At 42.2% G+C, this 83263-nt stretch carries 76 protein-coding genes and 2 tRNA genes; 21 read left to right on the forward strand and 57 right to left on the reverse strand.

The window, feature by feature from the left end; all coding sequences use genetic code 11:
* Window positions 1-304: 304 nt before the first annotated feature.
* Window positions 305-679 carry a response regulator gene (locus BLT18_RS11310; RefSeq protein WP_091274013.1) on the reverse strand — a complete coding sequence of 125 codons (375 nt, stop codon included), beginning with the start codon at window positions 677-679 and terminating at the stop codon, window positions 305-307.
* A 202-nt stretch (window positions 680-881) separates the two neighbouring features.
* Here BLT18_RS11310 and BLT18_RS11315 point away from each other — a divergent pair, with 202 nt between their 5' ends.
* Window positions 882-1403, forward strand: coding sequence for a DUF2529 family protein (locus BLT18_RS11315; RefSeq protein ID WP_091274015.1), 522 nt, complete (start codon window positions 882-884; stop codon window positions 1401-1403).
* 54 nt (window positions 1404-1457) lie between these two features.
* On the opposite strand, the gene BLT18_RS11320 is transcribed toward BLT18_RS11315, so the two are convergent.
* The 9 genes from BLT18_RS11320 to BLT18_RS11360 all read right to left on the reverse strand — a co-directional run bounded on the left by BLT18_RS11320 (window position 1458) and on the right by BLT18_RS11360 (window position 14805).
* The gene (locus tag BLT18_RS11320) at window positions 1458-3062 is read right to left on the reverse strand and encodes a CTP synthase (RefSeq protein WP_091274017.1); all 1605 of its coding nucleotides are present in this window, start codon (window positions 3060-3062) and stop codon (window positions 1458-1460) included.
* Window positions 3063-3462: 400 nt separating this feature from the next.
* Window positions 3463-3936, reverse strand: coding sequence for a DNA-directed RNA polymerase subunit delta (gene rpoE, locus BLT18_RS11325; RefSeq protein WP_245705252.1), 474 nt, complete (start codon window positions 3934-3936; stop codon window positions 3463-3465).
* A 247-nt stretch (window positions 3937-4183) separates the two neighbouring features.
* Entirely contained in the window at window positions 4184-7420 is a 3237-nt protein-coding gene (icmF, locus tag BLT18_RS11330) for a fused isobutyryl-CoA mutase/GTPase IcmF (RefSeq protein ID WP_245705253.1), read from the reverse strand.
* 16 nt (window positions 7421-7436) lie between these two features.
* Window positions 7437-8081 carry a TetR/AcrR family transcriptional regulator gene (locus tag BLT18_RS11335; RefSeq protein WP_091274018.1) on the reverse strand — a complete coding sequence of 215 codons (645 nt, stop codon included), beginning with the start codon at window positions 8079-8081 and terminating at the stop codon, window positions 7437-7439.
* A 19-nt stretch (window positions 8082-8100) separates the two neighbouring features.
* The gene (locus BLT18_RS11340) at window positions 8101-9243 is read right to left on the reverse strand and encodes an acyl-CoA dehydrogenase (RefSeq protein ID WP_091274020.1); all 1143 of its coding nucleotides are present in this window, start codon (window positions 9241-9243) and stop codon (window positions 8101-8103) included.
* 21 nt (window positions 9244-9264) lie between these two features.
* The gene (locus BLT18_RS11345; protein ID WP_091274021.1) at window positions 9265-10413 is read right to left on the reverse strand and encodes an acyl-CoA dehydrogenase; all 1149 of its coding nucleotides are present in this window, start codon (window positions 10411-10413) and stop codon (window positions 9265-9267) included.
* A 17-nt stretch (window positions 10414-10430) separates the two neighbouring features.
* Window positions 10431-11288: a 3-hydroxybutyryl-CoA dehydrogenase gene (locus tag BLT18_RS11350; protein ID WP_091274023.1), complete on the reverse strand. Its 858-nt coding sequence runs from the start codon at window positions 11286-11288 to the stop codon at window positions 10431-10433.
* A gap of 12 nt (window positions 11289-11300) precedes the next feature.
* Window positions 11301-12476: an acetyl-CoA C-acetyltransferase gene (locus BLT18_RS11355; protein ID WP_091274025.1), complete on the reverse strand. Its 1176-nt coding sequence runs from the start codon at window positions 12474-12476 to the stop codon at window positions 11301-11303.
* A 226-nt stretch (window positions 12477-12702) separates the two neighbouring features.
* On the reverse strand, window positions 12703-14805 hold the full coding sequence (locus tag BLT18_RS11360; protein WP_091274026.1) for a (Fe-S)-binding protein: 2103 nt from the start codon (window positions 14803-14805) through the stop codon (window positions 12703-12705).
* Between the two features lie 670 nt (window positions 14806-15475).
* Here BLT18_RS11360 and cls point away from each other — a divergent pair.
* Both cls and BLT18_RS11380 read left to right on the forward strand, forming a co-directional pair.
* A complete protein-coding gene (cls, locus tag BLT18_RS11375; protein ID WP_175487480.1) occupies window positions 15476-16669 on the forward strand; it encodes a cardiolipin synthase in 1194 nt (397 codons plus the stop codon).
* A 157-nt stretch (window positions 16670-16826) separates the two neighbouring features.
* On the forward strand, window positions 16827-18695 hold the full coding sequence (locus tag BLT18_RS11380; RefSeq protein ID WP_245705254.1) for a heavy metal translocating P-type ATPase: 1869 nt from the start codon (window positions 16827-16829) through the stop codon (window positions 18693-18695).
* Between the two features lie 3 nt (window positions 18696-18698).
* Here BLT18_RS11380 and BLT18_RS11385 read toward each other — a convergent pair whose 3' ends face one another.
* Both BLT18_RS11385 and BLT18_RS11390 read right to left on the reverse strand, forming a co-directional pair.
* Window positions 18699-19496: an alpha/beta fold hydrolase gene (locus BLT18_RS11385; RefSeq protein ID WP_091274035.1), complete on the reverse strand. Its 798-nt coding sequence runs from the start codon at window positions 19494-19496 to the stop codon at window positions 18699-18701.
* 21 nt (window positions 19497-19517) lie between these two features.
* Window positions 19518-19697, reverse strand: a complete 180-nt coding sequence (locus BLT18_RS11390; RefSeq protein WP_091274036.1) for a XapX domain-containing protein — start codon at window positions 19695-19697, stop codon at window positions 19518-19520.
* Window positions 19698-19764: 67 nt separating this feature from the next.
* Between BLT18_RS11390 and BLT18_RS11395 the strand changes: the two genes are divergently transcribed.
* A complete protein-coding gene (locus tag BLT18_RS11395) occupies window positions 19765-19974 on the forward strand; it encodes a hypothetical protein (RefSeq protein WP_091274038.1) in 210 nt (69 codons plus the stop codon).
* 46 nt (window positions 19975-20020) lie between these two features.
* On the opposite strand, the gene argS is transcribed toward BLT18_RS11395, so the two are convergent.
* From argS to BLT18_RS11425, 6 genes are all read right to left on the reverse strand, one after another.
* Window positions 20021-21691 (reverse strand): arginine--tRNA ligase, encoded by a 1671-nt coding sequence (gene argS / locus BLT18_RS11400; RefSeq protein ID WP_091274039.1) that lies wholly within the window; start codon window positions 21689-21691, stop codon window positions 20021-20023.
* Window positions 21688-22131 (reverse strand): DUF1934 domain-containing protein, encoded by a 444-nt coding sequence (locus BLT18_RS11405; protein WP_175487481.1) that lies wholly within the window; start codon window positions 22129-22131, stop codon window positions 21688-21690. The genes argS and BLT18_RS11405 overlap by 4 nt, the downstream gene beginning before the upstream one ends.
* 226 nt (window positions 22132-22357) lie before the next feature.
* Complete coding sequence (locus BLT18_RS11410) at window positions 22358-22897, reverse strand: phosphatase PAP2 family protein (protein WP_091274043.1); 540 nt, start codon at window positions 22895-22897, stop codon at window positions 22358-22360.
* A gap of 27 nt (window positions 22898-22924) precedes the next feature.
* A complete protein-coding gene (locus BLT18_RS11415) occupies window positions 22925-23476 on the reverse strand; it encodes a hypothetical protein (protein ID WP_091274044.1) in 552 nt (183 codons plus the stop codon).
* A gap of 38 nt (window positions 23477-23514) precedes the next feature.
* Window positions 23515-24816 (reverse strand): acetate and sugar kinases/Hsc70/actin family protein, encoded by a 1302-nt coding sequence (locus BLT18_RS11420; RefSeq protein ID WP_091274046.1) that lies wholly within the window; start codon window positions 24814-24816, stop codon window positions 23515-23517.
* Between the two features lie 531 nt (window positions 24817-25347).
* A complete protein-coding gene (locus BLT18_RS11425) occupies window positions 25348-26337 on the reverse strand; it encodes a cyclodeaminase (protein ID WP_407639930.1) in 990 nt (329 codons plus the stop codon).
* Between the two features lie 427 nt (window positions 26338-26764).
* Between BLT18_RS11425 and BLT18_RS11430 the strand changes: the two genes are divergently transcribed.
* Complete coding sequence (locus tag BLT18_RS11430; RefSeq protein ID WP_091274047.1) at window positions 26765-27823, forward strand: M20/M25/M40 family metallo-hydrolase; 1059 nt, start codon at window positions 26765-26767, stop codon at window positions 27821-27823.
* A 369-nt stretch (window positions 27824-28192) separates the two neighbouring features.
* On the opposite strand, the gene copZ is transcribed toward BLT18_RS11430, so the two are convergent.
* The 3 genes from copZ to ftsW form a co-directional block, all read right to left on the reverse strand.
* Window positions 28193-28402, reverse strand: coding sequence for a copper chaperone CopZ (gene copZ / locus BLT18_RS11435; protein ID WP_091274049.1), 210 nt, complete (start codon window positions 28400-28402; stop codon window positions 28193-28195).
* Between the two features lie 69 nt (window positions 28403-28471).
* Entirely contained in the window at window positions 28472-28768 is a 297-nt protein-coding gene (locus BLT18_RS11440; RefSeq protein ID WP_091274051.1) for a metal-sensitive transcriptional regulator, read from the reverse strand.
* Window positions 28769-28834: 66 nt separating this feature from the next.
* On the reverse strand, window positions 28835-29983 hold the full coding sequence (gene ftsW, locus BLT18_RS11445; protein WP_245705255.1) for a putative lipid II flippase FtsW: 1149 nt from the start codon (window positions 29981-29983) through the stop codon (window positions 28835-28837).
* 504 nt (window positions 29984-30487) lie between these two features.
* Here ftsW and BLT18_RS11450 point away from each other — a divergent pair.
* Together BLT18_RS11450 and BLT18_RS11455 are read left to right on the forward strand one after the other, a co-directional pair.
* Window positions 30488-31381, forward strand: a complete 894-nt coding sequence (locus BLT18_RS11450; protein WP_091274052.1) for a DMT family transporter — start codon at window positions 30488-30490, stop codon at window positions 31379-31381.
* Between the two features lie 196 nt (window positions 31382-31577).
* Complete coding sequence (locus tag BLT18_RS11455) at window positions 31578-32090, forward strand: hypothetical protein (RefSeq protein WP_091274054.1); 513 nt, start codon at window positions 31578-31580, stop codon at window positions 32088-32090.
* Window positions 32091-32343: 253 nt separating this feature from the next.
* Here the strand turns inward: BLT18_RS11455 and BLT18_RS11460 are convergent, their stop codons facing one another.
* From BLT18_RS11460 to BLT18_RS11485, 6 genes are all read right to left on the reverse strand, one after another.
* Entirely contained in the window at window positions 32344-33009 is a 666-nt protein-coding gene (locus tag BLT18_RS11460) for a DUF421 domain-containing protein (RefSeq protein WP_175487482.1), read from the reverse strand.
* A gap of 368 nt (window positions 33010-33377) precedes the next feature.
* Complete coding sequence (gene aroA, locus BLT18_RS11465; RefSeq protein ID WP_091274059.1) at window positions 33378-34724, reverse strand: 3-phosphoshikimate 1-carboxyvinyltransferase; 1347 nt, start codon at window positions 34722-34724, stop codon at window positions 33378-33380.
* A gap of 468 nt (window positions 34725-35192) precedes the next feature.
* Entirely contained in the window at window positions 35193-35906 is a 714-nt protein-coding gene (locus BLT18_RS11470; protein ID WP_091274062.1) for an ABC transporter ATP-binding protein, read from the reverse strand.
* Window positions 35906-37537, reverse strand: coding sequence for an ABC transporter permease (locus BLT18_RS11475; protein ID WP_091274065.1), 1632 nt, complete (start codon window positions 37535-37537; stop codon window positions 35906-35908). Before BLT18_RS11475 ends, BLT18_RS11470 begins: the two co-directional genes overlap by 1 nt.
* 262 nt (window positions 37538-37799) lie before the next feature.
* Complete coding sequence (locus BLT18_RS11480; RefSeq protein WP_175487486.1) at window positions 37800-38900, reverse strand: Fe(3+) ABC transporter substrate-binding protein; 1101 nt, start codon at window positions 38898-38900, stop codon at window positions 37800-37802.
* A 121-nt stretch (window positions 38901-39021) separates the two neighbouring features.
* Entirely contained in the window at window positions 39022-39594 is a 573-nt protein-coding gene (locus BLT18_RS11485) for a hypothetical protein (protein WP_091274070.1), read from the reverse strand.
* 212 nt (window positions 39595-39806) lie between these two features.
* Between BLT18_RS11485 and BLT18_RS11490 the strand changes: the two genes are divergently transcribed.
* Entirely contained in the window at window positions 39807-40151 is a 345-nt protein-coding gene (locus tag BLT18_RS11490) for a YolD-like family protein (protein ID WP_091274073.1), read from the forward strand.
* Window positions 40152-40216: 65 nt separating this feature from the next.
* Here the strand turns inward: BLT18_RS11490 and BLT18_RS11495 are convergent, their stop codons facing one another.
* Window positions 40217-40897 carry a TraR/DksA C4-type zinc finger protein gene (locus BLT18_RS11495; RefSeq protein WP_091274075.1) on the reverse strand — a complete coding sequence of 227 codons (681 nt, stop codon included), beginning with the start codon at window positions 40895-40897 and terminating at the stop codon, window positions 40217-40219.
* A 151-nt stretch (window positions 40898-41048) separates the two neighbouring features.
* Here BLT18_RS11495 and BLT18_RS11500 point away from each other — a divergent pair, with 151 nt between their 5' ends.
* Window positions 41049-42401: a hydroxysqualene dehydroxylase gene (locus tag BLT18_RS11500; RefSeq protein WP_091274084.1), complete on the forward strand. Its 1353-nt coding sequence runs from the start codon at window positions 41049-41051 to the stop codon at window positions 42399-42401.
* Here BLT18_RS11500 and BLT18_RS11505 read toward each other — a convergent pair.
* Entirely contained in the window at window positions 42398-43576 is a 1179-nt protein-coding gene (locus BLT18_RS11505) for a M24 family metallopeptidase (protein ID WP_322787570.1), read from the reverse strand. The two genes, BLT18_RS11500 and BLT18_RS11505, sit on opposite strands and share 4 nt — an antisense overlap.
* Window positions 43577-43755: 179 nt before the next feature.
* Here BLT18_RS11505 and eutB point away from each other — a divergent pair, with 179 nt between their 5' ends.
* Both eutB and BLT18_RS11515 read left to right on the forward strand, forming a co-directional pair.
* Window positions 43756-44727: a hydroxyectoine utilization dehydratase EutB gene (eutB, locus tag BLT18_RS11510; protein ID WP_322787571.1), complete on the forward strand. Its 972-nt coding sequence runs from the start codon at window positions 43756-43758 to the stop codon at window positions 44725-44727.
* 212 nt (window positions 44728-44939) lie between these two features.
* Window positions 44940-47021, forward strand: coding sequence for a transglycosylase domain-containing protein (locus BLT18_RS11515; RefSeq protein WP_091274089.1), 2082 nt, complete (start codon window positions 44940-44942; stop codon window positions 47019-47021).
* Between the two features lie 157 nt (window positions 47022-47178).
* Here the strand turns inward: BLT18_RS11515 and BLT18_RS11520 are convergent, their stop codons facing one another.
* The 5 genes from BLT18_RS11520 to BLT18_RS11540 all read right to left on the reverse strand — a co-directional run bounded on the left by BLT18_RS11520 (window position 47179) and on the right by BLT18_RS11540 (window position 51728).
* A complete protein-coding gene (locus tag BLT18_RS11520) occupies window positions 47179-47721 on the reverse strand; it encodes a YwhD family protein (protein ID WP_091274092.1) in 543 nt (180 codons plus the stop codon).
* Between the two features lie 81 nt (window positions 47722-47802).
* On the reverse strand, window positions 47803-48339 hold the full coding sequence (locus BLT18_RS11525; RefSeq protein WP_091274095.1) for a YwgA family protein: 537 nt from the start codon (window positions 48337-48339) through the stop codon (window positions 47803-47805).
* A 52-nt stretch (window positions 48340-48391) separates the two neighbouring features.
* Window positions 48392-49714 carry an HD domain-containing protein gene (locus BLT18_RS11530; RefSeq protein ID WP_091274098.1) on the reverse strand — a complete coding sequence of 441 codons (1323 nt, stop codon included), beginning with the start codon at window positions 49712-49714 and terminating at the stop codon, window positions 48392-48394.
* A gap of 262 nt (window positions 49715-49976) precedes the next feature.
* Window positions 49977-51215, reverse strand: coding sequence for a dicarboxylate/amino acid:cation symporter (locus tag BLT18_RS11535; protein WP_091274102.1), 1239 nt, complete (start codon window positions 51213-51215; stop codon window positions 49977-49979).
* A 282-nt stretch (window positions 51216-51497) separates the two neighbouring features.
* The gene (locus tag BLT18_RS11540) at window positions 51498-51728 is read right to left on the reverse strand and encodes a DUF1450 domain-containing protein (RefSeq protein WP_091274105.1); all 231 of its coding nucleotides are present in this window, start codon (window positions 51726-51728) and stop codon (window positions 51498-51500) included.
* Between the two features lie 179 nt (window positions 51729-51907).
* Here BLT18_RS11540 and BLT18_RS11545 point away from each other — a divergent pair, with 179 nt between their 5' ends.
* The gene (locus BLT18_RS11545) at window positions 51908-52753 is read left to right on the forward strand and encodes a lipoate--protein ligase family protein (RefSeq protein WP_091274108.1); all 846 of its coding nucleotides are present in this window, start codon (window positions 51908-51910) and stop codon (window positions 52751-52753) included.
* Window positions 52754-52965: 212 nt separating this feature from the next.
* Here the strand turns inward: BLT18_RS11545 and pta are convergent, their stop codons facing one another.
* Window positions 52966-53967 carry a phosphate acetyltransferase gene (gene pta, locus BLT18_RS11550; protein WP_091274111.1) on the reverse strand — a complete coding sequence of 334 codons (1002 nt, stop codon included), beginning with the start codon at window positions 53965-53967 and terminating at the stop codon, window positions 52966-52968.
* A gap of 396 nt (window positions 53968-54363) precedes the next feature.
* On the opposite strand from pta, the gene BLT18_RS11555 reads away from it, so the two are divergent.
* The 7 genes from BLT18_RS11555 to BLT18_RS11585 all read left to right on the forward strand — a co-directional run bounded on the left by BLT18_RS11555 (window position 54364) and on the right by BLT18_RS11585 (window position 61957).
* A complete protein-coding gene (locus BLT18_RS11555; RefSeq protein WP_091274114.1) occupies window positions 54364-55311 on the forward strand; it encodes an oxidoreductase in 948 nt (315 codons plus the stop codon).
* 231 nt (window positions 55312-55542) lie between these two features.
* Window positions 55543-56202, forward strand: coding sequence for an enoyl-CoA hydratase/isomerase family protein (locus tag BLT18_RS11560; protein WP_091274117.1), 660 nt, complete (start codon window positions 55543-55545; stop codon window positions 56200-56202).
* A 116-nt stretch (window positions 56203-56318) separates the two neighbouring features.
* Window positions 56319-57068: a hydrogen peroxide-dependent heme synthase gene (hemQ, locus tag BLT18_RS11565; protein WP_091274120.1), complete on the forward strand. Its 750-nt coding sequence runs from the start codon at window positions 56319-56321 to the stop codon at window positions 57066-57068.
* Window positions 57069-57266: 198 nt separating this feature from the next.
* A complete protein-coding gene (gerQ, locus tag BLT18_RS11570; protein ID WP_091274122.1) occupies window positions 57267-57749 on the forward strand; it encodes a spore coat protein GerQ in 483 nt (160 codons plus the stop codon).
* 376 nt (window positions 57750-58125) lie between these two features.
* Window positions 58126-60276, forward strand: coding sequence for an ATP-dependent Clp protease ATP-binding subunit (locus BLT18_RS11575; protein WP_091274125.1), 2151 nt, complete (start codon window positions 58126-58128; stop codon window positions 60274-60276).
* 410 nt (window positions 60277-60686) lie between these two features.
* Entirely contained in the window at window positions 60687-61010 is a 324-nt protein-coding gene (locus BLT18_RS11580; RefSeq protein ID WP_217635743.1) for a DUF3817 domain-containing protein, read from the forward strand.
* Between the two features lie 125 nt (window positions 61011-61135).
* Window positions 61136-61957, forward strand: a complete 822-nt coding sequence (locus tag BLT18_RS11585; protein ID WP_091274128.1) for a DUF368 domain-containing protein — start codon at window positions 61136-61138, stop codon at window positions 61955-61957.
* Window positions 61958-62157: 200 nt separating this feature from the next.
* Here BLT18_RS11585 and BLT18_RS11590 read toward each other — a convergent pair whose 3' ends face one another.
* The 10 genes from BLT18_RS11590 to BLT18_RS11635 form a co-directional block, all read right to left on the reverse strand.
* Entirely contained in the window at window positions 62158-62529 is a 372-nt protein-coding gene (locus tag BLT18_RS11590; protein ID WP_091274130.1) for a DUF423 domain-containing protein, read from the reverse strand.
* A gap of 24 nt (window positions 62530-62553) precedes the next feature.
* Window positions 62554-62874, reverse strand: a complete 321-nt coding sequence (locus BLT18_RS11595; RefSeq protein WP_091274132.1) for a DUF5327 family protein — start codon at window positions 62872-62874, stop codon at window positions 62554-62556.
* 112 nt (window positions 62875-62986) lie between these two features.
* On the reverse strand, window positions 62987-63172 hold the full coding sequence (locus tag BLT18_RS11600; RefSeq protein ID WP_091274135.1) for a hypothetical protein: 186 nt from the start codon (window positions 63170-63172) through the stop codon (window positions 62987-62989).
* Window positions 63173-63624: 452 nt separating this feature from the next.
* Complete coding sequence (locus BLT18_RS11605; protein WP_091274138.1) at window positions 63625-64359, reverse strand: exonuclease domain-containing protein; 735 nt, start codon at window positions 64357-64359, stop codon at window positions 63625-63627.
* Window positions 64359-65351 carry a DUF294 nucleotidyltransferase-like domain-containing protein gene (locus tag BLT18_RS11610; protein ID WP_091274139.1) on the reverse strand — a complete coding sequence of 331 codons (993 nt, stop codon included), beginning with the start codon at window positions 65349-65351 and terminating at the stop codon, window positions 64359-64361. Before BLT18_RS11610 ends, BLT18_RS11605 begins: the two co-directional genes overlap by 1 nt.
* 4 nt (window positions 65352-65355) lie before the next feature.
* Window positions 65356-66633 carry an ammonium transporter gene (locus tag BLT18_RS11615; protein ID WP_091274142.1) on the reverse strand — a complete coding sequence of 426 codons (1278 nt, stop codon included), beginning with the start codon at window positions 66631-66633 and terminating at the stop codon, window positions 65356-65358.
* Window positions 66634-67042: 409 nt separating this feature from the next.
* Window positions 67043-68713: a glycoside hydrolase family 13 protein gene (locus BLT18_RS11620; protein ID WP_091274144.1), complete on the reverse strand. Its 1671-nt coding sequence runs from the start codon at window positions 68711-68713 to the stop codon at window positions 67043-67045.
* 165 nt (window positions 68714-68878) lie between these two features.
* Entirely contained in the window at window positions 68879-69925 is a 1047-nt protein-coding gene (locus tag BLT18_RS11625; protein WP_091274146.1) for an AbrB family transcriptional regulator, read from the reverse strand.
* A gap of 155 nt (window positions 69926-70080) precedes the next feature.
* Window positions 70081-70914: an aldo/keto reductase gene (locus BLT18_RS11630; protein ID WP_091274149.1), complete on the reverse strand. Its 834-nt coding sequence runs from the start codon at window positions 70912-70914 to the stop codon at window positions 70081-70083.
* Between the two features lie 24 nt (window positions 70915-70938).
* Window positions 70939-71628 carry a uracil-DNA glycosylase gene (locus BLT18_RS11635; protein ID WP_091274151.1) on the reverse strand — a complete coding sequence of 230 codons (690 nt, stop codon included), beginning with the start codon at window positions 71626-71628 and terminating at the stop codon, window positions 70939-70941.
* Between the two features lie 91 nt (window positions 71629-71719).
* Here BLT18_RS11635 and BLT18_RS11640 point away from each other — a divergent pair, with 91 nt between their 5' ends.
* On the forward strand, window positions 71720-72031 hold the full coding sequence (locus BLT18_RS11640) for a DUF4190 domain-containing protein (RefSeq protein ID WP_091274153.1): 312 nt from the start codon (window positions 71720-71722) through the stop codon (window positions 72029-72031).
* A 469-nt stretch (window positions 72032-72500) separates the two neighbouring features.
* Here the strand turns inward: BLT18_RS11640 and BLT18_RS11645 are convergent, their stop codons facing one another.
* Window positions 72501-73271, reverse strand: coding sequence for an inositol monophosphatase family protein (locus BLT18_RS11645; protein ID WP_091274155.1), 771 nt, complete (start codon window positions 73269-73271; stop codon window positions 72501-72503).
* Window positions 73272-73417: 146 nt separating this feature from the next.
* Here BLT18_RS11645 and BLT18_RS11650 point away from each other — a divergent pair, with 146 nt between their 5' ends.
* Window positions 73418-74002, forward strand: coding sequence for a DedA family protein (locus tag BLT18_RS11650; protein WP_091274157.1), 585 nt, complete (start codon window positions 73418-73420; stop codon window positions 74000-74002).
* A gap of 432 nt (window positions 74003-74434) precedes the next feature.
* On the opposite strand, the gene rlmH is transcribed toward BLT18_RS11650, so the two are convergent.
* The 11 genes from rlmH to BLT18_RS11705 form a co-directional block, all read right to left on the reverse strand.
* On the reverse strand, window positions 74435-74914 hold the full coding sequence (gene rlmH / locus BLT18_RS11660; RefSeq protein WP_091274161.1) for a 23S rRNA (pseudouridine(1915)-N(3))-methyltransferase RlmH: 480 nt from the start codon (window positions 74912-74914) through the stop codon (window positions 74435-74437).
* A 62-nt stretch (window positions 74915-74976) separates the two neighbouring features.
* A complete protein-coding gene (locus BLT18_RS11665) occupies window positions 74977-75132 on the reverse strand; it encodes a CxxH/CxxC protein (protein WP_091274163.1) in 156 nt (51 codons plus the stop codon).
* Window positions 75133-75503: 371 nt separating this feature from the next.
* On the reverse strand, window positions 75504-76739 hold the full coding sequence (locus BLT18_RS11670; protein WP_091274164.1) for a S1C family serine protease: 1236 nt from the start codon (window positions 76737-76739) through the stop codon (window positions 75504-75506).
* A gap of 282 nt (window positions 76740-77021) precedes the next feature.
* Window positions 77022-77816, reverse strand: coding sequence for an MBL fold metallo-hydrolase (locus tag BLT18_RS11675; protein WP_091274166.1), 795 nt, complete (start codon window positions 77814-77816; stop codon window positions 77022-77024).
* Between the two features lie 31 nt (window positions 77817-77847).
* Window positions 77848-78684: a two-component system regulatory protein YycI gene (locus BLT18_RS11680; protein WP_175487484.1), complete on the reverse strand. Its 837-nt coding sequence runs from the start codon at window positions 78682-78684 to the stop codon at window positions 77848-77850.
* Complete coding sequence (locus BLT18_RS11685) at window positions 78671-80005, reverse strand: YycH family regulatory protein (protein WP_091274170.1); 1335 nt, start codon at window positions 80003-80005, stop codon at window positions 78671-78673. Before BLT18_RS11685 ends, BLT18_RS11680 begins: the two co-directional genes overlap by 14 nt.
* A complete protein-coding gene (gene walK, locus BLT18_RS11690) occupies window positions 80002-81828 on the reverse strand; it encodes a cell wall metabolism sensor histidine kinase WalK (RefSeq protein WP_091274172.1) in 1827 nt (608 codons plus the stop codon). The genes BLT18_RS11685 and walK overlap by 4 nt, the downstream gene beginning before the upstream one ends.
* Window positions 81829-81830: 2 nt before the next feature.
* Window positions 81831-82538, reverse strand: coding sequence for a response regulator YycF (yycF, locus tag BLT18_RS11695; protein ID WP_091274174.1), 708 nt, complete (start codon window positions 82536-82538; stop codon window positions 81831-81833).
* A complete protein-coding gene (locus BLT18_RS18235; protein WP_175487485.1) occupies window positions 82531-82683 on the reverse strand; it encodes a hypothetical protein in 153 nt (50 codons plus the stop codon). Before BLT18_RS18235 ends, yycF begins: the two co-directional genes overlap by 8 nt.
* A 250-nt stretch (window positions 82684-82933) precedes the next feature.
* A tRNA-Phe gene (locus BLT18_RS11700) sits at window positions 82934-83009 on the reverse strand.
* Window positions 83010-83108: 99 nt separating this feature from the next.
* Window positions 83109-83184, reverse strand: a tRNA-Asp gene (locus tag BLT18_RS11705).
* Window positions 83185-83263: the final 79 nt, after the last annotated feature.

Below are 83263 nucleotides of genomic sequence, written 5' to 3' on the forward strand. Positions count from 1 at the left end.
CGTACGCTCCTTCCCGCATTCCCTTGCTTCCTCGACCTTCTCTTCTTTTATATCTTTGAAGCCAAGAAAACAGCGAATCTTTAAAGCAACTGCGTTCGTTTTGTTTATCGTGATGCTGCGGCTGGAAGTTATAGGAATAACATCGAGAGAGATTGAGTTGCTTACCCTTTAGATACCCATTAATCGCAGCGGTGAGGAAAGCGCTACTATGTAACAGGGCACAAGAACGTTGCTCTCCATTAGTGTCTGCACTTATTATAGCATATCATACTTGTTTTTCATCCATTCCAGCTGAAAATGTTCACTACGTGGAAGAAGATGCTAACAACGTGTTTATTTTATCCCTTACTTTATTGATATCAAAAGGTTTGGTCAGACAAGCGGCAGCTCCTAATTCTTTTGCTTCTTGCATGACATTTAACTCCCCATAAGCCGTCATAATAATAATAATCATATGACGTGCCAGATGGCGCTTTTTTCTTTCTTTTAGTATATCAATGCCATCCATCCCCGGTATTTTCATGTCTAACAGGAGTAAATCTGGATCTTCTTCTTCCATTACTTTTAACGCCTCTACCCCATTTGAGGCTTGGTGAACATCATACCCCTCATTTATTAGTACTTCTTTCAATAATACTCTAATTCCGTATTGATCATCGACAATCAGTACTTTGTACATAGTTCCCCCTCCAATTCTCCATCCTCCGCTTGCAAACAACACCTTTCACAAATGTTTAGTGATATCCCATATTTTACATGATTTTTTCTTTTATTAGAATTACTTTATAATGATGCATTAAGGATGATAAGATAGTTCGACATCTACCGTCATCCCATGCCTTTATATCTGTACAAAAACCAGCAAAAAGGATGAAAGATACATGAAAATATTTTCCACACAATTACAAGGCATTTTTAAGAAAATCACGGAACGTGAAGAAGAACAGTTTGAAGATGGCGCCAGGCTGTTAGCACAAGCTGCGGCAGGACCCGGAAAGCTGCTTATCTATACAACTCCTTCCATGAAAGGCAATGCCATCAATGTCACAGAACATCCGGATGCGGCCGGTCACATAACACATCAAGAAACAACTGACACGAGCCTCGAAGCAATCGACCGTGCTCTTATTCTGGCTGGATATGAAGAAAAGAAAGAATTAGAAACTACCGTCAGCCATCTCCGAGAACACGACGTGCCGTTTGTTGTCATTGCTCCTTTTCCTGCGGAAGAGATGGAACACTTCTTGGAGCCGACCGATGTCTGGATTGATACGTACACACGCGGCGGGCTGGTTCCAGACGAAAGCGGCAGCCGCCTTGGCGCCCCTTTTACGCTCACCGCTCTTTTTGCCAGCCAGTTATTGCTTTTACAAATTAACGAGCTGCTTGGTGAACTGGACTAGAGACTGGCATATATATAAAAAGCTGTTCTGTTTCACAACAGAACAGCTTTTCTTTTACTGGCTGAATGTTTTTGCTGCTTGGATAAAGTCACGGAAGAGCGGCTGCGGACGCAGTGGACGTGATACAAACTCTGGATGGAACTGTGACGCGACGAAGTATGGATGATTGTCCAGCTCGATAATTTCAACCAAACGTCCATCCGGACTTGTTCCACTGAACGTCATTCCCGCTTTTTCCATCTGCTCTCGGTATGCATTATTGAATTCGTAACGATGACGGTGGCGTTCATATACCACTTCTTCCTCATATGCGTGTTTGACTTTCGTGTCCTTTTGCAGCTTACATGGATACAACCCTAGACGCAATGTACCGCCTAGATCTTCCACGTCTTTCTGTTCTGGTAAAAGGTCAATAACGGGATTTGCTGTTTCTGGATTTAGTTCAGCAGAATCAGCATCTTCTAAGCCCATCACATTGCGCGCAAACTCTACAGAAGCTAACTGCATGCCAAGACAAATGCCTAAAAACGGCACATTGTTTTCTCTTGCATATTTAATTGCAGCAATTTTTCCGTCAATGCCGCGGTCGCCAAACCCGCCGGGCACTAAAATGCCATCCACGTGCTGCAGTGTTTCGGCTGCATTTTCATCGGTGACTTCTTCAGAGTTTATCCATTTAATGTCAATATCTGAATCAAATGCATATCCCGCATGCTTTAATGATTCAGCTACCGACAGATACGCATCCGGCAGCGAAACATATTTACCGACAAGACCAATCGTTATTTTTCCTTGCAGGTTTTGCACTTTATTTACAAGCATTTTCCACTCTTCCATGTCTGCTTTGTGACCATTTAAATTCAAGTAGTCACACACAATTTGATCAAAGTTTTGAGCTTGTAAATCAAGTGGAACTTCATACAATGTGTCTTTATCTCTCGATTCAATAACCGCCTCTTTGTTGATGTCACAGAATAACGCAATTTTGTCTTTCATTTCTTGTGGAACAGGACTTTCTGTACGAACGACAATCGCGTTTGGCTGGATACCTAAGCTGCGGAGCTCTTTGACACTATGTTGCGTTGGCTTGGACTTCATTTCGCCCGCTGCAGAAAGGTAAGGAATAAGCGTACAATGCAAGTACATGACGTTCTCTACACCAACATCACTTTTAATTTGACGAATCGCTTCCAGGAACGGAAGACTTTCAATATCACCCACTGTTCCGCCGATTTCAGTGATAACGACATCCGCACCGGTTTCGCTTCCTGCACGATAGACTCTTTCTTTGATTTCATTTGTAACGTGAGGAATAACTTGCACCGTACCTCCTAGATAATCTCCGCGACGCTCTTTTCGAATAACAGATGAGTAAACTTTACCAGTAGTGACGTTGCTGTTTTTGCTAAGATTAATGTCAATAAACCGCTCATAGTGGCCAAGGTCAAGATCGGTCTCAGCTCCATCATCTGTCACAAACACTTCACCGTGCTGATAAGGACTCATCGTACCAGGGTCCACGTTAATATAAGGATCAAACTTTTGAATAGTAACACTTAATCCACGATTTTTTAACAAACGGCCCAAAGACGCTGCAATGATACCTTTTCCTAATGAGGACACCACGCCTCCTGTCACAAAAACATACTTGCTAGCCATGTATGCATCTACTCCTTTAATCTATGGTGAATAAGAAAATAGGCAGGACAGCCAGCGGATTTGAGAACCATCCGCGCTTCCGCTAAGAAAATATATTTATTAACCATTCATGCTGAGAAAGAACAAGACACTTCTTCTTTCTTATCCTTTCCTTTGTTATGAGAAAAACTCAGCTTCTCGCTAAGTCCTTATAACAGTTGCTGTTTCATGTGAAGCTTTAGCGAAAATAAAATGTTTCCTTTTTAAACAGTACAAAAAAAAACAAAAGTGACACCTCACCCATTGGAGGGGCGCACTTTTGCTTTGTGTATATTGTCTGTATAAAAGTCATCTGCGTACTCGTTAAAGCCCAAAATTGATTTTACCGAGCGCGCATATAAAAGTCAAGCACAAAAGTATGTTAATATTTGTCGTCACCGACTGTTTCTTCACCGGATCCAAAGCCTTCAAGTTCATCGCTTTTATCGTATTCATCAGCGTCTTCTTCTTGAGACAATTCATCGAGCTCATCTTCAATATCTTCTAAATCATTATCGAAGTCATCATCAAAATCATCAAATTCATCCGCTTTTGATTTCTTCGGTGCTTGGACGGTATGGCTTAAGTCTTCATCTGATTGATCAAGCGGATACCATTCTCTTAAACCCCAGTGATTTTCACCTAAGTGTACAAAACGTCCATCCAAATTCATGGCTGTATACAACCTCGTGCGCCGGTTTTTCTCTTCTTCTGGATTGAGATTTTTTAAATCAACAATTTTTTTAATCAATTCTTGGTAATTGTACGGGTTTTTCTCATCTCCTAGTAAAATAAATGCCAGTTCGATCGCGGACATTTCTTCAATTTGTTCTTCATTGTAATCAGCTATGCTCACCGACTCCACTTCCTTTCCGCAAAGTATTCCAGCTCAAGGTCTTGAAGTTATCGTAAAGCCCTTTCTTCCAAGAGCAAACTGTCAAAATCATACTTTTCATTATAAACATATTTAGGGTATTTATGCCAGCGTTTTTCAATCAATACAAAAAAGTGCTACAATCCCTTGGGAAAACGGAAGTTTAACAAACGGAAACAGTCAGCGCAGAGGAAGCTTTGGCTGTTTTATTTTAGTGAACAAAGGATACCTACATGTTACGCCGGTACTGTCCTCCCACCTCATATAAAGCATGAGTAATTTGGCCGAGACTTGCTGTTCGGACTGCTCCCATTAATTCTTCAAAAATATTTCCTCCAGAGACGGCTGTGTCTTGAAGCCTGACCAATGCTTTTTTCGCCTCTGTTTTGTTCTTTTCTTGGAAACACTTCAAGTTCTTGATTTGGCTTTCTTTTTCCTCTTTACTGGCACGAGCTAACTCCATATCAAATTCTTCATCCTCTTCCTCAGGGTTTACGTACGTGTTCACTCCAATAATTGGAAGTTCGCCGGAATGTTTTTTCATTTCATAGTACATCGATTCCTCTTGAATCTTCCCGCGTTGATACTGTGTTTCCATTGAACCAAGTACGCCGCCGCGATCATTAATTCGCTCCAACTCCTGCAGCACAGCGTCTTCCACTAAATCTGTCAATTCTTCAATAATAAAAGAACCTTGCAGTGAATTTTCGTTTTTGGCTAAACCAAGCTCTTTTGTAATAATCATTTGAATAGCCATCGCCCGTCGGACGGAATGTTCGGTTGGAGTGGTAACTGCCTCGTCATATGCATTTGTATGGAGCGAGTTACAGTTATCGTAAATCGCCAGCAATGCTTGCAAAGTCGTACGAATATCGTTAAAGTCAACTTCCTGTGCGTGGAGGGAACGCCCTGACGTTTGGATGTGATACTTCAGCTTCTGGCTGCGTTCATTTGCCCCGTATTTATTCTTCATCACTGTCGCCCAAATACGGCGCGCTACCCGGCCGATAACCGTATATTCTGGGTCGAGCCCGTTACTAAAGAAAAACGACAAATTAGGTGCGAATTCATCAATATGCATCCCTCGGCTCAAGTAATATTCCACATACGTGAATGCGTTGGCAAGCGTAAAGGACAACTGACTGATTGGATTAGCGCCAGCTTCGGCCATGTGGTAGCCGGAAATAGAAACGGAATAGTAGTTACGAATATGATGATCGATAAAATACTGCTGAATATCTCCCATCATCCGAAGCGCAAATTCCGTCGAAAAAATGCATGTGTTTTGGCCTTGGTCTTCTTTTAAAATGTCGGCCTGCACCGTTCCGCGCACAGTAGAAAGTGTTGCTGCTTTTATCTTTTCATATTCCTCTGCTGAAGGTTTTCGTGCATGCTGCTGTTCAAACTTTTCTACTTGCTGGTCAATGGCTGTGTTCATAAACATCGCCAGGATAATCGGCGCGGGACCGTTAATCGTCATGGAAACGGAAGTAGAGGGATGAGTTAAATCAAAACCGTCATACAACTTTTTCATATCATCCAGTGTACAAATGCTGACACCGCTCTCTCCGACTTTTCCGTAAATGTCGGGACGGTAATCAGGGTCTTCGCCGTATAACGTCACTGAATCAAACGCTGTGCTTAACCGTTTTGCATCATCATCCTTTGATAAATAGTGAAAGCGCCGATTCGTCCTTTCCGGTGTGCCTTCTCCAGCAAATTGCCGTTTTGGGTCTTCGCCTTTTCGTTTAAAAGGAAACACCCCAGCCGTATAGGGAAAACTTCCTGGCACGTTTTCTTTTAAAGACCAGCGCACAATTTCTCCCCAGTCTTTAAAAGAAGGAAGGGCTACTTTTGGTATTTTTAAGCCAGATAATGTTTCTGTTTGAAGCTCGGTCGTTATTTCTTTGCCGCGAATAACTGTTGTAAAGGTGTCTTGTTGATACAGCTGCTGCTTGTCTTCCCATGACTCCAATATGGCTGTTACGTCTTTATCTAACATATCAAAAAGGCTGTCATGTATCTCTTGTATCTCATTTGTATCTGTCTTGTTTTCTTTTAACAGCTCTATTGTTCCGTGCAGCTGAAACAGCTTGCGCGCCGTTTCCTCTTGCTCTTTGACATAATCTCTGTACCTGTGAACGGTTTGTACGATTTCTCGCAAGTACGCCATACGTTCTGGCGGAATGATTAAATCTTTCTTTTTAGCGTCGTGAACAGTTACGGTTTTTGTTTTCCAATCAACTCCTGTTTTTTCACTTATAACTTCCACTAACGCAGCAAATAACACGTTTGTGCCATGATCATTAAATTGGCTGGCAATCGTGCCATATACCGGCATATTGTTCACATCTTCATCAAACAGCATGTGACTGCGCTGGTATTGTTTTTTCACATCCCTTAGTGCATCCAATGACCCTTTACGCTCAAACTTGTTAATGGCAATAATATCAGCAAAGTCAATCATATCAATTTTTTCTAATTGAGACGGCGCACCAAATTCGCTCGTCATGACATACATAGATACATCAGCAAATTCCGTAATTTCGGCATCCCCTTGCCCGATGCCGCTCGTTTCGATAATAATCAAATCAAACCCAGCTGCTTTCACAACAGAAATAGCTTCTTGTAAATGCTGTGTTGTCTCGGTTTTTGCCCCTCTTGTCGCAAGACTTCTCATAAAAACGCGTGAATGGTGAATACTGTTCATCCGGATTCTGTCGCCAAGCAGGGCCCCGCCTGTTTTTCGTTTTGTTGGATCAATAGATAAAATGGCAATCGTTTTATCTGAAAACTCCATCAAGAAGCGCCGCACCAGTTCATCAGTCAACGAACTTTTTCCTGCCCCCCCTGTACCAGTAATGCCTAATACAGGAGCATTCATCTCCGTCGATTGTAATTGCTCTAAAGCATGCTGCCATTTTTCATCAAGATGTTTTTTGTCTTCTTCTGCGATAGAGATAAAGCGGGCGGCTGCCTGACTGGACTTGTTTTGAACGTCTTCTAGTGTATATTTACCTGTTTGATAAACAGGATAGTCGCACTCTTTTAACATCTGGCTGATCATGCCTTCAAGACCGACATCCCTGCCGTCTTCAGGTGAAAAAATACGAGCAATGCCATATGCGTGGAGTTCTTCAATTTCTGGAGGAGTAATCACGCCTCCGCCGCCGCCATAAATCTTGATATGGCCGGCTCCTTTTTGCTGCAGCAAATCATAGCAGTATTTGAAATACTCTATGTGTCCGCCTTGATACGAAGAAATCGCAATTCCTTGCACGTCTTCTTGAATAGCTGCACGTACCACTTCTTCGACAGAGCGGTTATGTCCTAAATGTATCACTTCTGCGCCGCCGGCCTGAAGCAGACGCCGCATAATGTTAATAGAAGCATCGTGTCCATCAAATAAGCTCGAAGCCGTCACAAAACGTACAGCATGCACAGGCTTATACAACCTTTTGCCCACGTATAAACCTCCCTGTTTATTTTTTCCCCATCATTACATGTCGTTTGCGAACTCCATCTAAAAGCCGGCGTGTCTGTAATTCTGTATACGTTGACAGGGTGAACTGTTTTTGGATACTCCAGCGGCGAAACGCCCACATATGCCCTTGTACCATAATATTATGACTAAGCAGCTTCGTTTCCTCCTCCGTAAGCTCCACCTCTCCCGCTTGGCAGCTGGATGCAACTGCTTTTTCGATAATAAGGGTTAAAGCTTCCTCTTTTTCCAGTACATACGCAAGTGCTTCTTTCGGGAGAGACTTAATTTCTTGATACATCACAAGTACTTCATCCTGCATATCATCTACTACTCTGAACAGAGACTCTATCACTTGTTTTAACCGTTCGGTACCGGTTGTATTGGTCTCCAACAGCTTCTCAAGCCGCATTCTCACTTCATCGTATATCGAATCACAGACGAGATAGAGAACATCTTCTTTCGAACCTATATATTCATACAGCGTACCAATACTAAAACCCGATTCTTGTGCAATTTCACGAGTCGTCGTTCGATGAAAACCTTTTTGTATAAAAAGTGTTACTGCTCCTTTTACCATTTGTGCTCTGCGCCGCTGTATAAGTTGTTCGTCTTTTACCATGGACGGCACATTCTTTTTTTGCACTACCCTCACCTCCCTGCCGCTAATCATTCAACAGCATGTTGCTAATAACTACACGCTGAATTTCATTGGTACCCTCGTAAATTTGTGTAATTTTTGCATCGCGCATAAAGCGTTCAACAGGATATTCTTTTGTGTAACCATATCCGCCAAACACTTGCACTGCTTCGGTGGTTACTTCCATCGCCGTATCTCCTGCGAATAATTTTGACATCGCTGACTCCTTGCCGTAAGAAAGGCTTTCGCTTTCTCTAAAAGCAGCTTGATACGTTAAAAGCCGAGCAGCTTCTATTTTTGTTGCCATATCCGCCAGCTTAAACGAAATGCCTTGCATGCTTGCGATTGAACGGCCGAATTGTTTGCGCTCTTTGGCATATTCTGTCGCTGCATCCAATGCCCCTTGTGCGATGCCTACCGCTTGTGCTGCTATACCATTTCTTCCGCCATCAAGCGTCTTCATGGCGATTTTAAATCCTTCTCCTTCTTCACCGAGTAAGTTTCCTTCAGGTACGCGGCAGTTTTCCATAATAATTTCCGTGGTGGGGGAAGAGCGGATGCCTAGCTTTTCTTCTTTTTTTCCAATTGAAAAACCGGGAAAGTCTTTTTCAACAATAAAGGCACTGACCCCTTTATGCTTTTTCTCCGGTGAGGTTAACGCAAATACTATATACACATCTGCCGCACCGCCATTGGTAATAAATATTTTGGAGCCATTTAACACGTAGGTACTGCCGTCTTTTTTTGCCGTCGTTTTCATTGCTGCTGCATCTGACCCTGACCCAGGCTCTGTTAAACCGTATGCTCCTATCTTTTCCCCTTCTGCCAATGCTTTTAAGTAGGTTTGCTTCTGCTGCTCGGTTCCAAACGTATAGATAGGCCAGCTGGCTAGTGACAGGTGCGCTGACAAGGTTACCCCTGTAGAAGCACACACACGGGACAACTCTTCTACTGCAATCACATAGCTTATATAGTCTGCACCAATGCCGCCGTACTTTTCCGGCCAAGGGATGCCGGTTAAGCCCAGTTCAGCCATTTGCTCGAATAATGAGCGGTCAAACCGCTCTTGTTCGTCGCGCTCTTTAGCAGTAGGAGCTACCTCATTATTTGCAAAATCACGTACCATTTTTCGAAGCATTTCTTGTTCATCGCTTAATAAAAAATTCACAGACGTTCCCCCTTCTTACTGTCACGTGTTTTCGCCCAGCACGTGTTTTCCGATCACTATTTTTTGGATTTCACTCGTTCCTTCGTATATCTCACATACTTTCGCATCCCGAAAAAATCTTTCTGCGGGATACTCTTTCGTATATCCATATCCGCCAAATATTTGTACCGCTTCTTTAGCCGTTTCCATTGCTGTTTTGGAGGCAAAGAGTTTGGCCATTGACGATGCCTTCTTGCACGGCTGGTTGCGATCATAAGCATCTGCCGCCTGATAAGTCAGGAGCTTGCTCGCTTCAATGTGTGTAGCCATATCGGCTAATTTAAAGGAAACAGCTTGCTGTGATGCAATAGACTTCCCAAACTGTTTACGCTGTTTGGCATAAGACAGCGCAGCGTGAAAAGCCCCTTCCGCAATGCCAAGTGACTGCGCAGCAATCCCAATACGTCCAGCTGTCAAATTGGCCATCGCCACACGAAAGCCTTCTCCTGGCTTTCCGAGCAAGTTTTCAGCTGGAACCTCACAGTCTTCAAACACCATTTCGGCTGTATTTGAACCGTGAAGACCCATTTTTTTCTCAAGTTTTCCAACCTTGCATCCAGGAAATGATTTCTCCACGATAAACGCACTAATTTCATTGTCTTTACCAGTTTCATTCGTCTTCGCAAATACAATGTACGTATCAGCTGCTCCTCCATTTGTAATGAACATTTTTGTGCCATTTAAAAGATAATGATGACCTTTTTTTACAGCCGTCGTTTTCAACGCAGATGCGTCACTGCCTGCGCCTGGTTCAGTTAAAGAAAATGCTCCCAGATACACTCCTGAAGCCAGCTTTGTTACGTATTTTTGTCTTTGCTGGTTGGTTCCAAAATGTACAATTGGATTCGTGCCTACCGATGTATGAACAGATAAAATCACACCAAGCGCTGGACTTACCTTTGAAATCTCGTGAATCACCATAACGTAGGACGTAAAATCAAGGCCGACTCCTCCCAATTCTTTTGGAATGGGTATGCCCATCAAACCAAGATTCGCCATTTCTTCGACAAGTTCTTTTGGAAAACGGTCCTCTTTTTCCATACGCGGCACTTCAGGCTGCACCCGATGTTGGGCAAAATCACGAACAATGTTTCTAATCATCAGCTGTTCATCTGTCCAGGTGAAGTTCATCGGCTTCCCCTCCGCTGTTATTCTTCGTGATACTGATAAAAACCACGCCCGGCCTTTTTCCCAATCCACCCAGCCTTTACATATTTTCGAAGTAATGGACAAGGACGATATTTGTCGTCACCAAGCCCATCGTGAAGAGTTTCCATAATGTAGAGGCATGTATCAAGTCCGATAAAATCAGCTAATGTGAGCGGCCCCATAGGGTGATTCATCCCTAATGTCATTACTTGATCAATGTCCTCTACAGAAGCAACCCCTTCATGTACAGCGTAAATAGCTTCGTTGATCATCGGAATTAATACACGATTGGACACAAATCCAGGAAAGTCATTTACTTCAACCGGTTTTTTTTGAAGAGAGAGGGCGGTTGTCTGCACTGTCTGAAACACATCGTCACTCGTTGCCAGTCCACGGATAATTTCTACTAGTTTCATGACAGGCACCGGATTCATAAAATGCATGCCAATAACTTGCTTGGGGCGTAATGTTGCCGCTGCAATTTCGGTAATGGGAAGCGATGATGTGTTCGTAGCAAGAATAGCATGAGGCGGGGTACATTCATCTAATTGTTGAAAGATGTCTTTTTTTATATCCATGTTTTCAATAGCAGCTTCGACAACAAGATCCGCTTTCGACCCATCTTCTAGTTCCGATGAAGGAACCAGCCGTCCGAAAGCTTCGTCTGCTTCTGTTTGTTTCATTCTGCCTTTATCGACTTGCCGCTTCAAGTTTGCTTTTATGTTGTCTATTCCTTTTTCCAGCTGGCTTTCTGCTTTGTCATGAAGGTATACATCATACCCGGCACTGATAAATACTTGTGCAATACCAGAACCCATCTGCCCGGCACCTACAACCATGACTGTCTTTACGTTCATCTGCATTCCTCCCTACACCTGTATCATAATGGCATCTCCTTGGCCGCCGCCGCTGCAAATAGCCGCAATACCTAGTCCGCCTCCTCTTCGTTTCAATTCATGGGCCAGCGTCAGTATAATTCGCGCACCACTTGCACCGATTGGGTGGCCGAGTGCTACAGCACCACCATTCACATTTAACTTTTCACTGTCCAGCCCTGTTAACTTCTCACTAAGCAGTGCCACCGATGCGAATGCTTCATTCACTTCAAACAAGTCAATATCTTGTAACGATGTTTTGGTTTTATCCAGCAGTTTATTGATGACGAGCCCTGGTGTTTTCGGAAAATCTTCTGGTTTCACAGCAATCGATGTATGATCCAAAATCACAGCAAGCGGCTCTCTGCCTTCCGTCTTTGCACGCTCTTCATTCATGACTACCATGGCACAAGCTCCATCATTCACTCCTGGCGCGTTTCCAGCTGTGATTGTTCCATCCTTCTCAAACACAGGTTTTAATGCTTGTAAATCCTCTCGTGATGTCTGAGGGCGCGGAGCTTCATCTGTTGTTACCATTTCTGCTTTTCTTTTTTTCTGCACTTCTACCGGCACAATCTCGTCCTGAAAATAACCCTTTTCTATAGCTGCATGTGCACGCTGCTGGCTTCGATATGCCCACTCATCCTGCTTTTTTCGCGTCACTTGATGTTCTTTTGCTGCTTGGCTTCCGTACACACCCATATGAACGCCCTGAAACGCACATGTCAGCCCATCATGGACCATCATGTCGACTAATGGCACATCGCCCATCCGAGCCCCAAAGCGTGCTTTTGGCAGTACGTACGGTGCCTTGCTCATTGACTCCATGCCGCCTGCTGCCACCACATCATGCTCAGCCAAACGGATGATTTGGTCTGCCATCATGACACTTCTCATACCAGAAGCACATACCTTATTAATAGTTTCTGTCTCTGTTTCCCACGGCAGACCGGCATAATGGGCAGCTTGTCGTGAAGGCAGCTGACCTTGCCCTCCTTGCAGCACGTTTCCCATGATTACTTGCCCGATGTCATGTTTATCCACTCCTGCTTTCTCCAGCGCACCTTGTATGGCTGCTGCCCCCAGTTCTGAAGCTGTTAACGCAGACAAGCTGCCGCCGAGCTTGCCAAAAGGGGTTCGTGCTCCTCCTGTAATAACAGATCGAACCACACGATCACTCCTCTAAATATTCGTCATTTTCAGAAAAATTAAAAAGCATTTGACTGAATGTTCGCTCATAAATGAAGGATAAAAGAGCGGGGAAGGCAAATCCCTTCCCCATCTATGTTCCTTGCGCCTTCTGTAAACGCTTTCCTCATCTATAAAGCTACTTGAATTTGGAAGAAAAATCAAGTGTTGATTTAGAGATAACCAATCTCAACTCACCAATACGGATTTAAGCTGATGTTTTTTCGCTTTCTCCGACAACTGATTTCTCTAAAATTTCTGCGATATCCATCGTTTGTATATCATCTTCTGCTTCTTTTGCTTTGACACCATCTGACATCATCGTTAAACAGTATGGACAGGCGCTCCCAATCATTGATGGATCCGTTTGCAGAGCTTGTTCCGTACGAGCAACGTTAACACGCTGTCCTGCTTCTTCTTCTGTCCACATCATTCCACCACCGGCACCACAGCACATGCCGTCTTCTCTATTTCGTTCCATCTCCACGATATTGAGTCCAGGAATCGCTTCTAAAATAGCACGCGGCGGATCGTATACTTCGTTATAACGCCCTAAATAACAGGAATCATGATATGTGATCGTTTCGTCCACCTCATGACGCGGCGTCAATTTTCCATCCCGGATTAGTTCGGCAAGAAGCTCCGTATGATGATAGACCTCCACGTCTTCTAGACCGAATTCTGGATATTCATTTTTAAACGTATTGTAGGCATGAGGGTCAATAGTAACGATTTTTTTGACATCATGTTTTTGGAACTCACTAATATTGGCAGACGCCAATTCTTGATATAAAAATTCGTTTCCGATGCGTCTTGGTGTGTCACCAGAGTTTTTCTCTTTGTTTCCAAGAATCGCAAATGTAACGCCCGCTTCATTCATCAGTTTTGCAAATGACTGGGCAATTTTTTGGCTGCGCTTGTCATAAGAGCCCATGGATCCCACAAAGAATAAATATTCAAACGACTCTTCCCGCTTTTTTACCTCTTTCACGGTCGGGGCATCGATGTCTTCGCGCGCTTCTCTCCATTTCTCTCGTTCTTTACGGTTAATGCCCCACGGGTTGCCTTGACGCTCAATGTTCATCATCGCCCGCTGCGCCTCCGCATCCATTTTCCCTTCCGTTAATACGAGGTAGCGGCGCAAGTCAATAATCTTATCAACATGCTCGTTCATAACCGGACACTGATCTTCACAGTTCCGGCACGTTGTACAAGCCCAGATTTCTTCTTCGGTAATGACATCGCCGATTAAGCTGACATCGTAGCCAGCAGCAGCTTCTTGGGCTCCTTTTCCTTGAGCGGCTAATTGGTTGCCATTGGTGCTGCTAAACGCATATGCCGGCAGCCACGGAGAACGAGAAGTTACAGCTGCTCCCTTTTCTGTTAAATGGTCTCTCATCTTCACGATCAAGTCCATCGGGGACAGCATTTTCCCAGACCCTGTAGCCGGACACATATTCGTACAGCGCCCGCACTCCACACAGGCATACAAATCCAGCAGCTGCTTTTGATTAAAGTCTTCCACTTTCCCAACGCCAAATTCTTCTTTCGTTTCATCTTCAAAGTCAATAGAAGCCAGCTGGCCGACAGGATGTGTTCTGCCAAGCCATACATTGGCAGGACCAGCAATTAAATGTGCGTGTTTGGATTGTGGAACGTAGACTAAAAACGTTAATAAAAACAATAAGTGCGCCCACCAAAATACATAAAACAGCACACCCGCTGCACTGGCGCCAAGAGGTGAAGCGGCAAATGCTATGGCAGAAGCGATTGGCTCAAAAAATGTTAACTCTTTCCCAAGCCATACCATTTCCATGCCTTTTGCAATCATTTTTGATGTCATCAGCCCGCCAATGAACAACAGGACAAGTCCCGCTTTCCAGCCTCGCTTTAAACGGACTAACTTCTCCACGTAACGACGGTGAAACGCCCAAACTACCGCCACTAAAATCATCAGTACGATTATTTCCTGAAACAGGGTAAAATACGGATAAACAGGTCCTAACGGAAGATGCCCTCCAATGGCAAGTCCCTTCCAAATCGTATCAACCGCACTAAACTGAACAAGTAAAAATCCATAAAAAAACATGACATGAATCGTACCGCTTTTTTTGTCTTTTAACAGTTTCTTCTGCCCAAATACATTTGTCATAATAGCATTCACACGCTCTTTTACGGTACGGTTAAATTCGGCTTTCTGTCCAAGCTTAATATATTCATATCGTGTTTTTACAAGCTTGGCAAACAAGTATACAGCGTAAAATGTAACCAGCAGAAAAGCTATCCAATTAACTATTAAAAATGTTTGCATCGTTTCTCTCCTTTCCTTCTTAATGATGAGGCAATCCGAACCTCTTGTTTTAAGCTAAATATTCTGAATTGGATTAATATTATGTCTAGATTATAACAAATATTTAGGTGAATGACTATTCATTCACCTAATTTTTTATTTTTTGTCCTAGAATCACTGTTTTCGGGCATGATAAGAAAAGCAGTAATTAAAAAAATGGTGTTAAACATTACCTCCTTTGACCACTCCCGGTCGAATGGCACAGGAGGTCTGGACTTTTTACACTTAACTGAGCAGCTGGTTGTTGAAACTCAAGCTGCCAATAACCTTATATCTCTCCGCTCTTCCTATAAGAAAAGCACAAGCGCCTTAAAAGAAGCCGGCTAAGATGAAGGTATTTCAATAAGGTACTTCTACTAAGAACGCACACATCCTGTGGAAAATACGTTTTGGGAGGCCGGTACATGGAAAGTCGATTTTTGCTAAGAAACCTCAAGCAAGCAGGTGCTGGAGCTGAACATGGAGAACGTCTAACTTTTTATACTCTCCTAACGTATTTAGAAAAACTCGGCCTATCGCTGAGTCTTCACGGCAACAGTTGCCGTTTCACTTATACTCTGACTTTTATGACAGAGCTGAACACTTCTAAAACATACGTGAGATGACAAAATTGGCCGGAGGAAGTACATCTATGTTTGTCTTTTATCTTGTGATCATTGTTCTTCTTATTATTCTCTGTTTTCGTTTGGATTTTTTGCTTGGCGAGAAAAACTATCAGAAAAAAAACCAGCCCGCTGTTTACCCAACCCGCCATGGGCAGCTGGACTTTTTGGATACCGGAAAAACGTTTTTTGACACTCTTTTTAATGACATACGTGCAGCCAAAACCTCAATTCACATATTGTTTTTTATCTTTCGTAACGACAGTTTAGGCAGTCAGCTTATCGACCTTTTGGTTGAAAAAGCGGATGAGGGTGTGGAAATTAAAGTACTGCTTGACCGAGTCGGTGCTGGTTTAGATAAAAAAGGAAAACAGCGTTTACGTGATGCGAATGTTTCTTTTGCCTACGCCAAATCACCATCGTTTCCGTATCTCTTTTTTACTTTTAATCAGCGAAATCACCGAAAAATCACTGTTGTTGACGGAAAAATCGGATACCTTGGCGGATTTAATGTAGGAGATGAGTATTTAGGGCGCGACCCAAAATTGGGCTTATGGCGGGACTTTCACTTACGGTTTGAAGGAGAAGGCGTGCAAGATTTGCAAACACAATTTTTACGTGATTGGGAAGAAGCAGGCAATCTGCCAACAAGTGCAGACAGCTATTTTCCTTCTTTAGAAGAAGGGACACAACCTTTTCACTTTATCTCGACGGAAGGAGAGGGACTCGAAGCGCTTTTTTTCGAACACATAAATAAAGCACAAACGTATATATATATTGCAAGCCCCTATTTTATCCCGAGCAGCTCCTTGCAACGAGCACTTTGTGATGCCGCCAAAAGAGGAGTCGAGATCTGTATTATACTTCCGGAGAAAAAAGACCACCCATTCGTAAAAGAAGCCTCCTTCAAATATATCGAAGAGCTTCTGAAACATGATGTGAAAGTATTTCATTTTCAGCAAGGGTTTTTTCATGCGAAAGCCCTGCTCATTGATGATACGTTTTGTGACGTCGGCACGGCAAATTTTGACCGGCGCAGCTTTGACATAAATAGCGAAATGAATACGATTATTTCTGACTCCTCTGTCATAACTTTAGTTAAACAACGATTAGAAACCGATATGAAACAATCGACACTTGTATCGGACAGAGCACTTCAAAAGCGTTCTTTCTCTGTTAAAATTCGGGAAAAGCTCGCACGTATAGTAGAACCTCTTTTATAGTTCCAACCCGCCGTCACGACTTACAACCGAATAGGATATTTTTTCAACCACTGTGTCTTTTACAGATAAAAGCTGTCACCTGCCTGGTGGCAGCTTTTCCGCATTTTTATGATGAGTGACGATGATTTTTCTTATCAATTATGGGGGGATGAATGAGATGGCTTTAAAGCATTTATGGACATTGCGTGAGTGGCAATTTGCGATAGTCAGCGGGGGACTCATCCTCTGTGCCTGGTTGTTAGAAAACAGCACCTATTCCTTTGCTGCTGCTATTGTTTATGCATTCGCCTACATGATTGGCGGCTATTACAAAGCAAAAGAAGGCCTTTATGATTTAATCCATATGAAAAAGCTAAATGTTGAGATACTGATGATTTTAGCTGCCGTCGGAGCGGCTGTCATCGGTTACTGGGCGGAAGGCGCTCTGTTAATATTTATTTTTTCGGTAAGCGGCGCTTTAGAGACATATACTATGAACAAAAGTGAAAAAGAATTGTCTGCTTTAATGGAGTTGAAACCGCAAGAAGCCCTTGTTCTTACAGACACGGGAGAAGTGATCCGCCGTGTGGAGGATGTAAAAATCCAATCTATCATTCTAGTAAAACCAGGAGAGAGAATTCCCATGGACGGCATCATTGTGAAAGGTACGTCTGCTATTGACGAATCAGCTATATCTGGTGAATCGATTCCACATACAAAAAGCAAAAACGACGAAGTTTTTGCTGGTACGGTAAATGGCAGCAGCGCTTTACGCATTGAAGTGACCAAACATTACGAGGACACATTGTTTCAACGAATTATCAGCCTTGTACAATCAGCCAAAAAAGAGGCGCCTCCTTCTCATCAATTTATTGAACGATTTGAAGGCCTGTACGTCAAAATAGTGCTAGCCTTTACTGCGCTCATGATGGTCTTGCCTTACTATCTATTTGGCTGGAGCTGGACCGAAACATGGTATCGGGCCATGGTTTTATTAGTAGTTGCTTCACCATGTGCTCTTGTTGCTTCGATTATGCCAGCCACTTTATCGGCTATATCCAATGGGGCGCGCAAAGGAATTCTATTTAAAGGCGGCATTCACGTTGAAAAGCTGGCTAATATGAAAGCCATTGCTTTTGACAAAACCGGAACATTAACAAACGGAACACCTGAAGTGACGGACGTCTTTACGCGCAAGGACATCGACACAAACGCTCTCATTGAAGCTGTTGCAGCCATTGAAAATCAATCTACCCACCCTTTAGCTGAGGCGATTGTTGCCTATGCAGAGGATCGCGGCATCACAAACCTGCCATCACCTGAAAAACTGAATGAACAAAGTGGATTTGGCGTGGAAGCGGTTTGGAACCAGCAAACATGGCGTATTGGAAAAAAATCATTTGTCTGCACTGACAACACTGACTTCTTCGCTGAAGAGACCGCTGTTTTAACACAAGAAGGCAAAACCATCGTCTACATTGCCGATGAACATGGTCCTGCCGCTGTGCTGGCTCTGCAAGATACGATTCGTGATGAATCAGCACCATTAATGAAACAGTTAAAAAACGCACATATTCATTTTGTGATGTTAACAGGAGACCACGAATCAACCGCTTCTGCCATCGCAAAAGAAGCGGCTATTGATGATATCGCTGCTAATTGTCTGCCAGAAGACAAGTTGAAAAAAATCAATGAACTAAAAGAAAAATACGGCCATGTTGCAATGGTCGGTGACGGGATGAATGATGCCCCGGCTCTTGCTGCTGCAGACACGAGTATTGCCATGGGGGCAGGTACCGATGTCGCATTAGAAACGTCTGACATCGTGTTAATGAAAGATGATCTCCAGAGTTTAAAACAAGCCATTACCCTGTCGAAACGTATGAATCGCATTGTTCGTCAAAACATTGTCTTTTCCATTGCTGTGATTATCTTGCTGATTGTGTCGAATTTAGCGCAGCAGCTTACTCTTCCATTGGGCGTGATCGGCCATGAAGGAAGCACGATTTTAGTCATTTTAAACGGCCTGCGCCTGTTGAGAGGGTAATGTTTAAGATGGGAGCGTTCGATTTTTTTGCTGCAAATCATTGGCAAAGCGTTTCACGACAGCATTGTACGTGTCCGGCTCCAACGTTGGAACTTGATGGCCGACATTGCCAACTAAAACCACGTCTTTTGGAGCATGCAGAGCGTATTTATAAAATAAGTATTGATAATAGTGGACATACCAGTCATGCGCTCCATAGACCAACAGCATCGGCACGGTTAACTGCGGCAGCCTCCACGTACAATTATAGAAAAGTCCTGATTCATAGAGCGATTGTACTAAGAGCGGATTTGTTCCTTTTACCGTTTCTGCAATTGCATCACGGTGCTGTTTGGTTTTCGAGTTGGAATACGACAACATTTGTGATAAAAGAATATTCAAGTTGTTTCTTGCTATCCAAATGCCCGTTTCAAACTCTTTTTGCAAAAGAGTCGTACACACTTCAGGAAAAGCCCCGGTTAAGACAACGCCTGCTGTCCGCTCCGGCCAGTTGAGTGCATGTTCTAAAGCTACCGAACTTCCGCTTGAATATCCGCATAGCACAATTTGTTCATGTCCTAACACATTTGCCAGCTCATGAATGTCCTGCGCCCACTCTGCAATGGATAACGTGCCGATACCATCACTGCTGAAGCTGTGCCCTCTCGCATCTAAAAGCACAACTTGAAATTCACGAGCCAAATCACGCTGCTGTAAAAAGGTTGCAGCTCCCATCGACGGAGGATGTATAAAATACAATGGCAAACCATGTCCAAACACTTGGTAATGAAGGGTTGCTCCTTGAGAAGAGAAAAAAGGCACCTGGATTCACCTCAGTAGCGGTCAGCTTCCTCCACTTTGAAACAAAGGAAACAGCCATCCATAAATTTTATATCCTAAGTAAATACCAACAATCCCCATAATCCCGGCTAATGCCGGCGGTGCTGGAATGGGAAGTCGAAAAGCACCGAAGACTAAACCGACAATGATTCCTGTAATTAATGATAAAATCACTTCTTGCATATGTGTCACTTCCTTTAGCCTAATATGTACGAAAAGCCTTGGCTTTATGCGGTGGATGAATAACTTCATGAAAGAAAACTTGGCTGATGTCCTGAAAGAAGTTCAGTTAGAAGCGTCCCATCCTGTGACAACGCTGAATGAACTTCCGCCTTGGAGACCCGCGGCAAGTCCTGGTGAGCCGGCATACGGAAGATGGCGGCGGCGAAACGCCGCAAAAAGAAACCAGCTGCATAAACTGGTTATAAAAAAATACCATGGACACCATCTGGAGGGATAGTGTCCATGGTATTTTACGTTAAGGGCTTTTGATACAGCCTCTTTCGTTACATTTTTTCTGGAGCAGAAACCCCTATCAATTTCATGCCATTCTGTAATGTTGTCTGAACAGCTTTGACTAATTTTAAACGAGCTTTTGTTTTCTCTTCATCCTCGCTGTCTACTACGCGCTCTGCATTGTAAAAGCTGTGAAACGCAGAAGCTAATTCATGCAAATAGTTCGTTATCCGGTGCGGAGCATATTTTTCTGCTGCCAATGCAACGGTTTCAGGGAATTCCCCTACTTTTTTCAGCACGTCATACTCTTTTTCCGTAGCAACTAAGCTAATATCCGCCTCAGGGTCATACACAAAACCTTTTTCTTCTGCTTGTCTGCATATACTGCACAGCCGTGCATGTGCGTATTGTACGTAATAGACCGGATTTTCATTGGACTGTGATTTAGCAAGCCCTAAATCAAAATCCAAGTGTGTGTCCGCACTTCTCATCGCAAAAAAGTAACGCGTTGCATCAATTCCAACTTCCTCCATAAGATCACGCAGCGTCACTGCTTTTCCGGTACGCTTGCTCATTTTCACTTTTTCGCCGTTTTCAAATAAGTTAACCATTTGAATAATCTGTGTTTCCAGCTGATCTTTTTGATACCCCAGCGCTTGTACCGCTGCACGCATGCGTGGGATGTAACCGTGGTGGTCGGCTCCCCATATGTTTATCACTTTTTCGAACCCGCGTTCAAATTTATTTTTGTGATACGCAATATCCGGCATTAAGTATGTGTAAGAGTTGTCGCTTTTCACAAGCACGCGGTCTTTGTCATCGCCATAATTGGACGATTTAAACCAAACAGCGCCATCGTCTTGGTATACTTCCTGTTTCTCTTCAAGCAGCTGCAATGTCTCTTCTACTTTTCCATCCTCATACAGCGATGTCTCAGAAAACCAAACGTCAAAATCAACACCAAAATCGAGCAAATCCTGCTTTAATTTTTCCATTTCTCTTTTTAATCCGTACTCGCGGAAAAAGGCAAGGCGCTCTTCTTCCGAAGCATCCGCGTAGCGATTACCATGCTCTTCGGCCAGCTCTTTTCCAAACTGCTGAATATCAGCTCCAAGATAACCATCTTCCGGCATGTCTGCGTCATGACCGAGCGCTTGTAAATAACGGGCTTCCACCGAACGGGCTAAGTTCGTAATTTGGTTTCCGGCATCATTAATATAGTATTCTCTTGTGACATCATATCCGGCCATATCTAAAATATTGCACAAAGAGTCCCCAACCGCTGCACCACGCGCGTGTCCTAAGTGCAAGTTGCCGGTTGGGTTGGCAGATACAAATTCCACCTGGACTTTTTGATTTTCGCCAACATTGGTGCGCCCATAGTCGCTGCCTGCTTGCAATACAGATGGAATAATATCCCGGAGATAGCTTTTATCTAAAAAAAAGTTAATAAATCCCGGCCCTGCTATTTCGATTTTCTCAATAGACGCCTTTGATTTATCCATATGCGCAGTGATGTCCTCTGCAATCAGCCGCGGTGCTTTTTTAGCGACACCAGCAAGCTGCATCGCTACGTTTGTGGCAAAGTCACCATGTACTTTGTCTTTCGGCGTTTCTAAAACAACCGATGGCAGATCTTCACTAGAGACAATTTCTGCTTTTTCCGCAGCTTGTGCAATTTCTGCTTTTATGCGTTCTTTCACTTGTTCTACGATGTTCACGTTTCTGTTTCCTCCTCTATTGAAATAGTCACATCATAACGGCCAGCTGCTGAACCTTGAAGTGTCAAATAGTAGCCAAACTGAATACGACCTGTTTTCCCGCTGTCCGACCACATAACAGCTACTTGGTCTGTTTCCGCTTCCGTTTTTAATGTGCCAAACGGTGTTTCATAACTGCCTTCTGTAATCTCACCATACTGATATAATTGACGCATCCCTACAGAACCGGAGCGAATCACGGTTATTTCCTTTTCCCCTACCTTTAATACAGTAGAAACTTCACCAATGTCTTCTAGTTCTTCTTTAAAATTGACATACGTAAATTTTTGCTTTTTATATAGTTCTCCTTTTGCTTCTAAGTTTACCTGGTCTGTTTCGCCTTGTTGACGAATGTTTGTTGTCATCTTTACATCCACTGGCGTCTTTACGGTTTTGGACATATTCCATCCACTCTCCTTATTCATGCGCAAGCCCTTTATCAAGGCATGTCCATATTTAACCAGGTTTAAGCAGCAAGACCCTTGATTTTTTTCACTCTGGCTCTTTATAGAAAGTGTAGCGATTCCTGAAAGAGCATGCAAGGAGCAAACGATGATTTTCTGTGATGTACCTGCTGCTTATAACCTTGGTTACTACCAACCTATGTATGTTTTCGCTGGTCTATGTTTACGGAAAATGATTTGAAACGTCTTTTGACGGATATTTTTTCTTTTGTCTGCTCTTTCTAAAAGTTGACAGCCCCAGCATAAGGACAGCACTAAGAAAAAAGCCTGCTGCAACGTCTAGTGGATAATGATGACCAACGTACACACGTGAAAACAACAGAAACAAAGAAAAAACCGCTGCCAGCGTGCCGATTTTTTTGTGAACCAACAGCCACGTCACCGCAACAACTCCCATGATAACAGCTTGATCACTAGGAAACGAGGGGGAGGCGCCTCTTTCTATAAGCAGCTGAACACTGTCTTCTTGTATAAACGGCCGCGGCCGCTCTAGTGCGTTTTTGATGAATTGGTTGATTCCAAGACTGAGAACCAGCCCTATGATACCAATCCTGCCAATATTTCGTTTCTTTGTAAAAAGCAGCAAAAAAATAGATAACATACCAACCCATATACCATACGTAGAAAAAAAACGCATGGCAGCGTCGAACCATGCGTACGTGCCTGCCATGCTGTTAATACGTTCAAATAAATATAAATCCATCTCCACGTCTCCTTCCGTGATCGTACCTTACAATAAATTTTGCCGCTTTAATTTATTTTTGGCACGTTTTAATGGAGACAGTTTTGTTTCTTTTTCCCGTCGTTTTGGCAATGGTGATGCACTGCCAACGTCATGTTCTGTCGACTCATCAGAAACCACACGTTCTTCCGGTTCCGTATGCAGCGGTCCCGTGTCATCCGGTGCTGGCTTAGGTGGCGCAGGGAGGTGAACGCTTGAAGCAGCCGTTTCCTGTGAACCTGGCTGCATGAGTAAGAGCTTGATAGCATTTCCAACAAATATTTTTCCTTCCTCGCTTGTTAGAAACGACTGTTGTTCTTCCGTTAGTCCGTCCGCTGGAATAGAGAGATCGACATAGTTGTCGTCAATGAGGGAACGTTGTTTACGCTGGGAATCAAGGCCTTTTTGAATAAAATGTTCCGTTAAACGGTTACGGCTCCATTCGGGGTGCTCTTCCAATATTTGATTAAACTCATCCACCCAATCCGCTTTTAAAGACGGAGCAAAAGTCCGCCCCAGACCTTTTACATACCCCGCTTTATTCCCTTTGGAATTGGACACGCCACCACCCCCTTTCTTTTATACCTGATTGCAATTAATTAATTGATTGATTCAAGCACTGCCTCTTCTTTTTCTGTTATTTGAATTAAATTAGCAATGAGATATCCTCTGGAGGTGAAAAACGGCGCTTCTTCTACTTTGTCCGGTAAAATGACCCATTCTTGTCCTTGCAGTTCCATAAACTTTTCTTGCACTTCTTTAAAAACCGGATATCCAAACAGCACGCCTCCGCCAACTAGTACCAATTCATCGACACCAGCACTATTCCATGCCGATGTGAGTGCTTTTTTATGGTCGTTCGCATACTTGCGAATCTCTTCCATCACAAGGTCTGTAATATCGGTTGTTTTTTTCGATTTTAATAAACGGACTTCAAACGCCGGATATTCTCTTTCGCCTCGAATCACTTCTAGAATACTAGGTTCAATTACTTCACTCATAAACTCTTCGCGAGATTGATAAGCCCGCTCGGAATCATCTAAGTCAAACAACTCTTTTAACGCTCTGAACTCTTCCAAATTATCTACTTTTTCACGAATTCGATCAATGTATGGGTTTGTCCCTTCAATGTCGAGACTTTGTGATAAGTTCCCATCAATGCCCTCTTCTGTAAAAATAATCATTTCCGATGTTCCAGCACCAAGATCGCCGAGTGCATATGTTTCAGATAACCGCTCTTGTAAGGAAGTCTCAATGAGTTCCCCATTTTCAATATCAAAGTTTAAAGACAGGTCCGTAATCGCACCTTCTCCGTACATCTTGCCGCTGTCAATCACTAACGTCACGGCTTTCTTTTCTAATGGCCCGTCCATAAATTCAACAGTATGTGTTCCTTTTACGCTTTCTAACGCTTTCTCCGAGCCTAACTCTTTGATTTCGCTGACAGGCAGCCCCCCGGCATATGGAATATAAATCTTTTCCTTATTTTCTTTGGCCGCCATTACCGCTAAACCGGAAATCGTTGTAATAAGATGCAGGTCATTTGAGAATTTTGAGGCAGACATATTTTTTCGTGTATCTTCTTCTGGATTGTAAGATGGCTCTTCTTTGCCTTTTTTGTTTCTGGCATAATGGCCAACATACACATACCGTTCTTGATTAACCGTAGACAACGACTTCGATGTAATCTTTAAATGCAGTTTCTTTTCAATTGTATTCGTTTCCGTCGAACCTTCCACCGCAGACTTTTTGTCCTCTGCCGGAGCGACAATCGTAGGAATAGCAAAAGAAGCGATATTTCCATATCTGTTTAAGTAACTAAACTTCGCACTTTTATTCCCTTGGTCCACACCGGATATAATTATATTTTGGTCATGCAGTCTTTGAATGATATCTAACATGGTATTCCTCCATTCTGGATTATTTGTTACATCTTTCTAGCAAAAGTCACTTTTTCCTTTGCATTTCATTGTTTAGTATAAACGAAAACAAACATGTTAACAAACATGTTTGTTAACAAGATACATTCATCGTCTTTGATCAGTCTTTACACTTGACGCTTAATAGGGAAACTGACTACCCAACATGTTCATTACTGTTTCTCAACATGTTAAGAAACATGTTAAGTTCAAACAAGGAACATATTGATATATTTGTATCTACCTCCCCTGTATAAGTATACCTTCATTATATGGCATCAACATTTTCCGTTATATTACATTTTGATATCTTTCTTGTAATCACATCTGTTCCTCATTGCTATAGAAACTTATTTGACATGAAGCCTTTAGGCACACGCGATTGTCTTGCTGCACATATACGGACTTGTTCAACACGCTGGCTGCACCGATAATCTATCTGTGCTAGTGTGTATCCGTGTAAAAAAGAGGGACCTGAAGCTTTTTTCTGCCAGTCCCCCTCTCCCTGCAGCATTACCCTGAAAACAGTAGACCCTTGTTTTGTTTCTTTAACTTATCATAGGCGTGCACAGCAATTGCTGTATCTTGTACGCCTGTGCCTGTTAAGTCACACAGCGTAATGTCACTTTCTGATGTTCGCCCCTGCTGTTTTCCTAGTGCGACATCTCCCAATTCCACAATCGGGCTGTTGTTATTAATAACTCCTGCATCTAAGGCATGATGATGTTCTCCGAGACGAAACACTTGTTTTTTAGAATCACAAGCAAGCACATGAACTTTTCCGAAAACAGCTGGATCGATTTCGTTTTTGTCTTCTGCATCCGAGCCCATTGCTGTGATATGAAGACCGGGGTGCAGCCATTCCTCTTTTATAATTGGCTCTTTCGCCGGTGTTGTTGTAATGACTGTATCTGCCTCGCGCACAACCTCTGCGGGTGACTGCGCTTTCTTTACGTTCACTCCAAGCTCTTTTTCCATCTCTTGTGCATACTGTTCCACACGTTCACTGTGACGTCCATAGACTAGCACTTCATTCACTTTACGAACAAGACAAAGGGCACGGAGCTGATACCTGGCTTGCGTACCTGTACCAATGATTCCAGCCTTTTGTATGTGTTGTTTTGCAAAATATTTAGCCGCCATCGCACCGGCCATCGCCGTCCGAACATCTGTTAAATAACCATTGTCTTGCAAAACCGCTTGCGGGACACCCGTTTCAGTACTGAATAACAGCATCATTCCGCTTAAGCTGGGCAACCCTTTTTTATAGTTATCAAAAAAACCAGAAGAAATTTTCAAGGCAAATTTATCGAGTCCTTTTACGTATGCTGTTTTCACATCTACTTCGCCATTATTTTCTGGTATATCTACTCGAAGGATGGGAGGCATCGTCACTTCATTATTCGCCAGTTTTTTAAATCCTTCTTCAATTAGTGCCAGTGCCTTGTCATCAACACTCGTCACTTGGCGGATGTCTTTTTCAGCAAAAATATACAAAGGCATAAAGCTCCTTTCCTCAGCAAAATCTGCAGCGGTCAAGACAAAATAATACTGTTACTTCATTATTTATACAATAATATGGGAATTCCTTCTTTTTTAGGCGAGAACAGCCACAAAAACCTGTCATTTTACAAAGAAAAGCGCAAGCGCCTTGAAAGAGGGACATTCAGCTGCGGTAAAAGTACTTCGGTAAGGTACTTCTACTAAGAACGCACACATCATGTGTGCCTGAGCGAGCAGACGCATACGCTGGACCATGAAAACACTAAAATTTTTTGTACTTTCCTGTCAGTACAAAAAATATACGTGCTGACACTTTCCAGCAATGGTTCACATCAAAGTTTAGGACTCTGCTCGTTTCTTTTTCTTTCCATTTTGTTACAATAACAGCAGATGTTTATTAATTGAGCAATAAAGGAGAGACGTTGTGATGCATTCTTCTTCAGAAAAATTTTTGTATGATTTACTGAAAACCCCCTCCCCGTCTGGTATGGAAGAAACCATTCAACAAAAATGGCTTGCATATATAAAAGATTATGCTGATCATCTGCAATCTGATGCCGCTGGAAATGTTATCGCTTCTTTACAGCCGGATGCTCCGTTTCAAGTGGTTTTAGCCGGTCACTGTGACGAAATCGGTTTTCTTGTGAAATCGATTGATGAAAAAGGATATGTCTATGTAGAAAAACTCGGCGGAATCAGCCATAAGCCTGCCATTGGCATGAAGGTCGACATATTGGGCAGCAAACAGCGTATTACGGGGGTCATTGGCACCAATGCTGAACATCAAGGCGGCACAAAAGACTCTTTTAGCTTTTCTGATTTATTTATCGACTGTGGTGCCAAAAGCAAACAAGAACTTGAAAAATATATTTCAGTCGGTGATACTGCTGTTTACAAGCGTGAACCCGAAACACTGCTAAACAACCGTATTAGCGGACGCGGACTTGACAATCGTACCGGCGCGTTTATCGTTGCCGAAACGCTGCGCCGCCTCCATAAGCATTCTTTGAATGTAGGTGTTTCATTTGCCAGCACTGTCAATGAAGAAACAAATATGGGGGGAGCGTATTTTGCCGGAGCCGGCTTGTCTCCTGATCTTGGCATTGCTATTGATGTAACATTTGCTACCGATTATCCTGGTGCGAACTCCGATAAGACGGCAGATGTTGTCTTAGATGGCGGACCTGTTTTAGCGAAAGGTGCTCCAATTAATCGAAAAGCTAATGTCTTGCTTGAACAAGCAGCAAACACAGCAAACATTCCTATTCAATACGAATTAACACCCAAACACACAGGAACAGATGCCGATCAATTGCGAAAAACAGGAAAAGGGGTGCCAATTTCTGTTGTATCACTGCCGCTTCGCTACATGCATGCACCCGTAGAAACCGCCAGTTTAAATGATATCGAACAAACAATTGATTTGCTTGTCGCCTTTTTACGCAGCCTTAATGGCTCCGAAGATTTGCGTCCCGTACAAATATAAGAAAAGCACAAGCACTCTGAAAGAAGCAAATGCAGCTAAGATTCAGGAGCTTCTGCTGCCAACACAGAAGACGCCATATCCGCTAAAAGCATGTCGTCTTATACCAAAGCCGAACGGCCCCCTCCGACGAAAAGCCAAGTTTGTCTTAGCAAAGACCTAGTGGGTGGTAATTAGAAGAGACAGACGCCTGTGAGGAGGGGCAGCAGCCGAAAATCCATAGGGGGGTGTCCCCCCTCATGGATTGTAAATGCTGCCTAAGGCAAACGAACCCGAAGAGTTATCCAGCCAGAAAGAGGGAGGTTTTGTTAACCGCAACAAACTTTATAAGACCAAAAAAATAGAACCCTGTATGAAGGGTTCTCGGTGCTTCTATTGTTTAACATCATATCCTTGATCATCTATTGCTTCCACAATGTCATTGTGTGAAATTTTGGCTGTATCATATTCTACATCTACTGTCCCTTCTTCCAGGTGGACATGGACCTTAGATACCCCTTCTAATTCTCCAACACTGCTTTCCACGGCCTTCACACAATGTCCGCATGACATTCCTTCTACGTGCAGCGTTTCCGTTTGCATAGTTATACCTCCTTGATGATCTTGCCATTAGTATAAGATACACCTATAGGGTATTGTCAAACCATCTGTTTATTTCAGCATGCGTTTCATCACTTCCATAAGCTCTTCAATGGATTCTTCTCCTTCTCCATTTTTAATAGCGTTCGCCACACAATGATGTGTGTGGTCTTCCATTAACGCTAAAGAAACTTTGTTCATCGCTGATTGAACCGCCGCAACCTGATTTAAAATGTCAACACAATAGCGGTCATTTTCCACCATGCTGTGTACCCCGCGAACTTGTCCTTCTATCCGCTTCAATCGATTTAACAACTGTTGTTTGTTCGGCTGCACCGTACTTTTATTATGATGCGAATATTTTTCCATCCATATACTCCCCCTTTTAATTAAATATGCCCCGGTTCATATTGAAAGAAAACACTGATGTAAGTCCTACGCTTGAAAAGTCTTGTCCGCACCAACAGACGAATGATGCTTTATATCTTGTTGCTTTGCCTCTTTTGCAATGTTTCCGAGAATCGCTAATGCAATTAATGACACAAGCAGCGATGAGCCGCCGTAACTCACTAAAGGAAGCGTTATCCCTGTAATCGGCATTAAACCGCTGACTGCTGCTAAATTAAATATCGTTTGAAACAACAAAAAGAATACAATGCCAAAAGCTAAAAGCCGGCCGAATAACTGCTTGCACTTCAATCCCGCAACAACTCCGCGATAGGCAATAAGAAAATAACACACCAAAATAAACAGCATCCCAAAGATCCCTAATTCTTCCGCGATAACAGCAAAAATGAAATCGGTATGCGGTTCTGGTAAAAAGTGCATTTTTTGCACACTTTGTCCTAATCCGGTGCCGGTGACTCCACCGTGGGCCATCGCAATGTATGATTGAATGAGCTGATGGCCGCTGCCTTGCATTTCATATTCAAACGGATCGCGAAATGCAACAAGCCGCTGCATCCGATAAGGTGCTGTAAACGCAAGCCAGCTGACTGCCAACGTAGCCAGGGCACCCAATGTAACTAAATGACGCCAGCGTGCACCAGATAAAAATACAACCGTACCTCCCACTAGTAAAATCGTTGTCGCTGTACCAAGATCTGGCTGCAGCATAATTAATGTAAACATAAATACAACGATAATTAAGGGTGGAAGCACTCCTTTAATAAATTGATTAATATATTTTTGTTTTTTAGAATAGACGTAGGCTAAATACAAAATCACGGCTATTTTCACAAATTCAGATGGTTGAACGGAAAGCGGTCCAATCGAAATCCACCGTTGGGAACCATTTACATTAGTACCAATCAAAACAACGAGAATTAAAGAGAGAATGGATACTGTCACAATCAGTGGGATAAATTTTTGATATAGCCGATAAGGAAAGTGCAGCAGGATAAAAAAAACAAACAAGCCAATCGTTATCCAAATAAGCTGCCTTTTTACAAAATAAAAAGGGTCTTCTGCCATGTCGATACCTAGAGGAAAGCTGGCACTATATATCATGACAAGCCCAAACATCATTAATGCAAAAACTGCACCAAGCAGCACCCAATCGTACCGCTGTAATATACGGGACACGCAACCACCACCGTTCTGATTTATAAATAACGCACGTTTTCATATTACATAAGAAGTAAACGTGAAACATTCCCTTTTAAAAGTACTAGAAGGAAAGAAAACCATCAATCCTCCTCAAGACGGTTTTTCAAAAGGATTCTTTCATGCAGAGACAAAGAAAAGCGCAAACGCCTTGAAAGAGGGGGACGTTCGACTAAGGTGAAGATACTTCTGCAGAGAACTTCTATAAGGTGCTTCTATAAGGTGCTTCTATAAGGTGCTTCTATAAGGTGCTTCTACTAAGAACGCACACGTCCTGTGTGCAACGTAGAAGTCACCACTTCCTGTGGAAGTACGTCCTGTGTCGCGCGTAGAAGTCACCACTTCCTGTGGAAGTACCTCCTGTGACAATGACCAACTGACCCGCGTCGTGTATGCCTAGCGGCTGGACACTGAAACTAGACATCAACATGCAGCATTTCGTTCTTTACTGCCTCATCATAAAAGAAAGGACTAAATTACAATATGACACGTAAACAAGCTTATCTTTGCGCAGTTGCAGGCGCAGCATTATGGGGATTAATCGGAATCTTTGTCCAAGTCCTATATAATGCCGGTTTTACCCCGTGGCAAACGGTGGCCATCCGTATGATTTTTTCTGTTGTGCTCATCGTTGGCTGCTTAGCTTTATGGAAACCATCTCTATTAAAAATACGTTGGAAGGACATTCCTTTTTTTATAGGAACAGGAATTATCAGCATCGTGTTTTTTAATTGGTGTTATTTCACGGTGATGGATGAAGCTACGGTCTCACTTGCTGTGGTTCTGCTTTACACGGGCCCGTTATTTGTGACTATTATATCACGATTTTTGTTTCAAGAATGGCTGACAAAACGTAAAATTCTATCGCTTGTTTTTACCATTACCGGCTGTGCGTTTGCCGTTGGACTGCTTCCGGCCTTTCAAACAAACGTTTCTTGGTTCATTATTCTTGTTGGTATTGGCTCGGGCTTTTTCTACGCTCTGTACAGCATCTTTGGTAAATACGTGAGCAGCCGTTATTCTTCTTTGACTATTACAGCTTATTCCTTCATTTGCGCAAGTGTATTAATGATTCCTGCTGGGGGATTGGCATCAGACATCGATAAATTACTACATCCAGACGTCATGTTATATGTCCTTGGCCTTGCCTTTATTGCCACCGTTTTAGGATACATACTGTATACGGCCGGATTGGCACATATTGAATCAAGCCGAGCGGCTATTTTAACTACTATTGAGCCGGTAGTGGCTATTACTGTAGGTATTACGCTGTTTGGCGACACTCTTAACCCTTGGCAGATACTTGGTGTTGTACTAGTACTTGCTTCCATTTTTTTAATTGCCGAAAAACCACCCAAACATCAAGAAACATCTTAACAACAAAGAAGGCATTGATGCATATGTGCAGCGCTGTTCGATATAATTCTGCTGTTTTACAGGCTTTGCAGATCTGTGACAAAAGTATTAAGACTGTTTAACGGTTTGAAGGCCCGCGTTTTTTTAGCCGGAAGGGTGTTTTATAATAAAATCAATAAAAAACGCGCGGCCATGCGCAAAAGGTGTGGTTGGGAGCATGAAAAAGCAAAGCAGGCGGAATTGGTATCTGTCCATACTAACATTAGTTGTTTTGATAGGAATAGCTTCATATGTCTTCATTACTCCCATATTCAGTCACGAGTACACACAACTCACAGAAAGAGTAGAAATTGGTCTAGAGTATACAGATATCTCTTCTAATAAAGAAATGTATGTCCATCCTTACGTGGAAAACCCTAACTCCCATTCTGACCTGACAATAACATACGAGGAAGAATCTTTTGACCTGCAAGTGTTAGACGCGAACGGTAATGTGCTAGAAGGTGCTGTTACCAAAGAATATCAGCATCGCGGCCAAAGTCATTCCGAACAAAAACAAACAACACTAAAACCAGGGCAAAAAGAAAAAAGTGTTTGCTGCTATAAAATAACATTCCCTCAAGAAGCCGATCGTTTACAGTTAGCTTTTCAAGGAAAGGTACAAGACGAATTTGGTGCCGCTGAAATAAAAGAAACGATTGAAGTTCTTTTACGACACTTATCTATTTAATGGCTTGAAGCAGTAACTGAAGATTTGTACAACGGTGAACAATCAGATGACACTACTCTTTATCCGCAGATGCTATCCTTTTGAAAAGGGAGGGATAGCTTTTTTACACTGACAAACAATCTCCTGTACTAAAAACCAAGTTTTTTTAGTTATCACCGTTTTCTTTTTATATGGGCAATTGTATGTTTTTTCTACCTTTTCACGCGATATTCCTGCCTTCTTCGTTCTTACAAATCTGTTCACCAGCGCTGCGTTAATACAGTGATTCAATTCTCAGTGTTTGTTCTTTTTCACTTACTACTGCATAATAAACATTTTTTATGTTGGAACAGCCTTTTTGCTGCAGTTCTTCTTTTAACCAATGTTCATCTTTATCAATCAGCTTTAAATTTTTATGCTGGATTCTGCCTTCTACGATAACTGCGATGGGCATGCCTTGATAACGGGGCGGGATATCAAGGTTTTGGAGCGTTACAGGTGTGACTTCTGGTTTTGGGATGACACTTAATTTTCCATTTGGTTCCAGCAGCACATATTCGATCTCTGCAATATCGGGGTACCCAGCCGTTCGAATACTTGAAAGTAACTCTGCCAATGAGTAACGACTTCTTTTTAAATTATGAACACTTAGTTTCCCATGTTTCACAAGAATGGTTGGTTCGCCAATAATAAGCTGGCTGAGCGGCTGAACCAAACTTAAGCGGGCAATGACACTATATAGTGCTCCAATAACTACAATACTGATTATTCCATGAACAAAGCCTTGAATTTCCACCACACTTAAACCAACATAGGATAAGAAGAAGATCGTTAACAGGTCATAGGGTGTCCACTGTGCAAGCAAAGACTTGCCGAGCAGTCTCATCATGAGAAAAATCAACACAAATAACACCGACAATTTACCAACTTCAACCCACATGAACTCCCCCATTTTCCATCCAATTTATTCATTCGCTGTCATACTTTCTCGTATTGTAAACACTAACTGAAACATTTATTCGATAGCAGACGATCCCTTTTCGTCTATGGTTTATATAAGGCGTATCCAGCCGTTGCGGCCGTTTAACGTCCATCTTGCAGCCAAGACGTTTTCAGTTATTTGAAAAAAATATCAGACTGTCGCCATACTTTTACCTTTTACAGAAACTTTGCCCTGAAAGAAGAACCTTCGGCTAATGGGATAGACTTCGCCCGCGAATCGCTGAGTTGCACATATACTGCTTATTTAGCTATAAAAAAACCCCTAAAAGTTATTTTGGCTATAACTTTTAGGGTGTGTATTTCATTTTATGCAAAACGAACCGAGACACCGGTTTTCTCTAGCAATTCGTAAAATGTCGGACATGTTTTGGAAACACAGCCAGGGTCGTCAATTGAAACACCGGGAACTTTGGTGCCAATCAGAGAGAGCGCCATGGCGACACGATGATCATCATAGGACTGCAGCGTTGTCCCTTTTGGAGTACCCGGATGCACTTTTAAGCCATCTTGAAATTCTTCAACTTGAATACCCATTTTAGAAAGCTCGGTACAAATAGCTTTAATGCGATCAGATTCGTGATGGCGAATATGTTCGACATCCGTTATCGTAATGGGACCGTCCGCAAACGGGGCAATCGCTGCCAACGTTAATGTTTGGTCAGACATTTCTTTCATGCTTATCGTAAAGCCGCCTTGTAATTGCTCCACGCCTTCCACTTCAATATAATCCTCTCCTCTTATGACACGGCAGCCCATCTTCTCATAAATGTCTGCCATGTAAATATCCGGCTGATTGGTATCCATGGAGAGATTGTTGATACGTATACGGCCATTCGTAATCGCTGCTAAGGCGAAAAAATAACTGGCTGTCGAAGCATCCGCCTCCAGCGCCATGTTTTTCCCTTTATATTTGGAAACAGGAACGCGCATGTCTGTTAAATCATCATTATACACCGTTTCCACCCCGAATTGATTCATCAAATCCAGTGTGATTTTAACGTAAGCGTGCTGCACAATATAATCTGGTATATTAATACGCAGCTCTTCCTTGGCGTAAGGTCCTGCGATAAGCAATCCACTGATAAATTGGCTGGACACTTTACCCGAAATTGTTACTTCACCGCCTGTCAGCCCGTTGGCATCAATCGTCAGCGGATAGTATCCTTCACTTTGTTCGTAATGGATGTGTGCACCAAGTGACTCTAGTGCTTCCATTAATGGCTGTACGGGACGCTCACTCATTCGCTTACTCGCTTCTACCTTATATGTACCACCTGCAGCACAAGCAAGCGCACCAGGAAGAAAACGAGCAATCGTTCCTGCTGCACCGATGTATAAGCCGGCGTTTTTTTCCGGCCACTGGCCGCCTTTTCCTTCCACCTTCACTGTGTCTCCATTTACTTCTATTGGCACGCCTAGTTTGCGGAGTGCATCAATACACCAATACGAATCATCACTGCGTAAAATACCCGACAATTCAGAAGTACCATCAGCCAGCGCAGCAATGATAAGCGCTCGATTTGTAAAGCTTTTGCTGCCTGGCACAGTCATTGTCGTCTGAACGGATTGTTCGTGAAGCGGGGTAATATCCACACGATTTACATCTGTTAAAGCGGCCCATGGTGACCGAGCCTTCAAGTCAGGCTTTCCCATCCCAATCTTCCTTTCTTCTGTGACAAGAGATGCTGCGATTTGTTTATTACAGTAATCTATGTATGCTTTTATTACATCACCTTGAAAAAGAATAATCAAGTGTGTATGTATAATGAGGCTTGGACAAATCTAAAACAGCTTTCTCAAAAGCCGAACAATAAGGTATGCAAGTATATGTTGCATAAACCATCGTCAACATACGGAGACTCCAGCTTCAAACAGCATGCGCCGAACCTTCGCTTGGTAAAAGACTTTTCTGTACCACGTCAGCTGAGGTCGTTCCCGCAGAACGTGAAATATATTGACGGAGCAACGATAGAATTTACTGTTATAAACAAATAACCCAAACTGATTTTCAATAAATAGTTCGGATTATTCTATGGTTCCTATACTGTTGTCCCAGCCTCATAGAAATTACTTTATATCGTAATATTTGAAACAGCATATTTCAAACATCACCTTCTACATTTACACTTCGAGAAGTTTCTCATTCCAAGTATCTTTGAACACTTCGCTTGGACGTCCGGCCTTTTGTACAGTACCCTTCTCTACCATCACGACACGATCAGCTAATACACGTGCATCTTCCTGGTCATGCGTAACAAATAACGTCGTCGTTCCGGTTTGTTTAATTGTTTCTCGCAATTCTGCCCGGATGCGGTGCTGCAAGTGAGCATCCAAGTTACTGAATGGCTCATCTAATAACAATAAAGAAGGGTTTGGAGCTAAAGCTCTTGCCAGCGCAATGCGCTGCTGCTGGCCGCCACTTAATTCAAATGGGTACCGTTTTTTGTATTCTTCCATGCCAATTAAAGCAAGCATTTCTTCAAGGCGTTCTTTACGCGCTCTTCTTCTCCAGCGCTTTAATCCAAATGTAATATTGGCTTCGACCGTCATATGGGGAAACAATGCATAATCTTGAAAAACCATCCCGATTCCGCGCTTTTCTACCGGCAGTACGACATTTCCGTGGTCACAAAATACCTTATCACCAACACGAACGGTTCCTTTCACTGGCTCTTCTAATCCAGCCAGCAAACGCAAAATGGTACTTTTTCCGCTTCCGCTCTCTCCTAGAATAGAAAGGATTTCTCCTTCTTTCATATGAAGGGAAAAATCAGACACGATGTATTCTTTTGTTCCAGGATACGAAAAACTCAAATCGGAAATTGATACATGCATTAGTTTGGCTCCTTTTCAATGAAAGTATGGAAGAGATACATGGCAATACCGCTGACCATCACGATAAACAAAGACGCTACGGCAGCCTCTTGAATCATCTCATCATTGGCATATCGATACGCCATTGTAGAAAGTGTTTCAAAGTTAAAAGGACGTAAGATTAGCGTTAATGGTAATTCTTTTAGTATGTCTACAAATACTAAAATAAATCCACTAAAGATCGCAGGCCGGATCAGCTTCACATCGACTTTAAAAAACGTTTCTGTCCAGCCCATACCAAGCGTCCTTGATGCTTCCGTAAATTTCATGCCTACCTTTTCAAATCCTGATTCTATGGAGTTATATCCAATGGCCATAAAACGTATTACATAAGCAAACAACAACATAACAACGCTCGTACTTAACACAAGAGAAGACGATGCCCCCAGCATAGTCATTAATTGTTCATCCAAAAAGATAAAAAAGCTAATAACCCCAACCGCAATAACAGCGCCAGGAATCGAGTAGCCAAGAATTGTTAAACGCGCTGTTACTGCAGGAACAATACCTTTGGCCATGCGAGTATAATTGGCAACGAGAATAGCGATGACAACAATGGCTGCAGCACTGACGCTGGCAACAAAGGTCGAATTCCATATATAACTTACAAATTCTTTGGTGAAAATATAATCAAATGTTAGTGCAGCCCAATACAACAGCTGAACCACCGGTATCACAAAACCCAGCAAAAAAACAGAACCAGTATATCCGACAACCACTGCCTTTTTCCATCCATACAGCCGTACCGGTTTTAGCGGTTTCACTTTCGTCGTACTGTAACTGAATTTACGGCGTCCGCGTAAAAACTTTTCCAGCAGTAAAATAAACATGACAATAGCCATTAATATGCCGGCGAGCTTAATCGCCGCATCAATATCTCCAAAGGAAAACCATGTTTGAAAAATCGCTGTACTAAATGTCTGGATACCAAAGTAACTGACAACACCGTAGTCATTTAACACTTCCAGCACAACGAGACTAACACCAGCAACAATGGCAGCCCTTGAGACAGGTAATACCACCCTGAAAAACGTTTGTACTGGACCGCTCCCCAACACACGTGCACTCTCAATTAATGAGGTGGCCTGGCTAGCGAAAAACGCTCTTGTAATCGCATATACGTACGGGTATAAAAAAATCGTAAAAATAAACACCGCTCCCGGTATATGCATAATATCAAAGTATGCTTGCGATAATTCTAACCCGAACGTATTTCGCAGCGTCATCTGAACGACACCAGTGTAGTCCAGGATGCCGTGATACGTATATGCGCCTATGTAAGGCGGAATTGCTAATGGCAATAATAATGCCCATTTTAACGTTTTACGAAAAGGAAAATCATAGGCCGACACGAGCCAAGCCAGTGTCGTGCCAACCGCCACCGAAAACAACCCAGTCCATACCGCAATTGAAATCGTGTCTACAAAGTAGTCTTTTAACATAAATTCGCGAATATGGTCCCAGTTTTCACTTGCCGGTTGGAACACACGTACTAATAAAAAAAGTGTAGGCAATATAAGTATCGCAACGAGAAAAACAGCCGCCGCTCCCCATCCCGATGTTGTTGTTGGCCTTATGTGCTTAAACTTCATGGGCGATTCCTTCTTCTGCTATATTAGAATGACGTAATATTGCATTGATAATGTTTATCATCTTCAATTATGGCAGATATTTCTGAAAATGTCACGTGAAAATAAGAATCTTTCTCAATGTTTTTTATAGAAACATTTGGTTTTTTTGCCGAATCCTTTTGGCGGAAGCCGCAGCTCCTCTTATTCTTTTGTCCTTTCACAAGGGTGAACGTTGCTAAAATGCAAAAAACTGGACTGCATCACACAGCCCAGTTTTATCTAATTACTGCCACCCAGCTTCATTCATGAGCATTAATGCTTGTGTATTGTTTTCTCCGAGCTGTGTCAAATCGATATCCTGCTCTTCAAAGTCACCCCATGATTGTAAAAGCTCCGCTGGTTCTACGTTTGGATTGACAGGATACTCATAGTTCGCTTCGGAAAACTCGTCTTGTACTTCTTCGCTGGAAAGAAATTCAATAAGCTTTACAGCATTTTCTGGGTTTGGTGCATTCGCTGTTACACCTGCACCGCTGACGTTCACGTGAGTACCAGTTGTTTCTTGGTTCGGGAAGAAGATTTCCAGCTGTTCAGCAACATTCACTTCTTCTTCTTCTGCTGAGTTAAGCATCTTTCCAATGTAGTACGTGTTCATAATAGCTACGTCCCCTTCACCGGCAGCTAAAGCTTTCGCTTGATCCCTGTCGCCGCCTTTCGGTGTACGGGCAAAATTGTTTACAAGCCCCTCTGCCCATGCACTTGTTTCTTCTGTTCCGTTAATGGAAATAAGAGAAGCAACAAGCGATTGATTGTAAATATTGTCAGCTGGACGTACTAACACACGCCCTTCCCACTCTTCGTCTGCTAATGCTTCATACGTCGATAATTCCTCTTCGCTGACGCGGTCTGGGTGGTATACAATAACACGCGCTCTTTTTGTTAAACCAAACCATTGATTATCTGTATCACGAAAGTTTTCAGGAATGTTTTCATGAAGCACATCTGACTCCACTGACTGCAGCAAATCTGCTTCTTTTGCTCGGTGAAGCCGGCCAGCATCTGATGTGATGAAGACGTCTCCTTCTGTATTTTCTCCTTCACGTTCCAATCGTTCAATTAACTCATCTGCATTTCCAGATATCACATTCACTTCAATACCTGTTTCTTCTGTAAATTGATCATACAACGCGTCATCTGTGTCGTAGTGACGGCTTGTATATAAGTTCACTTCTTGACTGTCTTCGTTATCTGCTTCTTCTGCATTTTCCTCATTTGCCGTTTCTCCCTCTGTCTCTGCCTCTTCATTTTCTTCACCGCTTCCACAAGCAGCAAGAACGAGCATAAAAACAGCAAACAGCATAACGAGATACCAATTCGAACGTATTTTCATTTCTTTACCCCCATGACTATGTATAAGTGATAATGAATTTCATTATATATATATTCTTAATGAAAACCATTATCAAGTCAAGGTTTTTTTCAAAAAATTTGGTTATTATCATTAATCACTTATATTCTACGGCCAGCTGTACAGAAAGCTGTCTCAGCTGATCTAAATGCTTTTGGTCATAACGATTCCATGGACCGCTCGGCAGATGCTTGATAATGGCTTGAGCGGCTGCCCTTGTGTTCCTTGTTTGGATAGAAACTGCTGACGGGAGGCGTGTATAAAATCGCTGCTTTTTGGTATAAAAAACAGTATTTTTTTCTCTTTTTAACAGCGTGGAATGATGAATCGATAAGTAAAAATGACGGTCAGGAAAGCCAATTTTTTTATTCATTAATGCATATAAAAACATATCTCGTACTTCTTTTGCCTGCTGTATATTTTCCGATGCTTGAATAAAAGATTGGTATAAATCGCCATTAAGTACCACCAGCGGATATATTTTTTCCTTTTCTTCTGCCAATTTCCATCGTTTCATCTGTCTGCTGCATTCGCTCTGCCAACTACTAATTCCGCTACTGAGCTTTTTATGTTCATCGGTGATTACGTATGCACCGTATTTATCTCTTAATTCCAAAGCAGCGTTTGTTTTTTCCATCGCTTTTGCACTTTCCACACAAATAATGGTCATACAGCACCATCTCCTGTTTATCTGGATGGTATTTCGGTTTCACCGTTAGGTTCGCTTTTGTTATAACGATTTCCTTTCTCTATTTTTAAAGCGTGATTACCTTTTCACCTTTCCTGTTGCTCTGTTCCTTTACAAACTTCACCAAAAAAGAAAAAACAACCCTACATAAAGAACACTTGTTCTTATATAATTGAGAGAAGGAGGGATCACCCATGAACCCAAACAAATTAACGCCAGGATCCAACCTGCGCTGGGAATCCTCACGAATGATTTTACCAGAACACCGCGAAAAATGGCTGAACCATCAAAAACAACAAGCTAAACAAAAAAAACCCGAAATGGACCCGCAGCGCTGGGAAGAACTGGAGTGGATGCTTGGAGACGCTATGCGAAACGATGCCGTGCTTTGTTTTACTTATTGGCGGGATGGTTTTTTCCACAAAATCATTGGCCGCTGCTCTTATATTAATCATGTCCAAAAACAATTTCATCTGGCCACCGGCGATGGCACCGTCTATCTTCGTTTTGAAGACCTTGCTGATATCGCCTGTATCTAGTCCATAAAAATACGCCCCATGACAGCTTCAACTGCAAATGGGGCTTTATGACAGCCATTTGGCGTCTACCTTCTTAAAAAATAGTACGAAAAATCAACGTCATGGTCAAAATCAATCGGCTCGCCTTCACTATCTGTCATTCCATACCCAAACGTCCACTCATCATTGATACCGTCATCTTCTGCATCACCGAACATACCCTCATATTCAAGCGACGGGTCATACGTGTCTTGCGGTGCATCTGATGTGCCATACGCTCCTGCTAACTCCCAGCTTTCCTCCGCATCAAACCGGTCATTTTCCACGTCTTGTACCGTTGTATCAGTAAACCCGCCTTTCCCCGGAATCAAACGCTCTTCCTCTACAGGCCTGTCGTCAATGTTAGGCTCTTGATAAGAATGTTGAATGCACTGCAAAGCGGTTGGCTCTGACTCCAGCCGCTCCAGCGAAATATCTCTTCCACATTTTTCACACGTACCGTATGATCCTTCTTCCATGGCTTGCAGCGCTTTTTCAATACGTTCTTGCTCACGCCGAGAATGTTGATCTAGTGCCATATCTTTTTCTCTTTCATACAATTCTGTCCCATTGTCTGCCGGATGGTTATCGTAGTTCGACAATTCCCCGATCGATTCCCGGGCAAACTCTTCATCTAAACCGAAATGATCGTGATTATGCTGTTGAAGTTCATGCAAACGAGAGGTCAGCTGCTGTTTTAAGTCATGAAAAAATTCATTCGTTCTCACTTGTTTCTCCTCCTTTTCTCTCCCTCTTTACGTAGTATGCTCGAAAGAAAAGAACCGTTGCGGAACAGTTTCTGGTAATGGCTAAAAAGGTTTACGGTTCCTCTCATAATTTGTGCAGATAAGTAAATCCTAAAAGACGGAGGTGAAACGAATGACAACCTGCGATTGTGTTATTATCGGCGGAGGGTTAGCAGGATTGACAACGGCACTGGAAGTAGCTGAGGCTGGCCAAAAAGTCGTTGTACTCGAAGCAGACTCCGTCGTTGGAGGCCGTACAGCATCTTGGAACGAAGACGGCATGCATGTAGAATCAGGATTTCATCGCTATATCGGCTTTTACAGCCATCTGCCCCGTATCTTGAAAAAAGCAGGGGTGAAATTGGAAGACATTGTTACATGGGAAGAAAAAGTAGAAGTGCGTTCTCCTCGGAATCAGCAAACAGTGACGTTAGGAGTTGCCCCTTTATTTGGACCGTTGAAAATGCTTAAAACGATGACAGGAAACCACCCCTGTTTAGAAAATAAAGACATCGTGTCGACCATGCAGTTTTTTTTAAGCGGCTTAAAAGATTATTATCTTCATCCGTCAGCACTTGATCAATGGACGGTGCAGGAATATGCCAAAAAACACCGTCTCACTGAAGCCGCTTTTCATTATATTGTTATTCCACTGAGTACAGGGATTTATTTTCTTCCACCCGAACGATATTCTGCTTATAATTTTTTCGGCTTGTTCGCTGTTGGATTACCGCGCATGTTGAAAATGCGAATTGGGGCTTACTTAGGAGGCATGACAGAAGTGATGTGCAAGCCAATGGCCGAGAAAATTAAATCGTTAGGCGGCGCTGTACATACCAATCAAAAAGTGGAATCATTGCTTGTTACAGAAGACGGCCGTGCCGTAAATGGGGCCAAAACTAGTGATGGAAAAGAATGGAGAGGAGAACACACTGCGGTTGCTGTATCTTTGCACGCAGCGAAGCAATTGCTCAAATCCGATTTCTCCGCACACGAAAGCTTTCGGTCACTATTTGCATTGCCGACCATGGATGCGTGTACGTTTCAAATCGATATGAAAAAACCACTGCTGCCAAAAGATATTACAACGTTTGGTCCAGGAACATGTTTAGCAAGCTTTGCCGAACAGTCGCGCACAACGTTTCAAGATTCGAGCGGCAGACTCTCTATTATTTTAGCTCCTCCCGAACGTTTTACTGATTTATCCGGAGAAGAGACGCTGGATATCGTTCTCAAAGACTTACATGCCATTGGAACACCGCTCAACCGTGATGACATTATCACATACCGTAAAATAGTGCATCATCATGACTTCTACCATTTAGGTCCTGGACATCACAAAATGAGACCCTCACAAAAAACTCCCATCAAAGGCTTAACTTTGGCGGGAGATTATACGATGCAGCCGTTTTTTGCCACCATGGAAGGGGCTGTCTATTCAGGAAAATTAGCCGCTAACTGTATTACCGCAAAAAGTCGAATCTAAGCGCTGTGAAAGGCTCTAGGATACGAGCTTAACGTTTCACAGCCTTTTTCAGTGACGACAAAGCTTTCACTAATTTCTACGCCTAACTCCTCAAGCCAAATACCTGGAATAAGATGAAAAGCCATATTCGGCTTCAGGACGGTTTTGTCACCAGGGCGTAAAGATGCGGTGTGTTCCCCCCAGTCTGGCGGGTAGTTAATGCCAATCGAGTAGCCAATGCGAGAATCTTTACAGAAACCATGTCTCGCAATGACAGTCTGCCATTTTTGTTCTACTTCTTCACACGTGACACCTGGTTTAATATAGTTAAGTACCGTTTCCACACCTTCAATCACCGCTTGCGATAAACGGTTAAATTCTGGTTTCGGTTTGCCGGCTGTGACCGTTCTCGCTAACGGCGCGTGATAACGGCTGCAGCAGCCGGCTAATTCAATAATGAGCGGGTCACCGGCTTTAATGGTTTCATCGGTCCAGCTGACATGAGGTGCATACGTCAGCGCTCCTGCAGGAATCAGCGGCACGATGGAAGGATAATCTCCGCCAAACTGATCCGTTCCGCGTATTTGAGCGTGTGACACTGCCGCTGCCACATCACATACACGCGCTCCTTCTTTCACTGCTGCTACACCTGCTTCCATCGCGCGCGCTGCAATTTCCCCAGCTTTTTTCATATAGGCAATTTCACGGTTAGATTTGATTATGCGCACATTATTAACGAGCAGATTAGCGTCTATAAACGTCAGCCACGGACAACCAGTCTCTAACCGCTCCAGCGCACGAGGGGAAAAATAATATGCTTCCATTTCCACCCCCGCTCGTTTTACGTGTTTTTTGTGCTGAGTCATCCAAGCAGCTAAAACTTCCATCGGGTGTTTGACCGTGGAGTGTACGTATTCGTCACTGTACGACAACAGCCGGCATGGAGACAGCCAGGACGTTGCTCTGGCGCCATTTACATCTTGAGCTCTGCCAAACCAATACGGCTCTTCTTCTTCTAATAAAACAATAACCATTTGAGGAACATAAAACGACCAGCCATCATATCCAGTTAAATAATTCATATTTGCAGGATCACTTAAAAATAAAACGTCGATCCCCTTTTGTTCCATCTTCTCTTTTACTTTTTCCAGCCTGAGCGCGTACTCTTCCTTTGGAAACACTGTCAATGACCGCACAGCCGGTTCCCCCTTCATATCCAATCATAATAACCATCTGCCATAATATTCGTTTTCCAACGTACAAATAGTTGTAGACAGTGGTTTTATATCACTTTATTCTGACCATAAAGGAGTTCATAACCAAAAATTGAAATAAACCAAGGAAAATGAAGGCAGGAGGGGATATATTGAAAAACGTGACGCTTAAGGACGTTTGGGTGGCCAAAAAACGAATTCGCACCTCACTTGCTCCAACACCAATGATATATTCTCAACCTCTCACAGACCACACCGGCGTTCCCGTCTATGTAAAACTTGAAAACTTGCAGCCCACCGGTTCGTTTAAAATTCGTGGAGCAACGAACATGATCACCTCCCTCTCTTCCAGGCAAAAACAGCAAGGGGTTATTACCTTTTCTACCGGCAACCACGGATTTGCGGTGGCGTATGCTGCCAAACAGCTAAGCATTCCAGCAGTCGTATGTGTCTCCAGCCGCGTACCTAAAGCCAAGATTGATGCGCTAAAACAAAGCGGAGCAACACTTCACATTCACGGAGACAGTCAAGACGAGGCTCAAGAGGAATGCTTACGCCTGCAAAAACAAGACGGCTATACGCTGATTCCGCCATTTGATAATCCTGCTGTTATTGCTGGGCAAGGAACGATAGGGTTAGAGATTTTGGAGGACTTGCCTGATGTTCATACTGTTTTAGCTGGATTATCGGGTGGAGGACTTCTCTCTGGTATTGGTCTGACTCTGAAAGAAACAGACTCTCGTATACAAGTGATTGGCTTATCTGTTCAAAAAGGAGCCGCCATGGATGACAGCATTAAAGCAGGAAGACCTGTTGCTGTGCCGGAACACCCGACGTACGCAGACAGTCTGCTCGGCGGGATTGGGGTGAATAATCACTATACCATGCCAATGATCTCCCGATATGTCGATGAGCGTCTGCGTCTTCAAGAGCCGGCTATTGCAAAAGGGATGGCTTATTTGTATCAACACCACCGCATGGTCGTAGAAGGAGCAGCTGCTGTAGGTGCCGGTGCCTTATTAGAAAAAATGGTTATCCCACAAGGGCCTGTCGTTATTGTTGTTACTGGAAACAGTATTGACCCCTTATCCCATTACGACATTGTAGAGCCATATCTGCACTCGAAAACCTGACGTGTACAATTGCGACGCTGGCACAAGGCCAGCGTCTTTTTCTTTTCTCTCCCATGATGCCATTTTATGTTTTCTCTTCTCTCCCTTATCCATCGTTTGCATGCCTGCCCGCATACAAGGAAGCCATTTTATCTCTTTTGGTTTAAAAGTTGTGCAATCTACCCAAAATGGAGACAAAAGGTCAATCCGTAAGAAGCGGGAGGTGAAACGATGTGAATACAGCATTAAAAAGACATTCACAGCCAAAACTAAGTTGGTGGAGAAAACTTTTACGGTGTATGCTGCTTGCCGGTGTATTGTTTACAAGCTCAGCCCTTGTTATTGTTACGAGCGCAATAGTACTAGAAGCTCCCCCTATACAGGTGGACCAAACAACCGTTTTTTATGGGGCGGACCACTCTGTTATTGGCGAGAGCCATCATGGAAACAAACGCTATTGGATTGAGCTTGAAGATATCTCCCCGTCACTAATTGATGCAGTCATAAGCGTTGAGGACCGCGAATTTTATGAGCACAATGGCTTTGATATACCCAGGATTATGTCGGCCATAGCTGCAAACATTAAATCTGGATCCAAAGCGCAAGGAGCCAGCACTATCACTCAGCAGTATGCTCGAAATTTATTTTTAACACATGATAAAACATGGTCACGTAAGCTGGAAGAAGCTTTTTATGCCTTACGGCTCGAGACGCATTACGATAAAGAAGATATTTTAGAAGGTTACTTGAACACTATTTATTTCGGCCATGGAGCCTATGGAATTGAAGCAGCATCCAAGCTCTATTTTGATAAATCAGCTAGTCAATTAACACTGTCAGAAGCATCATTACTAGCAGGAATCCCCAAAGGTCCTTCCTATTATTCACCGTTTTCTTATCCAGATAGAGCAAAAGGACGGCAGCGTGTCGTTTTAGCATCCATGGAGGCGACAGGGGCTATTACAACAACAGAAAGACAACAGGCTGAACAAACAGAATGGGAACTAGAACCGCCCGGGCAGTTAGCAGATGAGCGTACCGGTCCTTATTTTCAAGATCATATTGAACAATTAATAGAATCGACCGACTTAAATCCTCAGCTGATGGAGCGTGGAGGACTGCATGTTTACACCACACTTGATCCTGAACTGCAGCAGTTAGCTGAAAAATGGGTAGAGTTGGAAACACCAAAAGATTCAGATATCCAAGCAGCACTAGCAGTCATAGATCCGCACAGCGGCGATGTGCGTGCACTAGTAGGCGGAAAAAACTATGAAGAAAGCACATATAACCGTGTGATTCATGCGAAAAGACAACCTGGTTCTGCTATTAAACCATTTTTATATTATGCTGCGTTAGAATCAGGATTTACACCGCTTACTTCCTTTCGCAGTGAGCCAACTGAGTTTCAAACAGGCACAGACGGAAATACGTATACGCCTGGAAACTACGGGGAAAAATACGCAAATGATTTTATTGATTTAGAAGAAGCTTTAGCAGTCTCTGATAATATTTATGCTATGAAAACGCACTTATTTCTTGGTCCTGACGCTCTCGTAAATACAGCAGAAAAGGTCGGCATCACAACAGAACTTGATCCTATTCCTTCGTTAGCACTCGGTACGCAAGGTGTACGCATTATAGATATGGCTGCCGGCTACAGTGCTTTAACGAATGGCGGCCAATCGGTAAAACCACGGTTTATTCAAAAGATTACCGATTCCCAAGGAAATGTATTAATGGAACAGAAACAAGAAACCAAACAAGTGCTTGATCCGAAAAAATCCTATGTACTAACAGATATGATGCAAAGTATGTTTGACCTTTCTTTAGACAGTTACACGTCTGCGACAGGGGCTTCCATCGCACATCTTATCGACCGGCCGCTGGCGGGAAAAAGTGGATCCACCGATTATGACAGCTGGATGGTGGGATCCTCTCCCCAATTAACAACAGCGGTTTGGGTTGGATATGACGACAACCGCGAAATGAATCACGCCCAGGAAGGCCAAGTTTCAAAACGCATTTGGGCTCAATTTATGAGGGAAGGCTTAGAGGATGAACTAAAGTTGGCCTTTTCTCCACCAGACGGCATAGTGAAAACAGACATTGACCCAGAAACAGGTTTATTAAGTTCAGAAGAATGCGGACCGTCCCGCACCATCGCATTTGAAGCCGGAACAGAACCAACGAAATCATGTACAGATGAAATGGAAAAAGAAGCACAAGACGGAGAACACCGCGACCAGCATGAAAACAAGCTGCCGGAAAAAGAAGAAAAGTTCTTTGACCGTCTTAAAAAATGGTTCGAATAAACCAAAACGTGCAAGAGCCTATATAGGCTCTTGCACGTTTTGGTGTCCTAGTTATGTTGTGTGTATATTTCTAGTGTATTGATATTTTTTCGAAAGAACAATATATCTATTCATTGTTTCAAAAATCGTTCACACTTTGTTAACATTTTGCACTGCTCTACTCTTCTACGGAAAGCAATTGATGCAGCTTTTCGCTGGAATTCTCCCACATGTCCTTATTAAATCCTTTTAAAAATGCACCCAAAATCTTTTTAGAGTGATCGTCCATATTGTCGACAATGATACGGCCCTTTAGTGATTTATCCATATTATTTACGTGCTCCGGCATGCTTTTATACCCTTTGCGAATCCGCTTATCTCCACGTTCAACCAGTATTTCACATGCTGTCACACCCGCATAAAAGGGATTGCCATTTTCATTGTGATCAATGGTGACCCACACCATCCAATACAAGCGGCCATCTGGGATTTCTTCTTTATCAGGATAAAATTTGACCCGCTTTTCTACTTCTGATCTGGCGTGTAATGCCCCCATGTCTACATAAGCGTCATCATCTTCTGGATCTACAATCACAGGTGACATATTATCTAAGCTTAGCGCCCCGACGCCGTATCCGCCGTGACCATCGGTCGAATCACCGCTCAATATATTAAAACCGCCGCCTTTTCTCTTTTTATCACCTTTATCAAACAAATCCATCGTTTATCGTCTCCTTTTCCAAGAAATAATTGGTGCCAAACACGGTGCGCTTCCCTGTCTAACATGTATTCAACCTCTTTGTCAGGATTTCCTGTCTTTATCATACCTTGTTCCATGCTTGTGTTTCAAAGTATCAATAAGCTCCCATGCTGCTTGAATGTCAATGGAAGAATAGTTCTGGCTTTTTTTTAACGTATGTACCTTGTTTTCTACTTCATTCTTTGGAAGTTCATCAAAATACAACATCGTTGATACTAGTTCTAGAAATTTAGAGCTGTATTCGTTTAATAGTTGAATGATGCCAAGCGCTTGTTCTTTTGGCCATGTCATTGGAAATTTTTCTAGAAAGCTTTCCCCATTTTCCGTTAATGTATAACGATATTGATAATATCCTGCCTTTTCTTCTTTTATTTCCGTCACTAACCCAAGACTGCACAACTCTTCAATTCTTAACGTCAGTTCCTCGGAGTACGGTCCATATATGTGAAAGGTGTATTTTTCCTGCAATGGCAAGTTCATTTTTTTCCCGATATACACAATCTTCTGGAGCTTCTTTCGACCAACAATTTCTCCCGCGTCATTCAACAGCGTCATAATTTTTGCGTGATCCGGCAGCACCCTTAGTCCTCCTTCACTTGAAACATCCCCATTTTTCCTTGTATCTCTTTATTTATTGTTTTGTATCTGTTTTCCCGTCATGAACTTGCAGTATGTCTTTGATTTGTTGTTTTTCGTTTTCATAACCAGGGGTATCAAGCCATTCTTTTGGATAATATAATTTATGATCTGTGCGTTTCTTTCCAGAAATCGCTTCAACAATGTCTGATTCCCTTGATAACTCACGCAGCTTCTTGTCCGGCGTCAATAAATGAATCGGCATTCGTTCTTCATCTTCTTCACCGGGCCGGTAAAAATCATACGGGAGATCAGAAGAAGAATCAATAACCAAATAATACTCCGGGTCCATTCCTGCTTTACGGAATAATTCCTGCAGTTTCAGCCATTCATTCATGACAAAATGCTGATCAAACTCTACGTATTTAAACAAATGTCTGTTCATAAACCGCTGACATAAATCACTTAGTGTGGCATCGTCTTCTTTTTGCCACATTTGGAAATAAAATAACGTCACCGATTCATCTAACTGTAAATAATCGTCTAATGACAGTTTTTTATCAAAAAAACCTTGGAAATGCAAAGGCGGCTGCTTAAAGGAATAGCCGCTTGCTTGTAAATGTTTCACACGCTGCAAAATCTTGCTCAATATTACTTCTGCACTTCTTGTAACAGGATGGAAATACACTTGCCAATACATTTGATAACGGCTCATAATATAGTCTTCCACCGCGTGCATCCCTGTATTTTTAATCACTACTTGATCTTCTCGCGGACGCATGACACGCAGAATTCTCTCCATATCAAAATGCCCGTAACTGACACCGGTATAAAACGCATCACGTTGTAAATAGTCCATCCGGTCCGCATCAATCTGACTCGAAATCATGCTGACAACTAATTTATTTGGATACGTTTTTTCAATCACATCCGCTACTTTTTGCGGGAAATCTTTTCCCATACGTGTCAGCACATGATGTACTTCGGTATCTCCTGTAATAATCTTTCTCGTCCACCACTCGTGATCAGTTTGAAACACTTTTTCAAAGGAGTGGGAAAATGGACCGTGGCCAATATCATGCAGAAGAGCGGCACTCAAACAAAGCAAACGCTCTTCATGCTGCCAATACGGCTTCCCTTCAAACACCTCAATAATGCGTCGCATAATTTCATAGACACCCAGTGAATGGTTAAAACGAGTGTGTTCAGCTCCATGAAAAGTCAAAAATGTCGTCCCAAGCTGGCGAATACGGCGCAAACGCTGAAATTCTTTTGTTCCAATCAAATCCCAAATTAATTCATCACGCACATGGATATAACGATGTACTGGGTCTTTAAATACTTTTTCTTCCTGCAGCTTGCGATTGCCTGTTTTCATGCCAGCTTTCGCTCCCTTTTATCATTCAGTTTTCCTCATTTACAACGTTGTTATTTCTCTTCATTATACCAACCTGCCTCTTTAATAAGCAAAAAGAAAACCGACACACCATTGATTTTTCATATTCCATTAAGAAAAACACAAGCGCCCTGACAAGATATCAGCCTTTTCTATCCATACGAAAACCCCGCTTCCCTTTAACATTAGGAAACGGGGCACTATTACTTATCGTAAACGCAAAAATGTTCAGATGACTCTGGTTCTACTGCGAAGGCGTTTCGACTGCTGATTCTTTGTTCTTTTCTGAACGGTCCACGATATATGCACACGTTGCGTCACCTGTAATATTTAAGGACGTGCGAAGCATATCTAATAACCGGTCTACACCAAGGATTAATGCAATTCCTTCAACCGGAAGACCTACTTGCTGCAGCACCATCGACAGCATGACTAAACCTACACCTGGCACACCAGCTGTACCAATACTTGCTAAAGTTGCCGTTAGAACAACCATGACCAGTTGTGAAAAAGCAAGGTCCATACCATATACTTGTGCAATAAAGATGGTTGCTACCGCCTGCATAATCGCTGTGCCGTCCATGTTAATTGTTGCTCCAAGCGGTTGAACAAAGCTGCTGACAGATCTGCTGATGCCCAAACGTTCCTGTGCCGTTTTCATCGATACCGGCAATGTTCCACTTGAACTGGACGTACTAAATGCCACCGTCATTGCAGGGAAAAAGTTTTTATAAAATTGAACAGGACTCGCTTTCCCTAACGCTTTAATGGCCAAGCTGTACGTAATGGCGGCGTGTACCACAAGGGCCAGTATCACGGTGAGCATGTACATTGCCATTTGCTCCAATCCGTCTATTCCCGCATCACCAATCGCAGAAGCAATTAAGGCAAAGGCCCCGTATGGCGCTGTAAACATAACAATGTTTACAAGAAACATCATTACTTCATTACCTTGTTCGAGCAGCTTTTGAATGCCGGCTGTTTTATCTCCTAGTTTAGCCAGCGCCACCCCTAGAAAAATAGCAATTGCAATAATTTGAAGCATATTTGCTTCAGCCATTGCGTTAACCGGATTGTCCGGAATGATATTTAACAACGTATCCATGATCGGAGGTGCTTCTTCTGCTTGATACTCCGCATTTCCTGTATTAAATGCCCCCTCTTGGCCCGGCTGAATAAAGCTGGCCAGTCCTAAACCAATAGTGAGTGCAACTGTCGTTGTTATAATGTAAAACGCTATCGTTTTTCCACCAATTCTGCCCAGCTGAACAGGATCTTTTAAACTTGCTGTTCCAAGAGCAATGGAAATAAAAACAATCGGTACAACAAGCATTTTGATTAAATTCAGAAAGATTTGTCCTACTGGCTGCAGAATGTATGTATCTGCCGCAGCAAAGATATTGTCTGGAACAAAATTTAAAATAAGACCAGCAATAACCCCTAGCACAAGGGCTGTCAAAATCTTTTTCGTTAAATTTTCCATATCAGCGCTCTCCTCTCTGGTGTTATCTCTGATGACTGTAGAGCGTCGTTCCCCCTTTAAAATTCAGCAAGTGAATTTGTTACATTTTTCAGTTTAGTGTGTTGTTGACTGTAAAACACGCCGCTGCCACTAAGACTTTAGATGCAAATGAAAATCTCGCTGCACGTGTACTAATTTTCTCTATATATTGACGATACAAAGGGCGGGACTCATGTTAACACGTTATGTACCCCTGTCAGCAGAACCAAGCTTATTCCCCGTGGAAACACATTATAAATAGGATTACGTGGCCCGTTGCACTCTTCGTTTGACTTTTTGAATAACTTGCTCTTCATCTAATGCTGCAAATGGACGATTATTTACAAACACAAACACTTTTTTACGACCTGGACCACAATAGGACTGACAGCCAATATCAATTGCAGCGTCTGGATCTATTTCTTTTAATTTTGGCAGCAGCGTCTTTAAATTAGTCGCTTGACAATCATCACATACACGAAACTCATTCACCATTTTTTTCACGTTCCTTTTTCAATGATTTCCTTGCCAAACAAGATAAAAGCTGCTTTTTGCGCAATTTACAGTATATCACACATCAAAGCGAACGCAACCAACTTGTATAGACATTTGTCCCAGCATGCTTTCATGCTATAATACAAAAGAGATTATGCAAAAAGAACGGAGCTATACATATGAACGTTAACGATATGCTTCCAGGAAAAACATGGCGCTGGCTGGATCATTCCAGCTCCGGCCTTCATATGAATCCTCTCCAATCGTTTGCTCTCGATGACACGTTATGTACCAGTATCGGAGAGGATACGTCTTCGTCGGTCATGCGCGCATGGGTTCACCAGCCAACCATTGTGTTAGGCATCCAAGACAGTCGTCTGCCGTATCTTCATGATGGCATAAAAGACATAAAAAAAGCCGGTTATCACGTCATCGTGCGCAATTCCGGCGGTTTAGCAGTGGTTCTGGATGAAGGAATTTTTAATCTTTCTCTTCTTTTTAAAGAAAACAAAACCATTTCCATTAACAGCGGATATGACTTTATGTGGAACGTCGTTCAAACGATGTTTTCAGATAAACCAGGTATGATTGATGCATACGAGATTCAAGGATCCTATTGTCCGGGCACCTATGATTTAAGCATAAACGGCAAAAAGTTTGCTGGGATATCACAAAGGAGAATCCGCGGAGGAGTCGCCGTCCAAATTTATATGGCTGTGTCTGGCAGCGGAGCCAAACGTGCTGCACTGCTGCAGCGCTTTTATGAATCTGCTGTCAAAAATGAACCGACACGATTTGAATATCCACACATCAATCCTGACGTTATGCGCTCTCTCGAAGAGTTGTACAGGGAATCATTGACGATACAAGATATTCTTTTGCGTTTGTTAACAACGTTCCAACAACACGGTGCTCATATACAGCCTTCTACCCTTTCATCTAAAGAAATACACCGTTTTGACTACCATTACCAACGAGTTATCGAGCGCAACAATAAAGCTTTAAACATACAAAAAAGCCGCTGAGATTCCAGTACCAGTCGGTTGTACGTTATACATGCAGATAAGCAGATGGGATGCTTTTTTGGCTGCTCCCTCGCCGATGATGGGAAAAGGAGAAGCCAAAAAGCCGTCCAGCCTGACAAAAAAAACAACAGCAGTCTCCCAATAACGTGGATCGAACCTAAAAAAACACCGGCGGACTGCCTCCGGCCGGTGTTTTTCATGCTGTATCTATATTAAGAGTGAAGAAGATGTGCGTGCTTCTCATTTATCGCCTGTTTTGCAGTGATTAGAGCCAATTTATATACATCGTCCGTGCTGCAGCCGCGTGACAAATCATTTACCGGCTTATTTAAACCTTGTAAAATCGGCCCAATCGCATCATATCCACCGAGACGCTGCGCGATTTTATAACCAAGATTTCCAGATTCCAGGCTTGGAAAAATAAACACATTCGCTTCTCCATGAAGCGGTGAATCCGGTGCCTTTTTCTCTGCCACTGCCGGTACAAATGCTGCGTCAAATTGAAATTCGCCATCAATGATTAAGTCAGGACGCTTTTCTTGAGCAGTTGTGGTCGCTTCAGAAACTTTTTGCGTTTCCATCGATGAAGCAGAACCTTTCGTAGAAAAGCTTAACATAGCTACTTTCGGATCAATATCAAACGTTTTCGCCGTTTCTGCAGTTGATATTGCAATTTCGGCCAGCTCATCGGCATCTGGAGAAATATTAATGGCGCAATCAGCAAAAACAAACTTCTTTTCATCTTTTACCATAATAAATACGCCCGATGTTTTTTGAATACCTGGTTTTGTTTTAATTATTTGCAAAGCCGGCCGTACTGTGTCTCCTGTGGAATGTGCCGCGCCGCTTACCAAACCATCCGCATAGTTCAAATAAACAAGCATCGTTCCAAAGTAATTTGAATCCATTAACTTCTCTCTAGCGCTTTCTTCCGTTTCTTTTCCTTTTCTTCTCTCCACAAAAGCCGTTACTAACGTATCAAAGTGAGCGTATGATGCGGGGTCATAAATATCTATTCCATCTAATGAAACAGCAAGAGACACTGCTTTTCTCTCTACCTCTTCTTTATTTCCAACGACAATTGGCTTGACCATTTTGTCCTGAGACAGCTGTGAAGCTGCTTTAATAATCCGGTCGTCTTCCCCTTCAGGAAAAACAATCGAAGGACAATCTGCTTTTACCTGGCTTTTTACAGCCTCAAACAGATCACTCACCGTTATACCTCCTTCATATTCTATAAAGCAAGATGCTTTATAACATGTACACATACCATGCAGTTTTATTTTCCCCAGCGAGAGTAGTATTTATCTATCGTGACGTTTATTGCTGCCTTTTTTCACCCCTAAGGATACTCCACTTTTTTCAAAAAATAAACCAACAAGTCTGAAATAGTAAAAATAGAAATTTTCTAAATGGTGAACGCTTACAATATCAAGGTTTATAAATCGTTTTCACATTTGTTTCATTCCTATCCCATAAAAACAAAAGTTATATTTATATACTTTTTTGTTCCACGTGAAACACTCGAAATAAATACAAAAATATGAGATGGATGAGTTTCTCTGTACATGTTTATGCTATAAAACAGAAGATGTAAGGAGGTATACATCATGGAAAAGGACAAACAGCAGAACGATTATTCCCTTCTAGAACCAATAACTATACGAGACACTAATATTCCCACTCGAGTTTTTTTGGATGCCCCTCACGCAGATCAGCTCGATAACACAAGTGACAAACTTGTGGACCAATATATTCACGCCCATAAGAGAGGTATTGGTCTGACTATATTTGGCCGAGCGTTAGTATCTGCCGACGATAACGAAGAGACTGGATTTCCAGTTATCACAGATGAGAAGTATGCTGATCGTTTCAAACACATCGCAGAGGCTGTCCATGAAAACAACGGAAAAATTGCACTGCAGCTTTTTCAAGCAGGGCGTTCGCTGCTTTCTCCATCCAACCAGCCCGATTCATACAAGGTCATGCCGGAACAGGATATATACCAATTGATTGAGGCGTTTGCGCATGGAGCAAAACGCGCGAAAGAGGCTGGCTTTGATGCCATCGAAATTGTGGGATCAAACGGATATCTTATTAACCAATTTTTATCTTCGTTATCGAACAAGCGACAGGACAAATGGGGAAGAACATATGAAAACCGCATGCATTTTCCATTGGCTATTGCACGACATATTCGAGAATATATCGGGGAAGATATGCCGGTCTTTTTCCGTCTTCCCGGTATTACGTTAAAAACTGATGATACAACGGCAGAAGATATCGTTCACCTTGCGAAACAGCTGAAATTTTCAGGCATTGATTTGTTAAATATTGATATTGGCTGGCATCGTGAAAATCAGCAAGAAGACACTCCCGATGTTCAACAATACGTTGAGTTAGCAAAACAAATAAAGTCATACGTCTCCATTTATGTTGGTATTACAAAAAAATTAGCTGATTTACAAAAAGCCGAAAAACTTGTTGATCAAGGCGTTGTTGATATGGTATGTGCCGAAGATTCGCTTACTGAAAAGCTCAGCACAAAACGCTCATGACATTGTTGTCTTAAAGAAAAAGCATCCTGAAACAAGGGCGTTTGACAGCAGTGCTGGACGGCTCTACGTTATATGTGCCTTACCAATTGGGCTCAGGCTAAAAATAAAAATGCCAACTTTCATCTTTATTATCAATGAAAAAAAGGATTATCAGGTCAAACGGTGTATTGTACCAGTAACAAGCATATATTCTAATGGAAAGGTTCATACAGAAGGGAGCTTTCTTTATACGTGGAAAAAACAACCGTCTTATATGAAAAAGAAGAACAGATAGCTCGTATTAGCCTTAACCGCCCCCATAACGGAAATACGTTAAATGTTTCCATGCATGAAGCATTGTATAACGCCCTGCTGCAAGCACACGAGGACGAAAGTGTTTACGTCATTCTGCTGCAAGGCACCAATCACGTATTTTGTACAGGGATATACGCAAAAGAGAAACAAAACAATGAACTGCAAATGATGTGGGTGCGCTTAATTACTGCCATCGCTTCTATTGAAAAACCTATTGTTGCCTATATGAATGGAAAAACATCAGGAGAGGGGATAAGCCTGGCACTAGCCTGTGACTTTCGTGTGGCCGAGTATGACACGAAAATTACGCTCGACTTTTTAAAACACCAAGCCGTCCCATATGGAGGAATCTCATATTACCTCCCTCGTCTCGTTGGGCTCAGTAAAGCGATGGAATTGGCCCTTGGTGAAACGATATCGGCTGAAGAAGCTTACCGCATTAACCTTATTACAAAAATTGGAAATCCAGATCAGTTAATACGTCTTTTGACCTCTATTCCTATACAATCCTTCGGGTACACGAGCCAAAACATGAAAGAAGGTTTCGAGAACAGTCTAGAGGATGTACTGGAAATGGAAGTAAAATCAAATCAGTAACCGACCGTAAAGGCTGTTAGAACCTCCCTGCCCTGTTTGCACTTTCTTTCCGTTCAAAAAACAGGTATGGTATAGTGGAAAATAAAGCATGTTTTATATTAAAGGAGTGATACATAATGAGTGAAGCATCACAAACACTCGACGGCTGGTTTTGTCTGCACGATTTACGTAAAATCGACTGGTCTGCTTGGAAACAAGTTCCTAGCGAAAAACGACAAAGCATGATTCATGAGTTGGTACAAATGCTTGAGTCATGGCAAAATGTAGAAGATGCTGAGGAAGGCAGCCACGCATTCTATACAGTTATCGGTCAAAAAGCAGACGTTATTATGATGATCCTTCGCCCGGACATGCAAACGTTACAGGAAGTCGAAACAGCGTTTAACAAATTAAAAATAGCTGATTACATGACTCCAGCGTATTCTTACGTCTCTGTTGTAGAGCTTGGCAATTATATGCCTCCAAAAGACGGAAGCGATCCGTTAGACAACCCAGAAATTCGTAATCGTATTTATCCTATTTTGCCAAAATGGAACCATATCTGTTTTTATCCGATGGATAAAAAACGGGAAGGCAATGACAATTGGTATTCTCTTCCGATGCAGGAACGCCGTGAATTAATGCGTGCTCACGGCATGACGGGACGCAAGTATGCCGGAAAAATTAAACAAATCATTACAGGCTCCACTGGCCTTGACGATTGGGAATGGGGCGTTACGTTATTTGCACATGAAGCCCTTCAATTCAAAAAATTAATTTACGAAATGCGTTTTGACGAAGTCTCCGCACGCTATGGTGATTTTGGACAGTTTTTTGTCGGTAATATTTTACCGCCAGAAAAAATCGAAAACTTTTTGCACGTATAAATGTGCTGTAAAAAGCTGATTTTCTTTTGAAAGTCGGCTTTTTTTATGGGCATATGTCATTGTCAGCCATCATACATTGAACTAGTGTGAACCGCTCTCTATACAGCGGCAGCAAAAGAGCGTTATCTTATATGACCAGAGATAGACAAATAAGAAAGCAAACTTTATTTTAGCCATAATAATAAAGGAGGATTTTTTATGTATCATTATCACCCGTGGTATGGTTACCCTGTTCAAGGTTATGATGTCCCTTCTCCTTACGATGCAAGACAAAGTGGTGATGGGATGTACTGGTATGGAAACGGCATGAACGGGATGAACGGAATGAATGGAAACGGCATGAATGGGATGAATGGAAATGGCATGAATGGCAATGGAAATGGCATGAATGGAATGACTTGGACGAACGGTGTAGACGGCGATGATATGCTTCCACTCGAACAGTCTTACATCGAAAACATTTTACGTTTAAACCGGGGAAAACCAGCGACTGTCTATATGACATTTGAGAACAATCCTGACTGGCAGTCAAGGATCTTTTACGGCATTATCGATGAAGCAGGTCGTGACCATATTATTTTAAGAGATGAACGAAACAATAAATGGTATTTATTGTTAATGGTTTATTTAGACTACGTTGTCTTCGACGAAGAAATCGAATATCAGTATCCATTTGGCTGACCATTCTGACATGTAAAAAAGCCAGCCTCTCCTACTCTATCCTCCGTAGATGTTTACTTTCTTTTACGTTCGGTTATAGACAACTACAACGCTTTATAAAGCAGCTTGCCTCCCTTTGGATGGCGCTGCTTTTTCTTATTCGTCTCCATCACGCGTTTTACATCACGTTTAAAATTTTTTGCTTCCCCCTTGAAAGTCAAAGAAGGTCAAGTTATAATACACTTATAAAGTCAAAGATAGTCAAAGTCAAATTCCAAGCAAAAGATTTGAAACAATAACCGATTAGACGTTAAGATGCTTTTCCAAGTCAATAAAAGAAACCATTTAATTTATAGAAAACCGAATACGCGTATAAAGCAAAGGAGGTAAATGTAATATGCAACGATGTGAACATTGTAAACAACGCCAAGCACGAATTGAGTTAAATATGAATGTAAACGGATATCATCAAAAAATGCACTTGTGTGATGTTTGTTACCGGGAAGTTCGTCAAGACATGAAACAACCATCTGGTCTTGGCGGCTTTGGCGGACAGTCCCCGTTTGACCAAATGTTCCAAGACATGATGCATTCCCAAATGGGGGGTAAAGAAGAACAAGCCGGACAAGTACAGCAAGGAAATGGCAATGGCGGTTTGCTTGATGATCTTGGTAAAAACTTGTCCGATGCTGCTCGTGCAGGCATGATTGACCCGGTTATCGGAAGAGATAAAGAAGTAGAACGTGTTATTGAAACATTGAACCGCCGAAATAAAAACAATCCTGTTCTCATCGGGGAACCTGGTGTTGGTAAAACAGCGATCGCAGAAGGATTAGCACTTAAAATTTCAGAAGGAAACGTCCCAAACAAATTGAAGAATAAAGATATTTACTTGCTCGATGTTTCTTCTCTTGTGGCTAACACAGGAGTACGCGGTCAATTTGAAGAACGAATGAAACAGTTGTTAAAAGAACTGCAAGAACGCAGCAATGTGATTGTATTTATTGATGAAGTCCATCAAATTGTTGGAGCTGGTTCTGCGGAAGGCTCTTCTGATGCCGGAAATATTATGAAACCAGCACTCGCACGTGGTGAAATTCAAGTAATCGGTGCTACTACCTTAGCTGAGTACCGTAAAATTGAAAAAGACGCTGCCTTAGAACGCCGTTTCCAGCCAGTAATGGTGGATGAACCAAACCTGGAAGATGCAGCATCTATTCTAAAAGGACTACAAGAAAACTACGAAAAATACCATCAAGTGTCCTTTACAGATGAAGCAATAAAGGCATGTGTAAACTTGTCTAGCCGCTATATCCAAGACCGCTTTCTCCCAGACAAAGCAATTGATTTAATGGACGAAGCCGGTTCGAAAATCAATTTGATTCACAGCGAAGGTGACGAACAAGAAATCCAAAGTCGTCTAGAACAAATTGCAGCTGAGAAAGAAAAAGCAACTCAGCAAGAAGATTACGAACGTGCGGCCAAATTGCGTGATGAGGAAGCGAAACTGCAAAAACAACTCGAAGAAGCTGGACAAAGTGAACAACAATCAACGAACAAAGCAACCGTTGATGTTGATACCATTGAAAAAATTGTAGAGAACAAAACAGGTATTCCTGTGCGTCGTTTGCAACGAGACGAACAACAAAAAATGAAAGACTTGCCAGAACGGTTAAATGCTAGTGTTATCGGGCAAGAAAAAGCTGTACAGAAAGTTGCGCGTTCCATCCGCCGAAACCGTGCAGGTCTTCGTAAAGGTACGCGTCCAATCGGATCATTCCTCTTTGTAGGACCAACAGGTGTCGGTAAAACCGAGCTCTCCAAATCACTGGCAGAAGAAATGTTTGGAGACAGTGAAGCGATGATCCGCCTTGACATGAGTGAATATATGGAAAAACACTCCGTGTCTAAGCTGATTGGCTCCCCGCCTGGCTACGTTGGGCATGATGAGGCCGGACAGTTGACAGAGCAAGTGCGCCGCAAACCATACAGTATTATCTTGCTTGATGAAATTGAAAAAGCTCACCCTGACGTACAGCATATGTTCTTGCAAATCATGGAAGACGGACGTCTGACAGACAGTCAAGGCCGTACCGTCAGCTTTAAAGATACCGTCATTATTATGACTTCCAATGCCGGCTCCGGCATGAAAAAAGTGACCGTCGGCTTTGGTAATAAGGAAGAAGTAGAACCTGCTATTACTGAAACGCTGTCTGATTACTTTAAGCCAGAATTTCTAAACCGTTTTGACAGCATCGTTCCATTTAACGAGCTCACTAAAGAAGATCTTATCAGCATCGTCGACCTTATGCTTCAAGACATTATGGAAGCAGCAAATGAGCAAAACATGCACGTTGCTGTTACAGATGAAGCAAAAGAGCTGCTGGCTGAACTAGGATATGATCCAGCATTTGGTGCAAGACCGCTGCGCCGTGTCATCGAAGAAAAAGTCGAAGACGGCATTGCTGATCTTATGTTAGAAGAAGACAACCTGGAAAACATTCAGGTCGTTGCAAAAGATAATGATATTGTTGTCATCAAAGCGTAATGTTAACCTTTTCGATGCCCTTATACAGAGGGCATCTTTTTTTAGGTTTTATAAACATTGTCAGAGAAGATCTGTCGCTTTCCTTTCTAGCTATAACATTTCTTCCGGTTCGCTTGCTGCGGACCTATCATTCATCACTGACTTAAGATTTTCAGCCGCCGCTTGTTCCTTCCCTCATCTGAGCTCATCAACCGAAAAACATACTATATATAAACACCAACATTTCATTTTGAATCTCTTTTTATATGGCTCCACACAAACATGACAATGTTCCTCCACTATGAACTGGTACCGATTTTTCTTTTCTTAAACCGTCAAAAAACATCCATTGCCCTTTATGCAAACGCATGCTATGCTTTCTTTTGTATAAGAACATTGAAGTGTAAATAGAAAATGAGGTGATGACAACCGTGTTATCTTCATCATTAGGAAAACTACGGTTGGCGGGCGTGATAGAAGGAATATCATTTTTACTGCTTTTATTTATCGCTATGCCTTTAAAATATGGGGCTGGGTTAGATATGGCAGTAACCGTTGCCGGTTCCTTGCATGGAGCATTGTTTATTTTATATATTTTGTTTGTCCTAGTCGTGTGGATTCAGCGGCGTTGGTCGTTTCTTAGAGCTTTCATCGCTATGGCTGTTTCCGTTATACCATTTGGTCCATTTGTTTTTGATAAAAGTTTACGTCGTGAACAAGAAACAGGTGTTGTTCCTGATTCCTTTGCAAGCTGATGCAAGCTACAAGACTGGTCTTGCTGACCGGTCTTTTTCACACATATACCGCCTATATTAAGCATAATATGTAATAAAACATTAAAAGGACAACCATTATACATGTTTCACAAAAGGAGTTACATATGTTTGAATGGAAAAACATTTTACGAGGAATGGCGATGGGAGCAAGTGATCTTATCCCAGGTGTGAGCGGCGGTACCATTGCTTTAGTGCTTGGTATTTATCACCGTTTAATCGCAGCTATTAATCACTTTTTCAGCAGAAAGTGGAAAGAACAGCTTGGTTTTTTTATACCGCTTGGCATCGGTATTGGTATTGCTCTTATCAGTTTAAGTAACTTGCTCGAGTGGCTGCTGCAAACATATCCTGGTCCTACTTATTCCTTTTTTATGGGGCTTATTCTCGGTACCATACCCATTTTATTGAAGGAAGCTGATTATAAATATTCGTTTCGACCTTATCATTATGTCATTGTGGCAGCGGCTGCTGTATTTATTATATTAACAGGTATTTACAGCGGAGCGGAATCAGCCGGCCAAATCGTGCATACACTCACTGCATCAGACTATGTGTATTTGTTTTTCGCTGGATGGCTGGCAAGTTCGGCGATGATTCTTCCCGGTGTTAGCGGCTCCTTTGTTCTTCTTATTCTCGGTGCATATGAGACCATTATTCATGCTCTGACATCTCTTGATATTCCTATTATTATAACGGTCGGGTTCGGTGTTTTAGCAGGGATTACAATTATGAGTAAGTTTTTGCATTACTTGTTGTCCGTTTACCGTACCGGTACGTACGCTGTCATGAGCGGTTTCTTGATAGGGTCGCTGTTTGTCATTTTTCCTGGCTTAAGCGGGAGCGCTATTCTTCTTCTTATTAGTATAGGTGCATTTCTAGCTGGGTGGGCATTGACGCTGTTCTTGCAAAAACTAGAAACCCGTTAGATCTCTCATTTTTCAGGAGCAGATGGTTTTCCCAATATGTCATCAATACCGATGATTCACTCATGCTGACATGTTACCCTTTCCTATAAGCATAAACAAAGAAAAGCGCAAGCGCCTTGAAAGAAAGAGGGACGTTCGGCTGCGGGGAGGGAACTTCGATTCTGTTAAAAAAGCGGCTCTTTCACAGAGCCGCTTTTTGTTTACATTTTCAAAACCGCGATGACAAGCATGATCCAGCCGGCAATAAACGCTGTTCCGCCAATCGGAGTAATTGCTCCAAGCCAGCCTATCCCAGTAAATGCCATCGTATACAAACTTCCTGAAAACACAACAATTCCAAAGAACAACAACCAGCCCGACCAGGACAATGAAGTCGTCGCGCCTGCATACGCTGCTACTAATCCCACTGCTAACAGGCCAAGAGCATGCATGATGTGATATTGTACGGCTGTTTGATATACTTCCATCAGCCGTTCCGATAATCTGCCTTCTAATCCGTGAGCACCAAATGCACCAAAACCAACAGCTGCTGCGGCATTTAGTGCACCTAAAATGATAAAGACCTTCCACATATGTGTCACCGTTTCCTTTCCAAACTAAAACTCTAACAAGTTACCGCTGGCCGACGGTACGTCACCGTCTGATTGTACCGCTGAAGAGCGCCTGACGGCTGTTTTTTTAGATGTCTCCATATCCTTTGCAGATGCTGCTTGCACCTTTTGAACAGGAACGTGAGCTGTCTGGGTATTTTGTTGACCATTCTCCTGTCCCTTGGCTGCTAATATGATATCACAATAAGCTTTTAACACACGCGCGTGTGCTTGGGCTGCTGTGTTGTTTTGTTGTTCGACTTGTTCAGCAAGCTGAACTAATTCCTCTTCCATTTTTTCTACAACCGTTTGAGCGGCAATATTCATGTATGTTCACCTGCTTTGCACGTATTCCTTACAAAGTATAACACAGCGCACGATGTCTATGAACAGCAATCAACCTGGGTATTTTATAAACACCCAGGCAGCAGCATGCTGATTAATTGGTCATTCTCCTGTATCCATATGCCTCAATTTTAGGGAAATTTTCTTCATCTATCACCCAATAGTTTCCTTCATCGTCCTCTACCACCATTTCATGGTCCACTGCTTCTGACTTTGCTTCGTGCATCGTTTCAAACTTTTTTGCTGGAACTTGCATGTCATCAACAATGATGAAAGCCATGTTCATCACCTCCATTTGTTAAAAAAATTCCCGTCCATATGGAGGTCTAAACGATCAGCTTGGCATTTGTCATAAAATTGTAACGATACAGGCGTTATTTTTCTTTCCTATTGTTCATGTTATGTCCCCGTTTTGTTTATTCTTCTCTTGACACTAGATTGTTTTTTGGCTGATGAAAGGTTTCACGTAAATTGTTCGCGGCTTGCACATACTGTTTGGACACCGGCAATATTTACCCCTTGATCCATAAGAATTGTACTTTCTTTACAATGCTTTAAATCCTGTCAAGAAAGCATTCGTTGACTGCCTCGATTGCTTTTTGGAGAAATGAACTGCTGTTTTCAGCATATCGAATGTGACGCGCACTTAACGACGTTCATTCTTGTATGCTGCACTAAGGGAAAGCAGCCCGTATAACGGCGAATATGTTCCTTCCTCTCCGGTTTCCTCCTTTACCGCTGCTGTTTGTTTAAATGCACATAAACATCTTGCAGCGTTTCATATCCTTTTTTCTGTACGTCTTTCATGGAACGATTCCATAATTCTGCCGCTAGTAAAGCATCTTCAAGTGCATGATGGCGGTTTTGGACAGGAATATCATAATATTGGCAGCAACCTTCCAGCTCTACTGAGGAAACGTGAGGAGCAGCAATGTTAAATAAAAATGAGGTATCCAAAAGCCGGTGTTGAAACTGGCTACCCATTGCTTGAAACGTAGCGTGCTGAAGAAATCGTTGTTCGTGACGGGCGTGGTGAGCGACAAGAATATCTGTTTGAATAAATGCATAAAATTTCTGCAATGCTTCCGGCAACAGCGGCGCACTCTCCAGTTCTTCTTTTGTCAGTCCCGTCAATGCTGCTACTTCAGGAGATAATGATGCCGGTTCACACACTGGTGTATAAAACGTTTGTTCCTCTTTTACTTCCCCTTTTTGAATTTTAACCGCTCCCATGGATAGGATTTTATCCCCTCCGTCTGGATAAAACCCGGATGTCTCCAAGTCAAGTACTGCTATATTTAATGTATCTAATGGCTTAGATAACGGTTCGTCTGCTTTTAAGTCTTTTTGCAGCTGCCGCAAAAACGAAAGATGCTGCGGATTATTTTGATCCATCGAGGAAATAAACGGTGCTCCTAGCTTTCCAGAAACTTGTCTGACCCAGTGATACATGTGATTCATGACCATCATTTTTCACCTGATTCTATGACTTTTTTGGTTTGTTGAAACAGCTGTTTCCCTTGTTGTAAAGCTGTTTTTATCCGTTTTTTCCTGTCTTTTGATAGTGTCCGAACGGGTATATAATGAACATCTTCATAGGTGCGGTGGTGCTCCCAAAAGGAAGCTCGTAAGTTCAACAATGTATAAAAAGGTTGGATTTTTGCATGCACAAAGGGGTACTGAGCGGCAGTTTGCTTCATCCGTTCTAACGTAGAAGTTTCATGTATGCCTTCTTTCATAGCAAGTAATCTCATTGCGTGAATATATGGAAACAAACCAACATCTTTTATGTGCAAAAAACCTGTGTATGGACCTTTTTCTTCTGTTAATAGTTTTCCAAAAGCATTGGTTGCTTGCTGCAAACGAGATGTATTTTCAGCCAAACGTCCTAGCAAACACGGATTGCCTGCGATTTGTTGAAAAACATAACTCTTTACACGATTGAGAAGCATCCTTTCTCCGAGCAGTGCTCTAGCATCAATAAACGTTAATAAATGACGCAGTGTGGCCCATTCGTCTTTTTGTATCCAATCATCTATTTGCTCTTTCCACTCACCTGCGCTATGGCACCAACGCGGGTGAGAGGCCATCACCTTTCCTTCGCAGCGAGGATATCCAACAGCTGCCATTCCTTCTCGAATTTCTTCTCCTAATCTCAGAAAATACTCTTTATACATCATGTTGCTGCCCATAAAAATCAGGCCATGATCTTGATCACTCCAGATTGCTTGTTCACGTCGTCCTGCACTTCCCATCACAACAAAAGTAAAGGGAGCAGGAACCCTTCCCTGCTCCCTTTCTACTTTCTCTACGGCTAGAGATATCGTTTCTGTCATCCAACGGTCATGCGCATCATTCAAACGCTTTATATTATCTGCTGCTTGTTTGTATTCTCTTTCTCGATTCCAACGAATTTCGTCATACGTTTGATAAGAGGGCAAAGAACGAACATTTCTCATAACATCACGCACCTGTGTTAACTTTTTTCACGGAAGCAGAAATGCTTTCCGGATATCCATAGCTTCCATGTTCACTTATATCAAGACCCATAATTTCTTCTTCTTCGGATACACGAAGTCCTCCAATCAATGACCTCGTCACGAGCAGCAACACATATGATGCAATGAATGCAAACAGTCCGCATGCGGCAACGCTAATAAACTGAACACCAAGCTGTGTAAGACCTCCGCCATAGAACAGCCCTGCCTGTCCCCCGTTCATCGCTGCTAGTTCCGGAGTCGCAAAAAACCCTGTAGATAACGTTCCCCATATACCAGCTGCACCGTGTACTGACAAGGCAAAAATCGGGTCATCAATGCCTTTTTTCTCGAAAAACTTCATGCTGTAAAACACGGCCAATCCGCCGACAGCGCCAATAATAACAGCTGCCCATGGTTCAACAAATGCAGCGGATGCGGTGATTGCTACAAGCCCGGCTAGTGCCCCATTTAACATCGTTGGAACATCAGCTTTTCCAAGAGCTGCCCATGCAATCAATAATGCAGCAACAGCTCCAGCTGCCGCAGCTAGCTGCGTATTTAAAATGGCAAACCCGAAAAATGCATCATCTACGCCAAATGTACTTGCACCGTTAAAGCCAAACCAACCTACCCATAACAGCAAGACACCAAGTGCAGTATATACCTGGTTGTGACCCGCTAACTCATTAGGAGATCCATCTTTATTAAATTTACCTATACGTGGTTTTAAGAGCAGTGTTGCAGCGAATGCTGCCATCGCCCCTGTTAAGTGAACAACCGTTGAACCTGCAAAATCCTGTTTACCTAAAGCAGCAATCCAGCCAGACCCCCACACCCAGTGAGCAACAACAGGATACACAAAAGCAGAAAATAAAACCGCAAAGACAACATAAGCAGCAAGCTTTGCACGTTCAGCAAATCCCCCAAATGCAATCGTTAATGCAATCGCTGCAAATGCCAATTGAAAGATGAAATCGACCGAACCGGCTAATCCATCAAATATCGTTGTAAAATCACCGAAGAAAAAGTCTGAAACACCAATTACTCCGCCTGCGCTCGTCCCATAAACAAAACCATATCCTACCGCCCAAAACACAAGAGAGGCAATTCCTAATGTAAATATCGTTTTACCAGCAATATGGCCGGCGTTTTTCATCCTGGTCGAACCTGCCTCCAATAGAATAAATCCACCTTGCATTAAGATGACAAGAATAAATCCCATAATGACCCAAAGATTATTCATTAAAAATATCGGATCCATATTTGTTCCTCCCTCTTTTTGTCTTATATCATGATGTTAACTTAGTTAACATCTATAGTTAGTATTTATTTTACATGTTTTTATTTACACGACTACTTTGTTGTAAGAAAACCTGACATATAACTTTTGTAAATCGTTCTGCTGCATTGTATAGTGATGTGATGAATGAGCACTTGTTGTACAAACCGTATCTCTTTGATTTTTGTCTGCTTGCTGACTCGTGTTTCTCCTAAAAACACCTTTTTACCAGCGGCTGTCACCTTGACTGGATAAAACTCGGGTTGTCTTCTAGTCCTTCATGAAGGAAGCTGCCGTTTTTACCCTTTCATTCTTTACCAAAGATAAACGTTCCTAAAGTGCAAAAAAAGCAAGCAATGCTCTTAACCGAGCATTGCTTGCTTTTTCATACTTATTTCGCTGGCAGCTTGTATACACGGGCTTCAAACGGCCGAAGCAGTATAGACTGTTCCTTTTGATGAGGCAAAACATCATAATTACTCAATATTAATTGATGACTGGATAATTCATAACGTGAAACAACCCATTTCACCGATTCATGATGTAAATTCGTTATAACAACAGCTGTATGCTGATTGCTTTTCCTGCCATATGCAAAAACAGAAGGGTGTTGTTCATTGATAAGGAAAAACGTCCCGTACGTGAAAACTTGATAATCATCTTTTTTCATTTTTATTAATTGTTTGTAATACGATAAAATCGAGCTGCCGTCTTTTTGTTGTTTTTCTACATTGATGGTTTTGTAGTTAGCGTTTACTTGCAGCCACGGTTTCCCGCTAGTAAAACCAGCATGGGTGTCGCTAGACCATTGCATTGGTGTACGGCTGTTGTCGCGTGATGTGTGCGCAAGTAATTCCAACACATCCTGTTTATTTTCTCCTTGCCGTATTTTATCACGGTACATATTCTTTGCCGCCACATCGTCGTAATCTTCAATGGAAGCAAAGTTTGCATTGGTCATGCCGATTTCCTGCCCTTGGTAAATGAATGGAGTGCCTTGCATTAGAAAATACATCGTTGCAATAGCGGTGGCACTCTGCGTCCAATATTTTTCGTCATCTCCCCATGTTGATACAATTCTTGCTTGGTCGTGGTTTTCAACAAACAAAGCATTCCAGCCATTCTCCTCAAGGCCCTTTTGCCAACGTTCCATAATTGTTTTTAAGCGGCCGACATCAAGATTGTCAGGTTTTTTTGCATCCCATAACCCCAGATGTTCAAATTGAAAAATCATATCCATTTTTCCGTTCTTTCCGACCCAGTAATCTGCTTCTTCTGCACTGACACCGTTTGCTTCTCCTACTGTTACCACGTCGTAATTTCCATAGGTATTTGCTTTTAACTCCTCTAAAAACGCGTGAATACCTGGCTGGTTCATGTGCATATCAAAGGAGGACACATAGCGCTTTCGGTTTGGATTTGGCATATCCGGCAGGCCCGGCCGTTTTTTTATGTGACTAATTGCATCAATCCGAAACCCGTCGACTCCTTTTTCTAACCACCAATTAACAATATCATACAAGGCAAAGCGCACATCCTCGTTCTCCCAATTCAAATCCGGCTGCTTTGTTGAAAAGACATGGAGATAATATTGGTTCGTTTTTTCATCATACTCCCATGCTGAACCGCCAAAAATGCTTTCCCAATTATTCGGCTCAGCCCCATTTTTTCCATCTTTCCAAATATACCAATCCCGCTTTTCATGCTGTTTAGAAGAACGCGACTGTATAAACCAAGGATGTTCATCACTTGTATGATTCAACACAAGATCAATAATAAGTTTCATCCCTCGCTTATGCACTTCGTAAAGCAGCTCATCAAAATCTTGCATCGTTCCAAACTCATCCAAGATAGCTTTATAATCCGAAATATCATAGCCATTATCGGCTTTTGGCGACTGATACAGCGGACCTACCCAAACAATATCAACCCCCACATCTGATAAGTAATCCAACCTCTCTATTATTCCTCTTATATCACCAATCCCGTCACCATTGGTATCTTGAAAGCTTTGTGGATAGATTTGATATCCCACAGCCTCTTTCCACCATACACGTTCCATCTGCCACTCCCCCCTGTTTACCGCTGTCACTATTTACCTTTTCTATAGCATACACGTCTTTTAATGATCCAACTACAAAACAAAGTGATAATTAAAAATATTTTTACATAAGTTCCTGGCTTTGATTATTTATTTTTTGTGATTAATCATCATAAGAGAGCAGGATTACTGCCTCTCCTGCTCCGCTGCTCGATTTAGTATGTTAATTAATACAGGTAAAAATAAAAACAATGCGACAACCCGTATCATCTGCAAGCCGGCTACAAGTGTCGGCTCTAAGTGCAGAGCCATTGCGGTGGAACTCATCTCCGCCGCACCTGCTGGCACCGTGCTTAAAAGACTTGTCATATATGGTAATTCCGTCATCCACGTAAACAATCCAGCTAGCACTAAACTAAACAAAAAATATAAACCAAGCAAGATAACACTCAGCTTTCCGATATCCTTCAGTTTCAGAAATGTCGGCTTGTCAAACCGAATACCAACCATAATGCCAATCAGTGCCTGTCCAATTCCTCCTACATAAGAAGGCAGTGCTGCTTCACCATAGAGCACCCACTCACTTAATACAAATCCACTCATAATCCCATAAAACAGTGTACCCGCAGGTATTTTCCACCGTTGATACAGGCCAATGGTTACGAGCACACCAATGATAACGGCCGTCAAAACAGACACATCTATTGGTTCAACAATAAGTCCTGCATCGTTATTCTCTGCGCTGTCCTGATAAAAACGCCCAGCGACAAATGGAATTGTCAGCACAAAAAACGTAATTCGTGCCGTGTGAAAGGCTGCCACTACTCGATTATCTGCTCCGTAATCGCTGCTTAATGCAATAACTTCAGAAGCCCCTCCAGGCACGCAGCAAAAATAAGCTGTTAGTGGATCTAAGTATGTGAAACGATTCATCAGCCAGCCCAGTCCTGCCCCCGCGGCTAACGTTAAAAATAAAGAAAAAACAAGCGGGAAAAAATACTGGCCGATTAATTGAAATAACCCGATTTGCATCATAAATCCAATGTTCACTCCGACAAACGCAAGCACTGTTCGAAAAGGCCATCCCTCAAAGGCATAACGTTTAATAAATAATCCATACGTCATTCCTGTCAATAACCCGCCTAACAGCCAGCCGGCCGGCACACCAGCATATGAAAACATTCCTCCTATGCATAACGCCGCCAGTAAACAAATGATTTTTTCAAAAATCACATAGATTCCCTTCTTTCTTGCAAACGAACCACTTTGTTATAACTCCCTTCTGATGAAAGCAGAAGCTTTTGTTTTCCCCCTTTCCGCATGAAATATTTATAAACAACGTAGAAGACTGCTGTACTGACACAGCACAGCAGTCTTTATTGCAAACATTACTGATCATATGGAAATGTATCAGGATGAGGTCCAAAGCGTTGGTTTTCATTCATATCATTTAATGCTTTTACGTCCTCCGTATCAAGGGAAAAATCAAACACCTCGGCATTGGATCTGATGCGCTTTGGTGTTACTGATTTTGGAATGGTTACCACATTATTTTCTAAAGACCAGCGAATTAATACTTGAGCCGGTGTTTTTTGATGCTTTTCTGCAATTTGTTTCACCGGTTCTCTTTCTAATAATTCACCGTGTCCAAGTGGACGCCACGCTTCCAGCTGAATGTCATGCTGCTCACAAAACGCAAGCAGATCTTTTTGGAACAGCTGCGGATGAAATTCCACTTGGTTAATCATCGGTTTTACCTTTGCGTCCTTCATTAATTCATTTAAATGCTTTTCATGAAAGTTACTTACACCAATAGCTCTTACTTTTCCATCTTCATATAATTTTTCCATCGCAGCCCATGTTTCTTTATACTTGCCAGGTACAGGCCAGTGAATTAAATATAAATCGATAACATCAATTCCAAGTTTTTTGCACGAACGTTCATAAGCTTCCAGCGTTTCTTCATATCCTTGTTCATCATTCCACACTTTTGTCGTAATAAAAATATCTTCTCTAGCCACATGACTTTCTTTGACTGCTTCTCCGACACTTTCTTCATTATAGTAAAACGAAGCTGTATCAATACTGCGGTAGCCGCTTTCTAGAGCTGTCTTCACCGCTTGTTTCACTTCGTCTCCTGCCTCAGCTTTATATACACCTAATCCAACCCACGGCATGTCTACTCCGTTTGCTAATGTCGTTACAGAATCACTAATACTCATGAATGACTGCCTCCTCTAATATACTTACATAGTGCTGTTCATTACAGGGGGAATAGACCAATTCACTTCCGGCCTTCCTGCTTGCTGTAAAAATTGATTTGCCCGTGAAAACGGCCGGCTCCCAAAAAAACCCTTATGAGCTGAAAAAGGACTTGGATGGGGAGATTTTATCACTAGATGTTTGTCTGATGTAATTAAACTTTCTTTTTCTTGTGCGTTTCTTCCCCACAATATGAATACCACAGAATCTGTTTTCTCATTCACTTGATGAATCACTTCATGGGTAAAATGTTCCCAGCCCATTCCCCGGTGAGAATTAGGTTGTCCGCTTCGGACAGTGAGAACGGCATTTAGCAGTAAAACTCCTTCTTGTGCCCAGCTTGTTAAACAACCATGCTTTGGTATGTCTGCACCTAAGTCATCGTGTAATTCTTTGTATATGTTTTTTAAGGAAGGAGGGATGGTAACCTCAGGTTTTACCGAAAAACTCAACCCATGTGCTTGATTTGGTCCGTGGTACGGATCTTGTCCAAGGATAACAACCTTTGTATTCTCATAACTGGTGTGATGCAGCGCATTAAAAATATCAAACATATCGGGGTAAATCGTTTTTTCACGGTATTCTCGTTTTAGAAACTCTCTCAGCTTTAAATAATATTCTTTTTCAAATTCTTTATCTAACCGTTCTGCCCAGTCATTTTTTAATATTCCGATACTACCTTCCTCCCTTCATACTGTCCATTTGGTTCGTCACGCCGGCATAGGCTGTGGTACAATAACAAGTTGAAAAAGAGGTGAGTTGTAAATGGAAAATGGTACAAATCAATTACAAACAGCGTCTGTCAATGGTAAAGCTATTACTTCTCTTGTTCTAGGCATTGTATCACTGGTTATGGTTTTTCTTTTTGTTGTTATCAGCCCTATCTTATCAATTGTTGGGCTAGTATTTGGCATTATTGCGCTAAAAGAAATCAAACGCACGGAACAGAATGGCCGCGGACTTGCCATAGCAGGAAACATCTGCAGTGTGGTCGGCTTGATACTTTCTGTCATCATCATTGTTTTTCTCGTGATTGGCATCGTGTCATTTATGCAAATGGAAACGCCGCCAATGTAGTATCAAACAGGCACTGGATGCACAAAGCTCCGTGCCTCTTTTGGTTCTATAACATTTGTTTTGTTGGGGCTGTCACCATCATCCCCCTGGTTGACCGGCTTTTCAGACTCACTTGCTGCGGGCGGCGCTTTAAGCTCATCGGGCAGCACCAATGGATGATTAGCTGCTGTTTCCCCGCAGGCGTCTTACCTCCTCCCCATCAACCAGGTAATAACAAAAAAGTTACACTATACATTCGTCCAGCAGTTGTATGAGAACCTTTTTTTATGTGAATTGAAAAGATATGACATATTAGCATGAGCAATTTATTGACATCGTCAACATGTTGAAACAATTCGTATACGTGCCACGAGATCATTGCCTGCTGCATCAAACACTTGGTATCAGTCAAGTTTTTCTTTATTGCTTTTCATTAGCGTAAACCATGTGCACTTTTTCATAATCACGTTTTATGTAACATCACATCTTGTCATCGCTGAATGTATTTAGTTAGGGCAGAAAACAGTTCTGCATTAGCTCCTGCAACATACAATCCTTTGTCTTCTTCCTTCACCATTGTTTTCCCTCCTGCTTCGTTTAGAAGCAGCAGACCAGCTTCCACATCCCATACTTTTAATTTTAACTCCCAGTAACCATCAAGTCTTCCACAAGCTACTTGAGCTAAGTCCAGTGCAGCACTTCCTAGCCGGCGAAGACCTCCTATTTGAGGCACTAATTGATTGACGTGTGAAAGGTTATTATCTGTATCATTACCTTTATCATATGGAAATCCTGTTCCTAAAACCGCTTTTTCTAAACGAGATGTTTCGGACACATGAATGGAGCGCCCATTTAAAAAAGCACCTTTCCCTTTTACCGCCTCATATGTTTCACTTAACTTCGGCGCATGAATAATACCAGCTACTGTTTCACCTTGGCAGCGGATACCGATTGATATGCAAAAGAAGGGCAGCCCTTTCGCATAATTCACTGTTCCATCAATGGGATCTATGACCCATTCATATTCAGAAGATCCTTCATAGAAACCACTTTCTTCTGTTCGCATAACGTGACCGGGAAAATGCGTTTGAATCTTGTCCATTAAAAATTGTTCTGTCCAAACATCCATCTCTGTGACTAAATCAATCGCAGACGATTTGCTGTCCATTTTCATTGGACTTTCCAATCTTTCTAATTGCTTCTCGCCTGCCTCATGCGCCCATTCTTTTGCTGCACGAAGCATATGCATCCATTCTTCCATTTCGCCACACCCTTTCTCGTCATTTCTATCATATCGAATCTTAGTACTCTGCTCAAAATATTGTATAAAGATATTTTATTTTGTCTAATTATGATAAATTGTTAATAATACACGCAAGCTATGCTCATAACAGAAGGAGTTTACATATGTTGACATTTTTGTTAGAGACTCTTGAACAACTTGGACTTGTTGGTTTGTTTTTAGGAACCGCCATTGAGGCCATTTCCATTCCTTTTCCTGCTGCTATTGTTTTTTTAGTGTATGGTTACATCATGGATCCTTCTGGTATCGACTGGGTGATGCTTAGTATCGGATCCGCTGCTGTTTATACCGCAGTCAGCTATATTCCTTACGGTTTATCACTTCGCTTTGATTATTTACTGCAGCGTCGCGTCAACCAAGCGAAATCCAAACGCATGCATACATTCATGCAAAAATACCGTGAATGGACCATTGCAGCAGGCAGGGTGCTTGGGATGGGCTATATTGTTTATTTAGCTGCCTTTTACAAAATCACACCGTTTCGATACGGCTTTTTTACGTTCATTGGTGTCTTGCCGGTGGCTTTTCTTATGTTTTACTTAGGAAGCCTTGGCAACATAGAAGTTGTATACAACTGGTTTCAACGTGCTCAATCACTGATTATTGGTGTTATTGTCATCGGTGCAGGGATATACATTTTTTACCGATGGAGAACGAAAAAGAGATACCAGAGCCAGCAGCATTCTTAAAAGTTGTTCATAAAAAAAGCGCAAGCTCCTTAAAAGAAAGAAATTCAGCTAAGGGCAAAGAACTTTTATAAGGAACTTCTTTAAGTACTTCTACTAAGAACACACAGGTCCTGTGGCGGGTGTTGAAGTCACCACATCCTGTGGAAGCACGTCCTGTTGACAACGCCGAACGGACTCCCATCCTCCGAGCCAGCGGGCAAGTTCTGGGGGCTCGTCTATGGAAAGGTGAATTTTCCTTTCCAATTTTTCTTTCCATGGACGGAGATTGAAGGAACCTCGAGCGAGCAGGTGCTTGCGCTGGACCATGAAAACGCCAAACTTTTATACTTTCTTACCTTGTAAGAAAAGGTACAAACACCCTAAAGAAGAGCCCAAGTAAATCGGTACCTAATGTGAATACTCTTCCTCTTTTTTAATCACACGTCATATTTTTTATTTATGATACGGCGTTCCTCGGTTAATTTGAAAAGACCGGTAGATTTGTTCTAACAACATGACCCGCATCAGCTGATGAGGAAATGTCAGCGGGGAAAAGGACCATAAAAAATCAGCACGGTTTGCTACTTTCTCATCTAACCCCAACGATCCGCCAATAACAAACGCCATTTTACTTTTTCCGTGCAAGGCTAAATCTGCTACCTTCCCTGCCATTTTTTCCGATGTTATCATTGTGCCTTTTGGTTCTAAAGCAATGACATACATATTACTTGCTAATTTGCTTAAAATACGCTCTCCCTCTTTTTGTTTAACAAGCTGTTTTTCCTTTTCACTCGCTCCATCCGGTGTTTTTTCGTCCGCCACTTCGATCACTTGTGTTTTTGCTAACGGCTGCAATCTCTTTTGATATTCCTCCACTGCTTGTTTCAAATACTTCTCTTTTAGCTTCCCAACTGCAATAATGGTAATATTCACAATCCACACCCTCTATATGTACTTATCCACAATTTTTATCCACATATTCACAACCTTCACCATCAACCTTCGACAATTTTATACACAGCCTGGTTATCACAAAATGAACAAGTTGTGGACAAGTCCGCCTCTATTTTTTCTATAACAGGCGGTTCTCCATTTTTTTCAACCGCATCATCTAATGCGCGGTCACTGTGGTCTTCACAAGCATATATCATATAAGTTCCTCCTAACCTATAGCTTTTCATCATTCCTTTTATCCACATTTTAGCAATAATGATCCATTTTATCCAATAATGCTCTATGTATTAACATGTGTACAAAGAAAAACGCAAGCACCTTGAAAGAGGGATATTCGGCTAAGGTCAAAGGATTTCCTCTGCTGTGTTCGTCACGCAGCAGTCATCCCTTCCTGCAGAAAGTATATACTGTAGCAATTGAAACGAGCATGTTACGTTTATACCTGAACGTAAGCTGCTCTTGTACTGGATATAAAACATCTTACTGCACCTTTTCTGTTCATCACGCAAAAAACCACCAAGAGAGCGGTAATAGCTCCCTTGGTGGTTCGACATTCAACACGTATCCGTTAAAAATCTCTTTGAGCAGATAATGTCAGCTCTGTCGTTTGCTGTTCTCCATCTCTGTAAAAGGACACTTCCACCGTGTCACCAATTTCTACATCTCTATAGAGATAGGTGCGTAAATCATGCCCGTTACTAATATCTTGTCCGTCAACTGCTGTAATTACGTCATATTGCTGCAAACCTGCTTCTTGCGCCGGAGTGCCTTGAGCTACATTTGTAACAAACACTCCGCTGTCGACATCAGGTGGTAAATGTAACGTTTCCTGCCAATGATAACTTGGTATTTCGGACAAAGAACGAATACCAATTCCCATTTGCGGCCGTTCTACTTCTCCTTTTGTCTCAAGATCTTCTACTACTGGAACAGCCACTTCCGATGGAATAGCAAAACCAATTCCTTCTACAGATGACTGCGCAATCTTCATGGAGTTAATACCAATTAACTGGCCTTTTATGTTAACAAGAGCTCCTCCGCTGTTCCCTGGATTAATAGCGGCGTCTGTCTGCAACACTTCTGCGTTCCAATCAGGCCGGCCATCTCCTGTTAAATCCACTGGAATGCTGCGTTCAGTTGCACTAATAATCCCTTGTGTAACAGTGCCGGACAAATTAGCTCCAAGCGGATTCCCAATCGCAATAACAGGTTCGCCAACGTTAACATTTTCTGAATTTCCAAATTCAGCAACAGTGTCTACACCTTCTGCACTAATTCGCAATACCGCCAAGTCCGTTAAAACATCAGAACCAACAAGCTCCGCTTCTACTCGTCGTTCATCGGAAAGACTTACTTCTACTTGACTGGCACCCTCAATAACATGGTGATTGGTGACAACAAAAGCCGAGTCGCCTTCTACTTTATAAATAACACCCGAACCAGTACCTTGGTTTTGTGTTCCTTGCTCGTCTTGCCAAAACTCTGAACGCTGCAAGTTAAAAACACCGACGACTGCATCAGAAACATTATTTACCGCGTCTGTAATATCAGAATTAACATTTACACTTACATTCTGTTCGCCGGCAAACAGCTCATCGTTCTGCACAGTTTCTTCTTCTGCATTGTTTTCTTCTTGTCCACCAGCAGAACTGCTAAACCATCCATTTCCTGACAAAAACGGCATGGCCACCATGACAAGTACTGCACCAATAACAGCTCCAACAAAACCTGCTAATCCCGTGTTTCTACGACGCTTTCTTGATCGATTGTTTTCATTTTCCATATGATCATTATAATAGCCCATAACCTTCGACACCTTCCTGTTTATAAAAGTTCTCGCTCTTTGTACAAACTTCTTTCGCCAGATGGCGGCGTTATGTCATGGTTTTTCAGCACTGTATCTTTCCTTAACTGCTAGGTATATTTCCCCAAATGAAAACAATTTACGCATGATTATGGTTGTAACCTTATTTTATTGAAAAGCAAATCGTATCGTCCAGATACAAGGCAGATTTTGTTATTTTTACAACATTTCTCATATGTTTTTCCCTGTTGCATCTCCCGTTAAACCTGTCACTTCCACTTTTTAAACCGTTGTTAGGGATGTTGCTTTGCCCGGATCGGTATCATATAAATGAAAATCATATTCCACACCGCAGTCACGTTCTCTTAAAATCTGTGTCACAGTCATACGCGCTAAATCTTTCATGTTGTTGTCTTGACTTAAATGGGCTAAATACACACGTTTTGTTTTCTCTCCAACAACTTCTGCCAATGCTGACGCAGCATCTTCATTAGATACGTGGCCGGTGTCTCCTAATATCCTGCGTTTTACGTTCCAGGGATAGCGGCCCATGCGGAGCATATTCATGTCATGATTAGACTCGAAGATAAACATATCAGAGTTTTGTATTAATCCTTTTGTGTTCTCACTCACATACCCCATGTCTGTCGCTAGTGCCAGCTTTTTTCCGTTATGATGAAACACAAAAAACATAGGATCAGCCGCATCGTGTGAAACCGCAAATGGTTCCACATCAAGATCTGCAAATGTTTGCACGCTTCCGCGCTCCAATGCATATTTTTGTTCAGCTGGTATTGCTCCAATACTCTTTTCCATCGCCCCCCACGTCTTTTCATTTGCATAAATCGGCAAGCCGTATTTTCTAGCTAACACTCCAACACCTTTTATATGGTCACTGTGTTCATGGGTCACTAAAATGCCGTCTAACTGTTTTGGATCCCTATTAATTTGTTCAAATAACCCTTGTATCTTTTTCCCACTCAGACCAGCATCTACCAGCAGTCTTTGTTTCTCTGTTTCCACATATAATGCATTTCCTGTACTGCCGCTTGCAAGTACACTAAATGATAAAGCCATATCCGTCTCTCACTCCATGTATCTCTCGTGTTTAATTATTCTCAGCTTCCCCTGTGCCGGTGTCTGTTTTCTCTTCACTAGAATTATCATTTGATTCCTCATCCATATCTTGAATCGATCCATCAATGGCATGAATCAAATACGTTTTCTCTTCGTTTATTTCTATTCGATACATCGGGGCAAAGACCTGGTCTTCTCCCTCCGAGCTAAACAGGCTGTGGTAGCCTAGGTTCACTTTGCTTACATAATCATTAAACGACAGGATATTTTCTCTTAACAGCACGTCAATGGCTCTGTAAGGGGGGAGCATATCTTTTGCTTTCCCTTCTTCATCAAATATTAAATAGCTCTGCACATAACTTTCTATCTCATTGTCTTCATTAAAAAACAAGACGAGCTGGTCATCTCCATACGTATACACTGTTTGTTCTTCATACATTTGATTGAAAAACATTTGACGGTCATTGCTGTTCCATCTATCATACGTATATTCCTCGGCATTCCACACATATTCGTTCATAAATTGGGTAACGTCTTCTGTGACATCAGATGAAACTTCAAAAGGTTCTTCTAGTTTCACCTCAATAAACTTATCGCTGATGGCATGGACGTTCTCCTCACCTACTTTGTCAGTCACTTCTTCTTGTATATCAACAGACTTTCCAACAATGTGACTAATCTCACTTCTTTCATCTGGAAGATTCTCCGTCACTTGCACATTCATATTTGCTAATCTTTCCCGGACAGTTGCCTGTGCTCTCACATTCAGCTCACTCGCGTTCTTTTTTTCAATAAGTTGATAAAGCAAAAATGCATTAAGAAGGAGGAATGCTACAATGAAGATCATTTTTGTTCTACTCCAATCCATTTTCCCCCTCCTCTTCTGCTTCCTCCGGGTCAATTGGGTACCACGCATCGTCGTATTTCACATACCAGCTTGGCTCTAGACGGACAACCACATTATCAGTTTTCTCCATTTTGTAACCAACTCGTATGTTCTCAATAGACTCGGGATCAAATTGCTGTTCGGCAAATGCAATCACTTGCTCCCCTCGGGCAAGTTCCATGGATCCCCTAGCATTAATGGGACTGCCATCCAAATTAAATAATGGCCGTGAAAATTGAGAGACTTGTCCACCTGCTCTTGTAACATTAATGGAAGCCAAGTCTCTGCCCCTTGACTCAAACACAGGCAAACCAGCTACAATCATACGATAAGAGACATTCTCCTCTTGATTGCTGTATCCCCAATCATATAAATGATACGTATCTGTCCATCCGCCGCGAGAATTGATAAAGTCAAAGCCTGTTTCTACAACGTGCTGCTGAGACTCCTGAACATTTTCACTGTACACAGGGTTGATATATTGAAGATAGTGACCGTTATCTTCTAATGTCATCATCCGGTTTCCGTCCGTAAATGAGGCTTCTCGATTATCTTGATGATATTGTTTAACGTAATCTGTATCATTAAATAACAAACGCAAAAATACATTATAATTCATTTCTGAAAACGTATCTGAAAGAGTAGTGTACGTTACAGATTCTTCGGGTAAATAAATGAACTCCGTTAGAGACGAATTATTTTGTATTTCATACGAAAACACTGATGGATATTGGTCAATGCCTTCCAAGTATATATCCCTGAAATCGGACATGCTAAAATTTGTTTCTCCTTCTAGAATAATCTGTTCCCCATATGACACAAGCCTCACTACCAAGTTTTCGCTTTCGCCGCCGTTATCTACCAGTAAAATCCGGTCGACCATATCAATCGACAAATAAGGGATGTCATCTTCAATATTTAATACACTATTAACCACATCACCAGGAATGGCCGTTGGGTAAATAACTTCTGCTATTCGCTGCCCCTCATACATGTCATCTGCTTCCACGTTTTGATGCAGTGTAATATTTTCCACTCGGGCATCCAAAAAATCGTTATAAAATCTAGCAAATAGATTCTCATGTCCATCCAGGCTTACTTGATGGAGTCCATCGTGAAAAATAAGCTGCTCCGGCCAAATGACATCATTTAAAGCCAGCTCTTCTCCTGATGTTTCACTCGGCACATATCCCGACTCGTCTAAATAATCCAGGTTGGGCTGAAACGTCCAGAGTTGATATGTTAGTACAGCACTTGTCGCAATCAATATCGTTAATGTCCAGGATTTCACACGCTCAATCATTCATTAACACCCGCTTTTTCATTCACGGTATAAGGAAGTGTCACAGAAATCGTTGTTCCTTTTTTCCATTCACTGTCAACTGTAATATCTCCACCATGAGCCTGTACCAACTCTTTAGCAATCGCTAAGCCCAGTCCAGATCCGCCAAGATTCCGTGCTCTTGCTTTATCTACTCGGTAAAAACGATCAAAAATCTTCTCTTGACTTTCTTTTGGTATCCCTACACCTTGGTCGGTTATTTCTATATCAACAACCTGTGAACGCGTAAACATTTGTACCGAAATGATACCGCCATCAGGCGAGTACTTAACGGCATTTGAAACAATGTTATCAAACACTTGTGTCATCTTATCCTTATCCATCGAAACATACACCGCATGCTCTGGAATATTTTTAACAAAGTCAATGTTTCGATCTTTCGTCAACATTTCAAATCTCTCTGCAATGTGACGCAAGTGTGCACTAATATCGACAAACTCAAAGGTTAATTGTAAGTCATCACTATCCATTTTTGATAACTGCAGCAAATCATTCACAAGCCGGATCATACGTTCCGTTTCATTTTGTGTAACCGATAAGAAACGCGGACCTAATTGTTCATCTGACAATGCCCCATCTTCTAACGCTTCTAAATAACTGCGCATAGTTGTAAGTGGCGTTCGCAGTTCATGAGAAACATTCGCTACAAATTCACGGCGCTCCCGTTCTATTTTTTCTTGTTCTGTCACGTCATGCAATACAGTAATCAAGCCATTTACAGGACCATCTTCATTGCGAATGACAGAAAAATTAGCTTCAATCAAAAATTCATGGTTATCATCACTAACGTCTAGCAGGATTGCTTCATCGTAGTCATATAAATCACTCGGTGAAAGAGTTTCCGATAAGCGGAGCACTTCAGGAAGAGAGCTGCCAAGTACAAGATGAGAATCGACGCGCAGCAACTGTTCTGCTCGTTTATTCATTAAAATTATTCGTCCTAATTCATCTGTAGCAATCACTCCATCCGTCATATGCGTTAAGACAGAGCTTAATTTTTTGCGCTCTCCTTCTGTGTTGGCATGAGCATCTTTTAGATTCAATGTTAATGCATTAAACGACTCAGCTAACTGGCCAATTTCATCTTGGCCGTATACACGCACACGTCTGGAAAAATCTCCTTCTCCCATCACTTTAGCTTGTTTTTGCATGTCAACAATAGGTCTGGTAATCGTTTGTGATACCAGAACTCCCAGCACTGCAGTAATTACAAGCGCAATGACAGTACTTGTCACAAATATGCTATTAATTTCTTCCATCTCTTGATAAATATTTTCCATGGACGCTTCAATATAAATAGCTCCAATAACTTCTCCGTCCGCATCCACGGGTTGAGCAATAACCTGTATGCGATCTCCCGTTTCAAGATCTCTCAACATGGGACTATCTTCTTGTCCTAATAACGCTCGCTCTACACGGACATTGGTACTTTGCTGGCCAACAATATCCTGATTGCCCCAATCAGATGTGCCAAGTACTTCTCTATTTGGGCCAATAACTTGAACTTCTGAGTCTTCTATCGAGAAAAATTCCTGCAGAAGGTCCTGAATATCATCTTCAAGCGGCTCTTCTTCACTGTCACGATCCCGTGTCATTTCCTGTCTTACGTTGTACTCCAGCAAATCTGCTCGTTCCTTCAACATATCAAAATGATTATCTTCCAGCTGTGTTTCCAGCTCTCTCGTAAAAATCACACCAATTACTTGGATAGCTATAAAAATCAGCAGCATAAAAATAAAAATCATTTTGACATGAATCGATTTAAAAAAATCGATTATCTTCATTCTTACTTCTCCTGTTCAGGATGTTTTAAGTAATAACCGACCCCTCGTCTTGTCACAATCCACATTGGATAGCTTGGATTGTCCTCTACTTTTTCCCGGAGTCTTCTCACTGTCACGTCTACTGTTCTTACATCCCCAAAATAATCATAGCCCCAAACAGCTTGAAGTAAATGTTCCCTTGTCATCACTTGTCCAATGTGACGAGCTAAATAATGTATGAGTTCAAATTCGCGATGAGTCAAATCAACGGGCTGTCCCCTTTTGGAGACAAGATATGCATCAGGATCTATCGTTAAATCACCGACTTCAATTTTCTTTTGTTTCGATGCGTGGTCATCAGGAATAGACTGAAGTCTTCTTAAATTTGCTTTTACGCGTGCAATGAGCTCTCTCGTACTAAACGGCTTCGTGACGTAGTCATCGGCCCCTAATTCCAGACCGAGTACTTTATCAATTTCAGCATCTTTTGCTGTTAACATGATAATAGGCATATCATAGTTCTTTCGTATTTCACGGCATACTTCCATGCCATCTTTATGCGGAAGCATAATGTCTAATAAAACAATATCAGGCTGAAACGCATGAACCTTTTCCAACGCTTCGTTGCCGTCATACGCGACATCTACCTGGAACCCTTCTTTTTTTAGATTGAAATCTAATATATCAGCAATTGGTTGTTCATCGTCTACCACTAAAATTTTTTCATCCATTCCATAACCGCTCCATTTCTTTAGAGAATAAGTTGCTGGGATGAATTTGCTCACTATGTTTATTTTCATCTACGGATGCTCCGTGTATGTGTACAACCAGCAACAACGCACAGGATGAACCTATCCGTTCATTTCCGTTTTTCACGTTGTTTAAACCTCTTCTTATTGTAACATAGGCTGCTACAGACAGGTGATTACATATCATTTTCATTATTCAAAGAAAAGGGCAAGCGCCTTGAAAAAGGGACATTCGGCTACGGTGAACCGACCCGCGTCGTGTGCGTCTGAACGGCTGGGCGCTTGCGCTAAACCATGAAAACACCAAGCTTTTATACTATCTTACCTTTATACAAAAAACGCCTGGATCTCTATCCAGACGTTGTTATTGCTTTCAATGGTGGCTCGAGACGGAATCGAACCGCCGACACGAGGATTTTCAGTCCACTGCTCTACCGACTGAGCTATCGAGCCATGTAACAAAGCAATGTTCTATCATTTGTATTTCGACTTACATTTAGAAAATTTCCCATTTTAACAGTCCAAGATAACTTATTCCGTTATTTTATGTAATGGCGGGCCTGACGGGAATCGAACCCGCGATCTCCTGCGTGACAGGCAGGCATGTTAACCGCTACACCACAGGCCCTTTTTTGAAAAATAATCTGCGAATCTCTTCGTCAGCTTCAGTCTTTCAGTCAGGTCACGTACTGTTGTACGCTCCTTCC

It is taken from the genome of Alteribacillus persepolensis, assembly GCF_900099605.1.
In the GTDB taxonomy this organism is placed as follows: Bacteria; Bacillota; Bacilli; order Bacillales; family Marinococcaceae; genus Alteribacillus; species Alteribacillus persepolensis.

Bases quoted from the DNA above. Each gene is read 5' to 3' on its own strand.
- cls (WP_175487480.1), top strand. From the start codon at position 15,476: ATGTTTGTCTTTTATCTTGTGATCATTGTTCTTCTTATTATTCTCTGT.
- BLT18_RS11600 (WP_091274135.1), bottom strand. From the start codon at position 63,172: ATGGCTTTCATCATTGTTGATGACATGCAAGTTCCAGCAAAAAAGTTT.
- BLT18_RS11350 (WP_091274023.1), bottom strand. From the start codon at position 11,288: ATGAACGTAAAGACAGTCATGGTTGTAGGTGCCGGGCAGATGGGTTCT.
- BLT18_RS11410 (WP_091274043.1), bottom strand. From the start codon at position 22,897: ATGGATTTATATTTATTTGAACGTATTAACAGCATGGCAGGCACGTAC.
- yycF (WP_091274174.1), bottom strand. From the start codon at position 82,538: ATGGATGAAAAAATTTTAGTGGTAGACGATGAACAACCAATTGCTGAT.
- BLT18_RS11650 (WP_091274157.1), top strand. From the start codon at position 73,418: ATGTTGACATTTTTGTTAGAGACTCTTGAACAACTTGGACTTGTTGGT.
- BLT18_RS11535 (WP_091274102.1), bottom strand. From the start codon at position 51,215: ATGGAAAATTTAACGAAAAAGATTTTGACAGCCCTTGTGCTAGGGGTT.
- BLT18_RS11640 (WP_091274153.1), top strand. From the start codon at position 71,720: ATGGAAAATGGTACAAATCAATTACAAACAGCGTCTGTCAATGGTAAA.
- BLT18_RS11645 (WP_091274155.1), bottom strand. From the start codon at position 73,271: ATGGAAGAATGGATGCATATGCTTCGTGCAGCAAAAGAATGGGCGCAT.
- BLT18_RS11575 (WP_091274125.1), top strand. From the start codon at position 58,126: ATGCAACGATGTGAACATTGTAAACAACGCCAAGCACGAATTGAGTTA.
- BLT18_RS11545 (WP_091274108.1), top strand. From the start codon at position 51,908: ATGAACGTTAACGATATGCTTCCAGGAAAAACATGGCGCTGGCTGGAT.
- gerQ (WP_091274122.1), top strand. From the start codon at position 57,267: ATGTATCATTATCACCCGTGGTATGGTTACCCTGTTCAAGGTTATGAT.
- BLT18_RS11450 (WP_091274052.1), top strand. From the start codon at position 30,488: ATGACACGTAAACAAGCTTATCTTTGCGCAGTTGCAGGCGCAGCATTA.
- BLT18_RS11585 (WP_091274128.1), top strand. From the start codon at position 61,136: ATGTTTGAATGGAAAAACATTTTACGAGGAATGGCGATGGGAGCAAGT.
- BLT18_RS11675 (WP_091274166.1), bottom strand. From the start codon at position 77,816: ATGGCTTTATCATTTAGTGTACTTGCAAGCGGCAGTACAGGAAATGCA.
- BLT18_RS11440 (WP_091274051.1), bottom strand. From the start codon at position 28,768: ATGGAAAAATATTCGCATCATAATAAAAGTACGGTGCAGCCGAACAAA.
- BLT18_RS11320 (WP_091274017.1), bottom strand. From the start codon at position 3,062: ATGGCTAGCAAGTATGTTTTTGTGACAGGAGGCGTGGTGTCCTCATTA.
- BLT18_RS11425 (WP_407639930.1), bottom strand. From the start codon at position 26,337: ATGCCTTTGTATATTTTTGCTGAAAAAGACATCCGCCAAGTGACGAGT.
- BLT18_RS11555 (WP_091274114.1), top strand. From the start codon at position 54,364: ATGGAAAAGGACAAACAGCAGAACGATTATTCCCTTCTAGAACCAATA.
- BLT18_RS11360 (WP_091274026.1), bottom strand. From the start codon at position 14,805: ATGCAAACATTTTTAATAGTTAATTGGATAGCTTTTCTGCTGGTTACA.
- BLT18_RS11395 (WP_091274038.1), top strand. From the start codon at position 19,765: ATGAAAGAAAACTTGGCTGATGTCCTGAAAGAAGTTCAGTTAGAAGCG.
- BLT18_RS11460 (WP_175487482.1), bottom strand. From the start codon at position 33,009: ATGTGGGTTGAAGTTGGTAAATTGTCGGTGTTATTTGTGTTGATTTTT.
- BLT18_RS11540 (WP_091274105.1), bottom strand. From the start codon at position 51,728: ATGGTGAATGAGTTTCGTGTATGTGATGATTGTCAAGCGACTAATTTA.
- BLT18_RS11475 (WP_091274065.1), bottom strand. From the start codon at position 37,537: ATGAAGTTTAAGCACATAAGGCCAACAACAACATCGGGATGGGGAGCG.
- BLT18_RS11530 (WP_091274098.1), bottom strand. From the start codon at position 49,714: ATGAAAACAGGCAATCGCAAGCTGCAGGAAGAAAAAGTATTTAAAGAC.
- BLT18_RS11380 (WP_245705254.1), top strand. From the start codon at position 16,827: ATGGCTTTAAAGCATTTATGGACATTGCGTGAGTGGCAATTTGCGATA.
- BLT18_RS11665 (WP_091274163.1), bottom strand. From the start codon at position 75,132: ATGATATATGCTTGTGAAGACCACAGTGACCGCGCATTAGATGATGCG.
- copZ (WP_091274049.1), bottom strand. From the start codon at position 28,402: ATGCAAACGGAAACGCTGCACGTAGAAGGAATGTCATGCGGACATTGT.
- BLT18_RS11615 (WP_091274142.1), bottom strand. From the start codon at position 66,633: ATGGATCCGATATTTTTAATGAATAATCTTTGGGTCATTATGGGATTT.
- walK (WP_091274172.1), bottom strand. From the start codon at position 81,828: ATGAAGATAATCGATTTTTTTAAATCGATTCATGTCAAAATGATTTTT.
- BLT18_RS11620 (WP_091274144.1), bottom strand. From the start codon at position 68,713: ATGGAACGTGTATGGTGGAAAGAGGCTGTGGGATATCAAATCTATCCA.
- BLT18_RS11680 (WP_175487484.1), bottom strand. From the start codon at position 78,684: ATGGATTGGAGTAGAACAAAAATGATCTTCATTGTAGCATTCCTCCTT.
- BLT18_RS11610 (WP_091274139.1), bottom strand. From the start codon at position 65,351: ATGAGAAATGTTCGTTCTTTGCCCTCTTATCAAACGTATGACGAAATT.
- BLT18_RS11500 (WP_091274084.1), top strand. From the start codon at position 41,049: ATGACAACCTGCGATTGTGTTATTATCGGCGGAGGGTTAGCAGGATTG.
- BLT18_RS11430 (WP_091274047.1), top strand. From the start codon at position 26,765: ATGCATTCTTCTTCAGAAAAATTTTTGTATGATTTACTGAAAACCCCC.
- BLT18_RS11605 (WP_091274138.1), bottom strand. From the start codon at position 64,359: ATGGTCATGAATCACATGTATCACTGGGTCAGACAAGTTTCTGGAAAG.
- BLT18_RS11595 (WP_091274132.1), bottom strand. From the start codon at position 62,874: ATGAATATTGCCGCTCAAACGGTTGTAGAAAAAATGGAAGAGGAATTA.
- BLT18_RS11490 (WP_091274073.1), top strand. From the start codon at position 39,807: ATGAACCCAAACAAATTAACGCCAGGATCCAACCTGCGCTGGGAATCC.
- BLT18_RS11520 (WP_091274092.1), bottom strand. From the start codon at position 47,721: ATGGATTTGTTTGATAAAGGTGATAAAAAGAGAAAAGGCGGCGGTTTT.
- BLT18_RS11315 (WP_091274015.1), top strand. From the start codon at position 882: ATGAAAATATTTTCCACACAATTACAAGGCATTTTTAAGAAAATCACG.
- BLT18_RS11590 (WP_091274130.1), bottom strand. From the start codon at position 62,529: ATGTGGAAGGTCTTTATCATTTTAGGTGCACTAAATGCCGCAGCAGCT.
- BLT18_RS11390 (WP_091274036.1), bottom strand. From the start codon at position 19,697: ATGCAAGAAGTGATTTTATCATTAATTACAGGAATCATTGTCGGTTTA.
- BLT18_RS11670 (WP_091274164.1), bottom strand. From the start codon at position 76,739: ATGGGCTATTATAATGATCATATGGAAAATGAAAACAATCGATCAAGA.
- BLT18_RS11310 (WP_091274013.1), bottom strand. From the start codon at position 679: ATGTACAAAGTACTGATTGTCGATGATCAATACGGAATTAGAGTATTA.
- BLT18_RS11405 (WP_175487481.1), bottom strand. From the start codon at position 22,131: ATGTCCAAAACCGTAAAGACGCCAGTGGATGTAAAGATGACAACAAAC.
- BLT18_RS11455 (WP_091274054.1), top strand. From the start codon at position 31,578: ATGAAAAAGCAAAGCAGGCGGAATTGGTATCTGTCCATACTAACATTA.
- BLT18_RS11685 (WP_091274170.1), bottom strand. From the start codon at position 80,005: ATGATTGAGCGTGTGAAATCCTGGACATTAACGATATTGATTGCGACA.
- aroA (WP_091274059.1), bottom strand. From the start codon at position 34,724: ATGGGAAAGCCTGACTTGAAGGCTCGGTCACCATGGGCCGCTTTAACA.
- BLT18_RS11485 (WP_091274070.1), bottom strand. From the start codon at position 39,594: ATGACCATTATTTGTGTGGAAAGTGCAAAAGCGATGGAAAAAACAAAC.
- hemQ (WP_091274120.1), top strand. From the start codon at position 56,319: ATGAGTGAAGCATCACAAACACTCGACGGCTGGTTTTGTCTGCACGAT.
- BLT18_RS11420 (WP_091274046.1), bottom strand. From the start codon at position 24,816: ATGTTAGATATCATTCAAAGACTGCATGACCAAAATATAATTATATCC.
- BLT18_RS11470 (WP_091274062.1), bottom strand. From the start codon at position 35,906: ATGCATGTATCAATTTCCGATTTGAGTTTTTCGTATCCTGGAACAAAA.
- BLT18_RS11345 (WP_091274021.1), bottom strand. From the start codon at position 10,413: ATGAACTTCACCTGGACAGATGAACAGCTGATGATTAGAAACATTGTT.
- BLT18_RS11630 (WP_091274149.1), bottom strand. From the start codon at position 70,914: ATGAGTATTAGTGATTCTGTAACGACATTAGCAAACGGAGTAGACATG.